General features: G+C 60.8%; 111 protein-coding genes and 1 pseudogene (1 of these 112 running past the window's edge). 50 read left to right on the top strand and 62 right to left on the bottom strand.

The window, feature by feature from the left end; all coding sequences use genetic code 11:
• Window positions 1–71 carry the start of a glycine--tRNA ligase subunit beta gene (glyS, locus tag CAF73_RS06030; RefSeq protein WP_085696617.1) on the bottom strand. It extends 1,984 nt beyond the left edge of the window, so 71 of the gene's 2,055 nt are visible here — the first part of the coding sequence; its start codon is at window positions 69–71; its stop codon lies off the left edge, out of view.
• A complete protein-coding gene (glyQ, locus tag CAF73_RS06025) occupies window positions 68–1,021 on the bottom strand; it encodes a glycine--tRNA ligase subunit alpha (RefSeq protein WP_085696941.1) in 954 nt (317 codons plus the stop codon). The genes glyS and glyQ overlap by 4 nt, the downstream gene beginning before the upstream one ends.
• An 81-nt stretch (window positions 1,022–1,102) precedes the next feature.
• Between glyQ and tag the strand changes: the two genes are divergently transcribed.
• Window positions 1,103–1,660: a DNA-3-methyladenine glycosylase I gene (gene tag / locus CAF73_RS06020; RefSeq protein WP_085696615.1), complete on the top strand. Its 558-nt coding sequence runs from the start codon at window positions 1,103–1,105 to the stop codon at window positions 1,658–1,660.
• Window positions 1,661–1,700: 40 nt separating this feature from the next.
• The gene (locus tag CAF73_RS06015) at window positions 1,701–2,588 is read left to right on the top strand and encodes a lysophospholipid acyltransferase (RefSeq protein ID WP_085702241.1); all 888 of its coding nucleotides are present in this window, start codon (window positions 1,701–1,703) and stop codon (window positions 2,586–2,588) included.
• Between the two features lie 51 nt (window positions 2,589–2,639).
• Here the strand turns inward: CAF73_RS06015 and CAF73_RS06010 are convergent, their stop codons facing one another.
• Genes CAF73_RS06010 through def form a run of 5 tightly spaced genes read right to left on the bottom strand, consistent with a single transcriptional unit; the run spans window position 2,640 to window position 7,201 of the window.
• Window positions 2,640–2,954 carry a tetratricopeptide repeat protein gene (locus CAF73_RS06010; protein ID WP_085696612.1) on the bottom strand — a complete coding sequence of 105 codons (315 nt, stop codon included), beginning with the start codon at window positions 2,952–2,954 and terminating at the stop codon, window positions 2,640–2,642.
• An 18-nt stretch (window positions 2,955–2,972) separates the two neighbouring features.
• Complete coding sequence (trkA, locus tag CAF73_RS06005; RefSeq protein WP_085696610.1) at window positions 2,973–4,349, bottom strand: Trk system potassium transporter TrkA; 1,377 nt, start codon at window positions 4,347–4,349, stop codon at window positions 2,973–2,975.
• Between the two features lie 22 nt (window positions 4,350–4,371).
• Window positions 4,372–5,682, bottom strand: coding sequence for a 16S rRNA (cytosine(967)-C(5))-methyltransferase RsmB (gene rsmB / locus CAF73_RS06000; RefSeq protein WP_085702240.1), 1,311 nt, complete (start codon window positions 5,680–5,682; stop codon window positions 4,372–4,374).
• Window positions 5,679–6,638 (bottom strand): methionyl-tRNA formyltransferase, encoded by a 960-nt coding sequence (gene fmt, locus CAF73_RS05995; RefSeq protein ID WP_085702239.1) that lies wholly within the window; start codon window positions 6,636–6,638, stop codon window positions 5,679–5,681. Before fmt ends, rsmB begins: the two co-directional genes overlap by 4 nt.
• Window positions 6,639–6,694: 56 nt before the next feature.
• On the bottom strand, window positions 6,695–7,201 hold the full coding sequence (gene def, locus CAF73_RS05990) for a peptide deformylase (protein ID WP_085696605.1): 507 nt from the start codon (window positions 7,199–7,201) through the stop codon (window positions 6,695–6,697).
• Between the two features lie 169 nt (window positions 7,202–7,370).
• Here def and CAF73_RS05985 point away from each other — a divergent pair, with 169 nt between their 5' ends.
• The 8 genes from CAF73_RS05985 to CAF73_RS05950 all read left to right on the top strand — a co-directional run bounded on the left by CAF73_RS05985 (window position 7,371) and on the right by CAF73_RS05950 (window position 15,524).
• Complete coding sequence (locus tag CAF73_RS05985; RefSeq protein WP_085696603.1) at window positions 7,371–8,396, top strand: LysM peptidoglycan-binding domain-containing protein; 1,026 nt, start codon at window positions 7,371–7,373, stop codon at window positions 8,394–8,396.
• 79 nt (window positions 8,397–8,475) lie between these two features.
• On the top strand, window positions 8,476–9,576 hold the full coding sequence (gene dprA / locus CAF73_RS05980; protein WP_085702238.1) for a DNA-processing protein DprA: 1,101 nt from the start codon (window positions 8,476–8,478) through the stop codon (window positions 9,574–9,576).
• A gap of 54 nt (window positions 9,577–9,630) precedes the next feature.
• Window positions 9,631–10,188, top strand: a complete 558-nt coding sequence (locus CAF73_RS05975) for an L-threonylcarbamoyladenylate synthase (protein ID WP_085696600.1) — start codon at window positions 9,631–9,633, stop codon at window positions 10,186–10,188.
• Between the two features lie 271 nt (window positions 10,189–10,459).
• On the top strand, window positions 10,460–11,131 hold the full coding sequence (locus tag CAF73_RS05970; protein WP_085696599.1) for a hypothetical protein: 672 nt from the start codon (window positions 10,460–10,462) through the stop codon (window positions 11,129–11,131).
• Complete coding sequence (locus CAF73_RS05965; protein ID WP_085696597.1) at window positions 11,109–11,843, top strand: iron-containing redox enzyme family protein; 735 nt, start codon at window positions 11,109–11,111, stop codon at window positions 11,841–11,843. The genes CAF73_RS05970 and CAF73_RS05965 overlap by 23 nt, the downstream gene beginning before the upstream one ends.
• Before the next feature lie 42 nt (window positions 11,844–11,885).
• Window positions 11,886–12,980 (top strand): DUF3419 family protein, encoded by a 1,095-nt coding sequence (locus CAF73_RS05960; protein WP_085702237.1) that lies wholly within the window; start codon window positions 11,886–11,888, stop codon window positions 12,978–12,980.
• A complete protein-coding gene (locus tag CAF73_RS05955) occupies window positions 12,977–14,245 on the top strand; it encodes an aminotransferase class I/II-fold pyridoxal phosphate-dependent enzyme (protein WP_085702236.1) in 1,269 nt (422 codons plus the stop codon). Before CAF73_RS05960 ends, CAF73_RS05955 begins: the two co-directional genes overlap by 4 nt.
• Window positions 14,235–15,524, top strand: a complete 1,290-nt coding sequence (locus CAF73_RS05950; RefSeq protein ID WP_085702235.1) for a phenylacetate--CoA ligase family protein — start codon at window positions 14,235–14,237, stop codon at window positions 15,522–15,524. The genes CAF73_RS05955 and CAF73_RS05950 overlap by 11 nt, the downstream gene beginning before the upstream one ends.
• A 23-nt stretch (window positions 15,525–15,547) precedes the next feature.
• Here the strand turns inward: CAF73_RS05950 and CAF73_RS05945 are convergent, their stop codons facing one another.
• Entirely contained in the window at window positions 15,548–16,525 is a 978-nt protein-coding gene (locus CAF73_RS05945; RefSeq protein ID WP_085702234.1) for an NADPH:quinone reductase, read from the bottom strand.
• A gap of 147 nt (window positions 16,526–16,672) precedes the next feature.
• Between CAF73_RS05945 and hemF the strand changes: the two genes are divergently transcribed.
• Together hemF and aroE are read left to right on the top strand one after the other, a co-directional pair.
• Window positions 16,673–17,587: an oxygen-dependent coproporphyrinogen oxidase gene (gene hemF / locus CAF73_RS05940; RefSeq protein ID WP_007954079.1), complete on the top strand. Its 915-nt coding sequence runs from the start codon at window positions 16,673–16,675 to the stop codon at window positions 17,585–17,587.
• Window positions 17,588–17,596: 9 nt separating this feature from the next.
• Window positions 17,597–18,418 carry a shikimate dehydrogenase gene (gene aroE / locus CAF73_RS05935; RefSeq protein WP_085696589.1) on the top strand — a complete coding sequence of 274 codons (822 nt, stop codon included), beginning with the start codon at window positions 17,597–17,599 and terminating at the stop codon, window positions 18,416–18,418.
• A 7-nt stretch (window positions 18,419–18,425) separates the two neighbouring features.
• Here aroE and CAF73_RS05930 read toward each other — a convergent pair whose 3' ends face one another.
• The 3 genes from CAF73_RS05930 to betC form a co-directional block, all read right to left on the bottom strand.
• Window positions 18,426–19,994: a SulP family inorganic anion transporter gene (locus CAF73_RS05930; protein WP_085702233.1), complete on the bottom strand. Its 1,569-nt coding sequence runs from the start codon at window positions 19,992–19,994 to the stop codon at window positions 18,426–18,428.
• 101 nt (window positions 19,995–20,095) lie between these two features.
• Window positions 20,096–21,013 (bottom strand): choline ABC transporter substrate-binding protein, encoded by a 918-nt coding sequence (choX, locus tag CAF73_RS05925; protein ID WP_085702232.1) that lies wholly within the window; start codon window positions 21,011–21,013, stop codon window positions 20,096–20,098.
• 16 nt (window positions 21,014–21,029) lie between these two features.
• The gene (betC, locus tag CAF73_RS05920) at window positions 21,030–22,544 is read right to left on the bottom strand and encodes a choline-sulfatase (RefSeq protein WP_085702231.1); all 1,515 of its coding nucleotides are present in this window, start codon (window positions 22,542–22,544) and stop codon (window positions 21,030–21,032) included.
• A gap of 114 nt (window positions 22,545–22,658) precedes the next feature.
• Between betC and CAF73_RS05915 the strand changes: the two genes are divergently transcribed.
• Window positions 22,659–23,609, top strand: coding sequence for a LysR family transcriptional regulator (locus CAF73_RS05915; protein WP_085702230.1), 951 nt, complete (start codon window positions 22,659–22,661; stop codon window positions 23,607–23,609).
• 4 nt (window positions 23,610–23,613) lie between these two features.
• On the opposite strand, the gene CAF73_RS05910 is transcribed toward CAF73_RS05915, so the two are convergent.
• A complete protein-coding gene (locus CAF73_RS05910) occupies window positions 23,614–24,273 on the bottom strand; it encodes an NAD(P)-dependent oxidoreductase (RefSeq protein WP_085702229.1) in 660 nt (219 codons plus the stop codon).
• 84 nt (window positions 24,274–24,357) lie between these two features.
• On the opposite strand from CAF73_RS05910, the gene CAF73_RS05905 reads away from it, so the two are divergent.
• Window positions 24,358–24,684, top strand: a complete 327-nt coding sequence (locus CAF73_RS05905; protein ID WP_085696579.1) for a DOPA 4,5-dioxygenase family protein — start codon at window positions 24,358–24,360, stop codon at window positions 24,682–24,684.
• 12 nt (window positions 24,685–24,696) lie between these two features.
• Here CAF73_RS05905 and CAF73_RS05900 read toward each other — a convergent pair.
• A pseudogene (locus CAF73_RS05900) lies at window positions 24,697–24,798 on the bottom strand (GFA family protein); the annotation flags it as partial.
• Between the two features lie 324 nt (window positions 24,799–25,122).
• Between CAF73_RS05900 and CAF73_RS05895 the strand changes: the two are divergent.
• The 9 genes from CAF73_RS05895 to CAF73_RS05855 all read left to right on the top strand — a co-directional run bounded on the left by CAF73_RS05895 (window position 25,123) and on the right by CAF73_RS05855 (window position 35,374).
• On the top strand, window positions 25,123–26,430 hold the full coding sequence (locus tag CAF73_RS05895) for a CitMHS family transporter (protein WP_007954069.1): 1,308 nt from the start codon (window positions 25,123–25,125) through the stop codon (window positions 26,428–26,430).
• A 71-nt stretch (window positions 26,431–26,501) separates the two neighbouring features.
• Window positions 26,502–27,269 carry a TerC family protein gene (locus tag CAF73_RS05890; protein WP_085696577.1) on the top strand — a complete coding sequence of 256 codons (768 nt, stop codon included), beginning with the start codon at window positions 26,502–26,504 and terminating at the stop codon, window positions 27,267–27,269.
• A 214-nt stretch (window positions 27,270–27,483) separates the two neighbouring features.
• Entirely contained in the window at window positions 27,484–29,142 is a 1,659-nt protein-coding gene (locus CAF73_RS05885; RefSeq protein ID WP_085696576.1) for a Na/Pi cotransporter family protein, read from the top strand.
• Window positions 29,143–29,311: 169 nt separating this feature from the next.
• Window positions 29,312–30,703, top strand: coding sequence for a pitrilysin family protein (locus tag CAF73_RS05880; protein ID WP_085696574.1), 1,392 nt, complete (start codon window positions 29,312–29,314; stop codon window positions 30,701–30,703).
• A gap of 75 nt (window positions 30,704–30,778) precedes the next feature.
• Window positions 30,779–31,807 (top strand): DUF5924 family protein, encoded by a 1,029-nt coding sequence (locus tag CAF73_RS05875; RefSeq protein ID WP_085696573.1) that lies wholly within the window; start codon window positions 30,779–30,781, stop codon window positions 31,805–31,807.
• Window positions 31,808–31,862: 55 nt separating this feature from the next.
• Window positions 31,863–33,011: an ABC transporter permease gene (locus tag CAF73_RS05870; protein ID WP_085696571.1), complete on the top strand. Its 1,149-nt coding sequence runs from the start codon at window positions 31,863–31,865 to the stop codon at window positions 33,009–33,011.
• Entirely contained in the window at window positions 33,008–33,811 is an 804-nt protein-coding gene (locus CAF73_RS05865; protein WP_085696569.1) for an ABC transporter ATP-binding protein, read from the top strand. The genes CAF73_RS05870 and CAF73_RS05865 overlap by 4 nt, the downstream gene beginning before the upstream one ends.
• 1 nt (window position 33,812) lies before the next feature.
• Window positions 33,813–34,751, top strand: a complete 939-nt coding sequence (locus CAF73_RS05860; RefSeq protein ID WP_085696568.1) for an MlaD family protein — start codon at window positions 33,813–33,815, stop codon at window positions 34,749–34,751.
• Complete coding sequence (locus CAF73_RS05855; protein ID WP_085702228.1) at window positions 34,748–35,374, top strand: ABC-type transport auxiliary lipoprotein family protein; 627 nt, start codon at window positions 34,748–34,750, stop codon at window positions 35,372–35,374. The genes CAF73_RS05860 and CAF73_RS05855 overlap by 4 nt, the downstream gene beginning before the upstream one ends.
• A gap of 23 nt (window positions 35,375–35,397) precedes the next feature.
• On the opposite strand, the gene CAF73_RS05850 is transcribed toward CAF73_RS05855, so the two are convergent.
• The 5 genes from CAF73_RS05850 to CAF73_RS05825 all read right to left on the bottom strand — a co-directional run bounded on the left by CAF73_RS05850 (window position 35,398) and on the right by CAF73_RS05825 (window position 39,740).
• A complete protein-coding gene (locus CAF73_RS05850; protein ID WP_085696566.1) occupies window positions 35,398–36,627 on the bottom strand; it encodes a nucleoside recognition domain-containing protein in 1,230 nt (409 codons plus the stop codon).
• Between the two features lie 101 nt (window positions 36,628–36,728).
• Window positions 36,729–38,060 (bottom strand): glutamate/aspartate:proton symporter GltP, encoded by a 1,332-nt coding sequence (gene gltP, locus CAF73_RS05845; RefSeq protein ID WP_085612511.1) that lies wholly within the window; start codon window positions 38,058–38,060, stop codon window positions 36,729–36,731.
• A gap of 696 nt (window positions 38,061–38,756) precedes the next feature.
• A complete protein-coding gene (locus CAF73_RS05835; protein WP_085696565.1) occupies window positions 38,757–39,221 on the bottom strand; it encodes an inhibitor of vertebrate lysozyme family protein in 465 nt (154 codons plus the stop codon).
• 2 nt (window positions 39,222–39,223) lie between these two features.
• The gene (locus CAF73_RS05830; protein ID WP_003177151.1) at window positions 39,224–39,388 is read right to left on the bottom strand and encodes a DUF1328 domain-containing protein; all 165 of its coding nucleotides are present in this window, start codon (window positions 39,386–39,388) and stop codon (window positions 39,224–39,226) included.
• Between the two features lie 67 nt (window positions 39,389–39,455).
• A complete protein-coding gene (locus CAF73_RS05825) occupies window positions 39,456–39,740 on the bottom strand; it encodes a hypothetical protein (RefSeq protein ID WP_085696564.1) in 285 nt (94 codons plus the stop codon).
• A gap of 427 nt (window positions 39,741–40,167) precedes the next feature.
• Here CAF73_RS05825 and algB point away from each other — a divergent pair, with 427 nt between their 5' ends.
• Together algB and CAF73_RS05815 are read left to right on the top strand one after the other, a co-directional pair.
• Window positions 40,168–41,514, top strand: coding sequence for a sigma-54-dependent response regulator transcription factor AlgB (algB, locus tag CAF73_RS05820; RefSeq protein ID WP_025112294.1), 1,347 nt, complete (start codon window positions 40,168–40,170; stop codon window positions 41,512–41,514).
• Window positions 41,515–41,524: 10 nt separating this feature from the next.
• Window positions 41,525–43,315 carry a KinB sensor domain-containing domain gene (locus tag CAF73_RS05815; RefSeq protein ID WP_085702227.1) on the top strand — a complete coding sequence of 597 codons (1,791 nt, stop codon included), beginning with the start codon at window positions 41,525–41,527 and terminating at the stop codon, window positions 43,313–43,315.
• On the opposite strand, the gene CAF73_RS05810 is transcribed toward CAF73_RS05815, so the two are convergent.
• The 7 genes from CAF73_RS05810 to CAF73_RS05780 form a co-directional block, all read right to left on the bottom strand.
• Window positions 43,312–44,925, bottom strand: a complete 1,614-nt coding sequence (locus CAF73_RS05810) for an EAL domain-containing protein (RefSeq protein WP_170929692.1) — start codon at window positions 44,923–44,925, stop codon at window positions 43,312–43,314. The two genes, CAF73_RS05815 and CAF73_RS05810, sit on opposite strands and share 4 nt — an antisense overlap.
• A gap of 75 nt (window positions 44,926–45,000) precedes the next feature.
• Window positions 45,001–45,780, bottom strand: a complete 780-nt coding sequence (locus CAF73_RS05805) for an N-acetylmuramoyl-L-alanine amidase (RefSeq protein ID WP_085702226.1) — start codon at window positions 45,778–45,780, stop codon at window positions 45,001–45,003.
• Window positions 45,781–45,881: 101 nt separating this feature from the next.
• Window positions 45,882–47,987, bottom strand: coding sequence for a GGDEF domain-containing protein (locus CAF73_RS05800; RefSeq protein WP_085702225.1), 2,106 nt, complete (start codon window positions 47,985–47,987; stop codon window positions 45,882–45,884).
• A complete protein-coding gene (locus tag CAF73_RS05795; RefSeq protein ID WP_085696559.1) occupies window positions 47,984–48,862 on the bottom strand; it encodes an endonuclease/exonuclease/phosphatase family protein in 879 nt (292 codons plus the stop codon). The genes CAF73_RS05800 and CAF73_RS05795 overlap by 4 nt, the downstream gene beginning before the upstream one ends.
• A gap of 14 nt (window positions 48,863–48,876) precedes the next feature.
• Window positions 48,877–49,518 (bottom strand): thiol:disulfide interchange protein DsbA/DsbL, encoded by a 642-nt coding sequence (locus tag CAF73_RS05790; RefSeq protein WP_085696558.1) that lies wholly within the window; start codon window positions 49,516–49,518, stop codon window positions 48,877–48,879.
• 200 nt (window positions 49,519–49,718) lie between these two features.
• On the bottom strand, window positions 49,719–50,330 hold the full coding sequence (locus CAF73_RS05785; protein WP_039764863.1) for a cytochrome c: 612 nt from the start codon (window positions 50,328–50,330) through the stop codon (window positions 49,719–49,721).
• Between the two features lie 32 nt (window positions 50,331–50,362).
• Window positions 50,363–50,668: a cytochrome c5 family protein gene (locus tag CAF73_RS05780; protein WP_085696557.1), complete on the bottom strand. Its 306-nt coding sequence runs from the start codon at window positions 50,666–50,668 to the stop codon at window positions 50,363–50,365.
• A gap of 191 nt (window positions 50,669–50,859) precedes the next feature.
• On the opposite strand from CAF73_RS05780, the gene yihA reads away from it, so the two are divergent.
• Entirely contained in the window at window positions 50,860–51,510 is a 651-nt protein-coding gene (gene yihA / locus CAF73_RS05775; protein ID WP_085696556.1) for a ribosome biogenesis GTP-binding protein YihA/YsxC, read from the top strand.
• Between the two features lie 331 nt (window positions 51,511–51,841).
• Here the strand turns inward: yihA and polA are convergent, their stop codons facing one another.
• A complete protein-coding gene (gene polA, locus CAF73_RS05770) occupies window positions 51,842–54,649 on the bottom strand; it encodes a DNA polymerase I (RefSeq protein ID WP_085702224.1) in 2,808 nt (935 codons plus the stop codon).
• 74 nt (window positions 54,650–54,723) lie between these two features.
• On the opposite strand from polA, the gene CAF73_RS05765 reads away from it, so the two are divergent.
• Window positions 54,724–55,020 (top strand): DUF2782 domain-containing protein, encoded by a 297-nt coding sequence (locus CAF73_RS05765; protein WP_085696553.1) that lies wholly within the window; start codon window positions 54,724–54,726, stop codon window positions 55,018–55,020.
• A gap of 61 nt (window positions 55,021–55,081) precedes the next feature.
• A complete protein-coding gene (locus CAF73_RS05760; protein ID WP_085696551.1) occupies window positions 55,082–56,035 on the top strand; it encodes a homoserine kinase in 954 nt (317 codons plus the stop codon).
• A gap of 41 nt (window positions 56,036–56,076) precedes the next feature.
• Here CAF73_RS05760 and CAF73_RS05755 read toward each other — a convergent pair whose 3' ends face one another.
• On the bottom strand, window positions 56,077–56,997 hold the full coding sequence (locus CAF73_RS05755) for a zinc ABC transporter substrate-binding protein (protein WP_085696550.1): 921 nt from the start codon (window positions 56,995–56,997) through the stop codon (window positions 56,077–56,079).
• A 66-nt stretch (window positions 56,998–57,063) separates the two neighbouring features.
• On the opposite strand from CAF73_RS05755, the gene zur reads away from it, so the two are divergent.
• The 4 genes from zur to CAF73_RS05735 are packed head-to-tail and all read left to right on the top strand — an operon-like array spanning window position 57,064 to window position 59,863.
• On the top strand, window positions 57,064–57,546 hold the full coding sequence (gene zur / locus CAF73_RS05750; protein WP_085696548.1) for a zinc uptake transcriptional repressor Zur: 483 nt from the start codon (window positions 57,064–57,066) through the stop codon (window positions 57,544–57,546).
• A complete protein-coding gene (znuC, locus tag CAF73_RS05745) occupies window positions 57,546–58,331 on the top strand; it encodes a zinc ABC transporter ATP-binding protein ZnuC (protein ID WP_085690422.1) in 786 nt (261 codons plus the stop codon). Before zur ends, znuC begins: the two co-directional genes overlap by 1 nt.
• Window positions 58,324–59,112, top strand: a complete 789-nt coding sequence (gene znuB / locus CAF73_RS05740) for a zinc ABC transporter permease subunit ZnuB (RefSeq protein WP_085647186.1) — start codon at window positions 58,324–58,326, stop codon at window positions 59,110–59,112. Before znuC ends, znuB begins: the two co-directional genes overlap by 8 nt.
• Window positions 59,113–59,149: 37 nt before the next feature.
• Entirely contained in the window at window positions 59,150–59,863 is a 714-nt protein-coding gene (locus CAF73_RS05735) for a PA5502 family lipoprotein (RefSeq protein ID WP_085702223.1), read from the top strand.
• 120 nt (window positions 59,864–59,983) lie between these two features.
• Here the strand turns inward: CAF73_RS05735 and katE are convergent, their stop codons facing one another.
• Window positions 59,984–62,125 (bottom strand): catalase HPII, encoded by a 2,142-nt coding sequence (katE, locus tag CAF73_RS05730; protein ID WP_085702222.1) that lies wholly within the window; start codon window positions 62,123–62,125, stop codon window positions 59,984–59,986.
• Between the two features lie 259 nt (window positions 62,126–62,384).
• Here katE and CAF73_RS05725 point away from each other — a divergent pair, with 259 nt between their 5' ends.
• The 3 genes from CAF73_RS05725 to CAF73_RS05715 all read left to right on the top strand — a co-directional run bounded on the left by CAF73_RS05725 (window position 62,385) and on the right by CAF73_RS05715 (window position 64,914).
• On the top strand, window positions 62,385–63,392 hold the full coding sequence (locus CAF73_RS05725) for a methionine ABC transporter ATP-binding protein (RefSeq protein ID WP_085696542.1): 1,008 nt from the start codon (window positions 62,385–62,387) through the stop codon (window positions 63,390–63,392).
• Window positions 63,392–64,066, top strand: coding sequence for a methionine ABC transporter permease (locus tag CAF73_RS05720; protein ID WP_007953997.1), 675 nt, complete (start codon window positions 63,392–63,394; stop codon window positions 64,064–64,066). The genes CAF73_RS05725 and CAF73_RS05720 overlap by 1 nt, the downstream gene beginning before the upstream one ends.
• Before the next feature lie 74 nt (window positions 64,067–64,140).
• The gene (locus tag CAF73_RS05715) at window positions 64,141–64,914 is read left to right on the top strand and encodes a MetQ/NlpA family ABC transporter substrate-binding protein (protein WP_085702221.1); all 774 of its coding nucleotides are present in this window, start codon (window positions 64,141–64,143) and stop codon (window positions 64,912–64,914) included.
• Window positions 64,915–65,071: 157 nt separating this feature from the next.
• Here CAF73_RS05715 and CAF73_RS05710 read toward each other — a convergent pair whose 3' ends face one another.
• From CAF73_RS05710 to CAF73_RS05690, 5 genes are read right to left on the bottom strand one after another with little or no spacing between them, the layout of a single operon-like run.
• Window positions 65,072–65,707, bottom strand: coding sequence for an SCO family protein (locus CAF73_RS05710; protein ID WP_085696539.1), 636 nt, complete (start codon window positions 65,705–65,707; stop codon window positions 65,072–65,074).
• Window positions 65,704–66,603, bottom strand: coding sequence for a heme o synthase (gene cyoE, locus CAF73_RS05705; RefSeq protein WP_085696537.1), 900 nt, complete (start codon window positions 66,601–66,603; stop codon window positions 65,704–65,706). Before cyoE ends, CAF73_RS05710 begins: the two co-directional genes overlap by 4 nt.
• Window positions 66,591–67,670 (bottom strand): heme A synthase, encoded by a 1,080-nt coding sequence (locus CAF73_RS05700; protein ID WP_085696535.1) that lies wholly within the window; start codon window positions 67,668–67,670, stop codon window positions 66,591–66,593. The genes cyoE and CAF73_RS05700 overlap by 13 nt, the downstream gene beginning before the upstream one ends.
• Window positions 67,671–67,680: 10 nt before the next feature.
• Window positions 67,681–68,274, bottom strand: a complete 594-nt coding sequence (locus CAF73_RS05695; RefSeq protein WP_085696939.1) for a hypothetical protein — start codon at window positions 68,272–68,274, stop codon at window positions 67,681–67,683.
• A complete protein-coding gene (locus tag CAF73_RS05690) occupies window positions 68,240–68,980 on the bottom strand; it encodes an SURF1 family protein (RefSeq protein ID WP_085702220.1) in 741 nt (246 codons plus the stop codon). The genes CAF73_RS05695 and CAF73_RS05690 overlap by 35 nt, the downstream gene beginning before the upstream one ends.
• 72 nt (window positions 68,981–69,052) lie before the next feature.
• Here CAF73_RS05690 and CAF73_RS05685 point away from each other — a divergent pair, with 72 nt between their 5' ends.
• Window positions 69,053–69,256, top strand: a complete 204-nt coding sequence (locus CAF73_RS05685; RefSeq protein ID WP_064592503.1) for a twin transmembrane helix small protein — start codon at window positions 69,053–69,055, stop codon at window positions 69,254–69,256.
• 7 nt (window positions 69,257–69,263) lie between these two features.
• On the opposite strand, the gene CAF73_RS05680 is transcribed toward CAF73_RS05685, so the two are convergent.
• The 4 genes from CAF73_RS05680 to coxB form a co-directional block, all read right to left on the bottom strand.
• Window positions 69,264–70,151: a cytochrome c oxidase subunit 3 gene (locus CAF73_RS05680; RefSeq protein WP_085702219.1), complete on the bottom strand. Its 888-nt coding sequence runs from the start codon at window positions 70,149–70,151 to the stop codon at window positions 69,264–69,266.
• Between the two features lie 25 nt (window positions 70,152–70,176).
• Complete coding sequence (locus tag CAF73_RS05675; protein ID WP_085702218.1) at window positions 70,177–70,728, bottom strand: cytochrome c oxidase assembly protein; 552 nt, start codon at window positions 70,726–70,728, stop codon at window positions 70,177–70,179.
• A 129-nt stretch (window positions 70,729–70,857) separates the two neighbouring features.
• The gene (gene ctaD, locus CAF73_RS05670; protein ID WP_085696532.1) at window positions 70,858–72,450 is read right to left on the bottom strand and encodes a cytochrome c oxidase subunit I; all 1,593 of its coding nucleotides are present in this window, start codon (window positions 72,448–72,450) and stop codon (window positions 70,858–70,860) included.
• An 82-nt stretch (window positions 72,451–72,532) separates the two neighbouring features.
• A complete protein-coding gene (coxB, locus tag CAF73_RS05665) occupies window positions 72,533–73,660 on the bottom strand; it encodes a cytochrome c oxidase subunit II (RefSeq protein WP_085696530.1) in 1,128 nt (375 codons plus the stop codon).
• A gap of 369 nt (window positions 73,661–74,029) precedes the next feature.
• Between coxB and CAF73_RS05660 the strand changes: the two genes are divergently transcribed.
• Entirely contained in the window at window positions 74,030–74,662 is a 633-nt protein-coding gene (locus tag CAF73_RS05660; RefSeq protein ID WP_007953981.1) for a hypothetical protein, read from the top strand.
• 51 nt (window positions 74,663–74,713) lie between these two features.
• On the opposite strand, the gene CAF73_RS05655 is transcribed toward CAF73_RS05660, so the two are convergent.
• The 3 genes from CAF73_RS05655 to CAF73_RS05645 form a co-directional block, all read right to left on the bottom strand.
• Complete coding sequence (locus CAF73_RS05655; protein WP_085702217.1) at window positions 74,714–76,240, bottom strand: SulP family inorganic anion transporter; 1,527 nt, start codon at window positions 76,238–76,240, stop codon at window positions 74,714–74,716.
• A 90-nt stretch (window positions 76,241–76,330) separates the two neighbouring features.
• Window positions 76,331–77,062 (bottom strand): carbonic anhydrase, encoded by a 732-nt coding sequence (locus CAF73_RS05650; RefSeq protein WP_085696528.1) that lies wholly within the window; start codon window positions 77,060–77,062, stop codon window positions 76,331–76,333.
• Between the two features lie 239 nt (window positions 77,063–77,301).
• Window positions 77,302–78,360 carry a PA0069 family radical SAM protein gene (locus CAF73_RS05645; RefSeq protein WP_085702216.1) on the bottom strand — a complete coding sequence of 353 codons (1,059 nt, stop codon included), beginning with the start codon at window positions 78,358–78,360 and terminating at the stop codon, window positions 77,302–77,304.
• A gap of 234 nt (window positions 78,361–78,594) precedes the next feature.
• Here CAF73_RS05645 and CAF73_RS05640 point away from each other — a divergent pair, with 234 nt between their 5' ends.
• On the top strand, window positions 78,595–78,897 hold the full coding sequence (locus CAF73_RS05640; protein WP_085702215.1) for a hypothetical protein: 303 nt from the start codon (window positions 78,595–78,597) through the stop codon (window positions 78,895–78,897).
• Window positions 78,898–78,949: 52 nt separating this feature from the next.
• Here CAF73_RS05640 and CAF73_RS05635 read toward each other — a convergent pair whose 3' ends face one another.
• From CAF73_RS05635 to CAF73_RS05625, 3 genes are read right to left on the bottom strand one after another with little or no spacing between them, the layout of a single operon-like run.
• Window positions 78,950–80,251, bottom strand: coding sequence for a cytochrome c (locus CAF73_RS05635; RefSeq protein WP_085702214.1), 1,302 nt, complete (start codon window positions 80,249–80,251; stop codon window positions 78,950–78,952).
• 12 nt (window positions 80,252–80,263) lie between these two features.
• A complete protein-coding gene (locus CAF73_RS05630) occupies window positions 80,264–82,048 on the bottom strand; it encodes a GMC family oxidoreductase (protein ID WP_085696522.1) in 1,785 nt (594 codons plus the stop codon).
• 2 nt (window positions 82,049–82,050) lie between these two features.
• Entirely contained in the window at window positions 82,051–82,791 is a 741-nt protein-coding gene (locus CAF73_RS05625) for a gluconate 2-dehydrogenase subunit 3 family protein (protein WP_085702213.1), read from the bottom strand.
• 297 nt (window positions 82,792–83,088) lie between these two features.
• Between CAF73_RS05625 and CAF73_RS05620 the strand changes: the two genes are divergently transcribed.
• Entirely contained in the window at window positions 83,089–83,733 is a 645-nt protein-coding gene (locus CAF73_RS05620; RefSeq protein WP_085702212.1) for a dual specificity protein phosphatase family protein, read from the top strand.
• Here the strand turns inward: CAF73_RS05620 and CAF73_RS05615 are convergent.
• The 3 genes from CAF73_RS05615 to prlC form a co-directional block, all read right to left on the bottom strand.
• Window positions 83,720–85,762 (bottom strand): M3 family metallopeptidase, encoded by a 2,043-nt coding sequence (locus CAF73_RS05615; protein WP_085702211.1) that lies wholly within the window; start codon window positions 85,760–85,762, stop codon window positions 83,720–83,722. The genes CAF73_RS05620 and CAF73_RS05615 overlap by 14 nt on opposite strands.
• A 112-nt stretch (window positions 85,763–85,874) precedes the next feature.
• A complete protein-coding gene (locus CAF73_RS05610) occupies window positions 85,875–86,165 on the bottom strand; it encodes a YheV family putative zinc ribbon protein (protein WP_007953955.1) in 291 nt (96 codons plus the stop codon).
• Complete coding sequence (gene prlC, locus CAF73_RS05605; RefSeq protein ID WP_176247709.1) at window positions 86,162–88,240, bottom strand: oligopeptidase A; 2,079 nt, start codon at window positions 88,238–88,240, stop codon at window positions 86,162–86,164. Before prlC ends, CAF73_RS05610 begins: the two co-directional genes overlap by 4 nt.
• Window positions 88,241–88,302: 62 nt before the next feature.
• Between prlC and CAF73_RS05600 the strand changes: the two genes are divergently transcribed.
• Together CAF73_RS05600 and CAF73_RS05595 are read left to right on the top strand one after the other, a co-directional pair.
• Entirely contained in the window at window positions 88,303–88,848 is a 546-nt protein-coding gene (locus CAF73_RS05600) for a gamma carbonic anhydrase family protein (RefSeq protein WP_085696514.1), read from the top strand.
• A gap of 28 nt (window positions 88,849–88,876) precedes the next feature.
• Window positions 88,877–89,530 carry an HAD family hydrolase gene (locus CAF73_RS05595; protein ID WP_085696512.1) on the top strand — a complete coding sequence of 218 codons (654 nt, stop codon included), beginning with the start codon at window positions 88,877–88,879 and terminating at the stop codon, window positions 89,528–89,530.
• Window positions 89,531–89,642: 112 nt separating this feature from the next.
• Here CAF73_RS05595 and CAF73_RS05590 read toward each other — a convergent pair whose 3' ends face one another.
• Window positions 89,643–90,719, bottom strand: coding sequence for an aminopeptidase (locus tag CAF73_RS05590; protein ID WP_085702210.1), 1,077 nt, complete (start codon window positions 90,717–90,719; stop codon window positions 89,643–89,645).
• A gap of 57 nt (window positions 90,720–90,776) precedes the next feature.
• On the opposite strand from CAF73_RS05590, the gene CAF73_RS05585 reads away from it, so the two are divergent.
• Both CAF73_RS05585 and CAF73_RS05580 read left to right on the top strand, forming a co-directional pair.
• Window positions 90,777–91,199 (top strand): hypothetical protein, encoded by a 423-nt coding sequence (locus tag CAF73_RS05585; RefSeq protein ID WP_085696508.1) that lies wholly within the window; start codon window positions 90,777–90,779, stop codon window positions 91,197–91,199.
• Between the two features lie 40 nt (window positions 91,200–91,239).
• On the top strand, window positions 91,240–91,659 hold the full coding sequence (locus CAF73_RS05580; RefSeq protein ID WP_085696503.1) for a hypothetical protein: 420 nt from the start codon (window positions 91,240–91,242) through the stop codon (window positions 91,657–91,659).
• A 6-nt stretch (window positions 91,660–91,665) separates the two neighbouring features.
• Here CAF73_RS05580 and CAF73_RS05575 read toward each other — a convergent pair whose 3' ends face one another.
• Both CAF73_RS05575 and CAF73_RS05570 read right to left on the bottom strand, forming a co-directional pair.
• Entirely contained in the window at window positions 91,666–91,905 is a 240-nt protein-coding gene (locus CAF73_RS05575) for a DUF1161 domain-containing protein (protein ID WP_085696501.1), read from the bottom strand.
• Window positions 91,906–92,008: 103 nt separating this feature from the next.
• Window positions 92,009–92,440, bottom strand: a complete 432-nt coding sequence (locus CAF73_RS05570; protein ID WP_085690445.1) for an OsmC family protein — start codon at window positions 92,438–92,440, stop codon at window positions 92,009–92,011.
• Between the two features lie 243 nt (window positions 92,441–92,683).
• Here CAF73_RS05570 and CAF73_RS05565 point away from each other — a divergent pair, with 243 nt between their 5' ends.
• Window positions 92,684–93,685: an LLM class flavin-dependent oxidoreductase gene (locus CAF73_RS05565; RefSeq protein WP_065260633.1), complete on the top strand. Its 1,002-nt coding sequence runs from the start codon at window positions 92,684–92,686 to the stop codon at window positions 93,683–93,685.
• Window positions 93,686–93,748: 63 nt separating this feature from the next.
• Here the strand turns inward: CAF73_RS05565 and CAF73_RS05560 are convergent, their stop codons facing one another.
• The gene (locus CAF73_RS05560) at window positions 93,749–93,973 is read right to left on the bottom strand and encodes a DUF1161 domain-containing protein (protein ID WP_085702209.1); all 225 of its coding nucleotides are present in this window, start codon (window positions 93,971–93,973) and stop codon (window positions 93,749–93,751) included.
• Window positions 93,974–94,101: 128 nt separating this feature from the next.
• Window positions 94,102–94,317 carry a dodecin gene (locus CAF73_RS05555; protein ID WP_007953919.1) on the bottom strand — a complete coding sequence of 72 codons (216 nt, stop codon included), beginning with the start codon at window positions 94,315–94,317 and terminating at the stop codon, window positions 94,102–94,104.
• 156 nt (window positions 94,318–94,473) lie between these two features.
• Here CAF73_RS05555 and CAF73_RS05550 point away from each other — a divergent pair, with 156 nt between their 5' ends.
• The gene (locus tag CAF73_RS05550) at window positions 94,474–94,800 is read left to right on the top strand and encodes a YqjD family protein (protein WP_007953918.1); all 327 of its coding nucleotides are present in this window, start codon (window positions 94,474–94,476) and stop codon (window positions 94,798–94,800) included.
• On the opposite strand, the gene CAF73_RS05545 is transcribed toward CAF73_RS05550, so the two are convergent.
• Window positions 94,773–95,690 (bottom strand): LysR family transcriptional regulator, encoded by a 918-nt coding sequence (locus CAF73_RS05545; RefSeq protein WP_085702208.1) that lies wholly within the window; start codon window positions 95,688–95,690, stop codon window positions 94,773–94,775. The genes CAF73_RS05550 and CAF73_RS05545 overlap by 28 nt on opposite strands.
• Window positions 95,691–95,802: 112 nt before the next feature.
• Here CAF73_RS05545 and trpB point away from each other — a divergent pair, with 112 nt between their 5' ends.
• The 3 genes from trpB (at window position 95,803) to CAF73_RS05530 (ending at window position 98,413) form a co-directional block, all read left to right on the top strand.
• Complete coding sequence (gene trpB / locus CAF73_RS05540; protein WP_085696495.1) at window positions 95,803–97,035, top strand: tryptophan synthase subunit beta; 1,233 nt, start codon at window positions 95,803–95,805, stop codon at window positions 97,033–97,035.
• On the top strand, window positions 97,035–97,847 hold the full coding sequence (trpA, locus tag CAF73_RS05535; protein WP_085702207.1) for a tryptophan synthase subunit alpha: 813 nt from the start codon (window positions 97,035–97,037) through the stop codon (window positions 97,845–97,847). The genes trpB and trpA overlap by 1 nt, the downstream gene beginning before the upstream one ends.
• A 122-nt stretch (window positions 97,848–97,969) precedes the next feature.
• Window positions 97,970–98,413, top strand: a complete 444-nt coding sequence (locus CAF73_RS05530) for an anti-virulence regulator CigR family protein (RefSeq protein ID WP_085702206.1) — start codon at window positions 97,970–97,972, stop codon at window positions 98,411–98,413.
• A 68-nt stretch (window positions 98,414–98,481) separates the two neighbouring features.
• On the opposite strand, the gene CAF73_RS05525 is transcribed toward CAF73_RS05530, so the two are convergent.
• From CAF73_RS05525 to CAF73_RS05480, 10 genes are all read right to left on the bottom strand, one after another.
• Window positions 98,482–100,443: a DUF4105 domain-containing protein gene (locus CAF73_RS05525; RefSeq protein WP_085702205.1), complete on the bottom strand. Its 1,962-nt coding sequence runs from the start codon at window positions 100,441–100,443 to the stop codon at window positions 98,482–98,484.
• On the bottom strand, window positions 100,440–100,760 hold the full coding sequence (locus CAF73_RS05520; RefSeq protein WP_085696491.1) for a DUF2388 domain-containing protein: 321 nt from the start codon (window positions 100,758–100,760) through the stop codon (window positions 100,440–100,442). The genes CAF73_RS05525 and CAF73_RS05520 overlap by 4 nt, the downstream gene beginning before the upstream one ends.
• Window positions 100,761–100,787: 27 nt before the next feature.
• Complete coding sequence (locus CAF73_RS05515) at window positions 100,788–101,096, bottom strand: DUF2388 domain-containing protein (protein ID WP_085702204.1); 309 nt, start codon at window positions 101,094–101,096, stop codon at window positions 100,788–100,790.
• Window positions 101,097–101,203: 107 nt separating this feature from the next.
• On the bottom strand, window positions 101,204–101,521 hold the full coding sequence (locus CAF73_RS05510; RefSeq protein ID WP_064592550.1) for a DUF2388 domain-containing protein: 318 nt from the start codon (window positions 101,519–101,521) through the stop codon (window positions 101,204–101,206).
• A 332-nt stretch (window positions 101,522–101,853) separates the two neighbouring features.
• Window positions 101,854–102,069 (bottom strand): DUF1127 domain-containing protein, encoded by a 216-nt coding sequence (locus tag CAF73_RS05505; RefSeq protein ID WP_011331828.1) that lies wholly within the window; start codon window positions 102,067–102,069, stop codon window positions 101,854–101,856.
• Window positions 102,070–102,390: 321 nt separating this feature from the next.
• Window positions 102,391–103,884 carry an acetyl-CoA hydrolase/transferase family protein gene (locus CAF73_RS05500; RefSeq protein WP_085696485.1) on the bottom strand — a complete coding sequence of 498 codons (1,494 nt, stop codon included), beginning with the start codon at window positions 103,882–103,884 and terminating at the stop codon, window positions 102,391–102,393.
• Between the two features lie 214 nt (window positions 103,885–104,098).
• Window positions 104,099–105,547 carry an NAD(P)(+) transhydrogenase (Re/Si-specific) subunit beta gene (locus CAF73_RS05495; protein WP_085696483.1) on the bottom strand — a complete coding sequence of 483 codons (1,449 nt, stop codon included), beginning with the start codon at window positions 105,545–105,547 and terminating at the stop codon, window positions 104,099–104,101.
• Complete coding sequence (locus tag CAF73_RS05490; protein WP_003220416.1) at window positions 105,547–105,867, bottom strand: NAD(P) transhydrogenase subunit alpha; 321 nt, start codon at window positions 105,865–105,867, stop codon at window positions 105,547–105,549. Before CAF73_RS05490 ends, CAF73_RS05495 begins: the two co-directional genes overlap by 1 nt.
• 15 nt (window positions 105,868–105,882) lie before the next feature.
• On the bottom strand, window positions 105,883–107,004 hold the full coding sequence (locus tag CAF73_RS05485) for a Re/Si-specific NAD(P)(+) transhydrogenase subunit alpha (protein ID WP_085702203.1): 1,122 nt from the start codon (window positions 107,002–107,004) through the stop codon (window positions 105,883–105,885).
• Between the two features lie 434 nt (window positions 107,005–107,438).
• Window positions 107,439–108,338, bottom strand: a complete 900-nt coding sequence (locus tag CAF73_RS05480) for a LysR family transcriptional regulator (RefSeq protein WP_085702202.1) — start codon at window positions 108,336–108,338, stop codon at window positions 107,439–107,441.
• Window positions 108,339–108,496: 158 nt separating this feature from the next.
• Between CAF73_RS05480 and CAF73_RS05475 the strand changes: the two genes are divergently transcribed.
• Both CAF73_RS05475 and CAF73_RS05470 read left to right on the top strand, forming a co-directional pair.
• Window positions 108,497–109,678 (top strand): acyl-CoA dehydrogenase, encoded by a 1,182-nt coding sequence (locus tag CAF73_RS05475; RefSeq protein ID WP_085702201.1) that lies wholly within the window; start codon window positions 108,497–108,499, stop codon window positions 109,676–109,678.
• 13 nt (window positions 109,679–109,691) lie between these two features.
• A complete protein-coding gene (locus CAF73_RS05470) occupies window positions 109,692–110,912 on the top strand; it encodes a CaiB/BaiF CoA-transferase family protein (protein ID WP_085702200.1) in 1,221 nt (406 codons plus the stop codon).
• Window positions 110,913–111,305 lie beyond the last annotated feature (393 nt).

The raw sequence follows: 111,305 nt of genomic DNA, 5'->3' as shown, positions 1-111,305 counted from the left end.
GCCAGGGTGTTCAGGGCTTTGGGTGGCAGTTCTTCGGTGCCCAGTTCAACCAGAAAATCTTGAGCACTCATTGTGCAGCCTCCAGCTTGGCCAGTACTTCGTCACGCAGGTCCGGGGTTGCCATCGGGAAGCCCAGCTTGGCGCGGGCCAGCAGGTAGGCTTGGGCGACGGAACGCGCCAGGGTGCGCACGCGCAGAATGTATTGCTGACGCGCAGTCACCGAGATCGCCCGGCGCGCATCCAGCAGGTTGAAGGTGTGCGAGGCCTTCAGGACCATTTCATAGCTCGGCAACGGCAGCGGCTGGTCGAGTTCGATCAGGCGCTTGGCTTCGCTTTCGTAGAAATCGAACAGTTCGAACAGCTTGTCGACGTTGGCGTGTTCGAAGTTGTAGGTGGACTGCTCCACTTCGTTCTGGTGGAACACGTCGCCGTAGGTCACTCTGCCGAACGGACCGTCAGCCCAGACCAGGTCGTAGACCGAATCCACGCCCTGCAGGTACATGGCCAGACGCTCCAGACCATAGGTGATCTCGCCGGTCACCGGGTAGCACTCGATGCCGCCTGCCTGCTGGAAGTAAGTGAACTGGGTCACTTCCATGCCATTGAGCCAGACTTCCCAGCCCAGACCCCAGGCGCCGAGGGTCGGCGATTCCCAGTTGTCTTCGACGAAGCGGATGTCGTGGACCAGCGGGTCCAGGCCGACATGCTTGAGGGAGCCCAGGTACAGCTCCTGGAAGTTGTCCGGGTTCGGCTTCAGGACTACCTGGAACTGGTAGTAGTGCTGCAGACGGTTCGGGTTTTCGCCGTAACGGCCGTCAGTCGGACGGCGGCTTGGCTGCACGTAGGCGGCGTTCCAGGTTTCCGGGCCGATGGCACGCAGGAATGTCGCGGTGTGGAAAGTGCCGGCGCCTACTTCCATATCGTAGGGCTGAAGTACCACACAACCTTGCTCGGCCCAGTATTGCTGGAGCGCGAGGATCAAGTCTTGGAAGGTACGCACGGCTGGCGTAGGCTGGCTCACGAAATTCACCTGTTTCTTGGGCTGCGATTTAAAGAGCGGGAGTATACCCGATTCAGTCGCACCTCCACCCCCTGGAGCCTTATGCCACGCTGCTTTTGGTGCAACGAAGATCCGCTGTACATGGCTTACCACGATCAGGAGTGGGGTACGCCGCTACGCGATGCGCAGGGTTTGTTCGAGTTGCTTTTGCTCGAAGGGTTCCAGGCCGGGCTTTCGTGGATCACCGTGCTGCGCAAGCGCGAGCGATATCGCGAGGTGTTGTACGGCTTCGACGTACAACGCGTGGCGCAGATGAGCGATGCGGAAATCGACGATTTGATGCTCGATCCGGGGATCATCCGCAACCGTCTCAAGCTCAATGCCGCCCGGCGCAATGCCCAGGCGTGGTTGGAGCTGGAAGACCCGGTGGCGTTCCTCTGGTCGTTTGTGGATAACCGCCCGATCATCAATCATTTCAAGGATCGCAGTGAAGTCCCGGCCATTACCCCGCAAGCCGTGGCCATGAGCAAGGGCCTGAAAAAGGCCGGTTTCACCTTCGTCGGTCCGACCATCTGCTACGCGCTGATGCAGGCCTCGGGCATGGTCATGGATCACACGCAGGACTGCGACCGCTACGCGCAGCTCGTCAACGGCGGTTAGAATGGCCGCCTCGCGCACAGCACAAGATCAGGAGTGACCTGTGGAAAAGTTTAAAGGCGCCATGCTGGTTGGCGCTCTGCGGCTGTTTGCCCTGCTGCCGTGGCGGGCCGTGCAGGCCGTGGGTTCGGCGATCGGCTGGATCATGTGGAAAACCCCCAACCGCTCCCGGGACGTGGTGCGGATCAACCTGGCCAAATGTTTTCCACAGATGGATCCGGCCGAACGTGAGCGTCTGGTCGGCCAGACCCTGAAAGACATCGGCAAGTCCCTGACCGAAAGCGCCTGCGCCTGGATCTGGCCGGCCCAGCGCTCCATCGACCTGGTGCGCGAAGTCGAAGGCCTCGACATCCTCAAGGATGCGCTGGCGTCGGGCAAAGGCGTGGTCGGCATTACCAGCCACCTGGGCAACTGGGAAGTGCTCAACCACTTCTATTGCAGCCAGTGCAAACCGATCATTTTCTACCGTCCGCCGAAGCTCAAGGCTGTGGATGAATTGCTGCGCAAACAGCGCGTGCAACTGGGCAACAAGGTCGCCGCGTCGACCAAGGAAGGCATCCTCAGCGTCATCAAGGAAGTGCGCAAGGGCGGTCAGGTGGGGATTCCTGCGGACCCGGAGCCGGCCGAATCCGCCGGGATCTTCGTGCCGTTCTTCGCTACCCAGGCCCTGACCAGCAAGTTCGTGCCGAACATGCTTGCCGGTGGCAAGGCTGTCGGGGTGTTCCTGCATGCCCTGCGTCTGCCGGACGGTTCTGGCTACAAGGTGATCCTCGAAGCCGCGCCGCAAGCCATGTACAGCACCGACACCGAAACGTCCTGCGCGGCGATGAGCAAGGTGGTCGAGCGTTATGTGGCGGCTTATCCGAGCCAGTACATGTGGAGCATGAAACGCTTCAAGAAGCGTCCGCCGGGCGAGGCGCGCTGGTACTGATCGGCGATGGGAGATTGTGGATAACCTGACCAGGCGGGTTATCCACAGCTGTCACGGCTTCTGCCGTTCGAGCTTCTTCAGGAACACCGTCATTTCTTTCTCGGCCTGCTTGTCGCCATGGGCCCGGGCCGCCTCCAGCCCTTGTTCCCATGCCTGCCGCGCTGCCGCGTGATCACCTTGCGCCAGCTGCGCCTTGCCCAACAGTTTCCAGGCCGCCGAGTATTTCGGATCGAAGCCGACGCAACGCTGCAAATGTTCGGCAGCCTTCGCGTTCTCCCCCAGATCCAGATAACCCTTGCCCAGGCCGAAGCGCAGCAGCGAGTTATCCACACCCTTGGCGAGCATTTTCTCCAGCGATTCAATCATCGGTTCGGCTCCTGGTGGTCAGAAGAAACTCAGGCCCACGTGGAACAGTTTCTCCACATCGCGAATATGTTTTTTATCCACAAGGAACAGAATCACATGGTCACCGGCGGCGATGACCGTATCGCCGTGGGCGATGATCACTTCCTCATCACGGATGATCGCGCCGATAGTCGTGCCCGGAGGCAGTGCGATGTTTTCGATCGCCTTGCCGATGACCTTGCTCGACTTCGAATCGCCATGGGCTACCGCTTCAATGGCCTCTGCCGCGCCCCGGCGCAACGAGTGCACGCTGACGATATCGCCGCGCCGCACGTGGGCCAGCAAGGTGCCGATGGTCGCCAGTTGCGGGCTGATGGCGATGTCGATGTCACCGCCCTGGATCAGGTCGACGTAGGCCGGGTTGTTGATGATCGTCATCACCTTCTTCGCGCCCAGACGTTTGGCCAGCAGCGACGACATGATGTTGGCTTCGTCATCGTTGGTCAGCGCGAGGAAGATGTCCGCGTCGGCGATGTTCTCTTCCAGCAGCAGGTCGCGATCCGACGCGCTGCCCTGCAGTACCACGGTGCTGTCGAGGGTGTCGGAGAGGTAGCGGCAGCGCGCCGGGTTCATCTCGATGATCTTCACCTGATAGCGACTTTCGATGGCCTCGGCCAGCCGCTCGCCGATCTGCCCGCCGCCGGCAATCACGATGCGTTTGTAGCTTTCGTCTAGGCGGCGCATTTCGCTCATCACCGCGCGAATGTTCGCACGGGCAGCGATGAAGAAGACTTCGTCGTCCGCCTCGATCACCGTATCGCCCTGGGGAAGAATCGGTCGGTCACGACGGAAAATCGCGGCCACTCGGGTTTCCACATTCGGCATGTGCTCGCGCAACTGGCGCAGTTGCTGACCCACCAGCGGCCCGCCGTAGTAGGCGCGCACCGCCACCAGTTGCGCCTGGCCTTCGGCGAAATCGATCACCTGCAAGGCGCCGGGGTGCTGGATCAACCGCTTGATGTAGTTGGTGACCACTTGCTCGGGACTGATCAGCACGTCGACCGGAATCGCCTCGTTCTGGAACAGTTGCTCCTCGCGGGTCAGGTACGACGCTTCGCGCACCCGGGCAATCTTGGTCGGTGTATGGAACAGGGTGTGGGCAACCTGGCACGCGACCATGTTGGTTTCGTCGCTGTTGGTCACCGCCACCAGCATGTCGGCGTCGTCGGCACCGGCCTGACGCAACACGGTCGGCAGCGAGCCACGGCCCTGCACGGTACGGATGTCGAGTCGATCGCCAAGATCGCGCAGACGGTCGCCGTCTGTGTCGACCACCGTGATGTCGTTGGCCTCGCTGGCCAGATGTTCAGCCAGCGAACCGCCGACCTGTCCCGCACCGAGGATGATGATTTTCATCCAGTCACTCCATTGAATCCGTTTAGCCGCGCGCGGCAGCGATCTTGATCAGCTTGGCGTAGTAGAACCCGTCATGCCCGCCCTGCTGGGCCAGCAATTGGCGACCATGGGGCTGCTTGATCCCGGCGGCGGTGGCCAGATCCAGCTCCCGTGCGCCCGGCGTACGCTCAAGGAAAGCGCCGATCACCTCGGTGTTCTCGGTCGGCAAGGTCGAGCAGGTGGCGTAGAGCAGGATGCCGCCCACATCGAGGGTTTTCCACATCGCGTCGAGCAACTCGCCTTGCAGTTGTGCGAGGGCGGCGATGTCGTCGGCCTGACGGGTCAACTTGATGTCCGGATGGCGGCGGATCACGCCGGTGGCCGAGCACGGCGCGTCGAGCAGGATGCGCTGGAACGGTTTCCCGTCCCACCACGCTGCCGTGTCGCGACCGTCGGCGGCGATCAGTTCGGCGTTCAGACCGAGGCGCTCGAGGTTTTCCTTCACTCGCACCAGCCGTTTGGCTTCCAGGTCCACTGCCACCACGCCGGTCAGTGCCGGTTCGGCTTCGAGGATGTGGCACGTCTTGCCGCCCGGCGCGCAGCAGGCGTCCAGTACTCGCTGGCCTGGCGCGAGGTCGAGCAGATCGGCAGCCAGTTGCGCGGCTTCGTCCTGCACGCTGATCCAGCCTTCGGCGAAGCCCGGCAGGCTGCGTACATCAGCGGCGGCGTCGAGAACGATGCCGTCGCGGCTGAAGGTGCACGGCTGCGCGGCGATACCTGCTTCAGTCAGCAATCCGAGGTACGTGTCACGGCTGTGATGACGGCGGTTGACCCGCAGGATCATCGGCGGATGCGCGTTGTTCGCCTCGCAAATGGCTTCCCATTGTTCAGGCCAGAAGGCCTTGAGGGATTTTTGCAGCCAGCGCGGATGGGCGGTGCGAACCACCGGATCGCGTTCCAGTTCGGCGAAGATCGCCTCATGTTCGCGCTGGGCATTGCGCAGCACGGCGTTGAGCAGACCTTTGGCCCACGGCTTTTTCAGCTTGTCGGCGCAACCGACGGTTTCGCCGATGGCGGCGTGCGGCGGGACGCGGGTGTAAAGCAGTTGATAGAGACCGACCAGCAGCAGCGCCTCGACATCGGCGTCCGCAGTCTTGAACGGTTTCTGCAGCAGTTTTTCCGCCAGCGCCGACAAACGTGGCTGCCAGCGGGCGGTGCCGAACGCCAGGTCCTGGGTGAAACCGCGATCGCGATCTTCGACCTTGTCCAGCTGCGTCGGCAGAGAACTGTTGAGCGAAGCCTTGCCGCTCAGGACGGCGGCGAGTGCCTTGGCGGCGGCCAGACGCGGGTTCATGGCGCGTCCACCGTTGCGCCCAGCACGGTGCCGGTGGCGAATTTCTCACGACGGCTGTTGAACAGATCGCTGAAGTTCAGCGCCTTGCCGCCGGGCAATTGCAGGCGGGTCAGGCACAGTGCCTGTTCGCCACAGGCGACGAGCAGACCGTCCTTGCTGGCGCCGAGGATGGTGCCCGGTGCGCCTTTGCCTTCGGCCAGTGTCGCCGCCAGCACTTTAAGTGCTTCGCCGTTGAGCGTGCTGTGGGTGATCGGCCATGGATTGAAGGCGCGGACCAGACGTTCCAGCTCGACGGCCGGACGGCTCCAGTCGATGCGCGCTTCGTCCTTGTTCAGTTTGTGCGCGTAGGTGGCGAGGTCGTCGTTCTGCACTTCGCCTTCCAGGGTGCCAGCGGCCAGACCGGCAATCGCCTGCACCACGGCGGGCGGGCCCATTTCGGCGAGGCGATCGTGGAGGCTGCCGCCAGTGTCTTCGGCGCTGATCGGGGTGACGACCTTGAGCAGCATCGGACCGGTATCGAGGCCGGCTTCCATGCGCATCACGGTCACGCCGCTTTCAGCGTCGCCTGCTTCGACGGCACGCTGGATCGGCGCCGCACCGCGCCAGCGCGGCAGCAGCGAGGCGTGACTGTTGATGCAACCCAGACGCGGAATATCCAGCACCGCTTGCGGCAGGATCAGGCCGTAGGCGACCACCACCATCAAATCCGGTTTCAGCGCCGCGAGCTCGGCCTGAGCGTCGGCGTTGCGCAGGGTCGGCGGCTGCAACACCTGGATATTGTTTTCCAGGGCGAGCTGTTTGACCGGGCTCGGCATCAGTTTTTGCCCACGACCGGCCGGGCGATCCGGTTGGGTGTAGACCGCAACGATCTCGTAAGGGCTGTCCAGCAGGGCCTTGAGGTGTTCGGCGGCGAATTCCGGGGTGCCGGCAAAAACGATGCGCAGTGGCTCAGTCATGGGGGAGTCTCATAAAAAGAAAAAGGCTTGCCGCAGCAAGCCTTTGGAGAGGGGCATCAAGCGTTCTGGCGGTGCTGCTTTTCCAGTTTCTTCTTGATCCGGTCGCGTTTGAGCGTGGACAGGTAATCGACGAACAACTTGCCGTTGAGGTGGTCGCATTCGTGCTGGATGCACACCGCGAGCAGACCTTCGGCGATCAGTTCGTAAGGCTTGCCGTCACGGTCCAGAGCCTTGATCCTGACCTTCTGCGGGCGGTCGACGTTTTCGTAGAAACCCGGCACCGAGAGGCAGCCTTCCTGGTATTGCTCCATTTCGTCGGTCAGCGATTCGAACTCGGGGTTGATGAACACCCGGGGTTCGGTGCGGTCTTCGGAGAGGTCCATCACGACGATACGTTTGTGCACGTTGACCTGGGTCGCGGCAAGGCCGATGCCCGGCGCTTCATACATTGTTTCAAACATGTCATCGACCAGCTGACGCACTTCGTCGTCCACTACAGCCACAGGTTTGGCGATAGTGCGCAGACGCGGGTCCGGAAATTCGAGGATGTTCAAAATGGCCATAAGCTTGATTGCTGCACGTGTGAGGTAAAGTCGGGCGATGGCCTGGCGGGTCCGAAGATGCAGGCTACCGTTGTGAAACGTAGCTCCTTGCTTTTCAGCATAGAGCAGGGAGCGAGCCACGGGGGCTCTGGCGTTTCACGCGAACGCACATAATAAAGGGATTCACCGCATGAGGAAATCACTACTCGCCCTGCTGTTTCTGGCCTCGGCCGGCGCCGCGCACGGGCAAGTGCAACTCAAGGAAGGTTTTCCACAGCAATACACGGTGGTTTCGGGGGATACGCTCTGGGACATCTCCGGTAAATATTTGCGCGAACCCTGGCAGTGGCCGCAACTGTGGCAGGCCAATCCGCAGATCGAAAACCCCAATCTGATCTATCCCGGCGACACGCTGACGCTCAGCTACGTCAACGGCCAGCCGCGTCTGACCGTCAATCGCGGCGAGTCGCGCGGCACCATCAAGTTGTCGCCGCGCATCCGCACCAGTCCGGTCGCAGAGGCGATTCCGAGCATTCCGCTCAAATCGATCAACAGCTTTCTGCTGAGCAACCGCATCGTCGACAAGGTCGAGGACTTCGACAAGGCGCCGTACATCGTCGCCGGCGATGCCGAACGGGTGCTCAGCGGCACTGGCGACCGGATCTTCGCCCGTGGCCATTTCGACCCGAGCCAGTCGGTCTACGGCATCTTCCGCCAGGGCAAGGTCTATACCGATCCGCAGAGCAAGGAGTTTCTGGGGATCAACGCCGACGACATCGGCGGCGGTGAAATCGTTGCCACCGAAGGCGATGTCGCCACCCTCGCTCTGCAACGCACGACCCAGGAAGTACGCCTCGGCGACCGTTTGTTCAGCGGCGAAGAGCGTTCGATCAACTCGACCTTCATGCCCAGCGCGCCCGCCGCCGACATCAACGGCCTGATCATCGATGTGCCGCGCGGCGTCACGCAGATCGGCGCGATGGACGTGGTGACCCTGAACAAAGGCAAACGCGACGGCCTGGCGGAGGGCAACGTCCTGGTGGTGATGAAAACCGGGGAAACCGTACGTGACCGCATCACCGGCCAGCCGCTGAAAATCCCCGATGAACGCGCCGGATTGCTGATGGTGTTCCGCACCTACGACAAACTCAGTTACGGCCTCGTGCTGAACGCATCGCGCTCGCTGGCGGTGCTGGACAAGGTGCGAAATCCTTAGCTGGCTTCACAAGTTACCAACAGAGTTATCCACAGCTTGTTCCGAAAGGTTCGGGCCTTATAACGATCAAGGATGATCCATGATGATGCCTGACTCGTCGCCGGTTTCCCCGGCGGAACTGGAAGCGCGCCTGCGCCTGCACCGCTTGCCGGAAATCGGTCCCAAGCGTTTTACCAAATTGCTCGAAGCTTTCGGCTCGGCCTCGAAGGCGATCAGTGCGCCCGCCAGCGCCTGGCGCTCGTTGGGTTTGCCGATGGCTTGCGCCGAGGCCCGACGCTGCCCTGACGTTCGCGACGGTGCCAGTCATGCATTGCGCTGGCTAGAGCGTCCGGATCAACATTTGCTGATGTGGGATCACCCGGATTACCCAGCCTTGCTGGCGCAGATTCCCGACCCGCCACCCTTGCTGTTCGTCGCTGGCGACCCCCGGATTCTGGAAAAACCGCAACTGGCGATGGTCGGCAGTCGCCGCGCTTCCCGTCCGGGCATGGACACTGCCGCTGCATTTTCCCGCAGCCTGGCCGGCGCCGGTTTTGTCATCACCAGTGGCTTGGCGCTGGGCATTGATGCGGCCGCGCATCAAGCCGCCGTCGACGTCGGCGGGCAAACGGTCGGTGTGCTCGGTACGGGTCTGGAAAACTTTTATCCACAGCGCAACCGTCGGTTGGCGGACGCGATGATTGCATCCGGCAGTGCAGTGCTTTCGGAATTTCCTCTGGACGTCGGGCCAACGCCGGGCAACTTCCCCAGACGCAACCGGATCATCAGCGGTTTGTCCCTCGGCGTGCTGGTGGTCGAGGCCAGTGTCGCCAGCGGCTCTTTAATCACCGCGCGGCTGGCCGCGGAACAGGGGCGCGAGGTGTACGCCATTCCGGGTTCGATCCACCATCCCGGCGCCCGGGGCTGTCATCAACTGATCCGTGACGGGGCGGTGCTGGTGGAAACCATCGAGCACATTCTCGAAGCCTTGCGCGGCTGGCAACATCTGCCGGTATCCACCGCCGCAGCGAATCCGCAGAACCCGTTGCTGCGTCTGTTGCACGCCGCGCCGCACACCAGCGAGGGCCTGGCTGACAGCATTGGCTGGGCGCTTCCGAAAGTGCTGGCGGCGCTGACCGAACTGGAGATGGATGGTAGCGCCGTGTGCGAAAACGGCCGCTGGTTTGCGCGCATAAGCTAGGTTTTACATTGAAGATCGGTAAACTGCGCGAAACCTGTTTGCGGAGAGTTTTTCATGGTCAACAGTTGGCGGGTGCAACAAGCCGCACGAGAGATTCGCGCCGGGGCGGTGATTGCCTATCCAACCGAAGCCGTCTGGGGGCTGGGGTGCGATCCTTGGAATGAAGAAGCGGTGGATCGTCTGTTGGCGATCAAGAACCGTTCGGTGGACAAGGGCTTGATCCTGGTCGCCGACAACATTCGTCAGTTCGATTTTCTGTTCGAGGATTTCCCCCAGGACTGGATCGATCGCATGGCCAGCACCTGGCCGGGCCCGAACACCTGGCTGGTGCCGCACCAGAACCTGCTGCCGGAATGGGTGACCGGAGTGCATGACACCGTGGCATTGCGAGTCAGCGATCATCCGCAGGTGCGGGATCTGTGCTCGCTGGTGGGGCCGTTGATTTCGACGTCGGCGAATCCGCAGGGGCGGCCGGCAGCGAAAAGTCGCTTGCGGGTCGAGCAGTATTTCCGTGGTCAGGTCGATCTGGTGCTCGGCGGAGCGCTGGGCGGTCGCAAGAACCCGAGCCTGATTCGGGATCTGGCCACTGGCAATATCGTGCGCCCGGGCTGATATCACCCCTGATTAATTTCGTGAGTACTCCTCGGCTTTCATGGCGAGGGGTACTACGCTTGCCCGCGATTTTTCCCTCATGTAGCTGTAGTTATAGTCCGGTTTTTTGTTCGATTTTTTCCCTTCTACGTCAGATGAATCCGTAAGTATTCAATTGTTGTAATTTTTCCGACGTTATTCTCAGAAGCCACACAGTGGCGATTTTTCTAAAACCATTCATTATTTCAATGCGCTCAGAAAACTTCGAAAAGTTAACGGCTGCGGAGAAGAAATGGATATCAGGGATTCGCAATTAACGGATTATTTTCAGGAGATTCAGACGACCTTTAAAAGGCGTCATGAAAATTATCGCATCGTTATTCTTGAAGCAGGATCGGATACACGAGAGTTTGAACGGTTTGTTTCCCGTCATTTCAGGTTGCGATTGCAACACTACATGCTGACACCCAAAGCCAGATTACTTGAAACACGTCTGGCGATTATCTCGCGCAGTACCCACTTTTTGTTGTATCAGCACGACAGGCCCACGGCGGTATTGCGCGTGACCCCCGGGCCGTTCGAATGGGCTTCACTGACGCAGCAGCAACTATCCCCTGCCACGACGCTGTCGCGCCATGTCGAGTTCAGCCGCTTGATCAGCCACTCGCAAACGCAGTTCCCCGTGTCGATCAACGGCCTGCTGGCGGCTGCCACGGAATGGGCGATCAAGCGGGGTTATGAAGGGGTCACCGCGCTCTGCCGATCACCGCAACGGCGATTGTTCCAGCGTTTCGGCCTGACGCCCATTACCACCGACGCCCTGCGCATCGAACAGCGCCAGCGCGGCGATTACTGGCTGCTCTCGGCTCAATGGCCGCAAATCCTCACAGCACTTCAACAGTCTGCCCACCTGCTCGCCAACCCATTGGAGAACCCGGTTGATGAACTCGCCTCTCAGTTTTGAACAACAATTAAGCCTGCTCGATGAGCGAATCGAAAAGACATGGGCCGATATTCTGGAAAGTTCGCGACTGATAAAAGCCATACGTGAAGGCAGTGTTTCAAAAGCCTTGTACGCGATCTACATGATCCAGACTTTTCACTACACGGCACACAATGCACGAAATCAGGGATTGGTCGGAGTCCGACATGCGGATAATCCGGTGTATGCCAAGTTTTGCTTTGAACATGCGGCACAAGAAGTCGGCCATGAAAAAATGGCGCTGCATGATGTCATGAGTCTTGGTTTGAAGAATGAGGTGTTCGATATTCCGCCTGCACTTCCAGCTACGGATGTATTGATCGCCTACTTATACTGGATTTCCTTTACCGGTAATCCGCTACAACGGCTTGGTTATAGTTATTGGGCAGAGAACGCTTACCAGTTCATTACTCCGTTGATTAACAGCCTGAGTGAAGTTTTGGAACTGAAGCCCGCTCAGCTGACGTTCTTCATTGCGCATTCCGACATTGATGTCGAGCACTTCAATGAAATCAAACTCATGCTGCAACGCACCTGCAAGCGACAGGAAGACTGGGATGCGATCAGCACTGTCATGGAAACCAGCCTGCGTCTGACCGGCAACATGCTCGAGGCGGTTTATGAGCAGTTCGAGGCCTGGCAAAACGGGCTGGCGCCTCGCTATGACTTTCTTCACGCCGTGGACAACCAATGAAGTCTGGCCGCCCTTGTTCCAATCAGACGGCTGGAGGCAGACATGGCTGATTATTTCGACCGGCTCAACTACACGCTGGGGGATGAAGACACTGCACTCGAGTACGCGATCCTGCCCAGACATGCCGGGCACGTGCTGGGTATTGCCGGATGCGGCGGCCGGATGTTGCCGTTGCTGGCCGCCGCTCCGTCACGCATGACCTGTACCGATATCAGTGCGCCGCAACTGGCGTTCAGCCGGTTGCGTTTTGCCCTGCTGGAACAGACCGATCACGAGTCGTTCATGGCGTTCATGGGCTATCGAATGGAAAGCCTGAGGTCGCAACGCCAATCCATTTTCCAGCAACTGGTTTTACCGCCGGCGGATCGTCGCTGGTTGTTCGCGCTGTTCCAGTCCCGGCACTGGGAAGCGCCGATTTACATGGGTGCATTCGAGCAAACCTTGAAGCGGTTGGCGAGGATCACCGGACTGTTTACCGGCAAGGCTGGCCGAGGCATTTTTCATTCAAGCCGGCTTGACGAACAGACGGAATATTACCGAAACCGCTTTCCACTCAAGCGCTGGAAAGCCGTGGTCGCTTTGCTGGGGAACGCAGCAGTGCTCAATTCGCTGCTGTACAAGGGCGCGTTTCCACCCAACAACCTGGGGATCAGTTCCCGCGCGGCGTATCTGGAAATTTTTCATACGTTGTTCACCACTCAGGTGATCCGCGAGAGCTTTTTCCTGCAAATGCTGTTTTTCGGTGAGCTGCGTTATCCACAAGGCTTTCCGCTGGAGTGCGATCCGGCAATTTTCCAGCGGGCCCGCGAGGGACTTCAGCAGTGCGAGTTACGCGTGGTGCAGGCCGACATCCTCGACTGTGCCGCCGGGGAAACAGCCATCGATTTCGTATCGCTGTCGGACGTGCCTTCCTTCATGTCCGCAGCGGCCGGCAAGAACGTTTTACAGCGCCTGGCACCGTCCCTGTCGGAAAACGCACAGGTGGTCATGCGGGGGCATTTGCATGTGGTGCGACCCGATTGCGCAGGTTTCTGCGATATCACCCAGCAGTACCAGGCAGACATTGCGCGAGAAAAAACCCAGCTCTGGCGAGTCCAGGTCTATCGCCGTACTCCCTCTTTGCAGGTATCCCGATGAACACTTTTCAACCGACCGTCAATTGGGTCAAAAACCGTGTCCGGCAAGCGCGTGACGATCAGCAGCAATTGTTCGATGCCGGACTCAATGGTCTGAAATTGGCCAAACGTGAAGGCAAAGAGATCGAACTCGAGAGTGGCGAACGGCTGACCGAGTTTCTTTCCTGCTCTTATCTGGGACTGGAGTGTGACCCTCGCTTGATTCAAGGAGCGGTGAGCGCCTCGGAGTCCTTCGGCGTGCAGTTCGCCGCCGCACGAACCCGAGCGCTGTTGCCGCCCATGCGTGAACTGGATGAACTGCTGAACCGGATATTTCAGGGACATACAGTCACCTTCAACTCGGTGGGCAGTGCGCATCTTGGCTGTTTGCCGCTGCTCGGCTCCGGCGAGATGCCCTCGTATCCCATGCGTCGAGGCCCTTGCTGGATTGTTGACCGTGCCGCTCACGCTTCGATGCAAGTGCTGCAAGGCATTCTCTGGCAGTTCGGGCCGATCCAGCGCCGTGACTGCAGCGATATAGAACAGGTGGAGGAAGCGTGTTCAACGGCCGTCGCAGCGGGTAATACGCCCATCATTCTGACGGACAGCATCGGCTCGATGCGCGGTGTATACCCGGTCAGTCGCCTGCTGCAACTGGCGGAGCGTTTCGACGGTTATCTCTATGCGGATGACGCCCACGGTACCTCGATCCATGGTTTCGCCGGAGGTGGTTACGCGCTGGATGCGGCGGGTGACCGATATCGTGGCCGGTTGATACTCCTGTCATCGCTGTCCAAGGCGTTCGGTGCAACCGGCGGGGCAATCACTGTGCGCACCGAAGCCGATGCCGAAATAATTCGGCGCCATGCGTCGACCTATACGTTTGGCGGGCCACTGTCTGTTGGCGGAGTAGGCGCGGCAATTGCCTCGGGGAAAATTCATTTGTCGCCGGAGTTGGGGCAATTGCAGGTGGCGCTGTGGAAAAATATCGCCACGATCGACCGTTTGCTGGGGCCAGTGCTGGGTAATCATCACGTCGCGTCCCCCATTCGATTCGTCCGCGTCGGGGCCGAGAGAGATGCGATCAGCCTGGCGCAGCATTTGCGTCGGCAGGGCATGGCGGTCACTACCGCGCTGTTTCCGGTGGTGGCGAAGGGCGAGGCAATTTTGCGTCTGGCCATCAGCGCGAGCCACAGTCAGCGCCAGCTGGAATGTCTGGCGAACGCCGTCCGTAGCGGATTCGATGAGCTGGGTATTCGTCAGGGAAGGCGCGGCAATGAGCAATGAATCGATAACGGATATATCGGCCGAGGCCTTCGCTCGCAAATTGGCTCACGCGCGTTCGCTGCCTTGGTTCCTTGCGTTGTATCCGCGAATCCTGGAAGTGCAGGGATTGGCCGATCAGCATCGGTTGCCGGTTCTGGCGGTGGAAGACGAGTTCGGCGGGGCCCTGTTTTCCGCGCTCGGTGATGCTTCTCATCGAGCACCGGGCGGTGGACTGACCCTGACCTCGGGAGGCAGTACCGGCAGTCGCAAACAGATCACCCATTCCTGGGCGTTCAACGCTGCAATCGTGCACTTGGGGGCACGGATGTTCGGTGCGATGGACGAACGCCCTGAGGTGGTCATCAATTGCCTGACTGCCGGGGAAATGCAGGGAGCGTTCCAATACGCGTCAGCCATCGTCCAGCACATTGGCGCACGCTTGTTGCCTGCCGGTTCACAAATGGGCGTGGAACGCATCGCCGAGCTGATTGAGGCACACAAGGCCGATGCGTTGATATGCACTCCCTCCTTCGCCGCCGCGTTGTTCAATCATGACGCAGCCCGGTTGGGCACCCTGAAGTGGCTTTATTACATCGGAGAACCCTGCAGTAAAACGCTGCGCGACCAGTTGGCCCGGGACTGGCCGATGCTCAATATTCGCTCGTTGGGCTACAGCTCGACGGAGACCGGCCCCATCGGTTTTCAGTGTGCCCATCTGGAGCATGGCTTTTATCATCTGCATGCCGACGCCATGCTGCTCGAAGTGGTTGATCCTCTGACCCTGAACGCTATGGCTGAAGAGCAAACCGGTGAGTTTCTGCTGACGCCACTGCTGTCCGATCACGTGCCGCTGTTGCGCTACCGGATCGGGGATCGTGGGCGAATCCTGCGCACAGGGACGACGTGTGCCTGTGGCAGCTCCCTGCCGGTGCTGGCGCTGGAGGGGCGGGTCGAGACTTCGATCAAACTGGGTGGCGCGCTCGTCACTCAGTCACAGGTATTGCACGTACTCCGGCAACTTTTACCGCAGTTGCAGGCCACCGATGTCCAAGTACAGATTGAACGACAGCCCGAGGGCGCACGCATGCGTCTGGTCCTCGCTGAGGACACACTGACAGCCGACACCCGAAGCGTCATTGAAGGTGCGTTGCAGATCGAAGGGCAGGCCAGCGGATTGCTCAGGCTGCCCGGGGTGTTGGGGCTGGAGGTGAAGCGTCTTGCCCGTCAGGAATTCGAAACCACCCTGGCTGGCAAGACGCCGTTTTTTATGACGCTGGAACAGACCCCGGCACTGTCATGACGATATGCAGAGGCCATCGGCGGTCAGGGCAGCAGGACAGTGGAGCCCGTGGTGCGCCGCGCGGACAGCTCGGTTTGCGCTTTCGCCGCGTCAGCCAGCGGATAACGCTGGCTGATATCCACTTTCAGCTTGCCGCTGGCGATCATCCCGAACAGCTCGTCGGCCATGCGCTGCAGGTTCTCGGCGTTGTTGGCGTAGGTCGCGAGGGTCGGCCGGGTGACGTACAACGAGCCTTTCGCCGCCAGAATCCCCAGATTCACGCCGTCCACCGCGCCCGACGCATTGCCGAAGCTCACCAACAGGCCACGGGGCGCCACGCTGTCCAGCGAGGCCAGCCAGGTGTCCTTGCCGACGCCGTCGTAGACGACCGGGACTTTTTTCCCGTCGGTCAATTCCAGCACCCGTTGGGCAACGTTTTCGTGGCTGTAGTCGATGGTTTCCCAGGCGCCATGGGCCTTGGCCAGATCGGCTTTGGCTTGCGAGCTGACGGTGCCGATCAGCTTCACGCCCAGGGCCTTGGCCCATTGGCAGGCGAGCAAGCCGACGCCGCCGGCCGCTGCGTGGAACAAAATGGTTTCGCCACCCTTGAGTTCATAGGTCTGGCGCAGCAGGTATTGCACGGTCAGGCCCTTGAGCATCACGCCAGCGGCGGTTTCGAAGCTGATGGCGTCCGGCAGGTGCACCAGATTCGCTTCCGGCAGGACGTGGACATCGCTGTACGCGCCCAGCGGGCCGCTGCCATAAGCCACACGATCACCGACCTTGAACCGGGTGACCTCGCTGCCCACCGCCTCGACGATGCCGGCGCCTTCCGCACCTACGCCCGACGGCAAGGCCGGTGGCGTGTACAGACCGCTGCGGTAGTAGGTGTCGATGAAGTTCAGGCCGACGGCCTTGTTGCTCACGCGAACCTGCTGCGGACCGGGTTCGGCGGGTTGATAGTCAACGTACTCGAGCACTTCGGGGCCGCCGTGGGCGCGGAACTGGATTCGCTTGGCCATCTGCCTACTCCTTGGGTGATTCGGGAAGGCCCCTATCGAACGCTCATGCTTGATCTTCGTCAACTGCGGCGTGCCGGTTTGCGATGGTATGCTACGCGCCCATTTGCGCGGGGGGCCGCGCAGTTCCGCCCGATCCAAGGTGAAGCCATGACGACCCGCACCGACGCCGTAAAGGCCTATCTGCTCGACCTGCAAGACCGCATCTGCGCCGCGCTGGAAACTGAAGACGGCGGCACGCGCTTCGTCGAAGACGCCTGGACCCGTCCGGCCGGCGGTGGCGGTCGAACCCGAGTGATCGAGAACGGTACGGTGATCGAAAAGGGCGGCGTCAACTTTTCCCACGTATTCGGCAGTGGCCTGCCACCGTCTGCCAGCGCCCATCGTCCGGAACTGGCCGGGCGTGGTTTTGAAGCCCTCGGCGTGTCGCTGGTGATCCACCCGCACAACCCGCATGTGCCGACGTCCCACGCCAACGTGCGCTTTTTCATCGCCGAGAAGGAAGGTGAAGAACCGGTCTGGTGGTTCGGCGGTGGCTTCGACCTGACCCCTTACTACGGCAACGAAGAAGACTGCATTCACTGGCACCGCGTCGCCGAACAGGCCTGCGCGCCGTTCGGTCCGGACGTCTACCCGCGCTACAAGGCCTGGTGCGACACCTATTTCCACATCAAGCATCGCCACGAGCCGCGTGGCATCGGCGGCCTGTTCTTCGACGACCTGAACGAGTGGGACTTCGACACCAGTTTCGCCTTCATGCGCGCCATCGGCGATGCGTACATCGACGCTTACCTGCCGATCGTGCAGCGCCGCAAGAACGACGCCTTCACCGCCAAGCAGCGCGAGTTCCAGGAATTCCGTCGCGGCCGCTACGTCGAGTTCAACCTGGTTTACGACCGTGGCACCCTGTTCGGCCTGCAATCGGGCGGGCGCACCGAATCGATCCTGATGTCGCTGCCGCCGCAAGTGCGCTGGGCCTACGACTGGAAAGCCGAGCCGGGCAGCGAAGAAGCGCGCCTGACCGAGTACTTCCTGCAAGACCGCGACTGGCTGGCTCAGGCCTGAGGACTTCTGATGGATCGTTATGTCGTTTTCGGTAACCCGATCGGCCACAGCAAGTCGCCGATGATTCACAAACTGTTCGCCGAACAGACCGGGCAGAGCCTCGACTACAGCACGCTGCTGGCGCCGCTCGACGATTTTTCCGGCTGCGCCACGGCGTTTTTCCAGGAAGGTCGCGGCGCCAACGTGACCGTGCCGTTCAAGGAAGATGCCTATCGCCTGGCCAACAGCCTGACCGCCCGCGCCGAACGCGCGGGTGCGGTGAACACTTTGAGCAAACTGGCCGATGGCAGCCTGCTCGGCGATAACACCGACGGCGCCGGGCTGGTGCGGGATTTGACGGTCAACGCCGGGTTCAGCCTTACCGGCAAACGCATTCTGCTGCTCGGCGCCGGTGGCGCGGTGCGCGGTGCGCTGGAGCCGTTGCTGGCAGAAAAACCGGCCTCGGTGATCATCGCCAACCGCACAGTGGACAAGGCCGAGCTGCTGGCTGAACTGTTTTGTGATCTGGGGCCGGTGTCGGCCAGTGGTTACGACTGGTTGCGTGAACCAGTGGACGTGATCATCAACGCCACCTCCGCCAGCCTCACCGGCGATGTGCCGCCAATTGCCCCAAGCCTGATCGAACCCGGCAAAACGCTGTGCTACGACATGATGTACGGCAAGGAACCGACCGCGTTCTGCCGTTGGGCCAGCGAGCATGGCGCGGGCGTGGTGATGGACGGGTTGGGCATGCTGGCCGAACAGGCTGCCGAAGCCTTTTTCCTGTGGCGTGGCGTGCGTCCCGACACGGCGCCGGTTCTGGCGCAATTGCGTCGGCAGTTGGCGCTGTAAGGCGCCCTCAGTCCTCGAAGCGGATCGGGCACTTCTCCGGCCCTTCGAGCTTGCGTAATTCCTCCACCACCTGGGGGCGCGCCTGACGCAAGGTCAGGCTGCGATCCTGGCGCAGCAGGCGCCGGGCTTCCTGATGGAGCATTTCCACGCCTGAATAGTCGATGAAGTTGATCTGCTGCGCCTCGATCACCACCCGTGCGCCGTGCATTCGTTGCAAGCGCACTTGCAGGTAGTGGCTGGCGCCGAAAAAGATCGAACCGCCGACCCGCAGCACATCGTCTTCGCCATCGCGCCAATGCTGCACCCGGGGTTGTGAGGTGCGCTTGAGGTAGAAAAACAGCGAGGCCAGCACACCGGCATAGATCGCCGTCTGCAGTTCCAGCAGCAACGTGGCGATGCAGGTCAGGCTCATCACCACGAACTCGGCTCGACTGACCCGCAACAACGCACGAATGCCACGATGATCCACCAGTCCCCAGGCGATCAGCAGAATGCTGCCGGCCATGGCCGGGATCGGAATGTGCGCGATCAGCCCGGCACCGAAAATCGCGAACAACGCCACCCACAACGCCGAAAACACTCCGGCCAATGGCGAACAGGCCCCGGCCTCATAGCTCAGCCCGGAACGGGTGAACGAGCCGGCGGACAACGAGCCGGAAAAAAACGCACCGATAATGTTCGAAAGGCCCTGCGCGCGGACTTCCTGATTGGCATCGAGCAACTGTTGCGAGCGCGCGGATATCGAACGGGCAATCGACAGGCTGGTGACCAGCCCGAGCATGCCCACCGCCACGGCACTGGGCAGCAGGCGCAGGATCAGATCCATATCCAGCGGCAATCCACTGAACGGCGGCAGGCGCCCGGCAAACGCGCTGACCAATTGAACATGGCCGAACATCGCCGGCCACAGCCACACCACCAGACTGCCGAGCACCAGGGTCATCAACAACGTCGGCCAGCGCGGTAGCCATTGTTTGAGCAACGCACCGACCACCACCGTGGCGACACCGAGGAGCAGCGACGGTTTATCCACAGCCCCCAGATGGCGCAGCAGATCCATCAGGCTGTCCAGCGCCGTGGCCCTGGCCGGCAGATCCAGCCCCAGCAGGTTCGGCAATTGACCGATGGCAATCACCACCGCCGCGCCGAGGGTGAAACCCAGCACCACAGAGTGCGAGACGAAATTCACCAGCGCACCGAAGCGCAACAGGCCGAGCAGCCACTGGAAAATCCCGGCAAGGAAAGTCAGCAGCAGGATCAGGGTGATGTAGTCCTGTGACGCGGGCACGGCCAGTGGGCTGACGCTGGCAAACAGCACAATCGAAATGGCTGCCGTCGGCCCGCAGATCAGGTGCCATGACGAGCCCCACAGACAAGCGATCAATACCGGAACGATGGCGGCGTAGAGCCCGTATTCCGGTGGGAGACCGGCGATCAGGGCGTAGGCAATCGACTGGGGCAGCGCGAGAATCGCTCCGGAGAGGCCGACGACCAGGTCCCGCCCGACGCTGGCGCGGGTCTGTCGGGGCAGCCAGGTCAGGAAGGGGAAAAGTGAGCGACGGCTGGGGAGGGCCATGGATCCTCTCGGGTGAAATTTTGCGCATTGTACGCAGCCCGGGACGCCGAGCGTCCATTGCGGCGTTCCCACGCAGAGCGTGGGAACGATCGGCCGCGCAGTTACAGTTTGGCTTTTACGACCGGCAACGCATCTTTGCCGTCCACGGTTTTCACACCATCAAGCCACTTATCCAACACCCCCGGATTTGCCTTGATCCAGGCCTTCGCCGCATCGGCATTGCTGACCTTCTTGTTCACCACTTCAGCCATGATGCTGTTCTCCATCTCCTGAGTGAACGAAAGATTGGTCAGCAATTTACCCACATTCGGGCACGCCTCGGCGTAGCCCTTGCGGGTCAGGGTGTAGACGCTCCCCGTGTCGCCGAAGTATTTCTCGCCGCCCTTGAGGTAATGCATTTTCAGCTGCACGTTCATCGGATGCGGGGTCCAGCCCAGGAAGGTGACGAATTTCTGTTTCTTCACCGCCCGCGAGACTTCGGCCAGCATCGCCTGTTCGCTGGACTCGATCAGCTTCCACTGACCCATGTCGAAGTCGTTCTTCTTGATGATCTCTTGCAGCGAGATGTTCGCCGGCGCGCCGGAGCCGATGCCGTAGATCTTGCGCTCGAACTTGTCGGCGAATTTGTTCAGGTCGGCAAAGTTATGCACACCCGCATCCCACACATAATCCGGCACGGCCAGGGTGAATTCGGTGCCGTCGAGGTTCTTCGCCAGTTGCGTGACGTCGCCGGTGGCGACGAACTTGTCGTAGAAACCCTGCTGCGCCGGCATCCAGTTGCCGAGGAACACGTCGACCTGACCGTCCTTCAACCCACCGAAGGTGATCGGCACCGCGAGGGTGTCGACCTTGGCCTTGTAGCCCATGCCATCCAGCAGAAACCCGGTGATGGCGTTGGTCGCAGCGATGTCGCTCCAGCCGGGATCGGCCATTTTCACCGTGTCGCAGCTCTCGGCGAACGCGGATGCGCTGCCCAGTGCCAGCAGACTGACCGTCACGACTGTGGATAACTTGACCATGGACTTCCCCTTAACGTTATTGGTTTTGGCAGGGTTGTGGATAACGGGCCTTGCGCTCCAGGTCATCGAGGTCGATGTGGTTGCGCATGTACTGTTGACTGGCGTCCACCAGCGGCTGGTGATCCCAGCTCTTCAGCTTGCCGATCGTCAGTGCCTCGGCAACGAAACGCCGACGCCGCTGGCTTGCAAGAACATCGCGGTGGATCGCCGGGATGTCCCACTTGGCCCGCGCTTCGGCAAGAAAATCGTCGAACAGCTGGCGATGTTGCGGTGATTGGCTGAGTTCTTCCTGTTCGCGTGGATCGTTATCCACATCGAAGAGTAGGCAAGGGTCGGTTTCGCTGTAGATAAATTTGAAGGCGCCACGACGAATCATCATCAGTGGACTGACGGTACCCTCGGCCATGTATTCGCCAAACACTTCGTCGTGACCGCCCTGCCCTTGCAGGTGCGGCACCAGCGAACGGCCGTCCAGCGGCAGGTTCGGTTCCAGGCTGCCGCCCGCCAGTTCTACGAAGGTCGGCAGCAGATCGGCGGTGGACACAGCGGCGCTGACACGGCCGGATTTGAACTGTCCGGGTGCACTGATCAACAGGGGCACGCGCGCGGCCATTTCGAACCAGTGCATTTTGTACCAGAGGCCTTTCTCTCCCAGCATGTCGCCGTGGTCACCGGAGAACACGATGACGGTGTCGTCCATCAGCCCACAATCTTCAAGGGTTTGCAGGAGTTTGCCGACGTTGGCGTCGATATAGCTGCAAGCACCGAAGTATGCACGGCGTGCGTCGCGGATTTTATCCACAGGCAGCGGCTTGTCCCACAGGTCGTAGACTTTGAGCAGGCGCTGGGAGTGCGGATCAAGAGAATGCTGATCCGGCGTCGTCGGAAGCGGGATATCCGCATCGTCGTACAAATCCCAGAACGCCTTGGGAATCGTGTACGGGTCGTGGGGGTGAGTCATCGACACGGTCAGGCAGAACGGCTGGTCGCCGTCCTCGCGGATGTGATCGAACAGGTATTGCTGCGCCTTGAACACCACCTCTTCGTCGAAGTCGAGCTGATTGGTGCGCACGCACGGCCCGGCCTGCAGCACCGACGACATGTTGTGATACCAGCTCGGCCGTACGTCGGGCTCGTCCCAGTTCACCGCCCAGCCGTAGTCGGCGGGGTAGATATCGCTGGTCAGGCGCTCTTCGTAACCGTGCAGTTGATCGGGGCCGCAGAAGTGCATCTTGCCCGACAGCGCGGTGCGGTAACCGAGGCGGCGCAGGTAATGGGCGTACGTGGGGATGTCGGCGGGGAAATCGGCGGCATTGTCGTAGGCGCCGATCTTGCTCGGCAACTGGCCACTGACCAGGGTGAAACGCGACGGCGCGCACAGCGGGCTGTTGCAATACGCGGCATCGAACACCACGCCTTGTTCGGCGAGGCGGCTGAGATTCGGCAGTTTGATGGGCGACTGGCCGTAGAACGGCAACATTGGCGCGGCCATTTGATCGGCCATGATGAAAAGAATGTTCTTGCGCTTCATGTGATTGCGGCATTCCATAGTGAATATTTATGCGACATTGCTGCGATTGAGCATGGATTCCACGCAATATCCGGTAAAGCCCGCGCCGGACAATGACTAGGATAAGCACAGCTTATGTATGAAGCCCTCGGTGATTTGTCGCTGGATCTGCTGCGCGCCTTCGAGGTGGCGGCCCGTCATCGCAGTTTTACCGCTGCGGCGGTGGAACTCGGGACCACCCAACCGGCTATCAGTCAGCAAATCAAACACCTGGAGGAACAGCTTGGAACGCGGCTGTTCGATCGCATCTACCGAGGCATCGAACTGACCGAGGTCGGCTCGATCCTGTTCGAGCAGGTTACCCTCGGTTTGCAGAATATCGACGCAGGATTGAGTGCAATCAGCACACAGCAGCAACATGAAGTGCTGCAGGTCGCCACCGATTTCGCCTTCGCCGCGTATTGGCTGATGCCACGTCTGCACCGTTTCCATGAGGCTTATCCACAGGTCGACGTGAGCCTGGTTACCAGCGAGCGCAATCACAATATGCTGCGCCCGGATATCGACGTTGCCGTGCTGTTCGGCGACGGTCGCTTCAAGCAGGGCGAAAGTCACTGGCTGTTCAGCGAAGAAGTGTTTCCCGTGTGCAGCCCGCAGTTGCTCAGGGATCGCGCCCTGCCCTTGCCGGCCCAAGCATTGATGGAGTTTCCGCTGCTGCACCTGCGTGGAGAAAACAGCAGCAACTGGTTCAACTGGAGTGGCCTGTTCCGCGCGCTGAACATCATTACACCGCCGGCCCCGGGCCAGCTGCGCTTCGACAATTACACCTTGCTGATCCAAGCGGCGATTGGCGGTCAGGGCGTGGCGATCGGCTGGCGGCACCTTGTGGATAACTTATTAACCCAAGGGCTGTTGTGCCGGCCGATCGCCGAGACCACTCTGTCGCGCCTCGGTTATTACGTGGTGTTGCCGCAGCGCAAACGCCGGGGAGCATTGATCCAGACGTTCGTGGATTGGCTGATGGCCGAACAGGCCAGCAGCGCCGAGTCCCTGGCTGGACTGCCGTTGCCCTCGATTGCTGTGTAACGGATCAGGAAGCCGCAACAAAATCCACGTGCTGACGCAGATGCAGATTCAACCGCAGCTCATCGGAAATCCCCACCGCCACCCGGTTCAGGCGCTCCAGCGGCTCGGCGAGACCCGGTTCAAGCGCGCGGCCGACCTGACTGAAATGCTCGATTGTCAGCCCGGCCACACTGCGCGGTGCATTGACCAGCGTCCAGTGCAGCGGGCTGCTTTGCAGGGCTTCGCGTATTTCCTTGGCGGCGTGGCGTTGCAACGGCTCGGCGTTTTCCGGATCGTCCAGTGCTTCGAATTCGCCAATTACAAACAGCCGCGAGACGTTCGCCGCCTGCAACCCGTCGATCAACGCATCCACCGCCAGGACCTGTTCCACCGGCCCCAGCACTATGGATTTCTCGACATGATCGCTGCTCAACGGTAGGCCCGGTGCATTGAGCAGGCAGATCACCACCGAGCTGCCGGCCACGCTCTGATGGACCCGTTCGGCGTCCAGCAGGTCGCCGCTTTTGGTGCGCAGCCCCGGCCGTGGCGCGAGCGCCGTCAGATCGTCGAGGATCGCGATGACTTCGTGCTGGCGGCGCAGCAGTTCAGCCATCAACGCGCTGCCCAGGCTACTCATGGCACCATAGAGCACCACTTTTACCACCGGGGTTTCGGCATTTTTCATGGCTGAGATCCCTTTTGTTTTCCCTTGTATGGCGTGTGACATACGGCCAACGCCAAGGGTTCGAATCGATACAGAGGGTTTGCGATGCAGACGATCAAGGGTTATCACGCCCACGTTTATTACGACGCCAGCACGATCGAACAGGCGCGAGCGCTGTGTGAGCAGGCGGCAACGCTGTTTCCATTGAAGATGGGCCGCGTGCATGAACGTCCGGTCGGCCCGCACCCGGACTGGAGCTGCCAGCTGGCCTTCGGCCCGGAGTTGATCGGCGATGTGCTGCCGTGGCTGGCGCTCAATCGCAAGGGGTTGGTGGTGTTCCTGCACCCGGACACCGGCGATGACTTGCTCGATCACACCGAACACGCGATCTGGATGGGCGCAATGCGGCCGCTGGACCTGTCTGTTTTTTGATCAGATGGTTTCTTTACTGATCGAACAATGACAGTCGGCGATGTCGTGAAACGCTCCGCTGAACTGATAGCGGATATGTCCGCAATGGCAGGCACCGCTGTGTAATTCAGTCATCGACCTGCCCTCCGCTTCCCGTGTTCATTGACTCCAGTCGCATCCGACGGCCGGTTGGTCGTTCGCATCGAAGCTTTCAGCTGCGAAAGCTGGCTGAAAGGTTGCCCCATTAGGATCGCCGCCACTACCGGCAACAGACCGGTTGGCCAATGCGTGTGATTGCTCGCACGACAGGCCCAATTAACAACAACAATGGTGATTCTGATGTCCTCTGCAACCCGCCTCCTCGCTGCAACTCCGCCCGTACGTCTCGTGCTTCCCGTTCTGCGCTGATCCCGCCCGATCCGCTCACTTACCTAGCCGCGCTACGCCTGGAGTATTCCCATGCTGACTTTCCTTGGCTTCGCCATGGTCATCACGTTCATGTTCCTGATCATGACCAAGCGCCTGTCTGCGCTGATCGCTCTGATCATCATCCCGATCCTGTTCGCCTTGTTCGGTGGTTTCGCCCCGAAGATCGGCCCGATGATGCTCGAAGGTATTACCAAGCTTGCGCCGACCGGCGTGATGCTGATGTTCGCGATTCTGTATTTCGCCCTGATGATCGACTCCGGCCTGTTCGACCCGGCCGTGCGCAAGATCCTCAAACTGGTCAAGGGCGACCCGCTGAAAGTTTCGGTCGGCACCGCCGTACTGGCGCTCGTCGTTTCCCTCGATGGTGACGGCGCGACCACTTACATGATCTGCGTGGCCGCCATGCTGCCGCTGTACAGCCGCATCGGCATGAGCCCGCGGATCATGGCCGGCCTGATCATCCTCGCCGGCGGCGTGATGAACATGACGCCATGGGGTGGCCCGACCGCCCGTGCCGCGAGTGCGCTGCATGTGGACCCGTCGGACATTTTCGTGCCGATGATCCCGGCGATGGCTGCCGGTGTGGTGGCGATCCTGATCATTGCCTACTTCTATGGCAAACGTGAGCGTGCGCGTCTGGGTGAGCTGCACCTGATCGGCGACGAAATCGATCACAGCGAAATCAGCGTCTCGCAATTCCCGGATGCCCGCCGTCCGAAACTGATCTGGTTCAACGGTCTGCTGACCCTGGCCCTGATGTGCACCCTGATCGCCGGCCTGCTGCCGCTGCCGGTGCTGTTCATGGTGGCGTTCAGTATTGCCATGATCGTCAACTACCCTTGCCTGCAAATGCAGAAAGATCGCGTCGCGGCCCACGCCGGCAGCGTGCTGTCGGTGGTCAGTCTGATCTTCGCGGCGGGCATTTTCACCGGTATCCTGTCGGGCACCGGCATGGTCGACGCGATGTCGAAAAGCCTGCTGGCGGTGATCCCTGATTTCCTCGGCCCGTACCTGGCGGTGATCACGGCGCTGGTGAGCATGCCGTTCACGTTCTTCATGTCGAACGACGCGTTCTACTACGGTGTGCTGCCGGTGCTGTCGGAAGCGGCCAGCCATTACGGCATCACCGCAGTGGAAATGGCCCGTGCCTCGATCGTCGGTCAACCGGTTCACCTGCTGAGCCCACTGGTGCCGTCAACGTACCTGCTGGTCGCACTGGCGGGCATCGAGTTCGGCGATCACCAGCGTTTCACCCTGAAGTGGGCAGTGCTGGTCTGCCTGTGCATACTGGTCGCCGCCTTGCTGTTGGGGACTTTCCCGCTGTTCAGCACGTTGTAACGGCACCAAACTCACCAAGACGCCAGCTGATTGCTGGCGTCCTGGTTTAACACTCGCTCAAAGGAATACACATGGAATGGCTGACCAACCCTGAGATCTGGGTTGCCTTCTTCACCCTGACCGCCCTGGAGATCGTCCTGGGCATCGATAACATCATCATGATTTCGATCCTGGTCAGCCGCATGCCCAAACACATGCAGCAGCGCACCCGGATCTTCGGTCTTGGCCTGGCCATGATCACGCGGATCCTGCTGCTGCTGTCGATCACCTGGGTCATGCGCCTCACCGCCGACCTGTTCGAAGTGTTCGGCCAGGGCATTTCCGGTCGCGACCTGATCCTGTTCTTCGGTGGCCTGTTCCTGCTGTGGAAAAGCTCCCAGGAGATGTACCACGCGCTGGAAGGTGAAGACGAAGCCGGCGACGAGCCTTCGGGCAAGGGCGGCAACTTCCTCTACACCATCATCCAGATCGCGATCATCGACATCGTGTTTTCGCTGGACTCGGTCATCACGGCGGTTGGCATGGTGTCTCATGTGCCGGTGATGGTTGCGGCGATTATCGTTGCGGTACTGGTGATGATGGCGGCCTCGGGCAAGATCAGCGAATTCATCGACAAGCACCCGTCGCTGAAAATGCTCGCGCTGTCGTTCCTGCTGGTGGTCGGCACCGTGCTGATCGCCGAGTCGTTCGACGTGCACGTACCGAAAGGCTACGTCTACTTCGCCATGGCGTTCTCGCTGGCGGTCGAAGCGATCAACATCAAGATGCGTACCGCGATTGCCCGCAAGAAGAAACAGCAGGATCCGGTGAAACTGCGCAAGGATATTCCGGGTCAGTAACCCGAACATTGCACGAAAGATCAAAGGGCCTTCGGGCCCTTTTTTCATGGCCGCGTGAATCTGTTTTCATGACACTTTTGTTTCAATCCCCGCTTTAGCTGTGCAATGCTGGCGCCCAGACCGTTAGCCAACTACAGCTTAAGTATCAGAACGTAGAAATTGCGCGGTACCGTCAACTTGCCCCTCTGGGGCGCTGCTATTACGGGGGGTCTGCATGCTCACCCTGCTCAATCTGCTCTCTGCCGTGGCCCTGTTGATCTGGGGCACGCACATCGTTCGAACCGGCATCCTGCGGGTGTACGGCACCAATCTGCGCCACGTGATCGGCCAGAACATGTCCAGGCGCTGGCTGGCCTTTGTCGCCGGCATCGTCGTCACCGCGATGGTGCAGAGCAGTAACGCCACCGCCATGCTCGTGACGTCTTTCGTCGGTCAGGGCCTGATGGCGTTGACCCCGGCCCTGGCGACCATGCTGGGTGCCGACGTCGGTACGGCGCTGATGGCGCGGGTGCTGACGTTCGATCTGTCGTGGCTGTCGCCACTGCTGATTTTCCTCGGGGTGATTTTCTTTCTGTCGCGCAAACAGACGCGGCTCGGGCAGATGGGCCGCGTGGCCATCGGGTTGGGGCTGATCATTCTGGCGCTGCAATTGATCGTCGAGGCCGCCGCGCCGATCACCCATGCCCAAGGGGTGAAGGTGATTTTCGCCTCGCTGACCGGCGATATCCTGCTCGACGCCCTGGTCGGCGCGCTGTTCGCGATGATTTCCTACTCAAGCCTCGCCGCCGTGCTGCTGACCGCCACGCTCGCCGGCGCTGCGGTGATCAGTCTGCCGGTGGCGATCGGTCTGGTGATCGGCGCCAACATCGGCAGCGGCGTGCTGGCGTTCATGAGCACCAGCATGCAGAACGCCGCCGGCCGGCAAGTGGCGCTGGGCAGTCTGCTGTACAAACTGATCGGGTTGCTGTTGATCATTCCGGTACTCGACCCACTGGTGCACTGGATCGACAGCCTGGATTTCAGCCCGCAGGAAATGGTCATCGGCTTCCATCTGCTCTACAACACCGCGCGCTGCCTGATCCTGCTGCCGAGCGTCGGGCCGATGGCGCGGCTGTGCGCCTGGCTGCTCCCGGAGCGCCCGGAGGTCAACGGTACCGCCAAGCCGCGTCATCTGGATGCGACGGCATTGGTCACGCCGAGCCTGGCGCTGGCCAACGCTGCCCGGGAAACCCTGCGCATTGGCGACCTGATCGACAACATGCTCGACGCGACCCTCGACGTGTTGCGCGGCAAGCAGACCGCCGTCACCCAGGAAATGCGCAAGCTGACCGATGACGTCGAAGCGCTGTACAGCGCGATCAAGCTGTATCTGGCGCAGATGCCCCGTGAAGATCTCGGCGAACAGGACAGTCGGCGCTGGGCGGAGATCATTGAGCTTGCGATCAACCTCAAACTCGCCAGCGACCTGATTGAACGCATGCTGCGCAAAGTGCAGCAGCAGAAGACTTCGCAACGCCGGTCGTTTTCCGAGGACGGGCTGGAAGAACTGGCCGGTCTGCAGCAGCAATTGATCGCCAATCTGCGGCTGGGATTGTCCGTGTTCCTCAGCGGCGACAAGGAAAGCGCCCGTCAGTTGCTGCGCGAGAAACGTCGTTTTCGCGCACAGGAACGGCGTCTGGCCCACGCCCATGTCAGCCGGTTGCAACGTAAGGTCGTGCAGAGTATCGAGACCAGTTCGTTGCACCTGGAGTTGATTGCCGACATGAAACGCCTGAACTCGCTGTTCTGCAGCAGTGCCTACGTGGTGCTGGAAACTTCCGATACCGGCGCGTTGGCGGCGGACGATATGGCAGACATCACGCATTCGCCTTGAACGTCTGGGGTTGTGGTCAGTCAGTAACTCAGAGTTCAGTCTCCAGGGCGCCTTCGCGAGCAAGCTCGCTCCCACAAAGGAATGCATTTCAAATGTGGGAGCGAACTTGCTCGCGAAAGCGATCTGACTGACGACACGGATCTCCAATTCAGCCGTATGGAAGCTCGTTATGCGTTGCCTGTTGTTCGCCTGTCTGTTGCTCGGTTCCCTGCCCGCCTTCGCCCTGGATCGTTTTCAGGTCGAAGGCTATGCGTTGCCCAATGGTTTGCAGTTGCTGCTCAAGCCTGGCACCGAGCGTGGGCACGTGGCGATCCGCCTGGTGATCGGTGTCGGGCTCGACGACTTCGATTGCAATGAAAAGGAGCTGCCGCACCTGCTCGAACACTTGCTGTTCAGCGGCATCGACGCCACCGGCGAAGGTGGCCTCGAAGAGCGCATGCAGGCCCTCGGCGGTGACTGGAACGCCTTCACCAGCAACGCCGACACCACCTTCGTCATCGAAGCCCCGGCGAAAAACCAGCGCAAGGTCCTCGATCTGCTGCTGGACCTGCTGACCCAGACCCGCTTCGACGACAACGCGATCAACGCCGCCAAACGGGTGGTCGAGCGCGAGGACGGCGGTCATTACACCCGGCTGCAACGCTTTCTCGATCGGCAGGATCTGGGCCACACCGCCAGCAATCAACTGGCGGTCGAACTGGGCCTCAAATGCCCGCAGCGGGCCGAGGTCGATGGCCTGACCCGCGAACAACTGGAGAAAGTACGCAAGGCCTGGTACGCGCCGAACAACATGACCCTGATCGTCGTCGGTGACCTCGACAAACTGCTGCCAGCCTATCTGGAACGGGCGTGGGGCGCGCTCGAAGCGGTCGAACCGAGCGAACACCGTCCGTTGCCGGACATCCGCGCCAGTGCCGCTCACGAACGCACGATCACGCGCGGCTTCATCGGCAACAGCGCCAAGCTGCACTGGCTGGTGCCGGAGCCGGTGCTGGACGATCAGTACGACGAAACCTTCGATCTGCTCAAGGAATACCTGGAGTGGGCGCTGTACCGCCAATTGCGCCTGAACCACGGTTTGTCCTACGGGCCGTGGGCCGAGCGCGAAGTGTTTGGCGGTGTCGGCTTCATGAGCCTGAACGCCGATCTGGATCGCGCTGACATTGCCGAAGCCGAACAAGTGCTGGAAGACCTCAAGGCCGACCTGCTGAAAAACGGCCTCGATGCCGACACCTTCAATCGCTTGAAACAAGCCGCCATCGCCCATCAGGCCTGGGCCGTGCAAGGCACCAGCGCCTTGGCCGACTATTACTGGAGCGCCCTGGGCGACTACGAGGATGGTCGCTTCGCCGATCCTGCGCGGGAGCTGCAAGGTGTGACGCTGGAGGCGGCGAACAAGGCCATGCGCGAGTTGCTGCTGCAACCGGGTTATCTGCGCATCGAGAAACCGCTGCTCAGCGACGATCAGGTGTTGTGGCTGCTGGCGGGCGGATTGGGCGTGCTGGTGCTGATTCTGCTCGGCTGGCGCCTGCATCGGCGCAAGTCCGTGCATCCGGATTGACCGGCAGCCTCGCCACGCGGCCCGGCGGGCGCTACTCTGTCGAGGTTTTTTCCTATCCAGTCGTGAACCGCCCACATGTCTAAATTGACCCTCCTGATCCAGCGCATTCTCGAACTGATGAAGCGCTACCCCGGGGTTATTGCGCTCGGCGGATTCATCTCCGGGGTCGGCAGTTTCATTCTGGTCGACCGGCAACAGGGGCTGGCGAGCTGGATCACCACGATCATGCTGCTGAGCTGGATCTGGCTGATGCTGGAAAACAGCCTGACCCAGCTGTTCACGCGGATCTTCAAACGGGAAATCCCCCAGCCGCTGCTGCGTTACGCGACGCAGATGATCCACCAGGAAAGCCTGTTTTTCGTCCTGCCGTTCTTCTTCATCACCACCACCTGGAACAGCGGCCAGCTGTTTTTCACCGGGCTGCTGTGCATCGCGGCGCTGATTTCGATCATCGACCCGCTCTACTACAAGTGGCTGGCGCCAAGGCGCTGGGCGTTTCTCGCGCTGCACACCCTGACCCTTTTCGCCGCCCTGCTCACGGCGCTGCCGGTGATCATGCACCTGACTACCTCGCAGAGTTTCAAATGGGCGCTGGGGATTGCGGTGGTGCTGTCGTTCCCGAGCCTGGCGTCGATCTTCCCGATCCGCACTGTGCGCAATGCGCTGGCGATCCTCAGCATCACCATCGGGATCGGCGGTGTGGGCTGGGTCCTGCGTTCGTGGGTGCCACCGGCAACGCTGTGGATGACTGACGTGGCGATCAGCACTCAGGTGCAGGACCGGGTTCCGGGCGACAGCCTCAAGGAAGTCAGCGCCGAGCAGATCCGTGGCGGCGGGCTATATGCCTACACCGCAATCAACGCGCCGCGCGGGCTCGATGAGCGGATTTATCACGTGTGGCAGTTCAACGGTAAAGAGGTCGACCGCATCGCCCTCGATATCCACGGCGGGCGCAAGGAAGGCTATCGGGCCTGGACCCACAAACAGAATTTCCCCGGCAACCCGGCGGGCAAATGGCAGGTGCGGGTGTTGACCGAAGACGGTCAGGTGATCGGCGTGCTGCGCTTCGAGGTCAAGGACAGCACACCGACCAAAGAAAAGTAACCGGGTTCGTGCTATTACGTATGCCAGCGTATTCAGCCGAACAAGCCCGGAGCTTATGACCAGCAGCCCAATGACCGGCAGTGCCCGCCTGGACACCTCGATCACCCCTGCCCGCCTGCGGGTTACCGGGGACTGGACGCTTGCCCATTACGCCGACCTCAAGCAACTGAGCGAAACGCTCCACGGCCAGTACGACGCCAACACGCCCATCGATCTCAACGGTCTCGGCGCCCTCGACACCGCCGGCGCGTCGCTGCTGGTGGAACTGCTCGGCTCGGAGCGGCTGGGCAAGTCCGCCGAACACCCCGATTGCACGCTTTCCAGCGCCGACCGCGCCTTGCTGCAAACCGTGTATCGCTCGCTGACCGACTTCTGCGTGCCGATCAAGGAACCGGAAATCAGCGTCAGCGTGCAATTGCTGACGCGCATCGGCCGGGCTGTCGACGCGGTCTGGCAAGACACGCTGCAACTGCTCGGCTTCGTCGGCCTGATCCTCGAAACCATCGCTCGCAGTCTGTTCCGGCCCAGGCGCTGGCGGATTACGCCGATGATCGCCCATATCGAACAGACCGGCCTCGACGCCGCGCCCATCGTCGCGTTGCTGACCTTTCTGGTGGGCGCCGTGGTGGCGTTTCTCGGGGCGACGGTGCTGGCCAGTTTCGGTGCCAGCGTGTTCACCGTGGATCTGGTGGGTTTTGCATTCCTGCGGGAATTCGGCGTGTTGCTCACGGCGATCCTGATGGCCGGCCGTACCGCCAGTGCCTTTACCGCGCAGATCGGCTCGATGAAGGCCAACGAAGAAATCGACGCGATCCGCACACTCGGCCTCGACCCCATGGAATTGCTGGTGGTGCCGCGGGTGCTGGCGCTGCTGGTGGCGCTGCCGATGCTGACCTTTCTGGCGATGATCTGCGGGATCGTCGGCGGCGCGGTGGTCTGCGCGGTGTCGCTGGATATTTCGCCGGCGATGTTCCTGTCGCTGCTGCAAAGCGACATAGGGATTCAACATTTCCTGGTGGGCCTGGTCAAAGCCCCGATCTTTGCCTTCCTGATTGCCGCCATCGGTTGTCTGGAGGGCTTCAAGGTCAGCGGTAGCGCCGAATCGGTCGGCGCCCACACCACTTCGAGCGTGGTGCAATCGATTTTCGTGGTGATCGTGCTCGACGCGGTCGCCGCGCTGTTTTTCATGGAGATGGGCTGGTGAGTCGTCTACCCCGCGCGCCCTCCGAGGCGGTGATCGAAGTCCGTGGCCTGTGCAATCGCTTCGGCCGCCAGAGCGTGCACGAGAACCTCGACCTCGACTTATACAAGGGCGAGATCCTGGCCGTGGTCGGCGGCTCCGGCAGCGGTAAATCGGTGCTGCTGCGCAGCATCGTCGGCTTGCGCCAACCGAGCGAGGGCGTGGTCAAGGTGTTCGGTCAGAACCTGCCGAGCCTGGCGGAGCATGAGCGTTCGTTGATTGAACGGCGTTTCGGTGTGCTGTTCCAGAAAGGCGCGCTGTTCTCATCGTTGACGGTGACCGAGAACGTCGCCCTGCCGCTTATTGAACACGCCGGTCTGAGCCGCGATGACGCCGAGCATCTGGCGGCGGTGAAGCTGGCGCTGGCCGGGCTGCCGCTGTCGGCGGCGGACAAATACCCCGCCTCGCTGTCCGGCGGCATGATCAAGCGTGCGGCACTGGCCCGGGCGCTGGCGCTGGACCCGGACATCCTGTTTCTCGACGAACCCACCGCCGGCCTCGATCCGATTGGCGCGGCGCAGTTCGACCAATTGATCCTGACCCTGCGCGACGCGCTCGGCCTGAGCGTGTTTCTGGTGACCCACGACCTCGACACGCTCTACACCATCACCGACCGCGTCGCGGTACTCGCGCAGAAGAAGGTGCTGGTGGCCGGTCCCATCGATGTGGTCTCGGAAACCGACGACGCGTGGATTCACGAATACTTCCACGGCCCTCGCGGCCGCTCGGCGCTGGACGCCGCCAAACAGCTCAACGAGGTCTGACATGGAAACCCGAGCCCATCATGTGTTGATCGGCCTGTTCACGGTGATTGTGGTGGCGGGCGCCCTGCTCTTCGGTCTGTGGCTGGCCAAGTCCAGCGTCGACACCGAGTTCAAGGATTACGAAATCGTCTTCAACGAAGCGGTCAGCGGCCTGTCCCGGGGCAGTCCGGTGCAGTACAGCGGAATCAAGGTCGGCGACGTGGTCAGCCTGCGCCTCGACCCGAAGGACCCGCGCCGGGTGCTGGCACGGATTCGTCTGGCGGGTGACACGCCGGTCAAGGAAGACACCCAGGCCAAACTGGCCCTGGCCGGGATCACCGGCACCTCGATCATCCAGCTCAGCGGAGGCACGCCAGAGAGCCCGAAACTCAAGGGCCACGACGGCAACCTGCCGACCATCGTCGCATCGCCCTCGCCCATTTCGCGGCTGCTCAATGACAGCAATGACCTGATGAGCGGGGTCAGCACGCTGCTGAGCAACGCCAATCAGATGTTCTCCGCCGACAACATCGAGCGCGTGAGCAAAACCCTCGAGCATCTGGAGCAGACCACCGGCTCGATCAACGATCAGCGTGGCGACCTGCGTCAGGCCATGCAGCAACTGGCGACGGTCGGCAAACAGGCCGGCAACATGCTCGAACAGACGTCTGCGCTGATGCGTAACGCCAACGGTTTGCTCAACGATCAGGGCAAGCAGGCCTTGGGCAGCGCCGAGCAGGCGATGAAGTCCCTGGAGCAAAGCAGCGCCACCATCAACGGCCTGCTCAGCAAGAACCAGAATTCCCTCGACAGCGGCATGCAGGGCCTTAACGGTCTGGCCCCGGCGATCCGCGAACTGCGTGAAACCCTGAACTCGCTGCGCGCCATTTCCCAACGCCTGGAGGCCAACCCCAGCGGTTACCTGCTGGGCAGTGACAAGAACAAGGAGTTCACGCCATGAAGCTGACTCGCCTCGCCCTCCTCGCCGGCTTCACGCTGATCAGTGCGTGCTCGATCCTGCCCAAGTCCGAACCGCTGGACGTCTACCGTTTGCCAGCCGCACAGGCGCCCGCCTCGGCCGGTTCGGCGGCGGCTCGGCACTGGTCGCTGCGTCTGAACAAACTGCAGGCCAGCGAAGCGCTGAATCGGCCGAGCATCGCGGTGATTCCCCAAGGGGATGTGATCAGCAGCTACAAGGCCTCGCGCTGGAGCGATCCGGCGCCGGTGCTGGTGCGTAATCGGTTGCTTGATGGCTTTGCGCGTGATGGCCGGGTGACGTTGCTCAGTACCGATGACAGCAATTTTGCTGCGGACCTGGAGCTGGGCGGCAGCCTGCAAGCGTTTCAGACCGAGTACCAGGGCAATCAGGCCAGCGTCGTGGTGCGGGTCGATGCGTTGCTGGTGCGCGGTTATGACCAGAAGATTCTCGCCAGCCAGCGCTTTGAAGAGCGTCAGCCGTTGAGTGATGTGCAGGTGCCGGCGGTGGTGGCCGGGTTTGGACAGGCCAGTGATCGCCTCACCGCGAAAGTTGTGGCATGGACCGTTCAGCAAGGCCAGCAGTTTGCGCAACAACCCAGACCTTGAGGCTCCATATTCGAGATTTGTGTTTAACCGAAGAACCAGTAGCAGACGCCGATAGCGCCGAGCACGCCCGCCAGCTCGGCCAGCAGCGCGCATCCCACGGCATGTCGCGCCCGCTGGATGCCCACCGCGCCGAAGTACACCGCCAGCACGTAGAACGTGGTCTCGGTGCTGCCCTGGATTGTCGCCGCCACCAGCGCCGGGAAACTGTCCACGCCCGAGGTCTTCATGGTTTCGATCAGCATCGCCCGGGCGGCGCTGCCGGAGAACGGTTTGACCATGGCGGTCGGCAGCGCATCGACGAAACGCGTGTCCCACCCTGCCCACTCCACCAGATGGCGAATGCCGTCGAGACCGAAATCCAGCGCACCTGAGGCACGCAATACGCCGATCGCGCACAGCATCGCCACCAGATACGGCAGCAGGCTCTTGGCAACGTCGAAACCTTCCTTCGCCCCTTCGACAAAGGCCTCGTAGACCTTCACCTTGCGCAATGCGCCGATCACCAGGAACAGCATGATCAGGCCGAACAGCGTCAGGTTGCCGAGAATCGATGACAGCCCCGCCAGCGCGGTGGCCGACATCGTCGCGAGCAGCGCCATGAAGCCGCCGAGAATCAGCGCACCGGGAATCAGGTAAGCCAGCACCACCGGGTCCCACACACGCAGGCGCTGCATGAACGCCACTGACAGGAAGCCGACAATGGTCGAGCAACTGGTGGCCAGCAGGATCGGCAGGAACACCAGCGTCGGGTCCGGCGCGCCTTGCTGGGCGCGGTACATGAAAATCGTCACCGGCAGCAGGGTCAGGGACGAGGCGTTGAGCACCAGGAACAGGATCTGCGCGTTGCTGGCGATGGTCGAGCTGGGGTTGAGCTCCTGCAGCGCCTTCATGGCCTTGAGGCCGATCGGCGTGGCGGCGTTGTCCAGGCCAAGGCCGTTGGCGGCGAAGTTCAGGGTGATCAGGCCCAGCGCCGGGTGACCTGCCGGCACCTCCGGCATCAGCCGCAGGAACAGTGGCCCGAGCACCTTGGCCAGCCATTCGACGATGCCGGCCTTCTCGGCGATGCGCAGAAAACCCAGCCACAGGGTCAGCGTGCCGAACAGCAGCACCATGACTTCGACCGACAGCTTGGCCATGGCAAAAATGCTTTCCACCATCGCCGCGAAGATTCCGGCGTTACCGCCGATCAGCCATTGTCCCAGTGCCGAAACGGCTGCCACGATGAAGAAGCCAAGCCACAGGCCATTAAGCATCAGTCAAATCCCCCGGAAGATGCGGCGAATGATAGCGGGGTCGCCAGAAACGACAAACCCCGGATTTCTCCGGGGTTTGTCGGGGTGCCTTGCGGCGGGGATCAGTTTTTCGAAACGTCACCGGCCGGCAGTTTTTCTTTGCTGCGCCAGTGCGGCAGCGAGTTCCAGTAGCGCTGGCCCTTGGCGTCGTCGTACATGCCTTCCCAACGGGCGATAACCAGTACGGCGAGGGCGTTGCCGATGACGTTCAGGGCGGTACGCGCCATGTCCATAACACGGTCGACACCGGCGATGAAAGCCAGGCCTTCCAGCGGAATGCCGACGCTGCCCAGGGTGGCCAGCAGCACCACGAAGGACACGCCCGGTACACCGGCGATGCCTTTGGAGGTGACCATCAGGGTCAGGACCAGCAGCAGTTGCTGGCTGATCGACAGGTCGATGCCGTACAGCTGGGCAATGAAGATCGCCGCGATGGACTGGTACAGGGTCGAACCGTCGAGGTTGAACGAGTAGCCGGTCGGTACCACGAAGCTGCAGATGGCTTTCGGTGCGCCGTAGGCTTCCATCTTCTCGATCACGCGTGGCAGCACGGTTTCCGAGGAGGCGGTGGAGTAAGCCAGCACCAGTTCATCCTTGAAGATGCGCATCAGCTTGATCACCGAGAAACCGAACATCTTGGCGATCAGGCCCAGAACCACGAAGGCGAAGAAGGCGATGGCGACGTAAACCAGGATCACCAGTTTGGCCAGCGGCAGCAGCGAGGCGAAACCGAAGTTGGCCACGGTCACCGCGATCAGGGCGAACACACCGATTGGCGCGTAATTCATGATCATGTGGGTGACTTTGAACATGCTTTCCGAGACGCCCTGGAACATCTTCACCAGCGGCTCGCGCAGGTCCGACTGCAGGCTCGACAGACCGAGGCCGAACAGTACGGAGAAGAAGATGATCGGCAGCATCTCGCCGCGGGCCATGGCCGCGAAGATGTTCGACGGGATCAGGTTGAGGATGGTCTCGATGAACGCGTGTTCATGCTGCACTTCGGCGGCGGTCGCCTGGTACTTGGAGATGTCCACGGTGCCCAGGGTGCTCATGTCGATGCCTGCACCCGGATGGAACAGGTTGGCCAGCAGCAGGCCGACGACGATGGCGATGGTGGTGACGATTTCGAAGTAGATGATGGTCTTCAGGCCGATGCGCCCGAGCTTCTTGGCGTCGCCCACGCCGGCGATGCCGACGATCAGGGAAGAGATGACGATCGGGATCACGATCATCTTGATCAGACGGATAAAGATATCGCCTGCCGGTTGCAGGACGTTGCTGATCCACCAGGCCTTCTCGGCACTGAAATGGTTGAGCAACGCACCGATTGCAATCCCCAATACCAGACCGATGAGGATCTGCCAGGCGAGGCTAAGCTTTGCCTTCTTCATTATCTTTACCCTTACTTGCGTTTGACTCAGGCACATGCAGGAACTGGAACGCTCATCAGCGGAAAAGTCTGTGCATCTGCCTCCGTATAAGGTGCCCCGAAGCGCGTGTTTACGGCTCTCCGGCAGGCGAAAAAAGGCGCAACTATTCCGATGCAAGGTTGCGCCGTCTAATGCCGTAAACGCCTACCCTATGCCGAATCGGCATGAGCTTTTTCAAATGAAACTGGCGTCCCAACCGGTTCGAATACGACATTTCGGCAGGCATAAGTGCCGTGAACCGGCCATTACAGCGTAGGTTGGTTGTTTTTTGAACGAGTGATTTCGACAAAAAATTCAGGAAAAAGCCTACGTTCGGACTCTAAATGTCCGACTTACTTGATCGACTCTTTCTCGATATACGGTCGCAACGAAACACCGCGAAATGCTTTCGCATGCAGTGTGGGCGATAAAAAGACGAGCAGAACGCTCTGGATCAACGTTTTGTCACGTTGCAAGCCCAGCGCAAGTCCGTCGAACCGCTCCGGTTGGCGGACTTGCGTCGCAGCTTTTACCCTGACCCGGCCCTCATCGCAGGCACTCCCTGTACCCGTAGGTCACTCCGACCCTGCAACAGTCAGAACGTCCCGGCCCCCTGGTCATGCACCGGCCTTCCTCGGGCGGGTGCAATAGAGGACAGCCTCTCGGCTGCCCTCATGTTCAATACCAGTTCGGATCTTTCTTCAGTGTTTCCATCAACAGATCCTGCATGCCCTGGTCGGGCTTGCCGAGGAAGCGGTAGGTGGCATGTCGCGTTGGCGACTTGTCGGCCGGCAATCCTTCGGGCACATCGACCAGCATGGCGTAGGCGTCTTTCTTGTCGAAGCTGAAGGCAACGATCAGGCGGTGGTTGAGGCATTTGTCCTGCGATTCGCAGAGCGGCCCCACCAGATATTGATCGCCATCTTCGGTGACGGCATTCATCTGTTGGTCCGGCGCGCCGGACAGGTTCATCACCCATTCCGGCAGGCGTTCTTCCTTCTTCACCACGCCTTCCCAGGTTTCCCTGTATTGCGGGTCGGAACTCAACAGCTCGTTGACCCGCGTCTGGCCGTCATTGGCCGCCATCGCCATGGCACTACCGCCCAGGAGCAGGGCGGCTGCCAGCGTCTTTAAACCCTTCATGTTCAGCCTCGACCGCGACGGCCAAAGAAGAAAGAAGCGATGAACATCACCAGGAAAACGACAAATAGAATCTTGGCGATACCCGTGGCGGTGCCCGCGATACCACCGAAGCCCAGTACTGCAGCGATGATGGCAATGATCAGGAAAGTGATTGCCCAGCTCAACATGGTGATTCTCCTTGCTTCTATTTAAGGGTGTTGCCGGTCTTGGCGCGGGGGCGCCCAGATTCGTTGATTAGAAAACCCAGCGTTCTTCACGGGGCATGTCGCCCAGCGGCTGTGGTTGGTCGACGTCCATCATGCGCATTGCGCCGTTGTCTGCCTGGCTGCTGCTGACGGCGCTGAAGTGGGTCTGTGTCGCGTGTTGCATGTAAATCAGGGGCTCAGGATGCTGACTCTGCTCCCAGCGCAGGTATTGCTGGCAAGCGATCAGCGTAATCAGGAGCGCAAGTGCGCCAAACAAGGCCTGCTGCAAGTGCAGTGGCGAAATACGCATTTGGGCGGCACGTGGGCGAGTCATCCTGGGTTCCTCACTCTTGTTCGGTTGGGGCAGTGCATTTCTGCCCGGGCTGAGAGAGGTATTGCAGCCTGCATGCCAGCTTTTTTGTTTTAAAAAAATCAATAAAATCAGTTGGTTACAGATGTAGTGAAAATTCCTGACGACGCATCCTGCACGATGACCCCCGCAGGCTCGTGCGTAATGCACGATTATTTCGTAGGAAAAATCATTCTTTTTGAATTGAGTGCAGGGTGCAGATGTCAGAAAAGTAGGCAGGAAACCGACTTGAAACGGTGCGATGTTTAAAAAATCAACAAAATCAGAGGATTAGCCGTTATGGCAGGAGAGAGCTACCCTGCAATGGCTGGAATCGATCAGAATCAACCATGCAACTTGCCCGATTTTTCCGGGACTAACCCAAGACATTTACTTATGGAGCGTAGGAAAAATGGAATCAGCCACTGAGCACCAAGGCCGCATTCTGCTGGTGGACGATGAATCCGCCATCCTGCGAACCTTCCGTTATTGCCTCGAAGACGAAGGTTATACAGTCGCCACCGCCAACAGCGCGGCCCAGGCTGACGCGCTGTTGCAACGTCAGGTGTTCGATCTTTGCTTCCTTGATTTGCGCCTTGGCGAAGACAACGGTTTAGATGTGCTGGCGCAAATGCGCATCCAGGCGCCGTGGATGCGGGTAGTGATCGTCACCGCCCATTCGGCCGTCGACACTGCGGTGGATGCGATCCAGGCTGGCGCCGCCGATTATCTGGTCAAGCCGTGCAGTCCGGATCAACTGCGCCTGGCGACTGCCAAGCAGCTTGAGGTACGTCAGCTTTCGGCGCGTCTGGAAGCCCTGGAAGGCGAGATCCGCAAACCCAAGGACGGTCTCGATTCCCACAGTCCGGCGATGAAAGTCGTACTCGAAACGGCGCGGCAAGTGGCGAGCACTGACGCCAACATCCTGATTCTCGGCGAGTCCGGCACCGGTAAAGGTGAATTGGCCCGAGCCATTCACGGCTGGAGCAAGCGCGAGAAGAAATCCTGCGTCACCATCAACTGCCCGTCGCTGACCGCCGAACTGATGGAAAGCGAGCTGTTCGGTCACAGTCGCGGCGCGTTTACCGGGGCCAGTGAAAGTACCTTGGGACGGGTCAATCAGGCTGATGGCGGCACGCTGTTTCTCGACGAGATCGGCGATTTTCCGTTGACGTTGCAACCCAAGTTGCTGCGTTTCATTCAGGACAAGGAATACGAGCGGGTGGGGGATCCGGTCACCCGCCGGGCCGATGTGCGCATCCTCGCCGCCACCAACCTCAATCTCGAAGACATGGTGCGCGACGGCCGTTTCCGTGAAGACCTGCTCTATCGCCTGAACGTCATTACCCTGCATTTGCCGCCGTTGCGCGAACGCGCCGAAGACATCCTGACCTTGGCCGACCGGTTCCTTGCACGCTTTGTGAAGGAATATGCGCGTCCTGCGCGGGGCTTCAGTGACGAGGCCCGCGAAGCGCTGCTCGGCTACCGCTGGCCGGGCAACATTCGCGAGCTGCGTAACGTGGTCGAGCGAGCGAGCATCATCTGCCCGCAGGAGCGCGTGGAAATCAGCCACCTCGGCATGGCCGAACAACCGGCGAACAACGCGCCACGGGTTGGCGCCGCGTTGAGCCTCGATGAGTTGGAGAAAGCCCACATCGGCGCGGTATTGGCGACTGCCGGGACCCTCGATCAGGCCGCCAAGACCTTGGGGATTGACGCTTCGACACTGTATCGCAAGCGCAAGCAGTACAACCTGTGAGCATCCGCCGATGAAACTGGCGATGAAGTTGCGGACCCGCTTGTTCCTGAGCATATCCGCACTGATCACCGTGGCCTTGCTCGGGCTGTTGCTCGGGCTGGTCAGCGTGATGCAGATGGCCGGGACCCAGGAGGCGTTGATCCGCAACAACTTCGTCACCCTCGATCTCGGACTCAAACTGCGCCAGACCCTCGGCGATCAGCTGATCATGATGCTTGCCGAGAAGCCCGACCCCGTGGCGTTCGAGGCGTCCAAACGGCGTTATTTCGAATTGCTCGACGAGGGCATCGCCCAGGAACAGAAAGACGACGACCGTCCATACGGTTTCAGCCAGGCAAAAGCCGATTACCTGAACTTCCTCCAGGCGTTCGACATTTCACGCGACCCGGCAGCTGCCCTGAGTGGCGGTGGCGATTTGCGTGAGCGCTTCAATACGCTACGTAACGGATTGATCACCGAGCACAAACACGCACTGGACAACATCAATTCGGTCCAGCACGCCGCCCGCGACCGCGCGTTGCTGATTTCCGGCCTGCTTGGGCTGGTTGGGCTGGCAGTGCTGATCATCGGCTTCATCACCGCCCAAGGCATTGCCCGGCGTTTTGGTGCGCCAATCGAGGCGCTGGCCAAAGCGGCGGACAATATCGGCCAAGGCAATTTCGAAGTGATGCTGCCGGTATCTTCGGCGATGGAGATCAACCTGTTGACCCGCCGCTTCGGGCTGATGGCCGAAGCTTTGCGCGAACACCAGGCGACCAATGTCGACGAATTGCTTGCCGGCCAGCAGCGACTGCAGGCGGTACTCGACAGCATCGATGACGGCTTGCTGATGATCGATCGTCAGGGACGTCTGGAACACTTGAACCCTGTGGCCCAGCGACAACTGGGCTGGGACAGCGACCGTTTCGGCGAGGGCCTGGGTACGGCGCTTCAGCGTCCGGAACTGGATGCACAACTGCAACTGGTGTTGCGCGGTGGCACGCTGGAGCGAGCGCCGGATGATTTGAGCATCGAAGTCGATGGCGAATCGCGTCTGCTGACCTACAGTCTTACGCCGGTCAGCCATACCCAGGGGCACATCCTCGGCGCCGTGATGGTGTTGCATGACGTCACCGAGCAGCGCGCCTTCGAGCGGGTGCGCAGCGAGTTCGTGCTGCGTGCGTCCCACGAATTGCGCACACCGGTCACGGGCATGCACATGGCGTTCGGCCTGTTCCGCGAGCGGGCGAAGTTTCCACCGGAGTCTCGCGAGTCCGACCTGCTCGACACGGTCAACGAAGAAATGCAGCGCCTGATGCAGTTGATCAACGATCTGCTGAATTTCTCGCGGTATCAGAGTGGGTTGCAGAAGCTCACGCTGGCGCCGTGTTCCATCGAAGACTTGCTGGAACAGGCGCGTTTGCGTTTCGCCGATCCAGCGGCCGAGAAGGGCGTTGCCCTGCAGGTCGAAGCGCAAGGTCCGCTGCCACGCCTGCAGGCGGATCAGGCGCAGCTCGATCGAGTCCTCGACAACCTGATCGACAACGCGTTGCGCCACACCGCGCGTGACGGGCTGATCCGCTTGCAGGCCCGGCGCCATGGCGAGCGGGTAATCATCAGCGTCGAAGACAACGGCGAAGGGATTGCTTACGGTCAGCAAGGGCGGATTTTCGAACCCTTCGTCCAGGTCGGCAGGAAGAAGGGCGGTGCCGGGCTGGGACTGGCGCTGTGCAAGGAAATCGTCCAGCTGCACGGTGGACGGATGGGCGTTTACTCGCGGCCGGGGCAGGGCACGCAGTTCTACATGGCGCTGGCCGTCTAGGCTTCGTCGTCGAGTCGGCGTCCGGCGAGTCGTCGGCCACGGGTGATCAATTCGATGAACTGCACCGCGCTCAAGGCGTGGGCGAACAGCCAGCCCTGGCCGAATTTCACCCCTTCGCTGCTCAGCAGCTCGGCCTGGGATTCATATTCGATGCCTTCGGCGATCACCTTAAGATCCAGTGCCTGGGCCATGTGGATAATGTGCGGCGCAACACCACTGCTGGCAGCATCATGCCCGAGGGCGTCGATGAACGCCTTGTCGATCTTCAGGCAGTCCACGGGCAAGGTTTGCAGATAGGCGAGGCTGCAATAGCCGGTGCCGAAATCGTCGATCAGCACCTGATGGCCGACATCACGCAGCGCTTGCAGGTTTTCCCTGGCCACCACCACATCGATCAGACCGCGTTCGGTCACCTCGAACGCAATCTGCCGCGCCGCGACCCGGTGCAGGGTCAGCAGCCGCGCCATGACCTGGCCGATGCGCGGCACCATCACGTCGCAGGCGGCCAGGTTCACCGAGATATACAGCTGCGGGTTGGCCCGCAGCAACTGGCCCAACTGTTCGAGCAAGCGCTGCAGGACGAAGTCGGTCATCTGGCGAATCTGCCCGGTGTTTTCGGCCATCGGGATGAACAGGTCGGGACTGGTCAGCGTGCCGTCCGGTCGGCGCCAGCGCAGCAGCGCTTCGGCGCCGACGCAGTTGCGGCTGTCGAGATCGAAAATCGGCTGATAAAGCACCTGCAATTCACCCCGACGAATCGCGCCGTGCAACTCGGCGTCCAGCGACTGGCGCTGGCGTACGATCCAGAACACCAGAACGCCCACCACCGCACCGAGCACCAGACAGAAGGGCACCATCCACCACCAGAGCTGCGGAATGTGCATGCCCGTGCGTGGGCTGATCAACACCAGTTGATATTCCGGGTTGTCGGTGGGCATGCGGTAGATCAGGCGCGACTGGGTGACTTGCAGCGCATCCCGGGTTTTCGGCGGCCAGGGTTGCGCGGGTGGCCAGGTCTGTGGAACGCCGAGTACCGGAATCGCCCGGGTCCCGTGATCCAGCACCACCAACAGGCTGCTGCCGGGCGACAGGTCGACCATGTCGGTCAGGTGCCCGCGTGAGGTAGCCACGCGAAAATTGCCGCGCCCGAGCATCAGCGCCGCGCGGTTTTCATCGGGTTCGGTGGTGGTGTTCAGCCAGTAACTGTAGGTCGGACCTTTGATGTCCGGAGGACGGATCACCGACAGGCCATCCTGGCGCGGACGGTTGGAACAGATCCGCGTGGCGTCCATGTAGGCGGCTTCGTAGACGAAGCGATAGTTGAACGTCACTTGCTGCAACGTGGCGATCATCTCGTCGTCGCAGCTGCGCAAGGGTTGGGCTTCGAGGTCGTCGAGGCTTTCGCGCAACTGGCCGAACAGTTGCTCCAGACGCGCCAGGAAGCGCTCGCCCTGGGCATTCATTTCCTGGCTTTCGCTTTGCTCGACCTGGCGCACGGCCACGAACAGCCCGCCGGTGATCAGCAGGCTCGCACTGAGGACAGCCGCGATCATCGCCAGAAACCAGGGGCGATAAAACCAGCTACGCAGCGTCTCTCGGGTAGCAACCATCATGGATATCCGAAGAATTACCAATGAGTTATAGCTGCTGATTGCGTTTTCGCCCTGACCGTCGGGCGGGCGTCATTATTTTGTCTGATTCAACACCAGCAGCAACGCTGCCGTTTGTGCATCCGGCGTGCCGTCAAAGCGCGTCGGGCGGTAGTGCATCTGGAAGGCCGCGAGCACATGACGGGTCGCTACATCAAGCTCGCCGGTCTGCGGCGTCGAGTAGCCCAGGCGCGCCAGTTGGCTCTGGAACCAGGTGATGCTCGGCAGTTCGGCATCGAACTGCGCCTGTTGGCGTGCCACCGCTTGTTCATTGGGCCAGAGCCCCAGCCCTTCGGCGGCCAGGCGCTTCCATGGGAACAGTGGCCCCGGGTCGAGCTTGCGCAGCGGGGCGATGTCGCTGTGGCCGATGATGTGGCGCGGGCTGATGCCCTGGCGTTTGCTGATGTCCTTGAGCAGAACGATCAGCGATTGCACCTGGGCTTCGCTGTAGGGATACCAGAGGCGACCGGTCGGTGTGTCCTTGAAGCCCGGATTGACGATTTCGATGCCGATCGAGCTGGAGTTGAGCCAGGTGCGGCCTTGCCATTCGCTTTCGCCGGCATGCCAGGCACGCAGGTTCTCGTCCATCAGCTTGTAGATGGTGGCGTTCTTGTCGTCGCCGATCAGGTAATGGCTGCTGACTTCGCCGTGGGTCAGCAATTGCAGTGAGCGTTCGAGCGAGGCGGACGTGTAGTGCACGATCACAAACTGCACGCGACTGTCGTGATTGAGCGAAGGATGGCTGGTGTCAAAACGCGGGCCGCTGGCACAACCGGCCAGGAGGATCAGCGACACGAGGAGGGTAAAAAATTTCATGGCAGAGGGCAGTACACGCAAGACGATAATGCAACAGTGTAACGTATCGCCTCGCGCTTCGACGCTTGAAGGGGTGATTTAAACAATATGGAACAATTGCCTCAGCCCAGCTCCACCCGGTTACGTCCTGCGTTTTTTGCCCGGTAAAGCGCCTGATCGGCTCTTTTGAGCACCAGATCGCTGTGTTCTCCTGGCCGGAACGACGCCAGTCCCATGGAAACCGTGATCGTGACGCGCTCACCCTTGAAGTGAAACGGGCAGGCTTCGATGGCCGCTCGCAGGGTTTCCAGGAATTTGGCGCCGACGGCTGGCGTAGTGGCTGGCAGCAGCAGGACGAACTCTTCGCCGCCGAAACGAGCGATGAAGTCGCTGCCACGCAGGCGCTTGCGCAGCACCGTCGCGATGATCTTCAACACCTTGTCGCCGGCCAGATGGCCATAGTTATCGTTGATCCGTTTGAAATGATCGAGGTCGAGCATGGCCAGGCTCAGGGTGTTGCCGTGTTGCCGCCATTGAGCGATTTCATGTTCGAGCCGTTCGGTCCAGGCGGCGCGGTTGGGCAAGCCGGTGAGTGGATCGATCAGGGCTTTCTGGCGCTGCTCTTCAAGGTGTTCGCGATAGCCCAGCGCTTCCTGCTCCATGTGCGCCACGCGCTCGGCCAGGCTTTTCAGGCGTCCGGCGACTTCCTGTTCCCGGGCGTCTCGCTGCTTCTGGTGCTGATCCATGGTGCCGAGCAGGCCTTCGAGGTGGTTTTCCAGTACGTGCTTCAGATCATCCAGATCAGCCGCTTCCTGCACGCTGTTCTGCAAGCCGTCGACCTGTTCGCGGATCTGCGTGTCCATCGCCCGCGACGCGGAGCTGTTGTCGGCGTGGCCTTCGCTGGCGGCCTGCAAGTTGCTCTGAAATGCTTCGAGGCGTTCATTGAGTTGCTGCAGGTAGGCTTCGAATTCGTGCTGGCCGCTGTCGGTAATGGCCAGCATCAAGGTCGCCAGATCGTCGAGGATCGGCAGCAGTTCGTACCAGTTCAGACCGTTTTTCAGGCGGTCGCGCATGGCTTCGGCTTGCGGGCGGTGGCGCTCCGGCAGGGTCAGGTCATCCAGCAATCCGATCAGCGTGTCTTCGATATGTTTGGCGACCGAGCTGTAGGACGGTTCCGGCGAGTCGGGCAGGGCATAGAGAATGTCGTGCTCGGATTGCTCCGGATCGATGGCGGCCAGTGCCTGAGCGATGGGTTCGGGCAGGGGTAGGCTGTCGAGGATCACGGGTGGCGGGGTATCGCCGGGGTGGATCAGTTCGTCCGGATTGATGGCTTTCGGCACTGCGGGCGCGAAAACCGGAGGAGGCGTGAAGGCCTGCGGCTCCGGCTCAGGCTTAGTGGGTTCTGGTTCGGTGGGTTCTGGTTCGCCGGGGGCCGTGGGGGCTTCGGTGAGGATTCTGGAAGGCTCAAAGGCAACCACCTCCGGCTCAGAATGGTACTCAGGCAGCGGCGCGGGAGTTTTCGCTGGTTCTGCCACGGTTTCGGCGACCGGTGCTTGGCTGGCTGGCGCAGAGGCGATCGGTTCGCTGGTCGTGACAGGTGCTTCCTGCAAGGGCGCAATTTCATGCGTGACGGGCGTTTGGTCTGGCTGTGCTGGAGGCGCGACCACGCCAGGCTGAGTCACTGCGGCATGCGTTTCCTCGCTGTCGCGGCTGCCGAACAGGCGCTGCAACAGCCCCGGGCGCCCGGGTTCCGCTGGCGTCTCCAGCCGGCTCAAGGCCTTGCCCTGCAAGCCGCTGAGCTCGCTGAGCAACAGCGGCATTTCCCTTGCCTGACTGACCCGGCCGTCCAGTTGCTTGGCGAATTTCTTCAGCGGCTGGGCCACATCGCGGGGCAGCGGGAGGGATTGCAGCTGAGTGACCAGCGCAGTCAGTGCGGTGCTGACCTGTTCGATCCGGGTTTCCCGGCGCTGCTCGGAATCGAGCACGGCTTTTTCCAGGCGTGGCAACAGGGCGGCGAGGCCGGCGTCCATGTCATCGGTGCGCACCACGTCGCGCATTTCTTTCATGCACTGATCGACTACGCGGTCGGTGCCTTCCGCCGCCAGGGTGCTGCGCACCAGACCACGGCGCAGCAAGTCGAGCCGGGCGTCCCATCGACGTTCGAGCTTTTCCTGTTGTTCGATGCTTTTGAGGTATTTCTCTTTCCAGCGCTGGGCTTCGTCGCTCATTCAGGGGTTCCGCGAAGGGCAGTGCTCAACGCGGGCAATGCATCGGCCGTGAGCGAACCCGGCAGACGAATCTCTACCGCGACCGGCAGGTGATCGGAAATCGGTTGTGCCAGCACTTCGACCTTTTCCAGGGCCAGGGTCGGGCTGAGCAGAATATGGTCCAGGCAACGCTGTGGGCGCCAGCTGGGGAATGTCGCTTCGAGTTGCGGGGCCAACAGGCCGAGGTCGCGCAACGGCGAGTGTTGCAGCAGATCGCTGGCGTGGGTATTCATGTCGCCCATCAGCACCTGATGCTTGTAGCCGCCGATCAGCTCGCGGATGTAGGCCAGTTGCATGCTGCGCACGCGCGCGCCCAGTGCCAGATGCATCATCACCACTACCAGCGCTTCCGGGCCCTCGCCAAAACGCACCAGAATTGCACCGCGCCCTTTCGGACCCGGCAGCGGGTGGTCCTCGATTGCCCACGGTCGCAGGCGACTGAGCACGCCATTGCTGTGCTGGGCCAGTCGGCCAAGGTTGCGATTGAGTTGTTGATACCAGTAAGGGAAGGCGCCCAGTTGGGCCAGGTGTTCGACCTGATTGACGTAGCCTGAACGAAGGCTGCCGCCATCGGCTTCCTGCAGGGCGACGAGATCGAAGTCGCCGAGCAGATTGCCGATCTTTTGCAGATTGCTGGAGCGCCCGGGGTGCGGCAGCAGATGCTGCCAGCTGCGGGTCAGGTAGTGCCGATAGCGCTCGGTGCTGATGCCGACCTGAATATTGAAGCTGAGCAAGCGCAGACGGCTGTCTGCGGGCAGGCCCGTCGATTCCAGGTGATGCTCGTTGACCTGCGGATCATGCAGGCCAACGACGCGTCCGGTTCCCCAGCGGCGCATGGCGATTGCCGCGCTTAGTTGGCGGCTGCCTTGCTGGCCGCTCGCTCTTTGGCCACCAGTTGGTCAGCCAGTTTCAGCGCTTGTTCGGCGCCGCCGGCAGAGCCGATGTCGAAGCGGTATTTACCGTTGACGATCATGGTTGGAACGCCGGAGATTTCATACTTCTTGGCCAGCTCGCGGGCTTTTACGATCTGCCCTTTGATGGCGAACGAATCGAAGGTCGCCAGGAACTTGTCCTTGTCCACGCCTTGAGTGGCGAGGAAGTCGGCCATGTCGTTCTTGTCGGTCAGTTTCTTGTGTTCTTTCTGGATCGCGTTGAATACGGCAGCGTGCACGTTGTGCTCGACGCCCATGGCTTCCAGGGTCAGGAACATTTGACCGTGAGCGTCCCAAGGACCGCCGAACATCGCAGGAATGCGCACGAAGTTGACGTCGGACGGCAGTTTCTCAACCCATGGGTTGATCACCGGCTCGAACGCGTAGCAGTGCGGGCAGCCATACCAGAACAGCTCGACCACTTCGATCTTGCCAGGCACGGCGACCGGCACCGGGTTGCTCAGCTCGACGTAAGGGGCAGCAGGGGCTTCGGCGGCCTGGGCGGTCACGCCGAACAGGCTGGCAGCGACGAGGGCGGCGCTGATGATCAGGTTACGCATGCTTTACTCCTGGACAATTTTGGTCGCCTCGCGCGACCTGTTTTCAGACAGGTCCTGGCGGGCATGAGTTCTGTAGTGTAACGGCAGCGGCCACAAAAAAGGGCGGCCAAAGCCACCCTTTTTATACTTGCTGCGACGGATTAATCGAGCGTTAACGTGACAGGCGTTGGCCATTGCACGCAACGCTCGAATCGCGCGTGTTAATGCAGGCCCTGAATGTAGCTGGAGACTGCCGCGATGTCTTCATCGCTCAGCTTGCGGGCGATGGTGCGCATGGTCATCGCGTCGCCGTCGTTGTTGCGGCCGGCTTCTTCTTTGCGGAAATCGGTCAGCTGCTTGGCGATGTACTGAGCGTGTTGGCCACCCAGGTGCGGGAAGCCGGCGGCTGCGTTGCCGGCGCCGTTCGGCGAGTGGCAACCGGTGCAGGCTGGCAGGCCTTTCTCGAGGTTGCCGCCACGGAACAGGGCTTCGCCGCGAGCGACGATCTTCGGATCGGCGGCACCGACGCTGCCTTTCTGGCTGGCGAAGTAGGCAGCGATATCGGCCAGGTCCTGATCGCTCAGGTTGGTCAGCAGGCCGGTCATTTCCAGAACGGTGCGCTTGCCCGACTTGATGTCGTGCAATTGCTTGGTCAGGTAACGTTCACCCTGTCCGGCCAGCTTTGGAAAGTTTGGCGCCATGCTGTTGCCATCCGGGCCATGGCAGGCCCCGCAAACGGCAGCCTTCGCCTGGCCTGCGGCGGCATCGCCTGCAGCATGGGCGAAACCTGAGATTCCCACGGTCAACAGCAGACTCACGATCAGTTTGTTCATCAGCTAATCCAACTACGGCTAAGGGTTAAGAGTTATGGACCGGGCTTACTCTCGCTCATCCATAGGATGATGGCCTGGTAATCCTCGGCACTGCAGTCCATGCACAAACCACGCGGCGGCATCGCCTTGAAACCCTGGGTCACGTGTTGCACCAGCGTCTCCATACCTTTCGCCAACCTCGGCGTCCAAGCTTCCTGATCGCCTCTTTTGGGCGCCATGGGTAGTTGGCCGGAATGACAGGCTCCACATACACGGTTGTACACGGCTTCCGGATCCTGTGTAGCCTGTGCGCTGTACAGCGGCATCAAGACTCCGGCAGCCAGCAGCCATTTCGTCATAAAACGACCTTTTCAGGGTTGAGAGCGTTCTGCGTTCTAATGCGCAATCAAAGTCTGTCGCTCTCGTGAACTTCATCCTTCGCTGGGACAAAGCACACACAAAATCTGCGGCATTATATACTGGCGCCACTGAAACGGAAGCGACACCGCGTTCCGCGCCTAATCCCGGCGCCGCCCACATCGGAAATCCCATGCAACTCAAGAATCCCATCCTCGGCCTGTGCCAACAGTCCACGTTCATGCTCAGTGCCGCCAAAGTCGATCAGTGCCCCGACGACGAAGGCTTTGAAGTGGCGTTCGCCGGTCGCTCCAACGCCGGTAAATCCAGCGCGCTGAACACTCTGACTCACGCCAGCCTGGCGCGCACCTCGAAAACCCCGGGTCGCACACAGCTGTTGAACTTCTTCAAGCTAGACGATGAACGGCGTCTGGTCGACCTCCCGGGCTACGGTTATGCAAAAGTACCGATCCCGCTCAAGCAACACTGGCAGCGTCACCTGGAGGCTTATCTCGGTGGCCGCGAGAGTTTGAAGGGTTTGATTCTGATGATGGACATCCGTCATCCAATGACCGATTTCGACCTGCTGATGCTCGACTGGGCCGTTGCCGCCGGCATGCCGATGCACATCCTGCTGACCAAGGCCGACAAGCTGACCTACGGCGCAGCCAAGAACACCCTGCTCAAGGTGCAGTCGGAAATCCGCAAGGGTTGGGGCGATCAAGTGACGATCCAGCTTTTCTCGGCCCCGAAACGCATGGGCCTGGAAGAGGCCTACACTGTGTTGGCAGGCTGGATGGAGCTGGCGGATAAAGGTGCCGAAGCGGCGACCGAGGCAGAATAAGGGGATTTCAAAACTGTCTGTGGTGCCGCCAGGCAAGGCACAGGCAGTTTTTAGGCAAAAAAAGCCCCGGACTTCATATGGGGAGGGAGAAGTTCCGGGGTTTAAGCTCCGAACCGCTAGGGCGGGGTTCAGATATCTGCCAACACTTAACACAACATAGGAGCATCGAAGGGCTTCACCAGCCATTCAGTATCTCTGAGTGCCTTGTCGCAAGATTAGTTCAGAATTTTTTCAAAGAACTTTGGAATAAGCTCAAGAACGATCAGGCCTAAGCGGTTTTCGATGCCTTTGCCGCGACGCTCTGTCGCGGCAAAACCCCGTCTCAGAAACCTCAGTGCGCCTCGTCCCAGTTGTTGCCAACCCCGACTTCCACCAGTAACGGCACGTCCAGTTTTGCCGCTTCGCTCATGTGCACGCGTATTTCTTCGCGAACCTGATCGACCAGATCCTCGCGTACCTCCAGCACCAGTTCATCGTGCACCTGCAGGATGACTTTGGCGTCCAGCCCGGAAGCGCTCAGCCAGTTATCCACCGCCACCATGGCTTTCTTGATGATGTCCGCTGCGGTGCCCTGCATCGGCGCGTTGATAGCGGTGCGCTCGGCGGCGGCACGTTCCTGCGGCTTGTTGGAGTTGATGTCCGGCAGATACAGACGACGACCGAAAATCGTTTCCACGAAACCCTGATCTGCTGCCTGCGCGCGGGTGCGGTCCATGTACTCGCGAACGCCCGGGTAGCGCGCGAAATAGGTGTCGATGTAGGCCTTGGCGGTCTTGGTGTCGACGCCGATGTCCTTGCCCAGCTTCTGCGCGCCCATGCCGTAAATCAGGCCGAAGTTGATCGCCTTGGCGCCACGGCGCTGGTCGGAGGTCACTTCGTTCAGCTCGACCTTGAATACTTCCGCTGCCGTTGCTGTGTGCACGTCCAGATTGTTGCGGAAGGCGTTCATCAATCCCTCGTCGCGGGACAGGTGCGCCATGATCCGCAGTTCAATCTGCGAGTAGTCCGCCGCCAGCAGTTTGTAGCCTTTCGGCGCGACGAACGCCTGGCGGATGCGCCGGCCTTCGGCGGTGCGCACCGGGATGTTCTGCAGGTTCGGATCGCTCGACGACAGGCGACCGGTCGACGCAACGGCCTGATGATATGAGGTGTGGATACGTCCGGTGCGCGGGTTGATCTGCTCCGGCAGGCGATCGGTGTAGGTACTCTTCAACTTGCTCATGGAACGGTGTTCCATCAGCACTTTCGGCAAGCGGTGATCGTCTTCGGCCAGCTTCGCCAGCACTTCTTCGGCGGTGGATGGCTGGCCCTTGGCGGTCTTCTTCAGCACCGGCAGGCCGAGTTTTTCGTAGAGGATCACGCCCAGTTGCTTCGGCGAGCCGAGGTTGAATTCTTCACCGGCGATTTCGAAGGCTTCACGCTCCAGCGCGACCATCTTGTTGCCCAGCTCGATGCTCTGGATGCCGAGCAGTTCAGCGTCGACGAACGCGCCCTGGCGTTCGATGCGAGCGAGCACCGGCACCAGCGGGATCTCGATATCCGTCAGTACGCTGGCCAGGCTCGGGATGGCACTCAGCTTCTCGAACAGCGTCTGGTGCAGGCGCAGGGTCACGTCGGCATCTTCGGCGGCATACGGCCCGGCCTGTTCCAGGGCGATCTGGTCGAAGGTCAGCTGCTTGGCGCCTTTGCCGGCGATGTCCTGGAAGCTCACGGTGGTGTGATCGAGGTACTTCTGCGCCAGGCTGTCCATGTCGTGACGAGTGGCGGTGGAGTTGAGCACGTAGGACTCAAGCATCGTGTCGAAGGCAACCCCGCGTACGGTGATGCCTTCGTTCTGGTCGCCACCGATGGCGCAGTTGGCCAGGATGTTCATGTCGAACTTGGCGTGCTGGCCGACCTTGAGCTTGTTCGGGTCTTCCAGGATCGGCTTGAGCGCGCGCAGCACGGTGTCGCGATCCAGTTGCTCCGGTACGCCGATGTAGGAGTGGGTCAGCGGGATGTAGGCTGCTTCGTTGGCCTGCACCGCGAAGGACAGACCGACCAGTTGTGCCTGTTGGGCGTCGATCCCGGTGGTTTCGGTGTCGAAGGCGAACAGCTTGGCGTTCTTCAGCTTTTCCAGCCAGACGTCGAAGCGCGCCTGATCGAGGATCGTTTCATACGCGGCTTCAGTCGGAGCGGCGGGCGCTTCTTCTACGACAGGCGCGCTGAACAGATCGCCGGCCGGCGCAGGCTCGGTGGCAACGCTCAGTTCCAGACGCTTGGCGTCCCGCTGCAGATCGTTGATCCAGCTCTTGAACTCCAGCAGGGTGTAAAGCTCAAGCAGTTTGGCCGGATCTTCCGGGCCCATTTGCAGGTCGTCGAGGCCGATATCCAGCGGCACGTCAACCTTGATGGTCGCCAGTTGATAGGAGAGGAACGCCATCTCCTTGTGCTCTTCGAGCTTGGCCGGCAGGGTCTTGGCGCCGCGAATCGGCAGGGTCGGCACGATGTCGAGCTGCGCATACAGCTCGGTCAGGCCACCGTTGACGCCCACCAGCAGGCCGGAAGCAGTCTTCGGACCGATACCCGGAACGCCGGGGATATTGTCGGAAGAGTCGCCCATCAGGGCCAGATAATCGATGATCTGCTCGGGAGCGACGCCGAATTTCTCCTTCACGCCCTCCACGTCCATCGAACTACCGGACATGGTGTTGACCAAGGTAATGTGGCCGTCGACCAGTTGCGCCATGTCCTTGTCGCCGGTGGAGATGATCACCGGACGATCGGCAGCCGCGCTGCTGCGAGCCAGGGTGCCGATCACGTCATCGGCCTCGACGCCTTCGACGCACAGCAGCGGGAAACCGAGGGCGATCACGCTCTGGTGCAGCGGCTCGATCTGCACGCGCATGTCGTCCGGCATGCTTGGGCGGTTGGCCTTGTATTCGGCGTACATCTCATCGCGAAATGTCCCACCCTTGGCGTCGAACACCACGGCGAACGGGCTGTCCGGATACTGCTTGCGCAGGCTCTTGAGCATGTTCAACACGCCTTTGACCGCACCGGTCGGCATGCCTTTGGAGGTGGTCAGCGGTGGCAGCGCGTGAAAGGCGCGGTACAGGTAAGACGAACCGTCCACCAGGACGAGGGGGGCTTGGCTCATGAGCAGAATCAACCTTTTCGGCGGGCCCGGCGCTAGAATAGCGGGACCATTGACGACAAAGGGACAAGGTTATCATGCGTACGTTAAATCGCTTGCTGCTGGTCAGTCTGATTGCTGTCTCACCGCTGGCCGCGATGGCGGCGGATGATGCGCCATCCTCGGAGCCGGAAGTTACCATTAGCACGCACACGGAAGGCGATAAGGTCATTCAGGAATACAGCCGGAGTGGATTCGTGTATGCGATCAAGGTCACACCGAAGGGCGGCAAACCCTATTTCCTGGTGCGCGCCGATGGTACGGACGCGAACTACATCCGGTCCGACCAGCCGGATATGCTGATTCCGTCGTGGGAAATCTTTACCTGGAAGTAAGTTTCCTGACTTTTAATCGGCGCCGTCTGATAGCGGCGCCAGAACTGAGCAGTTTTTAACCATGTCTGTGTTCACCCCCCTGGCTCGGCCCGAGCTGGAAACCTTTCTCGCCCCTTACGGGCTCGGCCGTCTGCTCGATTTCCAGGGGATCGCCGCCGGCAGCGAAAACACCAACTTCTTCATCAGCATGGAAAAGGGCGAGTTCGTCCTGACCCTGGTCGAGCGCGGGCCGGTGCAGGAAATGCCGTTCTTCATCGACCTGCTCGACGTGTTGCACGAAGCCGATCTGCCGGTGCCTTACGCACTGCGCACCACTGACGGCGTGGCCTTGCGCGAGCTGAAAGGCAAACCGGCACTGCTGCAGCCGCGTCTGGCGGGCAAGCACATCAAGCAGGCCAACGCCCAGCATTGCGCGCAGGTCGGTGACCTACAGGCGCATCTGCACCTGGCGACCCAGGGCGACAACATGATCAAGCGCAAGACCGATCGTGGCCTGGACTGGATGCTGGAGGAGGGTACTCAGTTCCTTTCGCACCTGAGCGATGAACCGCGCGCACTGCTGCAAACCGCGCTCGATGAAATCACTCAACAGAAAGAGAAAATTCTCGCGCTGCCACGGGCGAACATCCACGCCGATCTGTTCCGCGACAACGCGATGTTCGAAGGCACTCACCTGACCGGGCTGATCGACTTCTACAATGCCTGCTCCGGGCCGATGCTCTATGACGTGGCGATTGCTCTGAACGACTGGTGCTCTGACGATGACGGTCTGATCGACGGCCCGCGTGCGCGTGCGTTCCTGGGTGCCTACGCGGCACTGCGACCGTTCACGGCTGCCGAAGCCGAGCTGTGGCCGACCATGTTGCGAGTGGCGTGCGTGCGGTTCTGGCTTTCGCGGTTGATCGCGGCGGAATCGTTCGCCGGGCAGGACGTGCTGATCCATGATCCGAAAGAGTTCGAGCAGCGGCTGGCGCAGCGTCAGGCGGTCAATACGCCGCTACCTTTCGCCCTGTAAAAGAAAAACCGCAGCCTGTTTGCAGGCTGCGGTTTTTTGTATCAGAGCGATTCGAGACAGCCCGCCAGGTCATTCCCCAGCTTCTCCAGCACTTGCTCGTAACCCTGAGCCGTCGCTGGCGTGTACCCGCCCAACGCATCCAGCTCCGCCAGCTTCACCGGCAGGCCCGCCACCAGCGTTTCGGCCAGGCGTGGACGCAGCGGCGGCTCACTGAACACGCAGGTCTTGCCGACCTCCTGCAATCGCGCGCGCATCGCCGCCACATGCTGGGCGCCCGGCTGCACTTCCGCCGCGACGCTGAATACGCCGGTGTGTTTCAGGCCGTAGGCGTCTTCGAAGTAGTCGAAGGCTTCGTGGAAGACGAAGTAGGGTTTGCCTTCAATACCGGCCAGGCGTTTCTTCAAGCGCTGGTCGAGTGCATCCAGACGCTCATCGAACGCCTTGGCGTTGCTCTGGTAGCGCTCGGCATTGGCCGGGTCTGCGGCGCTCAGGTCAGCAGCCATTTTGTCGGCAATAACCCGCGCGTTCACCGGCGATAGCCACAAATGCGCATCGAGGCTGCCCGGGCGATGATCGTGATCGTGTTCGTCGGCTTCTTCAGCGTGGGAGTGGCTGTCCGCAGCGAAACGACGCAGCTTCATGCCTGAAAGATCCTGTACTGCGACGCTCGGCAGCGTACGACCGTTCAGCACGCGAGGCAGGAAACCTTCCATGTCCGGGCCGATCCAGTACAGCAGGTCCACCGATTGCACTTTGCGCACATCGGACGGACGCAATGCGTAGTTGTGCGGCGAAGCCCCCGGCGGTAGCAGCACTTCCGGAATCGATACACCGTCCTGCACTGCAGCGGCGATCAATTGCAGGGGCTTGATGCTGGTGAGGACTCTGACCTCGGCCTGAGCCGGACCGATCAGCAGAAAACCGGTGATGAATACGACAAAAACAGAAAAAAGTCGGGACACGATGACCACTCAATGAGGCGAGAACGGGTAACATAATAACGTCTCTAACCAAACTCGTCGCCGCTCATGCCTATTACCCCGATTGCCAGCCGTCCCCACGACCACTCGCACTGCGTTCACAGCGCGCTGTCCGAGGCCGATGCCCTGTGTGCACAGAAAGGCTTGCGCCTGACCGCGCTGCGCCGGCGAGTGCTGGAACTGGTCTGGCAGAGCCACAAGCCGCTGGGTGCCTACGACATTCTGGCGGTGCTCAGCGAGCAGGATGGCCGCCGCGCTGCTCCGCCAACCGTGTATCGGGCGCTGGACTTCCTGCTGGAAAACGGCCTGGTGCACCGCATTTCCTCGCTCAACGCCTTCGTCGGTTGCGTTCACCCGGAGCATTCGCACCAGGGCCAGTTCCTGATCTGCCGCGAATGCCACGCCGCCATCGAACTTGAACAAAAAAGCATCAGCGACGCCATCGTTCACAGTGCCAAGGACGTCGGCTTCATCGTCGAAGCCCAGACCGTCGAAGTGGTCGGCCTCTGCTCCGGTTGTCGGGGGGCTTGATGAGCGATGCGCTGATCCGTCTGGAGCAGGTGGCGGTCCGGTTTGCCGGGCAGAACGTGCTGGACAACATTCACCTGAGCGTCGAGCCGGGACAGATCGTCACCCTGATCGGCCCCAACGGCGCCGGCAAGACCACCCTGGTGCGTGCCGTGCTCGGGCTGCTGAAACCCGACAGCGGCAGCGTCTGGCGCAAACCGAAACTGCGCGTCGGTTACATGCCGCAGAAACTTCACGTCGATCCGACCTTGCCGCTGTCGGTGCTGCGCTTCCTGCGGCTGGTGCCGGGGGTCGATCGCCCGCGTGCGCTGGCGGCACTCAAGGAAGTCGGCGCCGAGCACGTCATCGACAGCCCGGTGCAAAGCGTTTCCGGCGGTGAAATGCAGCGGGTATTGCTGGCCCGTGCCTTGTTGCGCGAGCCGGAGCTGCTGGTGCTCGACGAGCCGGTTCAGGGCGTCGATGTCGCCGGACAAGCCGAGCTGTACAGCCTGATCACCCGACTGCGTGACCGTCACGGCTGCGGCGTATTGATGGTTTCTCACGATCTGCATCTGGTGATGAGCACCACCGATCAGGTGGTGTGTCTCAACCGTCACGTCTGCTGCTCCGGGCATCCCGAGCAGGTCAGCGGCGATCCGGCCTTCGTCGAGCTGTTTGGCAACAATGCGCCGAGCCTGGCGATCTATCACCACCATCATGATCACGCCCACGACCTGCACGGGTCGGTGGTCAAAGGGCCCCTGTCGGCTCAACCTCACGTTCACGGAGATAGCTGCAAGCATGGCTGATTTTCTGTTCTACGCCCTGCTTGCAGGTCTGGCGCTGGCGGTGGTCGCGGGGCCGCTGGGCTCGTTCGTGGTCTGGCGGCGCATGGCCTATTTTGGTGACACCCTGTCCCACGCCGCACTGCTCGGCGTGGCGCTGGGCTTTCTGCTGGATGTCAGCCCGACTGTCGCGGTGACCGTGGGCTGCCTGCTGCTGGCGGTGCTGCTGGTGACCTTGCAGCAGCGCCAGCCACTGGCGTCCGACACGCTGTTGGGCATTCTTGCGCCGAGCACGCTCTCTCTCGGGCTGGTCGTACTAAGCTTCATGCATGAAGTGCGGATCGACCTGATGGCCTATCTGTTCGGCGACCTGCTGGCGATCAGCCCGACCGATCTGGCGTGGATCCTCGGCGGCAGCGCGGCGGTGCTGGTGTTGCTGGTGACCTTGTGGCGCCCGCTGCTGGCGATCACCGTGCACGAAGAACTGGCGCGGGTCGAAGGCCTGCCGGTGGCCGGATTGCGCATGGCGCTGATGTTGTTGATTGCGGTGGTGATCGCGGTGGCGATGAAAATCGTCGGTGTGTTGCTCATTACATCGCTGTTGATCATCCCGGCGGCTGCGGCACAACGTCACGCCCGTTCGCCGGAGCAGATGGCACTGGGCGCGAGCGTGCTGGGCATGCTCGCCGTGTGTGGCGGGCTGGCGCTGTCCTGGTTCAAGGACACCCCGGCCGGCCCGTCCATCGTTGTGACGGCGGCCGCACTGTTTCTGCTGAGTTTTGTTCTGCCCCGTCGAGGGGTGTAGACTTGCTCGTTTTTTGCGCAAATAGAGAGTCGCAGGAATGAAGCCGTTCGCCTCCCGTTATCTGCTCCTTGTGGCCTTTTCAGTGCTGCTGGGCGCCTGCCAAAGCACGCCGCCGGTGGCCGAAGTCCCCGATGCGCGGGCCACGGCCATCGCACAGCTGGAGCAAAGTCTGGCCAGCAGCGAACTGGCCACTGCCGAAGACCAATTGGCAGCCTTGCAGGCCGAAACACCCAACGATCAATCCCTTGAGCAATACCAGCGCCAGTTGGCCGAGGCCTATCTGCGTCGCAGCCAGATCGTCCTGCAAAAGGGCGATGTGAATGCGGCGGCGACTGCGCTGGCCCGTGCCCGCGTGCTGATGCCCAAGGCCCCGGCGCTGACGGGTGGCGTCAACGGCGCGATCACTGAAGCGCGCAAGGCTGAACTGGAGAAAGCCGAAGCGGCGCTGCAAGCCGCTGAAGCCAAGCCGAAAGCCAAGGTGATCGATCCGACTGCGCAAAGCACTACGATCGCGCTGAATATCACCGACAGCCGCAAACTTCGTCGCCAACTGGATGCGATCGCCGCCGATGTGGTGAATTACGACTGTGCGGTAAGCATTCAGGCCCCGCGCACCAATGATTACCCGTGGCTGGCGACGTTGATCACCAAGCGCGTGAAGAAGCTAGATCCGGATTTCGATCTGAAAATCGAGAAACAGATTCTGCGCAGCGTGCCGGCACAGATGGTTCTGAGCCCGCGCAAACCCTGAAAAGTTTCGTCGGAACGCCGCCCGGAGCAAGCCCGCTCCCGCATTGAGTTCGTGTGCGACACAGAACCAATGTGGTAGCGGGCTTGCTCGCGAAGGCGTCCTTTCTGTCAACCAACAGCCTTAAGCAGGAATGGCCTTGGCCTTGGGCTCCCGGTCCCAAACCCGATGCTGCCCGATCGCCGCAAAGAATGGCTTGGTCAGCGCGCCAACATCCTTGCCCTCCAGCAATCCGGCATCCGCCTCCAGCTTCAGCACGTCCAGCAACTGTTTGGCCTCGCTATGCAGCGCGATTGCCTTCAAGTGTTTGTACGCCTCCAGCAGGTAGTGCAACGCCACGCCGTCACCGCTCAACGCCTTGACCGACGCCGCGCCACCCGGCACGAATACCGCGTCGAACGCAATTGATGGCATGCCTTCCACCGATGCATCCACCGCCAGGGTTTTGCCATCAGCGGTCTTCACTGGCGCCGAAGTCGGGCCAAGCAGTTTGGCGTGCGCACCCTCTGCCGCCAGCGCTTTCTTCATCGCATCAATCGCCGCACCATCGACACCGTTGGCCGCAAGGATCGCGACTTTCCGTGTCTTGATGTTTTCCGGCAACAGGTTGGCCTGACTCAACGCTGGCGAGCGATCCAGTGAAGTTTTCGGCACGTCCACGGTACCTTTGCCTGGCGCCGGCAGACCCAGGTTGGCCGCCACGCGTTTGGCCAGTTCCAGGTCGATGTTGGCGAGAATCTCGTTCACTTCCCGCGCCCGGATGAATTCACGCTCAACCTTGCCCAGTTCGAAACTGTAGGCAGCGATGATGTGCTCTTTCTCGTGCGGGCTCATGCTGTTGAAGAACAGCCGAGCCTGGGAGAAGTGATCGCTGAACGACTCGCTGCGCTGACGGATCTTGTGCGCGTCGATCCGCTCCGGATAGCTTTCGAACCCGCCGTCCTGCGCCGCCGGTGGCGTTTCTTTCGGCCAGCCACCATCGATGGAGTTCGGTTCGTAAGAGGCGCGGCCCTTGTCGATCACCGTACGGTGCTGGGCATCGCGTTGGCCGTTGTGGAATGGCGCGACCGGGCGATTGATCGGCAGCTCATGAAAGTTCGGCCCGCCAAGTCGGCTGATTTGCGTATCGGTGTAGGAAAACAGCCGACCTTGCAGCAGCGGGTCATTGGAGAAGTCGATCCCCGGCACGATATGGCCGGGGCAGAACGCGACCTGTTCAGTCTCGGCGAAGAAGTTGTCCGGGTTGCGATTGAGGGTCATCTTGCCCAGCGGCGTGATCGGGACGATTTCCTCGGGGATCAGTTTGGTCGGATCGAGGATGTCGAAATCGAAGTCGTGTTCGTTTTCCTCCTCGATGATCTGTACGCCAAGTTCCCATTCCGGGTAATCACCCATCTCGATGGCTTCCCAGAGATCGCGCCGGTGGTAGTCGGTGTCTTTACCCGCAAGCTTTTGCGCCTCGTCCCACACCAGCGAACAGGTACCGGCGGTAGGGCGCCAGTGGAATTTGACGAAGCGCGATTTGCCCTCGGCGTTGATCAGGCGGAAGGTGTGCACACCGAAACCCTGCATGCTGCGCAGGCTTTTCGGGATGGCCCGGTCGGACATGGCCCAGATGACCATGTGCGCCGATTCCGGCACCAGCGACACGAAATCCCAGAAGGTGTCGTGCGCGGAGCCGCCGGTGGGTATTTCGTTGTGCGGTTCGGGTTTTACCGCGTGGACGAAGTCGGGAAACTTGATCGCGTCCTGAATGAAAAATACCGGCATGTTGTTGCCGACCAGATCGAAGTTGCCTTCGTCGGTGAAGAACTTCACGGCAAAACCACGCACGTCACGCACGGTGTCGCCGGAACCGCGTGGCCCCTGCACCGTGGAAAAACGCACGAACACCGGGGTTTTCTTTCCCGGATCCTGCAGGAAACCGGCCTTGGTCAGCGCCGAATGGTTCTCGTAGCTCTGAAAGAAACCATGGGCGCCGGTGCCGCGGGCGTGGACGATGCGCTCGGGAATCCGCTCATGGTCAAAGTGCGTGATCTTTTCACGCATGATGAAGTCTTCCAGCAGCGACGGCCCGCGAGCGCCGGCCTTCAGCGTGTTCTGGTTGTCTGCGACCTTTACGCCCTGATTGGTGCGCAGAGCCTGGCCGGTGGCGTCGGAGCGAAATTTTTCAAGACTGTCGAGTTTGGCGTTGGTGTTGGCGCGATCCAGAGTATCGGTTCCGGCCAGCTCACTTTTGGAAGGGACAGGTTTTTTGCTGCTCATCAGACGTAAACTCCTCGTTTGACCCCGGTGCTGCCGAGGCTCTTGAGTGGTTTCCGGACACGGCGCCCGGAGTTTCAAGTCGCTTAACTAGTGACTGATGAGGATTTTGGGCGTTCCTTTTTTATGACCTTTGATCGCGTTATTGCCAAATGACAGGTTGAATGCGGAATAAATGCTAATAACCTCTATACGGACAGGCTAAAATGCGCGCCCGGCTAACCGCTGATCCTTTTCCAACGCGCCCCACAAGGTTCGCTACGTGATCGAGTTTCAAAACGTCCATAAGACTTACCGCGTCGCCGGTAAGGACATCACCGCGCTGCACCCGACCAGCTTCTCCATCGAGAACGGTCAGGTGTTCGGCCTGATTGGCCATTCCGGTGCGGGAAAAAGTACCCTGCTGCGTCTGATCAATCGCCTGGAGCAATCCAGTGGCGGCAAGATCATCGTCGACGGCGAAGAAGTCACCGCGCTGGACGCCAAAGGCCTGCGCCGTTTCCGTCAGCAGGTCGGGATGATCTTCCAGCACTTCAACCTGCTGGCGTCCAAGACCGTGGCCGACAACGTCGCGCTGCCGCTGACCCTGGCCGGTGAACTGTCCCGTGCCGAGATCGATCAGCGTGTGGCCGAGTTGCTGGCGCGGGTCGGTCTGTCCGATCACGCCAAAAAATACCCGGCGCAGCTTTCCGGTGGCCAGAAGCAGCGCGTCGGCATCGCACGCGCGCTCGCGACCAAACCGAAGATCCTGCTGTGCGACGAAGCCACCAGCGCTCTTGACCCGCAGACCACGGCGTCGGTCCTGCAACTGCTGGCCGAGATCAACCGCGAGCTGAAGCTGACCATCGTCCTGATCACCCACGAGATGGATGTGATCCGCCGCGTGTGCGATCAGGTCGGCGTGATGGATGCCGGTGTGATTGTCGAGCAAGGTTCGGTGGCCGATGTGTTCCTGCATCCGAAGCACCCGACCACCAAGCGTTTCGTGCAGGAAGACGAACAGATCGACGAAAGCGAGCAACGCGATGACTTCGCTCATGTGCCGGGCCGCATCGTGCGTCTGACCTTCCAGGGCGAAGCGACCTACGCGCCGTTGCTCGGTACCGTCGCCCGGGAAACCGGTGTGGACTACAGCATCCTGGCCGGTCGCATCGACCGCATCAAAGACATTCCCTACGGGCAATTGACCCTCGCCGTCACCGGTGGCGACATGGAAGCGGCGTTCGCCCGCTTCACCGCCGCTGACGTTCACATGGAGGTGTTGCGCTAATGGAAGACCTGATGAGTTTCTTCACCAATATCGACTGGTACGAAATCTGGCTCGCCACCGGCGACACCATGATGATGCTCGGCGGTTCGCTGCTGTTCACCGTGCTGCTCGGCTTGCCGCTGGGCGTGTTGCTGTTTCTGTGCAGCCCACGTCAGTTGCTCGAAGCCAAAGGCGTGTACGCCTTGCTGTCGCTGGTGGTGAACATCCTGCGTTCGCTGCCGTTCATTATTCTGCTGATCGTGATGATCCCGTTCACCGTGCTGATCACCGGCACCTCGCTGGGCGTGGCCGGTGCGATTCCGCCGCTGGTGGTGGGTGCGACGCCGTTCTTCGCGCGGCTGGTGGAAACCGCGTTGCGTGAAGTCGATCGCGGCATCATCGAAGCGACCCAGTCGATGGGCGCGACCACTCGCCAGATCATCATGAACGCCTTGCTGCCGGAGGCCCGTCCGGGCATCTTCGCAGCGATTACGGTGACGGCGATTACACTGGTTTCCTACACGGCGATGGCCGGTGTGGTCGGTGCCGGTGGCCTGGGTGACCTGGCGATCCGTTTCGGCTACCAGCGGTTCCAGACCGACGTGATGATTGTCACCGTGGTATTGCTGCTGATTCTGGTGCAAGTGCTGCAAATGGTAGGCGACCGACTGGTCGTGCACTTCTCGCGCAAATAACCGGTTTTGTAATGACATGAGCCGGCCATTCGCTGGCAGGCGCCAGACGGGCGCCGTAAAAAGGAGTTAGCTGAATGAAAAAACTGATCGTTGCCCTGGCTGCCGTCGCAGCGTTCTCGGCCCATGCCGAGGAAACCTTGACCGTTGCCGCCACCCCGGTGCCGCACGCGGAAATCCTCGAATTCGTGAAGCCGGTACTGGCCAAAGAAGGCGTGGATCTGAAGGTCAAGGTCTTCACCGACTACGTTCAGCCGAACGTCCAGGTGGCCGAAAAGCGTCTGGACGCCAACTTCTTCCAGCACCAGCCGTACCTCGATGAGTTCAACAAGGCCAAGGGCACCAGCCTGGTGTCCGTGACCGGCGTGCACCTGGAACCACTGGGCGCCTACTCCAGCAAGATCAAGAAAATCGAAGAGCTGCCAAGCGGCGCCAACGTGGTCATCCCGAACGACGCCACCAACGGCGGCCGTGCGCTGTTGCTGCTGGCCAAGGCCGGTGTGATCACCCTGAAGGATCCGACCAACATCCTGTCGACCGTCAAGGACATCGCCCAGAACCCGAAAGACCTGAAGATCCGTGAACTGGAAGCCGCGACCATCCCGCGCGTGCTGACCCAGGTCGACCTGGCGCTGATCAACACCAACTATGCGCTGGAAGCCAAGCTTGATCCGTCCAAGGATGCGCTGGTCATCGAAGGCAGCGACTCGCCTTACGTGAACATCCTGGTGTCCCGTGCGGACAACAAGGACAGCGACGCCATGAAGAAACTGGCCGCTGCGCTGCACAGCCCGGAAGTGAAGAAATTCATTACCGAGAAGTACAAAGGCGCGGTGCTGCCGGCCTTCTGATCTGATCGTGCCCATGCTTTGCGTGGGCATGCATCCCGGGCGCTTCGCGTCCGCTGGGACGCAGAGCGTCCCTTGCTGCATTCCCACGCAGAGCGTGGGAACGATCAAAAACGAAAAAGGGGACGCCAGTGGCGTCCCCTTTTCTGTGCGTTCATTTTTACTTGCGGTTGAGCATCACCGGCAACTGCGCCACCAGCTTGGCATTGTTCAACGGCGCACGAATGAACCCGCGCTGCGTACCGTCCGGCCCGATCACCGCCAGATTCCCGCTGTGATCCACCGTGTAATTCGGTTTGCTGGTATCGGCCGGAATGAATGGAATGCTCACCGCATTCGCCACCTTCTGCAGCTCGTCGATCGACTTCGGCGTCAGGCCGACGAACTGGGGATCGAAGTAGCCCAGGTATTGCTTCAACTGTGCAGGGTTGTCGCGGTTCGGGTCGACGCTGACCAGCACGATCTGCAATTTATCCACCGCATCCTTCGGCAGTTCGCTCTTGATCTGGCGCAGTTGGGCGAGGGTGGTCGGGCAGATGTCCGGGCAGAAGGTGTAGCCGAAGAACAACAGGCTCCACTTGCCTTTGAGCTCGTTGACCGTGACCGGTTGGCCGTCCTGATTGGTCATCGTCACGTCCGGCAGGTTGCGGCTCTGCGGCAGCAGGATGATGCCGGCGTCGATCAGTGCGGTCGGGTCGCCCTGGCCCTTGCCGCTCAGCACTTTGTTGACGGTCAGGCCGAGGATCAGCGCGATCACGGCGACGAGGATGAAGACGGTTTTCTGGGTTCGAGTCATAGGTTCAACAGTAGGTAGTGGTCTACGAGCAGGGCGATGAACAGCAGAAACAGGTACCAGATAGAGTACTTGAAGGTGTTGATCGCCGCGTGCGGCCGAGTGCCACGGTACAGCACCACGGCCCATTGCAGAAACCTCGCGCCCAGACCGAGCGCACAGATCAGGTACAGCAGGCCGCTCATGTGGATCACATATGGCAGCAGGCTCACCGCCAGCAGGGCGAAGGTGTACAGCAGAATGTGCACCTTGGTGTAGTGCTCGCCGTGGGTGACCGGCAACATTGGAATGTCGGCCTTGGCGTATTCCTCCTTGCGGTGGATGGCCAGCGCCCAGAAGTGCGGCGGGGTCCAGGCGAAGATGATCAGCACCAGCAGCAACGGTTCGGCACCGATGTGGCCGGTGGCAGCGGTCCAGCCGAGCAGCGGCGGGGCGGCACCGGCGAGGCCGCCGATGACGATGTTCTGCGGCGTCGCGCGTTTGAGGAAACCGGTGTAGATCACCGCGTAGCCGAGCAGCGAGGCCAGGGTCAGCCAGGCGGTCAAAGGATTGGTGAAGGTCAGTAGCAAGGCCTGACCGAGCAACGCCAGCACCAGCGCAAAGGTCAGTGCCGCGGTGGGCGAAACCCTGCCTTCTGCCAACGGGCGTTTATGGGTGCGCGCCATGACGGCATCGATGCGCCGATCCACCACATGATTGACCGCCGCCGCGCCCCCGGCACACAACGCGATCCCCAGGTTGCCGAACACCAGCACCGTCCACGGCACCCCGGCGCGGGTCGCGAGGAACATGCCCACCAGTGAGGTGATCAGCATCAGCACCACGACTTTCGGTTTGGTCAGCTCCAGGTAATCGCGCCACAGCGCCTGCGCCGGACGTTCGCCGATCAGAATCGCCATGGCGTCTCTCCTTTAATAGTGATGGGCGCCGCCGAGTGTTTGCGCGGGCTCAGGCGCCAGCGCGCGATCATCGGCTGCTTGACCCGAACCAGGCTGGTCCGCGCGTGATAGTTGACCAGCACCATCGTCAGCAGCAACGCTGCACCGCCGGCGTTATGCGCCACGGCCACCGGCAGCGGCAGATGGAACAGCACGTTGCTGATGCCGAGGGTGATCTGCGCGGCGAGGGCGATCAGCACCAGCCCGGCCAGTCGCGTCATGCCGACTACTTTCAGCTGCCAGGCCAGACCGAGCAGCACGACTGTCACCAGCAACGCGCCGATGCGGTGGGTCAGGTGAATCGCCGTGCGTGCATCGCTGTCGAGTTGCCCGCCGAGGTAATTGGGGCCGATGTGTTGGGTCAGGTGAAAGCCGTTGGCGAAATCCGCCGGCGGCAGCCATTGGCCGTGACAGGTCGGGAAGTCGATGCAGGCCACTGCCGCGTAGTTGGAACTGACCCAGCCACCGAGGGCGATCTGGCCGATCACCAATAACAGTCCGGCGGTAGCCCAGTATTGCAAACGCTTGGGCACGGTCAGCGCCGGCAGCACACCGGACAGTCGCAAGGTCAGCAGAAACAGCAGGCTCAAGGTCGCGAACCCGCCCAGCAAATGCCCGGTCACCACTTGCGGCCAGAGCTTGAGCGTCACCGTCCACATGCCGAACGCCGCCTGGGCGAACACCACCGCCAGCAGAAACAGCGGCAGTTTCAGCGGTTGTCCCGGATGACGACGATTGACCCACGCCCGCCCGGCCAGAATCGAGATCAACATGCCGAGGGTGCCGGCGAAGTAGCGGTGGATCATCTCGTTCCAGCCCTTGTGCGCCTCCACCGGTGAGTCGGGGTAGTGCAGTTCGGCATGGGCCAGTTGGGCTTCGCTCTTCGGCACGCTGATGAAGCCGTAGCAGCCCGGCCAGTCAGGGCAGCCGAGGCCGGCATGAGTCAGGCGGGTGTAGGCGCCGAGCAGCACCACGATCAGTGCCAGCAGCGTGGCAAACAGCGCGAGGCGAAATCCAGGTTTGGCCATGACGATGCCCTTATCCGATGTTCGACAGTTTCAGCAGGTGGCGCAGGTCGTTGAGCAGATCCTTGCCTTTGACGCTCGGGTCATAGCGCAGCACGAGGTTGCCGTGGGGATCGATGATCCACAGTTGCGGCGTGGCCTTGTCGCCCGTGGCCTTGCTGAAAGTCGCTGCGTCCAGCGGGTAACGTTGCAGCTGCGGGTATTCGCGGGTCAGCTTGGCTTCATAGTCGGCGCCCAGCGGTTGCGCAGCAGCGAGTGCATGGCTGGCGCGCCCGGCTTCGCGGCCCAGGCCGATCTGGATCTGGCGCGCCAGGTACACCAGTTGCTGACAGTCCACCGCGCAATCCTTCGGCGCGGTGACCAGCATCTGCCAGCGCGTTTCGTCGGACTGGATGCCGAGGTCGGCGCGGGTCTGGCCGTTGCCGATCAGTTCGCCGTGATAGCTGCGACCTTCCGGCACCCAGAACTGCAGCTTGTACATGCCGGTGGCGAGGATCATCGGACCGACCACACCGAGCACGATCAGCAGCAGCTGGATGCGTCCGCGACGGCGACTGGCCGGGGCTTTCGTTTCAGACATGCTGGGTGGATTCATGGCCGCTCCCATGGTGTTTCTCCTTTGCGTTGTGCCAGCCGAGATAGAGGTAGAGACCGAGCAGGGCGGTGGCCATGGCGAACCACTGCACGGCGTAACCAAGGTGTTTTTCCGGGCCCATTGCGACCACCGGCCAGTCAGCCTGATAGCTGGCCGGGCCGGGTTCGGCACGTAATTCGTAGGCGAAGCCGTCGCGTTCGAGGGTTTTCCACAGCTTGGCGGGCTCGATGGCGGTGACGGTTTGCGGCCAGGTGCTGCTGACCGGATCGGCATGCAGCTGGAAGGTGGCGCCGGGGGCGACGTACACCCAGGCATCGACATTCACGGCGTCAGCCGGCGTGTTGAATTGCGGGGCCGTGCGCCGGTCCGGCCACGGCAGCCAGCCGCGATTGACCAGCAGCCACTGGCCGCTGCGTTGATCCTGGAACGGTTGCAGCAGTTCGACGCCGACCTTGCCGTTGCGCTGACGGTTATCCAGCAACAGGCTGTGGGCGGCATCGAACTGGCCGTGCAGATGCACCCGGCGAAAGGCCGGATCGGCGCTGTGCAGCAACTCGGTGCTGGCCATCGGTTCGGCGGCGCGGCGTTCGGCGTAGCTGGCGAGCAGGGCGGTTTTTTCCGCGCCCCGGCCCAGTTGCCAGAAGCCCAGCGAAACCAGCAACGGCAGCAGCAGGCCGACCACCAGTGTCGGCACCACGCCCGGCCGGAAGCGCTTCATGGTTGCGCCGGAAAATCAGTGAGTGCGATCGCTATACTCAAGTGCATCGCTTGTTCCCCCGGAGTTCTTCCCATGCTCAAAGCAGCCATCGTCCTGATGCTGATTGCCACGGTGGTCAGCCTGTTCAGCGGCCTGTTTTTCCTGGTCAAGGACGACAGCAGCTCGAATCGCCTGGTGATCGCCTTGAGTGTTCGGGTGACGTTGGCCGCCGTCACCGTCGGCTTGATTGCCTGGGGTTTCTACAGCGGCCAACTGGTGTCGCACGCGCCTTGGTAAGTGATCCTCAGAGCACGTAAACGAAGATGAACAAGCCGATCCACACCACATCGACGAAGTGCCAATACCAGCTCGCTGCTTCAAAGCCGAACTGATGTTCGTTGTCGAAGTGGCCCTTCATGATGCGCATCAGCATCACGAACAGAATGATCGTGCCGATGGTCACGTGGGCGCCGTGGAAACCGGTGAGCATGAAGAACGTCGCGCCGTAGATGCCCGAGCCGAGCGTCAGCCCCAGTTCGTGGTAGGCGTGGATATATTCCTCGGCCTGGAAGCCAAGGAACGCGCAACCCAGCAGCACGGTGATCGCCAGCCACAGTTTCAGCGCGCCGCGATGACCTTTCTTCAGCGCGTGGTGGGCGATGGTGATGGTCACGCTGGAGCTCACCAGCAGAATGGTGTTGATCAGCGGCAGGCCCCAGGGGCTGATGACTTCCTTGGGCGGCGGGAACAGTTTCGGATCCGGCGTGTGCAGCAGCGGCCAGGTGAACTGGAAGTTCGGCCAGAGCATGTGGGCGATGCCTTTGGTGCCTTCGCCGCCCAGTGCCGGGCCGGAGACGTGCCGCACATAGAACAGCGCGCCGAAGAAGGCGATGAAGAACATCACCTCGGAGAAGATGAACCAGCTCATGCCCCAGCGGAACGAGCGGTCCAGCTGCCGGCTGTACAACCCCGCTCGGCTTTCCTTGATCACCGCGCCGAACCAGCCGAACAGCATGTACGCCAGCAATAGCCCACCGACGAAAAAGATCAGCGGGCCGTGGGATTCAGGACGCGCCGCCTTCAGATCGTTGAACCAGGTCGCCAGACCGTACACGGTGACGAACATCCCCACCGTGGCCACGATCGGCCACTTGCTCTGGGCCGGGACGTAATAGTGCTCATGAGTTGCCATTTATTGTTCTCCTTATCGGGCACGCTTAACCGCCAGTGTTTGCAGCCACCGGAGGATGTCGGGCGGTGATATCGAACAGCGTGTAGGACAGCGTCAGGTGCTTCACGTCCTTGGGCATGTCGCGGTCAACGATGAAACGCACCGGCATCTCGATCTGCTGACCGGGCTGCAGCACCTGCTGGGTAAAGCAAAAGCATTCGGTCTTGTGGAAATACGCCGCCGCATTGCTCGGCGCGATGCTCGGCACCGCTTGCGCGCTCATCGGTTTGTCGGTCGGGTTGCGGGCGATGAAGATCATCTCGTTCACCGCACCGGGGTTGGCTGTGAGTTCGTCATGCTTGGGATAAAACTCCCATGGCATGTCGATATTGTTGGTCGACAAAAACTGCACCCGCACCTGCCGTGACTTATCCACAACCTGTTCGCCTTCGTACTGCCCGGCGGTCTTGCCGTTGATGCCGAAGGCCTTGCACATCACGTCGTAGATCGGCACCAGGGCAAAACCGAAGACGAACATCGCCACCACCACGCCGAGCAGTCGGGTGACCAGCTTTTTCATCGAGATCGAGTCAGCCATGATCCTTGCCCTCGGCCGAGAACCCTGTGGGAGCCGGCTTGCCAGCGATGCAGCCGACGCGGTGTTTCAGGCAGGCCGTCATCGCGGGCAAGCCCGCTCCCACAGGAGTTTCCACAAGGCAGAAAGTATTCATTTCACTTCCGGCGGCGTGGTGAAGGTGTGATACGGCGCCGGTGACGGCACGCTCCATTCCAGACCTTCGGCGCCATCCCACGGTTTGGCCGGAGCCGGTTCGCCGCCACGGATGGTCTTGATCACGATGAACAGGAAGAAGATCTGCGTGGCGCCGAACATGAACGCGCCGATCGACGACACCATGTTGAAGTCGGCGAACTGCAGGTTGTAGTCCGGAATCCGCCGGGGCATGCCCGCCAGGCCCACGAAGTGCATCGGGAAGAACGTCAGGTTCATGCCGACGAAGGACAGCCAGAAATGCAGCTTGCCCAGGGTTTCGTCGTACATGTGGCCGGTCCATTTCGGCAGCCAGTAATAGGCCGACGCGAAGATCCCGAAGATCGCCCCCGGCACCAGCACGTAGTGGAAGTGCGCGACCACGAAGTAGGTGTCCTGGTACTGGAAGTCGGCCGGGGCGATGGCCAGCATCAGCCCGGAGAAGCCGCCGATGGAGAACAGGATCACGAACGCCACGGCGAACAGCATCGGTGTCTCGAAGGTCATCGAACCCTGCCACATGGTGCTGGCCCAGTTGAACACCTTCACCCCGGTCGGCACCGCGATCAGCATCGTCGCGTACATGAAGAACAACTCGCCCACCAGCGGAATGCCCACCACGAACATGTGGTGCGCCCAGACGATGAACGACAGAAACGCGATGCTCGCCGTGGCGTAGACCATCGAGGTGTAGCCGAACAGCGGCTTGCGCGAGAAAGTCGGGATGATCTGGCTGACGGCGCCGAAGGCCGGCAGGATCATGATGTACACCTCGGGGTGGCCAAAGAACCAGAACACATGCTGGAACAGCACCGGATCACCGCCACCGGCGGCACTGAAGAAGCTGGTGCCGAAGTGGATGTCCATCAGCATCATCGTCACGCACCCGGCCAGCACCGGCATCACCGCGATCAGCAGGAACGCGGTGATCAGCCAGGTCCAGACGAACAGCGGCATTTTCATCAGGGTCATGCCGGGGGCGCGCAGGTTGAGGATGGTGGCGATCACGTTGATCGCGCCCATGATCGAACTGATCCCCATCAGGTGGATGGCGAAGATGAAGAACGTCACGCTTTCCGGCGCGTAGGTGGTGGAAAGGGGGGCATAGAACGTCCAGCCGAAGTTCGGCCCGCCACCGGGGGTGAACAGGGTCGAGACCAGCAGCAGGAACGCCGCCGGCAGCAGCCAGAAGCTGAAGTTGTTCATCCGCGGCAGGGCCATGTCCGGCGCGCCGATCATCAATGGGATCATCCAGTTGGCGAGACCGACGAACGCCGGCATCACCGCACCGAACACCATGACCAGGCCATGCATGGTGGTCATCTGGTTGAAGAACGCCGGCTCGACGATCTGCAGGCCGGGTTGGAACAGCTCGGCGCGGATCACCATGGCGAACGAGCCGCCGAGCAGGAACATGCAGAACGCAAACCACAGGTACAGCGTGCCGATGTCCTTGTGGTTGGTGGTCAGCACCCAGCGCATCAGGCCTTTGGCGGGGCCGTGTGCGTGGTCGTGGTCGGCATGACCGTGGTCATCGATGACAGCGCTCATGGCCGGTCTCCTTCATGTGAGTGGACTGGGCAGGCCGGGGCGCAGGGCTCCGACCGGTTCACGAAGTTCGCAATAGACCGGCTCATTTGCTTTCCGCCTGTTTCAGCTCCAGCACTTCTTTTGGCGTGACCATGTCGCCCTTGTTGTTGCCCCAGGCGTTACGTTCGTAGGTCACGACCGCTGCGATATCGACTTCCGAGAGTTGCTTGCCGAACGCCGCCATGGCGGTGCCGGGCTTGCCGTGGAAGACAATGCTCAGGTGCGCCTCTTTCGGACCGGTGGCGATTTTCGAGCCCTTGAGCGCAGGGAACATCGGCGGCAGGCCCTGGCCCTCAGCCTGGTGACAGGCGACGCAGGTGGTGTGGTAGATCTTGTCGCCACGTTCCTTGAGCTCGTCGAGGGTCCATTCCTTGCTGGTCAGCTCCTTGAGCTGCATCGCTTCGGCCTTGCGTTCGGCGAGCCATTTGTCGTAATCGGCCTTGTCTTTGACGTCGACCACGATCGGCATGAAGCCGTGATCCTTGCCGCACAGCTCGGCACACTGGCCTCGGTAAATGCCGGGCTTGTCGATGCGGGTCCAGGCTTCGTTGACGAATCCGGGAATCGCATCGCGCTTGACCGCGAAGGCCGGCACCCACCAGGAGTGGATCACGTCAGCGGAGGTCACGAGGAAGCGCACCTTGGCGCCAGTCGGCAGCACCAGCGGCTTGTCGACCTCGAGCAGGTAATGCTCGCCCTTGGCTTCCTTGTTGTGGATCTGTTCGGCGGGCGTGGCCAGGTTGCTGAAGAACTCGACGTCCTGGCCCAGGTATTTGTAGTGCCACTTCCACTGATAGCCGGTGATCTGGATATCGATATCCGGCTCACTGGTGTCGTACATCTTGATCAGGGTCGCGGTCGCCGGAACGGCCATCGCCACCAGGATCAGCAGCGGGACGACGGTCCAGAGAATTTCGACGGTGGTGCTTTCGTGGAATTTTGCGGCGACCTGCCCGGTAGAACGGCGGTGCACCATCATCGACCAGAACATGGCGCCGAAGACGATGATCCCGATTACCACACAGATCCAGAAAATGGTCATGTGCAGGTCGAATACTGCGTGACTGATTTCAGTCGCTCCAGGCGCCATATTCACAGTCCAGGCAGCTTGCGCCGGGCTGAAAATCGACCACAACAGGAGGCCCATCCAGACGTGTGGATGTCGCATCATTGCGGGTTCCCCTTATCGTTCTTGTTATCCCGCCGGCTTTCACCAGAGGCAAGGGAGCGGCTGCATCAGACTACGAACTTGAATCGCCGGGCCTTGCTGCGTGGGCAGTCGGGCGTCATCAGCTAACTCCATTCATTGGCGAGTATAGACAGCCGCTGAAAAATGCAATGTGCGGACGTAAATCGAATGAAACAGCTGGCACTTGCGTTCAAGGGCACGGATGGAGAAGGATGCAGACGAGTGGTGGCAAACCGATATAACGCCGGTGCATCAAGGATGAAATAATTATGACAAATGCGTCTTAGCATTTTTCGTAAGCCAGCTAAGTTATGTCTTCCCTATTTCATTGCCTTGTTTCCTGGAGTTTTCATGAACACCGCCGCATTGCGCGAGCAAATACATATAGCCCGACAACACGAGATTGAAACCGGAAAGCTGACCCGTCAGCTGGAAGCCCAACTGCAACACCTGCACCCGGCCATCCAGTTGCCGGAAACCGACGCCAACGGCGTGCTGACGCGTTTTGTCGCCGCCTACATCGACGAAGTGCCAGACCTGCTGGATGCAGCCAATGAAGTCGCCAGGGAAGCGGGAATCGAGTCGCAGATCAAACCGGTGCTGAAAATCGCCGAACAGTACTTCATCCAGCCGCCCGTGGGCCTGGACAGTCTGCTGGACGAGGCCTATCTGGCACACCGTTTTGTCGAAGAGGTCAACGACCTGTACATCAAGCATTTCGGCCAGCCACTGATCCCATTGGACATGACGGTCGCCAATCTGATTGCTCACCAGTTGATCGGTGAGGAGTTTGCCAACCAACTCGACGAAGTGGTGCATCACGCAGTGGACAGCATGCTCGACGACGACAGCTTTGCGCTGGAGTCGGTGGAAGCCTACCGCGAGAAACTCAGCAGCCCGGACACCGGCGCGGCGTGGAAACGCTGGCCGTGCATGAGCCGCCGTCTGGGCGTGGGCCTGGAGCTGGATCAGCCTGCGGCTTGATCTCTGCGCAAACGATTGGGGGAACAGATTGCTCTGTTCCCCCGAATGTTTTCAGCCCGCCGCACCGATCCCGGTGGTGGTGCGGATCCGTCCCTCAAGCCTGCGTTTCAACCCGCGCGACTCGATCAACAGTTTCGCCCCCTTGGCCGCATTCGCCCGGCCCCACTCTTCGAGCAGTTCCAGACACGAATGGTCGATGTAGCTCAGATTGTTGAGCGGCACATGCACCGTCGTGCCCGGCGGAATGCTGCCCAGCACCTGAGTCAGTGCCGGCACTTTGAGGAACGTTGCCGCGCCCACCAGACGCAACTCCATTTCCCCTTCCTGCGGCAGATCGATCAGGCTGATTTTCAGGCGCGAGGCCTTGAACGCCAGTTTCACCAGGGTCAGGCCGAAACCGATCAGCACGCCGGTCAACAGGTCAGTGAAGATGATCGCCAGCGCCGTGGCGGCGTAGGTAAACATCGGCATCCGGCCATAGCGGCCCAGACCACGGAACGCCTTGAGATCCACCAGTTTGAAGCCGGTGTAGACCAGGACGCCCGCCAGACTCGCCACCGGAATGCTCTGCAACAGGCTCGACAGCAATAGCACAAAGGCCAGCAGCCACAGGCCATGAAAAATCGTCGAGTAACGCGTGGTGGCACCGGCCTGGACGTTGGCCGAACTGCGTACGATCACCCCGGTCATCGGCAGTGCGCCGACCAGACCACAGAGCATATTGCCGACGCCTTGTGCCGACAGTTCACGGTCGAAATCCGAACGCGGGCCGCTGTGCATGCGATCCACTGCGGCGGCGGACAGCAGGGTTTCGGCGCTGGCAATGAAGGCCACGGCGAACGCGGCGATCAGCAGCGTCGGGTCAGCCAGGCTGAGCAGATCCGCCGGTTTCAGCCAGTCGATGGCTTCGGCCAGATTCGCCGGCACTTCAACACGTTTGACCTGCAACGCCAGCAGCAGACTGGCACCTGTCGCCAGGCCGACACCAAGCAACGCCCCTGGAATGAAGCGCAGCGAATGCGGGCGGAATTTCTCCCACAGCCACATCACGGCGATGGTCGACAGCCCGAGCAACCCGGCCTGCCAGCCAACGGACGGCAAGGCCTGCGCCACCGCGCCGGGGAAAGCCGTGAGGTTGTCGAGGCCGGAGGGTTTGGGCGAAGCGTCGAGCATCACATGCACCTGCGAGAGCACGATCAGCACGCCAATCCCGGCAAGCATGCCGTATACCACCGCTGGCGCCGTGACCCGGAACCAGCAACCGAGTTTCAGGCGTCCCGCTACCAGTTGCAGGAAACCGGCGAGCAGCAGGATTGGCCCGAGCATTTCGATGCCGTGCTGGCGCACCAGCTCGAACACCAGCACCGCCAGACCCGCCGCCGGCCCGCTGACCTGCAACGGCGAACCCGCCAGCCAGCCCACCACCAGACCGCCGATGATCCCGGTGATCAGGCCTTTGGCCGGCGGCAGCCCTGACGCAATGGCAATGCCCATGCACAGTGGCAGGGCGACCAGAAACACAACCACTGAAGCGAGCAGCTCCCGTGGCAACACAGCTTTCAATTGAGCCGCACGCATGGCGATACTCCCGAAGTTTTCTTCAGGCGTGGCGATGCCGGGCCGCTGAAACAGCGGCCGGCGTCAAACCACACAGATTTTTAGGAGGATTCAGAAGCGCGCTTTGGGCGTCGCCACCGGGATCGGATGGCTGCCGTCGAGCGGCAGGAAGCAACCCTGATCCGCGTCGTAAGCCTTGATTTCGCTGGTTTCGATGTTGTAGACCCAGCCATGGATGAACAGATGACCGTTCGCCATTCGCGAGGCTACCGAAGGATGGGTACGCAAGTGCTGCAGTTGGGCGATGACGTTCTCCTCGGTGAGGATCGGCATGCTTTCTTTTTCGTCGGTGCAGTTGCAGTTGTCATGCACCATGGTTTTCGCCACTTCGGCGTGGCGCAGCCAGGCTTTGACCGTCGGCATTTTTTCCAGGCTGCCCGGATTGAGCACTGCGCGCATGGCGCCGCAATCGGAGTGGCCGCAAATGATGATGTGCTGCACGCCAAGGGCCAGTACCGCGTATTCGATGGCGGTGGAAACGCCGCCGTTCATCTGGCCGTAGGGTGGCACGACGTTGCCGACGTTACGGGTCACGAACAGATCGCCGGGCGAACTCTGGGTGATCAGTTCGGGCACGATGCGCGAGTCCGCGCAGGTGATGAACATCGCCCTTGGCGACTGGGCCGTGGCGAGTTTCTTGAAGAGTTCTTCCTGCTGCGGGAAGACCTCATGATGAAAATGCAAAAAACCGTCAACGATATGCTTCAACGCTGCATCGGCGGATTCCGCCACGGAGGCGGCTGGCGCCGACGCAGCCAACGGCTGATTATCCTTGTCACTCATGATTCATCCTCATTGGCGGATTCGGGGAGTCGTTCCCGTGTATTCCGGTGTGAAGCCAGTGGCTGTTCAGAACATCCGGGCCATCCCGACCCATCAGTCACTCGATGAACAAGGTAACCGCCGAAACTTAACTCAAACTGAATGAAGCGCTCTAGAACGTGTGTTCCAGGTCACAAAAAACGTGACTGACGTAAACCGGGCCTGGCATTCCTTCCTCTCAATCAGAGGGCCAATAATTTCTAAATCAGCGCCATCTGGCGCCCCGGCGGACAGAAGGCCGTGCAATCGAGGTTGAAGCCTTCGCGATGATTGAGCCCAAGGCGTTTCAATGCTTTGGCGAAACGCTGGGCGAGCAGGTCGGCAAACGGCCCTTCACCGCGCATCCTGGCGCCGAAACGGCTGTCGTACAGCTCGCCGCCACGGCTCTGGCGAATCAGGCTCAGTACATGGGCCGCGCGCTGCGGGTAGTGAGCCTCAAGCCACTCCTCGAACAGCGGCGCCACTTCCAGCGGCAGCCGCAGCATCATGTAGGCTGCGCTTTGGGCGCCGGCGGCATGGGCTTCGGTCAGCAGGCTTTCGATTTCGCTGTCGTTGATCATCGGAATCATCGGTGAACACAGCACACCCACCGCAATCCCTGCCTCGCGCATGACCCGGATCGCCCGCAGCCGGGCCTTGGGCGCGGCGGCGCGGGGTTCGAGGATGCGTTTGAGTTCATCGTCCAGGGTCGTGAGGCTGATCATCACTGCCACCAACCGCTGTTGCGCCAGTTCGGTGAGCAGGTCGAGATCGCGCAGGATCAGCGAACCCTTGGTGACGATGGTCACCGGATGCCGGTAGCGCAGCAGTACTTCGAGGGTCTGGCGGGTGATCCGGTGTTCACGTTCGATCGGCTGATAGGGATCGGTGTTGGAACCAAGGTTGATCGGCGCACATTGGTAGCCTTTTTTCCCCAGCTGTTCTTCCAGCACCTGGGCGGCGTTGGTCTTGGCGATCAGCTTCGTTTCGAAATCCAGCCCCGGCGACATGTCCCAATAGGCGTGGCTGGGCCGTGCGTAGCAATAAATGCAGCCATGCTCGCAACCGCGATAGGGATTGATCGAACGGTCGAAGGGCAGGTCCGGCGAGGTGTTGCGGGTGATGATGGTCTTCGCGGTTTCAAAACTGACTTCGGTGCCCTGGGTCACGGGTACTTCCTGATACCAGCCGTCATCCTCGGCCACCGAACGACTCGGCGCAAAGCGGTTGTGCGGGTTGGTGGCGGTGCCGCGACCGCGCGGGGGCAAGGGGGTGGTCATGACGGGTTTCCTTGATCTGTATATGCATACAGTATCCGTCGAAGGCCGGATGATCCACTACCGTTCGGCGTCGATTGATAATTGACAGGGTTAGTTACTTACCTATTTAAATAACGAACTTTATTCGAGTGCAAATTAAAGAAACACAAGTTGGCTGGTGGTTTGTTGTTGATATCCCTAGCATCCACTTCGCTTTACAACACTTGATCAAATGAAAGACAAAGGGATTTGATAATGTCGTTTTTTAATTCTCGTGGAATTTTTCTGCAAATGATGCAACCCGGTCCTTCGGAGCCCAATACACTGGTTTCCATGCAACTGGCGCGCAAGGAACTGGGCTGGGATGCCGAGGCTCGCCAGCAGACTGAAATGCTGGTGGACCCGATTTTTGTTACCGCTACGTCCAGCGACGGCGGGCGTACCTTCAGTCTTGACCGTTTGAATCACGATGTGGATCGGGATGGAGAAGTGGGTGAGCAGGATCGAGCCAAACTGATTGCCCTGGCTAAAGCCTACGTCAGCATTACCAATCCGTAACAGCGGTTGAATATATAACCCCTGCATGTTTATTCATGCAGGGGTTGTTTTTTTAGTTATGACTGGTGACTTGTCCAAGATCGCCGGTTGATGTGGTGGTCATGTCGTCCGTGCGTAACTTTGCAACATCTTTGGCTGTAATGGCCGATGCCTTGTTACCCCAACTTCCACGAATAAAGCTCACCACATCCGCCACTTCCTGATCCGACAGGCGCCAGGCGAAGCCAGGCATGGTGAAGGTGGACGGCGCCGTGTGCGTTGCCGGCAGGGTACCGCCCTTGAGCACGATGTGGATCAGCGACGTCGGGTCATCCGATTGCAGCACCGGGTTGCCCGCCAGCGCCGGGAACACCCGGGTGTAGCCGTGGCCGTCAGTACGGTGGCATGCCGCGCAGTTATCGATGTACACCGACGCGCCACGTTGGCTGTCATCCCCGTTCCACAAGGCCTTGGCAGCTTTCTCGTCGTACTGGTGCGGCTGGTCGGCAGGGTCATTGGCCGGCAGCGATTTCAGGTAACGGGCAATCGCGGTCAGGTCGGCGTCGCTCATGTACTGCATGCTGTGGGTGACCACGTCGCTCATGCCGCCGAACACCGCGCTGCGGTCGCTGCGACCGGTCTTGAGGAACTGCACCAGTTGCTCTTCGCTCCAGCTGCCGAGACCGTCCTTGTGGTCGCCGCGCAGGCTCTTGGCGATCCAGCCTTCCAGCGGCGCACTGCCTGACAGAAAACTGTTGCCTTCGGCCGCGCTCAGGGATTTTTCCTGCATGGTCAGGGCTCGTGGCGTATGGCAGGCGCCGCAATGTCCGAGGCCTTCCACCAGATACGCCCCACGGCTGACCACGGCATCGTCGGACGCGGCTTTGTAATCCTCGACTTTCGGCGCGAACAGCCAGCGCCAGCCCGTCAGCGGCCAGCGCATGCTCAGTGGCCACGGAATATCGCTGGCTTTGTTTTCCTGTGCCACTGGGGCAACGCCGTGCATGAAGTAGGCGTAGAGCGCCTGCATATCGGTTTCGCTGACGCGGGCGTAGGACGGGTACGGCATCGCCGGGTACAAGGTACTGCCGTTTTTGGCCACGCCATGCCGCACGGCCTGGTCGAAGTCCTCGAAGCTGTAGTCACCGACGCCGGTTTTGTCCGGGGTGATGTTGGTCGAGTAGATTGTGCCGATCGGGGTTTCCATCGGCAGGCCACCGGCGAACGGCTTGCCGTCCTTGGCCGTGTGGCAGGCCACACAGTCGCCGGCGCGGGCGAGGTATTCGCCTTGTTTGATCAGGGATTGATCAACTTCTGCGCCATGAACGGCCGTGCTGCCGAGCAGGGCCAGGGTCGCGATAACGAGAGTTTTCATGGTCATCGCTCCTTAAGCCTGAACCAGCGGGCCGGGGTTTTTCAGGTATTGCTCGCGAATCGCTTTCGCCGACCAGTAGGTCAGCGCGGCGACCAGGCCGGTCGGGTTGTAACCCAGGCCTTGCGGGAACGCCGAGGCGCCCGGAACGAACACGTTGTGCACGTCCCAGCTTTGCAGATAGCGATTGAGCGCGCTGGTCTTCGGATCGGTGCCCATGATCGCGCCACCGTTGAGGTGGGTGGTCTGGTACGACGCAGTGTTGAAGTGGTCGCCGACCTTCTTGCCGATCACGGCGATGGCCTTCGGGCCCATGGCCTCGGCGATCTTGCCCATTTTCTCGACCATGAAGCGGTTCATCTTGATGTCGTTTTCCTGCCAGTCGAACGTCATCCGCAGCAGCGGCATGCCGTAGGCATCGCGGTACACCGGATCCAGATCGAGGTAGTTGCCACGGTAGGATTGATGCGCACCGTGGGCGTCCATCGACACCTGGTGGGTGTAGTAATCGGCGGTCGCGCGTTTCCACGCGCTGCCCCAGGCCGGCGTGCCCGGCGGGTTGGAGGTGCCGGCGATCGGTCGGCTGCCGGCCTGGTTGACCCACATCGGCGAGCCACCGACGAAACCATGTGGTCCGTGATCGAAGTTGTCGGCGTTGAAGTCATCCACCGCCACACCGTTGCCGCCGGCACCGATGAAGTTGTTGGTGTGGGTGTCCTTGTCGAAGAACGCCTTGATGGTGGCCATGTTCTGGTAAGCGAAGTTGCGCCCGACTACGCCTTCACCGCTGACCGGGTCGTACGGTTTGCCGATGCCGGAGAGCAGCATCAGGCGCACGTTGTGCAACTGGAACGCGCCGAGGATTACCAGATCGGCCGGTTGCTCGATCTCGCGGCCCTGGCCGTCGATGTAGGTGACGCCGGTGGCTTTGGTTTTCGTGCTGTCGAGGTTGACCCGCAGAACGTGGGCATTGGGCCGCAGTTCGAAGTTCGGCAGCGGCTTCAGCGCCGGCAGAATATTCACGTTCGGCGACGCTTTGGAGTACATGTAGCAGACGTAACCGCTGCAGAAACCGCAGAAGTTACACGGACCCATTTGTGCGCCGTAAGGATTGGTGTACGGACCCGACGTATTGGCGGAAGGCAGGTTGTAGGGTTTGTAACCCACCTCCGTAGCCGCTTTGCCGAACAGCTGTGCGGAAACCGTGTTCTTCTGCGCTTCCAGCGGAAACGGGTTCGAACGATCCGGGGCGTACGGGTTGCCGCCCTTGCCTTGACCGACCAACTGGCCTTTGACGGTCCAGGCCTGGCCGGAGGTGCCGAAGACTTTTTCGGCGAAGTCGAAGAACGGCTCCAGCTCTTCATAGCTGACACCGAAGTCCTGGATGGTCATGTCCTTGGGGATGAAGCTTTTGCCGTAGCGCTCTTCGTAGTGGCTGCGCATGCGCAGCTCGATCGGGTCGACGCGAAAGTGCACGCCCGACCAGTGCAGCCCGGCGCCGCCCACGCCATTGCCCGGCAGGAACGCGCCCAACTGGCGGTTCGGCAGGGCGATGTCGTTGACGCTGTGGCGGATGGTGACGGTTTCCTTGGAGATGTCCTGAAAGAGTTTTTTGCGCACGCTGTAGGTGAGTTCGTCGATCACCTGGGGATAGTTGCCGTCCGGGTAGGTGTCCTGCATCGGCCCGCGTTCCAGCGCCAGCACGTTGAGGCCTGCCTCGGTCAGCTCCTTGGCCATGATCGCGCCTGTCCAGCCGAAACCGACGATCACTGCGTCGACCTTCTTCATTACCGTTGCCATGCTCACGCCCTCTCGCCGCGAATCGAAACTGCCGGGAAGGGGTACTGCTCGTTGCGTTCCACCCAATCCATGAAATCGGCGCGGGCGCCGGGGAAGCCGATCATGGTCCAGCCGACCATGCCTTTATTGCCGCCGTGGATCGGGTCGCAGAAGAACCCTTCCTTGGTGTTTTGCAGCAAAAGGCTGAAGAAAATCTTCGCCGGAACAGCGTCGAATTGCGGTTTTCCAGCTTCAAGCTGCTTGAGCATATCGTCTCGGGTAGCGCTGTCTTGCTCGGCAAATGTTTTACCGTTGATGGATTTTGCCCACTGATCCGTGGCGGCGATGCCAAGGCGATAGATCTCTTTCGGCACCAGTTTGCTCTGCCAGCCCATCTCCGGCGCAGCGTCGGCATTGAACGGGCCCTGCATGTACCAAAGGGCACCGGCGGCGTACGGCGTGTTCATCTGACGGTCGATGTATTCCGGCACGCCGGCTTCGAGTGCACCCGGACCCTGCGCATCGTTGGGGATCAATTGCGCGACAGCGGCATTGATGAACGCCCACTCTTCGGCAGTGAAGTAGCTCGGCTGATAAGGGCTGGCTTCAACGGCGGCCGCTTTTGCCGGGGCAGGCGCGCTTTCAGGCGCGGCTTGCAGCACCGTGCTGCCCAGACCGCTGCCGGCGAGGGTGACGACCGGAATCAGGGTCAGGGATTTGCGCAAAAAGTCACGCCGCGGGTTGTCTCGATCTTCATCAGACATGGGGGATGCACCTCATCAGGCATTGATGGTTGTCAGCCGTTTCTGCGAACGACTCAAGAATTTTCTGGCTGCGACGTGGCCGGAATGACAGGGAAAGAGGGGACGCGTCTGCAACATCATGTGACAAATGGTAGCAGGCTAAGCAACGAGATGAACCGATCAAGCCAAAAAAGAGCGCATTTCGACCAGGGAACCCGGTGTCTTCACGATTCTTTTACAAGCGCCTCACAGGGATTTGACTGCGTGGCTCGCAAGCTGAGGCCCTCTCTGACGAAACCCACACGGTCGCCGCAAAGCATGTTCCTGACGCGTTATTCCTCCGCATTTTGTTTGTCGCTCCTTGCGCTGTTCAGCTGGATTCCTGCTCAGGCTGCGCAAACCCCGGCTTCTCGTCCCGTCGAATGGGCGCAGCCGGTAGAAGTGCAATACAACCTGTTCCAGATGTCGCCCACGCTGTACCGCAGTGCGCTTCCCGACGACGGCGCGGTACCGTTGCTGAACAAGCTGAAGGTGGCCACGGTCATCAACTTCCTGCCGGAAGCGGATTCCAACTGGCTCAAGGCTCCCGGTATCCATCAGGTGCAATTGCCCTATCGCACCAATCACGTGGACGACAGTGATGTGCTCAAGACTCTGCGTGCAATCCAGTCCGCCGAAGCCGACGGCCCGGTGTTGATGCACTGCAAGCACGGCTCCGATCGCACCGGCCTGATGGCGGCGATGTACCGGATCGTCGTGCAGGGCTGGAGCAAGGAAGACGCCCTGAACGAAATGACCCAGGGCGGTTTCGGCGAAAGCGGCCATTTCAAGGACGGCGTGCGCTACGTGATGCAGGCCGATGTCGACAAATTGCGCACTGCGCTGGCCAATGGTGATTGCAGCACCAGCGCGTTTGCCACGTGCTCGATGAAGAGCTGGTTTCAGACGGTCAATCTGAAGTAACTCGCCCGGCTTCTCCGTCAACGAGGCCGGTAACTTGCCGGCCGATGAACGTTTCCACCGCGTCCAGTAACGGGCGCCCCGCACCCGGCGAAAAGAACATTGCACGAAACTCTCGACCGGTTTGCGCGTTGAACACCCAGTCGCGGCTGAAGCGCTTGAACGCTTCCTTGGCCAGTACGTCCGACCAGATGTAGGCGTAAACCGAAGCGTCGTACTGGGTCACCATGTAATCGAATCCATTGGCGAACCGGTGATCGTCCGGCAGTCGCAGATGGCCGAGGCGGCGTTGCGCTTCAGTGCACACCTCCTCGGTCGAGCGGCCGTCGCCGTGGGTCAGGTGCAGCTCGAAATCGATCATCGCCCCCATCAGCAATAAGGCCCGTTGCCGGCTGGAATGGGCCTGACTGGCTGACAGTGCCGCGTCGACCCGCGCGGCGCTCAAGCGCTCGCCGGTCTGAAAGTGCGCGCCGAGCCACAGCACAAACTCTCGCGATAGACACCATTGCTCGAACAGTTTCCCGGAAAACTCCGCCGCTTCATGGCCCAGTTGCAGGATGCCGGACAGGCTGTGATGGGGCGAGCGCGTCAGCACGTGCTGGAGGCAGTGGCCAAACTCATGAAACAGCACCTGCAGATCGTCGATTTCGAGCCGGCATGGATGGGAGGCGGTGGCCGGTGTGAAATTGCTGTAGAGCAGGGCAATCGGTAGCGCCGGACGGCCTTCGGCGTTGATCCGACGATTGCGCAATGTGGAGGTGCCGGGGAAGTCCACCGCGTTTTCGCGATGAAACGGATCGAGGTAGATGTAGCCGACCACTTGCTCATGCTCGCTGACTTCCAGCAGACGGACATTGGCATGCCAGCGCCCGCCGCCGGACTGTTCGACGATGCGGATCCCGAACATCCGCTCGCAGAACAGAAAAAGCCTGCGCAGGGTGCCCTCGAGCGGAAAGTAATCACGCAGGTTTTCCAGTGCGCCGGGAAACTGCTGCTGGCGCCATTGTTCGGCGAGGAAATCTTCATCCCACGGCTGGACCCGGTCGATCCCGCGTTGCTGCGCAAAGGCTGCCAGTTGTTCTGCATCCTGCGCGAGAGTCGGTACCAGATGCATCGCCTGACGCTGGAGAAAATCACTGACCCACGCCGTGGTCCCGGCGCTGTTATTTGCCAGGCTCAATTGCGCGGCGTTTTCATGGCCGAGCAAACGGGCTTTCTGCTGGCGCAAGGCGAGCAGCCCCGCGAGCACCGGGCCGTTATCGAAGCGTCCGGCCAGCGGGCCCCGATCAGAGGCACGGGTCATGTAGGCAACGTAGCATTCCTGTCGCAACGCGCGGTTCTCGGCGTACTTGAGGATGTGCTGGCAGGTGTTCTGGTCCAGTCGGATCAGCCAGCCGTCATGGCCGGCCTGGCGTGCGGTGAGAGCCAGACGATCCTTCATCGCCTGCGACAGGCCCGCGAGCAGCGCAATATCGTCGATACGTTTGCTCCACGCCTCGGCCCAGCATTCGAGGTTTTCCAGAAACGCGAACTCCAACCCGCCGATCTCGAGGTTCAACCGCGCCAGTTCCTGTTGCTGTTGAGTCGCAAGCTCAATGCCCGACTGCTTGAATCGGCGCACAATCCCCGCCAGAACGATAGTGCGCGATTCATCGAAACTCCCGGCGATCGAACTTTGCGCCAGACGCTGATAGGTCTCGTACAACGGGCGATTGAGGGCATTTTCAGCATGGTACTGATTGATCGCCAGATATGCCTTGGCGCTTTCTACAAGCCAGACTGCATCGTCGGACCTGGCTATCGACAACGTTTCGAGAATCGAGCGGACTTCATCGAGGCGGGCATCGGCCTCATCGATACTCACTACCAGATCGTCCCAGCCGGGGTGTTCGGCCTGGCTGGCGATAACCTGGGCGATGATTTGTCGATTGTCGGCAATGATGCGGTTGACGGCCGGCAGCAGGTGCTCGGCGCGAATCGCTGGCCAGGGTGGCAGGATCCAGTGTTGCAGGAGGGGATTGGTATCGGGCATGGCAGCTTCCTTCGAGGCGTGGCGCAAAAGGCCAGCCTACGAAGCAAGTGCGGGGGACAGGTGTTAAGCCAATACCACCTTCCACCGGTATTCGGCAGAAGGTGGTTCTGGATCAGTGTTGCTCGTCGGGCTTTTTCTTCAGTTTCGGGTTCGGGAAGAACTGCACCGCCTGAACCGTCTTGTCCGGGGCAGGCTTGAGCGCGCTGGTGTTGACCCGCGTACCCAGTTCCTTCGGAACCGACAACCCTTGGGCATTGAGCGTATCGCTGTAGCCGCACGCCACGCATTCGCGGTGCGGGACATCGTCCTCGCTCCACATCATCAGTTTGTCCGGCTCGCTGCACGCCGGGCAGACCGCCCCGGCGATAAAGCGTTTTTTGGTCTTCACGGGCGCCTCACTCATGCTGCCGCGTCCTCACTCAGGCCGCTGTGGCGCAAGAGTGCGTCAATCGACGGCTCACGGCCACGGAAGTCGACGAACAGCACCATCGGCTCCTGCGAACCACCGCGGGCCAGAATCGCTTCGCGGAAGGCGCGACCGGTGTCGGCGTTGAGCACGCCGTCCTCTTCGAACCTGGAGAAGGCATCCGCCGACAGCACTTCCGCCCATTTGTAGCTGTAGTAACCCGCCGCATAACCGCCGGCGAAGATGTGCGCGAAGCTGTTCGGGAAGCGGTTATAGGCCGGAGGGCGCATCACCGAGACTTCGTTGCGCACGCTTTCCAGAACCTGCGCAACGCTGCGACCGTCACCGTGGGTGGCGTGCAGTTCGAAGTCGAACAGCGAGAACTCCAGCTGACGCACCATCATCAGGCCGGACTGGAAGTTCTTGGCCGCGAGCATTTTTTCCAGCAGATCCTGTGGCAGCGGCTCGCCGGTTTCGTAGTGGCCGGAAATCAGCGCCAGACCTTCCGGCTCCCAGCACCAGTTTTCCATGAACTGGCTCGGCAGCTCGACCGCGTCCCACGCCACACCGTTGATGCCGGATACACCGGCATGTTCGACGCGGGTCAGCAGGTGATGCAGGCCATGGCCGAATTCGTGGAACAGGGTGGTGACTTCATCGTGGGTCAGCAGCGCAGGTTTGCCGCTGTCGGCCGGGGTGAAGTTGCACACCAGGTTGGCCACCGGGCTTTGCAGCACGCCGTCAATGGTGCGGCGACGGTCGCGGGCGCCGTCCATCCAGGCACCGCCGCGCTTGTTGGCGCGGGCGTAGAGGTCGAAGAAGAAGCGGCCGACGTGCTGGCCGTTTTCCTTGATTTCGAACAGGCGCACGTCCGGATGCCAGGTGTCGAAGCCTTTCAGTTCGGCGATTTCGATGCCGTACAGACGCTGGACGATGGCGAACAGTCCGCCCAATACCCTGTCGATCGGGAAGTAGGCGCGCAAGGTTTCCTGGGCGACGCTGTAGCGTTGTTCACGGAGTTTTTCGCCATAGAAACCGCTGTCCCAGCTTTGCAGATCGGCACAGCCCTGCTCGGCGGCGTAAGCCTTGAGCTGTTGCAGATCCTGGGCGGCAAACGGTTTGCTGCGCTTGGCCAGGTCGCGCAGGAAGCTCAGCACCTGATCGCTGGATTCGGCCATTTTGGTGGCCAGGCTCAGCTCGGAGAAACTGGAGAAACCGAGCAGTTTGGCCAGCTCCTGACGCAGGTCGAGGATTTCGTCCATCACCGGGCCGTTGTCGTTCTGGCCGGCATTCGGACCTTGATCCGACGCACGGGTGCAGTAGGCGGCGTAGACTTCTTCACGCAGCGCGCGGTCCTGGGCGTAGGTCATCACCGCGTAGTAGCTCGGGAATTCCAGGGTGATCAGCCAGCCATCGAGACCTTTGGCCTGTGCGGCGGCAGCCATTTGCGCCTTGGCCGAGTCGGTCAGGCCGGCGAGGGCGGCTTCGTCGGTCAGGTGCTTGGTCCAGGCCTGAGTGGCGTCGAGCAACTGGTTGGAAAAGCGGCTGCCCAGCTCGGACAGCTTGCTCTGCACTTCGGCGTAACGCTTCTGTTCGGCTTCCGGCAGATCGATACCCGACAGGCGGAAATCGCGCAGGGCGTGTTCCAGGATAGTTTTCTGCGCCACGTCAAAACCGGCGGCTTCCGGACTGTTGGCCAGGGCTTCATAGGCCTGGAACAGCTCGCGGTTCTGGCCCATCTCGGTGGAATAGGCGCTCAATGCCGGCAGGCAAGCCTCGTAGGCTTCACGCAGTTCGGCGCTGTTGCACACGGCATTGAGGTGGCTGACCGGGCTCCAGGCAGCGCCCAGGCGATCATTGAGCTCGTCCATCGCCAGCACCAGCCCGGCCCAGGTCGGGTTCCGGCCCTGGGTCTTGAGGATTTCGGCGATGGCGGCGCGGTTGTCGGCCAGGATGGTTTCGATGGCCGGCTGCACGTGTTCGGCACGGATCGCGGAGAACGGCGGCAGGTCGTAGGACTGCAGAAGAGGGTTGTTCACGCTCACGGTTGGCACCTTGGCTGGAAGAAACATGCGCCCATCTTAATTACAATCGACACCCACCGCAGCTATCGGCGACAGAGAGAGAACCAATCGTGTCCCTTCGCAAGTACCAGAATCACACCCCACGCTTGAGCACAGGCGCTTTTGTCGACGGCTCGGCGGTGGTGATCGGCGACGTCGAAATCGGCGAAGACAGCTCCGTTTGGCCGCTGACCGTGATCCGCGGCGACATGCACCGCATCCGCATCGGCGCACGCACCAGCGTGCAGGATGGCTGCGTGTTGCACATCACCCACGCCGGCCCGTTCAACCCGGATGGCTTCCCGCTGCTGATCGGCGATGACGTGACCATCGCCCACAAGGTCATGCTCCACGGTTGCACCGTCGGCAGCCGCGTGTTGATCGGCATGGGCAGCATTGTCATGGACGGCGCGGTGGTCGAGGACGACGTGATCATCGGCGCCGGCAGCCTGGTGCCACCTGGCAAGCGTCTGGAAAGCGGTTTTCTGTACGTGGGCAGCCCGGTGAAACAGGTTCGCCCGCTGACCGACAAGGAAAACGCCTTTTTTACCTACAGCGCGGCGAACTACGTGAAGCTCAAGGATCTGCATCTGGCCGAAGGCTACGACCAGCTCTGACTTTTCTCTCTATTGCCCGGGATTTTTCATGCATTACCAGACCGTACTGTTCGACCTCGATGGCACTCTCACCGACCCGCGTGAAGGCATCACCCGCTCCATCCAGTTCGCCTTGAGCAACCTCGGCATCGATGAGCCGGACCTGAGCAAACTGGAACACTTCATCGGCCCGCCGCTGTTGCAGGCGTTCATGCAGTTTTATGGTTTCGACGAAGCCAAGGCGTGGGAGGCGGTGAATTTCTATCGCGAGCGCTTCAAGGTCACCGGCCTGTACGAGAACCGGGTGTTCGAAGGCGTCACGCCGTTGCTGGAAACCCTGAGCGGCCAGGGCCGGCAGCTGTATATCGCGACGTCGAAGCCGTGGGTGTTCGCCCGGGAAATCGCCCGGCACTTCGATTTCGCCAAACACTTCAAAGTGATCTACGGCAGCGAACTCGACGGCACCCGCACCAACAAGGTCGAGTTGATTGCCCACCTGATCGCCGAGGAAGGGCTGGATCCGGCCAATACATTGATGATCGGTGACCGCAAGCACGACCTGATCGGTGCTCGCAGTAACGGGTTGGATGCGGCGGCCGTGGGTTACGGTTTTGGCAGCCATGAGGAGCTGAGTGCCGAAGCGCCGGCTTATCACTTCGAGACGCTGGCGGAGCTGCATCAGGCGTTTTTGCAGCGCCAGTGATATCGCCTTCGCGGGCAAGCCCGCTCCCACAGGAAACCGAGTACCACTGCTGAAACACTGTCCTTGTGGGAGCGAGCTTGCTCGCGATGGAGCCAAAAATGCCGCTGTAGATTTATGAGTCTGCCAGCACTTTCAAAGCCGACTTACGCTCAACGACTGGCAAGCCACCCAACTTCTCGACCTCTGCGTAAAACCTGACCCAATTCCCTTCGACCTGCCTGAACAACGCCGCAAACGCCGGCACCCACTGGTCATACAGCCCGAACGGCAACAGCCGTGCGTTGTTCAATGGCGCATTGACCCAGGCGTCATAGCGTTTGTCTCCAGCCCACTGGCCATCGCGCATCGCTCGGTAGTCGTGTCGAAACCGTTCGAACTCCGCCGCCTTGCGCTCGCGCATCTGCGTCGTCGCCAGCGGTTGTGCATAGAGCTGTTCAAGTCGTGAGCGGGTATCGAGGATCAACTGAATGAACTGATCCCGTTGTTTCAGCTTCGAGTCGTTTTCCGGGGGCAAGCCCCGAAACGCTCGCCACTGCCGCGTACCTTCCTGCTCGACGAAGGTCGCGAAGGACTCGTTGAACTCAGTGTCGTCCTTCACATAGAAACGCTGGTGGGCCAGTTCGTGGAAGATCAGCGTCGCCAGACGCTCGTCGCCCCAGCCCATCATCGAATTGAGGATCGGGTCGTTGAACCAGCCCAAAGTCGAGTAGGCCTCGACGCCGCCGATCGACACATCCATGCCTTGCAGGCGCTGAATCGCGGCTTCGCCCCGCGCTGTGCTCTGGCTGTAATAGCCGCGATAGGCCACGCAGCCGGCAATCGGGAAGCAATGGTTCTGCGGGCTCAGGGAAAATTCCGGGGTGGCGAACACATTCCACACGACAAACGGCCGACCGATGTCGGCGTAGAGGCGATAGCTTTGGTTGTCCGGCAGGTGCAGGTGTTCGCTGGCGAAGGCCCGGGCTTTTTGTGACTGGGCCAGGTGAGTGCGCAGTCTGGCGTCGCGAGCCGGGTCGGCGATCACCTTGGCCACCGGCTCCCGCGCCCGCAAAAGCTGCAACTGACCGCTGGCCAGCTGGCTGTAATAGCTCAGGCTTGAGCAACCGTTGAGCAACAAAATCATCACACCCGGAAACAAAATCCGCAAAACGCGATCAAGTAACCCATGGCTTGGAAGCGGCCTGATCAAAATAAAAAATCCCCCGGAAAGTCTTCCCAAGACTATCCCGCCCATTGGAGCTTCGCTATGCGCATGTTGATACTGACAGGAAGCGTGCTGACGCTTGCCGGTTGTGCCGGATTCGGAATGCCGACCCCTGACCCCTCGCAAGCCTGGATCGATCTGGATGCCCGGCAACAGGACACGGCGCTGCAGGCGCTGGAAGTCGACAACAAGGCGGCCGTCGATCACCGTTACTTCGAAGTGCTGCCCGGCAGCCATGAGTTGAGGGTGCGTTATCAATTCCCGGTCGAAGCGACCAACATCGGCCCGGATGCCGAGCCGCTGTGGCGCGATTGTCAGTTGAACGTGAAATTCAAGGATTTCAATGCCGGCCAGCGTTATCAGTTGCAGGCGGGAAGCATCGGTTTCCGTCCATGGGCCAAGCTCTACGATCAACAACGCAACGTGGTGGGACAGGGCACGCCGGCGGGCTGCCAGCGAACCTGATCGGCGTTATGCTGGATGTCCGAACTCACGGACATCCATCATGCGCACGTTGATGCTGTTGCTGGCCGCAGGCTTGCTCACTGGTTGCCAGACACCGTTGCCCCCCGTCGATCCCAATATGGCCTGGGTCGAATTCTCGACGCCGTCCCCCGGCGGGAAACTGCTGATGGCCGAGCGCCTCGACAACCAGCGGCTGACTGACGGGCGTTTTTTCCAGGTCACCCCCGGCAGCCACGAGTTACGGGTGCGCTTCGACTTTGAAGTGTTCGGCGGAGGCGGCAGCCTGATGACCGGCCCCGTTGAGCGGCTGTGCTATCTGACCATCCGCTACGATCATTTCGAGGCGGGACAGCGTTACAGGCTGGAAGGCCGTTCGTTGGCGTTTACCCCGAGTGCCCGCCTGTACAACGACAAGCGGGAAATCGTCGCCGAGGACCGTGAGGTCAACTGCATCATCTGAGGCGCATCAGCGGTCATTCTTCTGATAGATGATGGCTTTGGTGCCGTTGTCGCAGGTGCCGACGATCATGGCGACGTCGTGTTTTTCAGCCTCCTCCCTGGAGACAATCTCCAGGGTGTAGGAGGGCACGGCATTCGCCTGAATCTTGATTTCGATCTCTTGCTTGAGTTCTTCGCAGTCTTTGGGCGCTGCGAAGGCCGAGGTTGCCAACACGCCACAGATAACCGCCAAGGCAAAACGTTTCATGGTTGAAGCTCCATCGAAGCAGCGCGCACGAAGATGCGCGAAAGCTGCTGTCATTTATACGACCACATTTTTGCCTGGCGGGTTCTGATCCGGCTCAATCCCGTCAGCCAACCAGCGACGCGTCGAGAGTGATCTTCGCATTCAGCACCTTGGACACCGGGCAACCTTCCTTGGCCTTGTTGCTCAATTCTTCGAACTGCGCCTGGGTTGCTCCCGGGATTTTTGCCTTGAGGATCAGTTTCACTGCGGTGATCGCAAAGCCGCCATCCACCTGATCCAGTGTGACCTCCGCCTGGGTGTCGATGCTGTCGGCCTTGAGCCCGGCGTCACCGAGAATCATCGAGAACGCCATGGAGAAACAACCTGCATGAGCGGCGCCGATCAGTTCTTCCGGATTGGTGCCCTTGCCGCCCTCGAAGCGCGCCTTGAAGCCGTAGGGCGCTTCCCGCAGGACGCCGGTTTCGGTGGAAATCGAGCCGATGCCGGTTTTCAGGTCACCTTCCCAATGTGCGGATGCCTTCTTCACGATAGCCATGTGTGCCTCCTTCAAATCGGGCGCGAAATGCCGCGCCGTCGTGGTTTTTGCCTGCAAGGCTTCTGAGGATAGACGCCGGAACAAAGTTCAGCCCAACTGAATCGTTGACTTTTTTAGTAGGAAATTTCTGATCGGCTATTGAAACTCGGGTATATGCCCTCATTGCACAGAACACGCTTATGAATTGGGCAGGTTTGCGTTCGCCAAGAACAAACCTGCACCCTCAATCGGAGATGCAGGTTTATGAAGCAACTGTCCGACGTAAAGTTTTCCACCCTCGATCTGGTGCCGGTGCGCGAGAACGGCAGCCCGGCCCAGTCGCTGCGCAACTCGCTGGATCTGGCGCAGCATGTCGAAAAATTTGGCTACACGCGGTTCTGGGTCGCCGAGCACCACAACATGGATGGCATCGCCAGTTCTGCCACCTCGGTGTTGCTGGGGTATCTGGCCGGTGGCACGTCGACCATCCGTGTCGGCTCCGGTGGTGTGATGCTGCCCAACCACGCGCCGCTGGTGATCGCCGAGCAGTTCGGCACCCTTGAAAGCCTGTATCCGGGGCGGATCGACCTCGGCCTGGGCCGTGCGCCGGGTTCCGATCAGATGACCGCCCGCGCCCTGCGCCGTGAGCGCTCCGGCAGTGCCGATGATTTCCCGGAAGACGTGGCTGAGCTGGTGCGCTTCCTCGGCCCGCGCACTCCGGATCAGCGCGTGATCGCGATGCCAGGCACCGGCACCAATGTGCCGATCTGGCTGCTCGGTTCCAGCCTGTTCAGTGCGCAGCTGGCCGGTGAGCGCGGTTTGCCCTACGCCTTCGCCTCGCATTTCGCACCGCGCTTCATGCACGAGGCGATCCGCGTCTACCGCAATCACTTCAAGCCGTCAGCGGTGCTCGATAAACCGTACGTGATGCTCGGCGTGCCGCTGGTGGCGGCCGACACTGATGAACAGGCCGATTACCTGGCAACGTCGGTGTACCAGCGAATCCTCGCGCTGATGCGTGGGCAAAGTCTGGTGCAACGTCCGCCGGTGAAAACCATGGACGGACTGTGGTTGCCTCATGAGCGTGAGGCGGTGGGTGATTTCCTCGGTCTGGCGATGGTCGGCAGTCCGCAGAAAATCCGCGCGAAACTCGAAGTGCTGATCGAACAGACTCAGGCTGATGAACTGATCTTCACCTGCGACCTGTACGAACACGCCGATCGCCTGCATTCCTACGAGTTGCTGGCGCAGGTGATGAAGGGCTGAAATCCTGCATCCGTGCACAAAAAAAGCCGACGCATTGCGTCGGCTTTTGTTTTTCCGGGGTGATCAGCCGCGGGTGTAAACGATCTCTTTGGTGCCGCCTTCGCAGGTGCCGACGACTTTGCCGTCACTGGCCGCACCCTTGTCGACAACCTCCAGCGAATACCCGGAAACGCCCTTGGCATCCAGCTTGGCCGCGATTTCAGCCTTCAGTTCTTCACAGGGCTTGCCGGCAGCAAACGCACCACCCGCAAGGCTCAACAAACCTACTGCCAATATCAACTTCTTCATCGGTCGCACTCCCTGGTCGGATTAATTAAGGCGGGCATCGAGCCGTTCGCTCGATGCACTCACCTCGTAGCGCATTGCCATTCCTATGGCACTCGGCCAGCGCGCAAGTTCAGAAGCGTAGACCAAACTCAGCTGCTGGCAATCCGGAACCCGACTTTCAGGGTCACTTGAAAGTGGGCAGCCTTGCCGTCCTTGATGTGGCCGCGGGTTTCGGTCACTTCGAACCATTCCAGATGCTTGATGCTCTTGTTGGCCTCGGCCAACGCATTGTTGATGGCGTCTTCGATGCTGCTGGTGGACGAGCCGACCAGCTCGACTTTCTTGTAGGTGTGATGGTCACTCATGGTGTTCTCCTTGAAGTGTGCAATTGAGCCTAGCAGCGATTTGCCGTGTTGATTTCGGCGTCTTGGGCGAAGGGAAGTTCAGATTTTCTGCACTTTCCGAAAGCCGTGAAGTCCCAAACAACACACGCCACTCATCACCAATGCAGGAGAGCCACCATGGCCAACACCTCGTTACGCAAAGCCTCGTTGCAAAGCATGGAAGCGGAGATCGAGAGTCTGCTCAAGTCGTTGGAAAGCCTGAAGGACGACGCTTCGGACGAGTCGCGCAAGACCCTCAAGGCGCTCAAGGGCAACGCCGAAAGCGCGTTGAAACACTCGCGCAGCCTGCTCAGCGATGCCTACGAAGAAGTCAAAGTCAAAACCCGCGAGACCGGGATCGCCACCCGCGATTACGCGCAGGAACATCCGTGGACGACTGCCGGTGTGGCGGTCGGTGCGCTGGGTCTGCTGGCCGCTTACTTGCTGTTCAAGCGCGGCGAGTGATCCGCCTGGCGCAGCTCGTTCCTGAGCCACTGCGCCAATTGCCGGGCGCGCCCGTCTGCGGCGCGCTTGGGTAGCCACAACGCCAGTTGCGCCGGGGTTTCAATGAAACCCCACGGCGCGACCAGGCGACCGGCCTTCAAGTCTTCGGTCACCAACGGTTCCGGCGCAATCGCCACGCCCAACCCGGCGACGGCCGCTTCCAGCAAGTAATACAAATGCTCGAAACCTTGCCCCAGCTTCAACGCCTTGGCGTCGAGGCCGCTTTGCTGAGCCCAGCTCGGCCAGGCTTGCGGGCGTGAAGTCGTGTGCAGCACGGGTTCGTCGAGCAGGGCAATGGGCGGTGCCGATTGCAGGCGCGGGTAGCCGCTGAACAGCGGGCTCATGACCGGGCCGATGCGCTCGCTCGCCAGCTCGTACACCTGCATGTCCGCCGGCCATGGCGGTTCGGCGAACAGCAGCAATGCATCCAGCCCCGGGCGTCGTGGATCGAGATCGCCTTCTCCGGCCGACAGGTGCAGACGCAAATCCGGCAGATCGGCATTCAAGCGTCCCAGTCGCGGAATGAACCAGCGCGCCAGCAGACTCCCGGAGCAACCGAGCACGAACGGCGCATCGGCGGTGCTTTGGGTCAGTTCCGCGCAAACGCTGCGCAAGCGGTCGAACGCCTCGCCGCTGGCATCGCGCAGTCGGATGCCGGAATCTGTGAGTTTCAGGCCACGACCGTCCTTGACGAAAAGACTGACGCCGAGATGCTCCTCCAGCACCTTGAGCTGGCGGCTGACCGCACCGTGGGTCACATGCAGCTGTTCCGCAGCCTGGCTGACGCTGTTCAGACGGGCGGTGGCTTCGAAGGCACGCAAGGCGTTAAGCGGGGGAAGGTCATGGCTCATGATATCTGTGAGTTTTCCTGACAGGTTGTGGCGATCTTATCGGTTTTCAGCCTGGAAGGTCAGGGGTAGAGTGAACGCCATTGTCTTCTCGTGAAATCCGCTGGAGCGAACCATGACCCAGACTTCGAACACCTCCGATCTGCGTAACGGCCCTGACGCCAACGGCCTGTTTGGCTCGTTCGGCGGCCGTTACGTTGCCGAAACCCTGATGCCGTTGATCCTCGACCTGGCTCGCGAATACGAAGCGGCCAAGGACGATCCGGCGTTCAAAGAAGAATTGGCCTACTTCCAGCGCGACTATGTCGGACGTCCGAGCCCGCTGTACTTCGCCGAGCGCCTGACCGAATTCTGCGGCGGCGCCAAGATCTACCTCAAGCGCGAAGAGCTGAACCACACCGGCGCGCACAAGATCAACAACTGCATCGGCCAGATCCTGCTGGCGCGGCGCATGGGCAAGAAACGCATCATCGCCGAGACCGGCGCCGGCATGCACGGCGTGGCAACCGCCACCGTGGCTGCGCGTTTCGGTCTGGACTGCGTGATCTACATGGGCACCACCGACATCGAGCGTCAGCAGGCCAACGTGTTCCGCATGAAGCTGCTGGGCGCCGAGGTGATCCCGGTGGTCGCCGGCACCGGTACGCTGAAAGACGCAATGAACGAAGCGCTGCGTGACTGGGTGACCAACGTCGACAGCACCTTCTATCTGATCGGCACCGTGGCCGGTCCGCATCCTTATCCAGCCATGGTCCGCGACTTCCAGGCCGTGATCGGCAAGGAAACCCGCGACCAGCTGCAAGCCCAGGAAGGTCGTCTGCCGGACAGCCTGGTGGCGTGCATCGGCGGCGGTTCCAATGCCATGGGCCTGTTCCACCCGTTCCTCGATGACAAGAGTGTGGAAATTATCGGCGTCGAAGCCGCCGGTTACGGCATCGAAACCGGTAAGCACGCGGCCAGTCTCAACGGCGGTGTACCGGGCGTGTTGCACGGCAACCGTACTTTCCTGCTGCAGGACGACGATGGTCAGATCATCGACGCACACTCGATTTCCGCCGGCCTCGACTATCCGGGCATCGGCCCTGAACACGCGTGGTTGCATGACATCGGTCGCGTCCAGTACACCTCGGTGACCGACGACGAAGCCCTCGCCGCATTCCACCAGTGCTGCCGTCTGGAAGGGATCATTCCGGCACTGGAAAGCGCTCACGCCCTGGCCGAAGTATTCAAACGCGCACCGAAACTGCCGAAGGATCACCTGATGGTGGTCAACCTGTCCGGCCGTGGCGACAAAGACATGCAGACCGTCATGCACCACATGGAAACTTCCAAGCAGGAGAAACACTGATGAGCCGCCTGCAAACCCGTTTTGCCGAACTCAAGCAACAGAACCGCGCCGCGCTGGTGACCTTCGTCACTGCTGGCGACCCGGACTACGACACTTCGCTGGCCATCCTCAAAGGCTTGCCGAAAGCCGGTGCCGACGTGATCGAACTGGGCATGCCCTTCACCGACCCGATGGCCGATGGTCCGGCGATTCAGCTGGCGAACATCCGGGCCTTGGGCGCCAAGCAGAACCTGATCAAAACCCTGCAAATGGTCCGCGAATTCCGCAAGGACAACAGCGACACGCCGCTGGTGCTGATGGGGTACTTCAACCCGATCCACAAGTTCGGCGTCGAGCGCTTCATCGCCGAAGCCAAAGAGGCCGGCGTTGATGGCTTGATCGTGGTCGACATGCCGCCGGAGCACAACTCTGAGCTGTGCGATCCGGCCCAGGCTGCGGGCATCGACTTCATCCGCCTGACCACCCCGACCACCGATGATGCGCGTCTGCCGAAAGTGTTGAACGGCAGCTCCGGCTTCGTTTACTACGTGTCGGTCGCCGGTGTGACCGGTGCCGGCGCGGCGACGCTGGAACACGTCGAGGAAGCGGTGGCGCGTCTGCGTCGTCATACCGATCTGCCGATCAGCATCGGTTTTGGTATTCGCACGCCGGAGCAGGCCGCGTCCATCGCGCGTCTGGCCGATGGTGTGGTGGTGGGCTCGGCGCTGATCGATCACATCGCCAACGCGACCACGCCGGACCAGGCCATCGACGGCGTGTTGAGCCTTTGCTCGGCGCTGTCCGAAGGCGTGCGTAAGGCTCGCGTCAGCTGAAGGTAAAGTTCCTGATACAGAGGAATTAGAGCCTCCACGCACAGACTAACCAAGCAAGACCGAGGGATTCAGAACCACGTTCTGAATCCCTTTTTGCTGTCAGTGCAGTGAGGAAAGACCCGATGAAAATGCCGAAACGTCTGATTGCCAGTCTGGGCGTGCTGATGATCAGCGCGACTCCGCTGTTGGCCAGCGCCGATCCGCGCGACGATCACGACCACGGCGGCCCGCAACAGGGCCACTACGACAATCGCGGTGGCGATCATCATGATTGGCAAAGCAACCATCGCGGTGGCCCGCCGCCTCGGGATTTCGGCCCGGTGCGTCAGGTGATCCGCGACAATCATGGCTACTTCGTTCGCGGTGCGCCGCCACCTCCAGGCATCCATCTGGTACGTGGCCGGCCGCTGCCCCATGGCTATTACGGCGAACGGCTGGATAACCGGGCGTTGAGTCGTCTGCCGTATTACCCGGGTTATGAATGGCGTCGTGCCGGCGGTGACATCGTGCTGATCGCGGTGGGCACCGGGGTCGTTTACGAAGTGTTGGATGGCGTTCTGTACTGATCGTCAGGCAATAAAAAAGACCGCAGCCTTTATTGGCTGCGGTCTTTTGTTTTCAGGGCCGGTGTTTTTCAGGGTAATTCCAGTCCGCCGGACGCTTTGTGCAGTTTGCGCAGATGCTCGCCGATCTGCTTCACATTCGCCTCGTTGGCCGCGATCTCGGCCGCTCGTTTTGGCTCAAGAAGCGCGCGCACTTCCTTGTCGAGATCGCCGGTCAGAGCCAGCAACTGTTTCTGGCGCTGGCTGCTTTCCGCTTCAAGCCGGCTGAATTCGCTCGGTTGCGGCAGGCCATAACCCCGGGAATCGAGCAGTTCTGCCGGTCGACTGAGGAAGCCGCTGTTGGCGAGGATCTGCTGCAACGTCGCATTGGCCTTGTCCATACCGCCGTTCTCCAGCTCCCGGGCGCCGAGGTAGCGTTGCTTGACTTCATCCTGAGCCAGCAACAATTGGCGGCGGAAACTGGCTTGCTCCAGCAATAGCAGTGCGGCGCTGGTGCGCAAGTCGGCCCGTTCGAACCAGGGGCGGCGCTCTTCGGCAGACAGCGAAAGCCATTCCTCGACGGTTGTCTGCTTGATCGGCAATTGCTTCTTCAAGACATCGAACATCGCCTGATAACGGTCACGGAACGAGTCGAAACGATAACCCAGGCGTAACGCCTCTTTCGGATCATCGAGCACGCTGGTGTCGGCCAGGCCACGCCCCTTCAATACTTCCAGCAAGCCGTTGGGCATGATGCTGTCGAGGCCGGTGAGCCGGGCGTTGTTGCTGCCGCTGCGCAGCAGTTTCAGGCCTTCGACGGCGCAGTTGTTGGAAAGGAAGAAGTAATTGCCGTCGTAGCTCCAGTGCATTTCGGCAGCGTGTTCGACAACGCCCTCGATTTCACTGCGCGAGAGGTTCAGTGGCACAGATGCCAGACTGCGCAGTTCGGTTTTGGTGTATTCGTCGATCACCTGCGCCAGCGGCAGCACGAACAGTCGTGACGGGTACTTGCCGACCAGACCGTCCCAGCTCGACAGCTGCACGTCACCGACAAAGGCGCGGTATGACAGCACCAGATGCTGATCCAGATCCAGTCGGCAGTCCGGCCCGCGCGGCCGGCCCGGTGCGCAGATCACCAGACGCAGCATGCTGTGGCCCCAACGGCTGACCCAGTTCTGGTTGGCTTCGGCCAACAGGTAATCCACCGCGTACACGCGCTCCGGATCGACCTGGCCCAGGGGCTGTTTGGCAAAGTCGTTGCCGGCATTGAGGAAGGCGAAGGTTTTGGCGCACGCATCCTTGGCCGGCGGTGCCCAGCCGAAGTGTTGCTGGTAATAGCGATACAGCGCCGGGCGTCGGCAGGCGTAACTCGGGTCGAGGAGGAAATACTCCATGTTGACCGCGACAAACTCCTTCGGGCTGGAGATTTCGTAGAGATCGGGGCTGCGGGCGATCTGCCGGTTGTGCTGTTCCCGCTCACCCCGGCGCCCGACGTATTGCTGCCAGCCGGCAAGATCGAGCAGGCGTGGATCATCGCTGAGGGTGAAGCGCCGACCGTTCTGGCCGCGGCATTCATCGGGAATGCCGATCAGCCCGGCGCTGTTGTTGCGCCGGGTGCAGCGCTGGATCAGCGTGCGTTCGGCCGCCGGCCACAAGCGCGCGCGATCGTAAATATGGGTGATTTCGTGCAGCACTGTGGCCAGCAGTTCGCGGCGAACCGTGCCGTGGGGGCGATTGGTTTTTTCTTGCGCCGCACTGCCGTCGGTAAGGCTGGCGAGCAGTTTGCGGTTCAGGTCCAGCTCGGAGACGAGCGTCGCCTGGCCGTAGGCGTTACCGGGCATGTCGTCGGTCCAGCCGACATCGATGCGCCGGTCCAGGCGTTCGATGAAACTTGGCGGCAAGGCCTGCATGGCTTCATCGAGCAGCGCCTGGCTGGCTTGTTGTTGGGCGGGGCTCAGGCCATCGGTCTTGAGCTGCAATTGCAGGCCGGCGTGGGCGTTGTTGCCAAGCAGCAACAACGCCCCGGCCAGCAGCCAGGCGCCGAATGACTTCACAGTGCGAGGATGGCTTCGGCGAGTACCTGATCACTGGCGTCGCGAGCTTCCGGCACGCGGGTGCGCAAGGTATTGAAGGCGGCTTCCAGGTTTGCACCACGGATATCACCGTCGGTGGCCACGAAACTGGCGGCGTCGTCGTGGGCTTCGCGGATGATTTTCGAATCGCGAATCGACGTGGTGGTGTCGGAGGTGAAATCAATGGTGCGCTGGGAGGCGCGGACGATGATGTTACTGGTGGCTACCAGGGTGTGCGCCTGGGCCATATCGGCTAACAACAGCATGCCAAGGGCGGCAGCAATCAGCGGGCTACGCATGGAACGACTCCGAAAAGACAGGGATGACTATTGGACGAGAATTGCCTGTGCCAGTTCAAGGTCGCTGACATGAAGTTTTGGCCGGCTTTTGCGCAGGTAATGCAGGGCGGATTCCAGCTGTGCGCCGCGCATCTGGCCGTCACTGGCAACGAACGCTGCAGCATCGTCCTGCGCGGCGATGATCAGTTTACGGTCGAACGGCGCGGAAGACACCATGCCGGTGGCCCAGACGCTGACCACGGTGTTTTGTGTGGACACATCGAAGGCGTCTGCCAGAGGAGTCCAGCAGGCGGCGATCAGTACGGAGGGGATGAGCAGATTTGAAAGAAAACGCATGGGACTCGGCAACTGTTGGCGAGTCCCAAGGCTAGCGCAATGCCCGGACTGGAGCCAGCGCCGAAACATCGGGACATGACCGGCGTGTCCCGGAATGTTCCTGTCGCTTAGATCGTCAGAATGGCCTGGGCCAGCTGTGCGTCGGTCGCGTTCAGTTGCGGAGCCTGATGACGGATGTGATCCAGTGCGCTCTCCAGTTTCACGCCACGGATTTCGCCTTCGCTGGCCACGAAGCTGGCAGCGTCGTCACGGGCGGCGAGCACGATCTTGTCGTCACGGAAGGACGAAGTGACGTCGGACGTGGCATCGGAGGAGGACTTGAGCGCGCCAACCACGGCGTCGGTAGTAACGATGAAGCTGCTGGCACTGGCGTTGGCAGCTACGGCCAGCAGGGCGGCGGCGCTGAGCAGACGAAGGCGGGACATGGGAGAACTCCTGTGGGTAAACCGTATTGAGAGGTGGCTCGGTGTCTGAGGGTCAGACGCCATTCGCACAGCATTCGCCACGTTCTGCATGGATCTTAGGCTCACCTTGCGGATTCGCACAGTGGTCAGGGTGCTGGCCTGAACACATTTTTCGCAACTGTACTTATCGTTTGTTTGGTTTTTAAAACTGTACCTATCTGATGTTTCAGGCTTGGGTATCAGGTTTTTCAGGCCTGAAACGACAAGACCCGTCGCGGTTTCCCGCGACGGGTCTTGTGTATTCAATTCGGGTTGCTGGCGGTGGGTCTAGCGACCAGAGCCAGCGACGCTACTTAGCGCCAGAACGGCTTGCTCAGCTCTTCGTAGCGTTGTGCTTCGCTAATCCCGGCGTCAGCCAGCAGACGCGAATCCAGACGAGCCAGTTGGTGGCGGCTGGAGATGCGGCGCTGCCACAGCATCAGGTTGGCGATAACGCGCAGAGGCAGGGAAGCCTGGGTTTTTACAGCTTTGTCTTCGAAGAACAGTTCGGAACTGAGTGTACGTTCCATGATTGACATCCTTCCGCTTGTGGCGGGATTAGGTAGTGGTTTAACTGGTGCCCATGATCCTCTCGTTTGGCCAGACTCTCTAGATACAGTTCACCTGTATTGTGAGTGACCAGTTAACTGTTTATAGGGGGTGTACGGGTCAAAATTGCGCAAACTGTACCTGTCTGCGCCTATTTGGTGCATTTTTGCCCAGTTCGGTGGTTTAAGTAGGGAAAGACTGTAGGAAATGACCGGTACAGCAGTACAGTTTTTGTAGGGATTGGGGATTTTGAGAATCCCGCTGACGAAACTGTGTTTGCGCCAGCGGGAAATCTGTGCGGATTACACGGCCAGCATGCGTCCGGTTTCTTCCAGATTGATATGCCAGCTCAGGGCATCACGCAGGATGTGCGGCGTGTGGCCGCCAATGGCGCAGGCTTTTTCGAAGTAGTCGTTCAGCGCCTGGCGGAAATCCGGGTGTACACAGTTATCGATGATCACCCGGGCGCGTTCCCGGGGCGCCAGGCCTCGCAGGTCGGCCAGGCCAACCTCGGTCACCAGAATGTCGACGTCATGTTCGGTATGGTCGACGTGGCTGACCATCGGCACCACGCTGGAAATCGCGCCGCCCTTGGCGATCGACTTGGTCACGAAAACCGCCAGATGCGCGTTGCGTGCGAAGTCGCCCGAACCGCCGATGCCGTTCATCATCCGCGTGCCGCAGACGTGGGTGGAGTTGACGTTGCCATAGATGTCGAACTCAAGGGCCGTATTGATGCCGATGATGCCGAGGCGCCGTACCACTTCCGGGTGGTTGGAGATTTCCTGCGGGCGCAGCACCAGCTTGTCCTTGTACTTCTCCAGGTTGCCGAACACGTCGCTGTTGCGCCGCTCCGACAGGGTGATCGAGCTGCCCGAGGCGAAGCTCAGCTTACCGGCGTCGATCAGGTCGAAGGTCGAGTCCTGCAGCACTTCGGAGTACATGGTCAGGTCTTCGAACGGCGAATCGATCAGCCCGCACATCACTGCGTTGGCAATGTTGCCGATCCCGGCCTGCAGCGGTCCGAGCTTGTTGGTCATGCGCCCGGCATCGACTTCCTGCTTGAGGAAGGCGATCAGATGATCGGCGATGGCCTTGGTGTCGACATCCGGCGACGACACAGTGGATGGCGAGTCCGACTGTTGAGTGATGACGATGGCGACAATCTTCTCCGGCGGGATCGGGATCGCAGTGCTGCCGATGCGGTCGTCGACCTTTACCAGCGGAATTGGCGTACGGGTCGGGCGATAGGTCGGGATATAGATGTCATGCAGACCTTCGAGGTTGGCGTTGTGTGCCAGGTTGATCTCGACGATCACATGTTTGGCGAAAATCGCGAAGCTCGCCGAGTTGCCCACCGAGGTGGTCGGCACGATGTGGCCCTGTTCGGTGATGGCCACGGCTTCGATCACGGCGATGTCCGGCAGCTTCAGTTGCTGATTGCGCAGTTGTTCGACGGTTTCCGACAGGTGCTGGTCGATGAACATCACTTCGCCGGCGTTGATCGCCTTGCGCAAGGTGCTGTCGACCTGGAACGGCATACGCCGCGACAGCACGCCGGCTTCGGTCAGTTGCTTGTCGAGATCGTTGCCCAGGCTGGCGCCGGTCATCAGGCTGATCTTCAGCGGCGTGACCTTGGCTCGCTCGGCCAGCGCATGGGGCACGGCCTTGGCTTCGCCGGCGCGGGTAAAGCCGCTCATGCCGACGGTCATGCCGTCCTCAATCAGCGCAGCGGCGTCGGCGGCGCTCATCACTTTATCCAACAACGAAGGCAGGCGAATACGGTCACGGTACATGGATTATTTTCTCGGGCAGCGAGTAGCAGGATGCGCAGTCTAGTGAATTTCGCGAGCGCCTGTCCCGCTACCAAGGTCGCAAACGAGGCGTCTATTTAGCGGGTTTCAAGTAAAACACCGTTACTGGATCTGCAACAACGCGGCAAATTGTCCGACGGTTTGCGCTAACAAAAACGCCCCGACAAGTCGGGGCGTTCTGTATTGCCGGCGAGGGTTACTCGACTGCTTTGACCATGTCTTCGATGACTTTCTTCGCGTCGCCGAACACCATCATGGTCTTGTCCAGGTAGAACAGTTCGTTGTCCAGACCGGCATAGCCGCTGGCCATCGAGCGCTTGTTGACGATGATGGTCTTGGCCTTGAACGCTTCGAGGATCGGCATGCCGGCAATCGGCGATTTCGGATCGTTCTTGGCGGCCGGGTTGACCACGTCGTTGGCGCCGAGCACCAGCACCACGTCGGCCTGGCCGAACTCGGAGTTGATGTCTTCCATCTCGAACACCTGGTCGTACGGCACTTCGGCTTCGGCCAGCAGTACGTTCATGTGTCCGGGCATCCGACCGGCCACCGGGTGGATCGCATACTTCACGGTCACGCCATGATGGGTCAGTTTCTCGGTCAGCTCTTTCAGCGCATGTTGCGCACGGGCCACCGCCAGACCGTAGCCAGGCACGATGATCACGGTGTCGGCGTTGGTCAGCAGGAAGGTTGCGTCGTCAGCCGAACCGGATTTCACCGGACGGGCTTCCTTCTCACCGGCAGGACCGGCGTCCGCGGTGTTGCCGAAACCGCCGAGCAGTACGTTAAAGAAGGAACGGTTCATCGCCTTGCACATGATGTACGAGAGGATCGCACCGCTCGAACCCACCAGCGAGCCGGCAATGATCAGCATCGAGTTGTTCAGCGAGAAGCCGATACCCGCCGCCGCCCAGCCGGAATAGCTGTTGAGCATCGACACCACCACCGGCATGTCGGCGCCGCCGATCGGGATGATGATCAGCACGCCCATGACGAACGCCAGGGCCAGCATCAGGGCGAACGCGGCGAGGTTGCCGGTCAGCATGAAGGTGACGCCGAGGATCAGCGTCGCCAGGCCCAATACTGCGTTCAGCTTGTGCTGACCGCTGAACTGTACCGGTGCGCCCTGGAACAGACGGAACTTGTACTTGCCGGAGAGCTTGCCGAACGCAATCACCGAACCGGAGAAGGTGATTGCACCGATGGCTGCGCCGAGAAACAGCTCCAGACGGTTACCCGCCGGGATCGAGTCGCCCAGTTGCTTGACGATGCCCAGCGACTGCGGCTCAACCACAGCGGCGATAGCGATGAACACCGCTGCCAGGCCGATCATGCTGTGCATGAACGCAACCAGTTCCGGCATCTTGGTCATTTCAACGCGCTTGGCCATGATCGAACCGGCGGTGCCGCCGATCAGCAGACCGACGATCACATAGCCAATGCCGGCGGTGGCCCCGCCTTGTTCTAAAGAGAGCGCGCCGAGCTTATAGATGAGGCCGACAGTGGTCAGGATTGCCAGCGCCATGCCGAGCATGCCGAACAGGTTGCCGCGGCGCGACGTGGTCGGGTGCGACAGGCCTTTGAGGGCCTGGATGAAGCAGATCGACGCGATCAGATAGAGCGTCGTGACGAGGTTCATGCTCATTACTTAGGCGCCTCTTCTTTTGCTTTCGGGGCTTTCTTCTTGAACATCTCAAGCATGCGGCGGGTGACCAGGAAGCCACCGAACACGTTGACCGCGGCCAGTGCCACGGCGAGGGTGCCCATGGTCTTGCCCAGCGGGGTGACGGTCAGTGCGGCGGCAAGCATGGCGCCGACGATCACGATCGCCGAAATGGCGTTGGTCACCGCCATCAGCGGCGTGTGCAATGCGGGTGTAACGTTCCAGACCACGTGGTAACCGACATAAATCGCCAGCACGAAGATGATCAGGTTGTAGATACCGGGGGAGATAAGCTCTTCCATCGTCTGAATCCCTGCTTAGGCGTTTTTGCGGATGACTTGGCCGTCGCGGCACATCAGGCACGCGGCGACGATGTCGTCTTCGAGGTTCACTTCGAACTGGCCTTCTTTGGTGAAGACCAGCTTCAGGAAGTCCAGCAGGTTGCGTGCGTACAGCGCCGAGGCATCTGCGGCGACTTCACCGGCGAGGTTGGTCGGACCGACGATGGTCACGCCGTTCTCGATCACGACCTGGTCGGCCACGGTCAGCGGGCAGTTGCCACCCTGGGCAGCAGCGAGGTCGATGACCACCGAGCCGGGTTTCATTTGCGCCACAGTGTCCGCGCTCAACAGCACCGGAGCCTTGCGGCCCGGGATCAGAGCGGTGGTGATGACGATGTCAGCCTGCTTGGCGCGCTCGTGCACGGCCTGGGCCTGACGCTGCATCCAGCTCGCCGGCATCGGGCGTGCGTAACCGCCGACGCCGACCGCGCATTCGCGTTCTTCATCGGTCTCGTAAGGCACGTCGACGAATTTGGCGCCGAGGGATTCGATCTGTTCCTTCACAGACGGACGTACGTCGGACGCTTCGATGACGGCACCCAGACGTTTCGCCGTGGCAATCGCCTGCAACCCGGCCACACCGGCACCCAGAATCAGCACTCGCGCCGCTTTCACGGTGCCCGCAGCGGTCATCAGCATCGGCATGAATCGCGGGTAGTAGTGAGCGGCCAGCAACACGGCCTTATAGCCGGCAATGTTCGCCTGGGACGACAGCACGTCGAGGCTCTGAGCCCGGGAGGTACGTGGCGCCGCTTCCAGGGCGAACGCGGTAATCCCGCACTCGGCCATCTTCGCGATGGTGTCGTTGTTGAACGGGTTGAGCATGCCCACCAGCACTGTGCCGCGCTTGATCAGCGTGAGCTCGGCATCGCTTGGCGCGACCACTTTGAGAATCAGCTCGGCGCCAAACGCGTCATTGGCACTGCCAATGGTTGCGCCTGCCGCTTCATAGGCACTGTCGACAACGCTGGCTTTAACGCCGGCGCCGGTTTGCACAGTGACCTTATGACCTTGGCTGATCAGCTTTTTAATGGTTTCCGGGGTTGCAGCAACCCGTGTTTCACCGGTCTGGGTTTCGAGAGGAACACCAATGTGCACGTCAAATCTCCTGCGTGATCTTATTGAGTAAACCCATGCACTACGGATGGTGCGACTGGGGCGGCCGATCAGCACGATCCCGCCAAATCAGGGCGGGGCGCGGCATTTTGCAGGCGAAGTTTATGCCCTTCAAGGGATTATGACGGGTGACGGAAAATTAACTACAAGTCATCCCGTGACCGAATGTCGCAGATGGCCAGTTGAATCCCTTGCAGGCCGTGCCTTTCAAGGAGTCTGGATGAATTTGAAGATTTTTCTCATCGGTGACGTGAATAGGCCGCAATGAGTCGCGAATGAGGGCGCAAAGCCACGTCGGCAGGCGCTTGTGGGACGTCTGTACGACTTTCGGATACAGTCTGTCTATTTGCGACAAATAGTTATATCTGTAGGGCTTTGATTTTCCTGACTACGGGGTTAGTAATCGCTGAAACCCTTTAGCCCTCTAGGTTGTAGCTGTGTGCCTGATTCACCAGCCAATCGCGAAAAGCCTTGAGGGAGGCCGATTCGACCTTTCGCTCCGGAATCATCAGGTAATACGCCTTGATGCTGGAGAGCGCGTTCGGGTTGGCAATCACCAGGCGTTTCTCGGCCAATTCGCGTTGAATCAGGAATGGCGGGATCAGCGCGATGCCCATGTCGTGCATGGCCGCCTGGGCCAGCATGGAGAATAGCTCGTAGCGCGGACCTGTCATGTCTCGGGGGATGTTCAGGTGCTGCGAGTTGAACCACTGTCGCCAGGCATAGGGGCGGGTGGTTTGCTGGAGGAGAGGGAGATCGGCGATTTCATCGGGTGTCAGGTGAGTTTTGTTGCCGAGCAGGGTGGGGCTGCACACCGGCATCGGACTCTCGCCCATCAGTCTGTGGGATTCGGTACCCGACCAATCGGCATCGCCGAAGTAGATGGCAGCATCGAACTCGGTGTCGGCAAACAGGAAAGGGCGGGTACGGTTGGTCAGGTTGACCGTTACTTCCGGATGCTTGATCTGGAAGTCCTTCAATCTTGGCAGCAGCCATTGCGTGCCGAAGGTGGGCACCACGGCGAGCTCGATCACGTTGGTGCCTTGCTGACCCATCACTGACAGCGTGTCGCGCTCGACGGCATCAAGCTGGGTCGCTACTCGACGGCTGTAGGAAAGCCCCGCTTCTGTCAGCTTTACTCCGCGACGGGAGCGTCGGAACAGTTCGACACTGAGGAAGTCCTCGAGACTGGCTATCTGTCGGCAAATGGCGCCCTGGGTGAGGGAAAGTTCTTCGGCGGCCTTGGTAAAGCTCTCGTGACGGGCGGCGGCTTCGAAGCTGATAAGGGCGGTGGTGCTGGGTATCTTGCGGCGCATGTACGTCAACCTCACTAATACATCGCTTAATCGGTATCTCGCGACGTTTCGGAGTGAGAAATTAGCACAACGGGATGCAAAATCCTCGTTTGCCGGGAGGGCGAAGCGGGCCTAGGATCAATGCCACGTTAATTCACCCGATTTGCGAGGACTCACTCATGGGCGGTAAAGCTAGCTTCAACTGGATCGATCCACTGCTACTGGATCAACAGCTGACTGAAGAAGAACGCATGATCCGCGACGCTGCCGAGCAATTCGCCCAGCAGAGCCTCGCGCCGCGCGTTCTGGAAGCCTTCCGACATGAGAAGACTGACCCGGCAATCTTTCGTGAAATGGGTGAAGTCGGGCTGTTGGGTGCGACCATTCCCGAGCAGTATGGTGGCAGCGGCCTCAACTATGTCAGTTACGGTCTGATTGCTCGTGAAGTCGAGCGTGTTGATTCCGGCTACCGTTCGATGATGAGCGTGCAGTCTTCGCTGGTGATGGTGCCGATCAACGAATTCGGTACCGAAGCACAGAAACAGAAGTATCTGCCGAAACTGGCTTCCGGTGAGTGGATCGGCTGCTTCGGTCTGACCGAGCCGAACCACGGTTCCGACCCGGGCGCGATGATTACGCGTGCACGCAAGGTCGAAGGCGGCTACAGCCTGACCGGCGCCAAGATGTGGATCACCAACAGCCCGATCGCCGACGTGTTCGTGGTCTGGGCCAAGGACGATGCGGGCGACATTCGTGGTTTCGTTCTGGAGAAGGGCTGGAAAGGTCTGAGCGCTCCGGCGATTCATGGCAAGGTCGGCCTGCGAGCTTCGATCACCGGCGAAATCGTCATGGATAACGTGTTTGTTCCCGAAGAGAACATTTTCCCGGACGTGCGCGGTTTGAAAGGTCCGTTCACCTGCCTCAACTCCGCACGGTATGGCATCTCCTGGGGCGCGCTGGGTGCGGCTGAATTCTGCTGGCACACCGCTCGCCAGTACACCCTGGATCGCCAACAGTTCGGTCGTCCATTGGCTGCTACTCAGTTGATCCAGAAGAAACTGGCGGACATGCAGACCGAGATCACTCTGGCGCTGCAAGGCTGCCTGCGTCTGGGCCGCATGAAGGACGAAGGTACTGCTGCGGTTGAAATCACTTCGATCATGAAGCGCAACTCTTGCGGCAAGTCTCTCGAAATCGCCCGCATGGCGCGTGACATGCTGGGTGGCAACGGGATCTCCGATGAATTCGGCGTGGCCCGTCACCTGGTTAACCTGGAAGTAGTGAATACCTATGAAGGTACTCACGACGTTCACGCGCTGATCCTCGGTCGTGCGCAGACCGGCCTGCAGGCGTTCTATTAACAGGAGAGCGACCATGGGCGCGCTGTCGCATCTGCGGGTATTGGATTTATCGCGAGTGCTGGCCGGCCCATGGGCTGGTCAGATTCTCGCCGATCTTGGGGCGGAAGTGATCAAGGTTGAGCGCCCGGGCAATGGTGACGATACCCGCGCCTGGGGTCCGCCCTTTCTGAAAGACGCTTATGGCGAGAACACCAGCGAGGCGGCGTATTACCTGTCGGCCAATCGCAACAAGCAATCGGTGACGATCGACTTCACGCGTCCCGAAGGTCAGAAGCTTGTGCGTGAGCTGGCTGCCAAGTCGGACATCCTGATCGAGAACTTCAAGGTTGGTGGTCTGGCGGTTTATGGCTTGGACTATGAGTCATTGAAGGCTGTCAATCCGGATCTGATTTATTGCTCGATCACTGGTTTCGGTCAGACCGGGCCGTATGCGAAGCGTGCGGGTTACGACTTCATGATCCAGGGACTTGGCGGGCTGATGAGCCTCACTGGACGTCCTGAAGGCGATGAAGGCGCCGGCCCGGTGAAGGTGGGTGTGGCGCTGACGGATATTCTGACCGGCCTGTATTCGACTGTGGCGATCCTGGCCGCGCTGGCTAACCGCGATCATGTTGGCGGTGGGCAACATATCGATATGGCGCTGCTGGATGTGCAGGTGGCGTGCCTGGCCAACCAGGCGATGAACTATCTGACGACCGGGACCGCGCCGAAACGGCTGGGGAATGCGCATCCGAATATCGTGCCGTATCAGGATTTTCCTACGGCAGACGGCGACTTCATTCTCACGGTAGGTAATGACGGACAGTTCCGAAAATTTGCCGAAGTGGCCGGGCAGCCGCAGTGGGCGGACGATCCGCGTTTCGCGACTAATAAGTTGCGGGTGGCGAACCGCGCTGTGCTGATTCCGTTGATCCGCCAGGCGACTGTCTTCAAGACGACTGCCGAGTGGGTGGCTCAGCTGGAGCAGGCAGGGGTGCCGTGTGGGCCGATCAATGATCTGTCGCAGGTGTTCGAGGATCCGCAGGTGAAGGCTCGCGGGTTGGCGATTGAGCTGCCTCATGCGCTGGCGGGGACGGTGCCGCAGGTGGCTAGCCCGATCCGGTTGTCGCGGACGCCTGTCGAGTATCGCCATGCGCCTCCTTTGCTGGGCGAGCATACATTCGACGTTTTGCAGCGGGTACTGGGTCTTGGGGCGGGAGCAGTCGCTGCGATGAAAGAGGATGGGGTGCTCTGATGGCTCTTTCTATATAGAAGGGGGGATGCTGAATCCTTCTTCTATATAGAGGGACTTGAAGAGGGACTTGAGTGTTTTTTGGCTTTTTCGCAAGTTATTGAAAGAAAAGCGAAATTAAGGGTTGACGGCAGATTCTGAGTCTCTATAATTCGCCCCACTTCCGGCGCAGTCGAAACGGAAAACTCCTTGAAATTCAATGGGTTAAGTAAGTTTCGACGGTGGCTCGCTTCAGTTCATCGAAGCCTGGAAGGCGTTGGAAATGCCGGTGTGCTGGGCGCTTTCAACGGTTCGATCTTCTCGGTCGAAAGCGAAGAAAAAGAGGTGTTGACAGCAGCGTGTAACGCTGTAGAATTCGCCTCCCGCTAACGAGAGATCGGAAGCGCAAGTGGTTGA

This window comes from Pseudomonas sp. B15(2017) (assembly GCF_002113215.1).
Lineage (GTDB): Bacteria > Pseudomonadota > Gammaproteobacteria > Pseudomonadales > Pseudomonadaceae > Aquipseudomonas.
The sequence above is the reverse complement of the archived record's forward strand: the minus strand, read 5'-3'. Positions and strand labels throughout refer to the sequence as shown.

What these genes read in the sequence shown, in the direction of transcription:
- tag (WP_085696615.1), top strand. Translation starts at nt 1,103, where the DNA reads ATGCCACGCTGCTTTTGGTGCAACGAAGATCCGCTGTACATGGCTTAC.
- CAF73_RS06010 (WP_085696612.1), bottom strand. Translation starts at nt 2,954, where the DNA reads ATGATTGAATCGCTGGAGAAAATGCTCGCCAAGGGTGTGGATAACTCG.
- trkA (WP_085696610.1), bottom strand. Translation starts at nt 4,349, where the DNA reads ATGAAAATCATCATCCTCGGTGCGGGACAGGTCGGCGGTTCGCTGGCT.
- rsmB (WP_085702240.1), bottom strand. Translation starts at nt 5,682, where the DNA reads ATGAACCCGCGTCTGGCCGCCGCCAAGGCACTCGCCGCCGTCCTGAGC.
- fmt (WP_085702239.1), bottom strand. Translation starts at nt 6,638, where the DNA reads ATGACTGAGCCACTGCGCATCGTTTTTGCCGGCACCCCGGAATTCGCC.
- def (WP_085696605.1), bottom strand. Translation starts at nt 7,201, where the DNA reads ATGGCCATTTTGAACATCCTCGAATTTCCGGACCCGCGTCTGCGCACT.
- CAF73_RS05985 (WP_085696603.1), top strand. Translation starts at nt 7,371, where the DNA reads ATGAGGAAATCACTACTCGCCCTGCTGTTTCTGGCCTCGGCCGGCGCC.
- dprA (WP_085702238.1), top strand. Translation starts at nt 8,476, where the DNA reads ATGATGATGCCTGACTCGTCGCCGGTTTCCCCGGCGGAACTGGAAGCG.
- CAF73_RS05975 (WP_085696600.1), top strand. Translation starts at nt 9,631, where the DNA reads ATGGTCAACAGTTGGCGGGTGCAACAAGCCGCACGAGAGATTCGCGCC.
- CAF73_RS05970 (WP_085696599.1), top strand. Translation starts at nt 10,460, where the DNA reads ATGGATATCAGGGATTCGCAATTAACGGATTATTTTCAGGAGATTCAG.
- CAF73_RS05965 (WP_085696597.1), top strand. Translation starts at nt 11,109, where the DNA reads ATGAACTCGCCTCTCAGTTTTGAACAACAATTAAGCCTGCTCGATGAG.
- CAF73_RS05960 (WP_085702237.1), top strand. Translation starts at nt 11,886, where the DNA reads ATGGCTGATTATTTCGACCGGCTCAACTACACGCTGGGGGATGAAGAC.
- CAF73_RS05955 (WP_085702236.1), top strand. Translation starts at nt 12,977, where the DNA reads ATGAACACTTTTCAACCGACCGTCAATTGGGTCAAAAACCGTGTCCGG.
- CAF73_RS05950 (WP_085702235.1), top strand. Translation starts at nt 14,235, where the DNA reads ATGAGCAATGAATCGATAACGGATATATCGGCCGAGGCCTTCGCTCGC.
- CAF73_RS05945 (WP_085702234.1), bottom strand. Translation starts at nt 16,525, where the DNA reads ATGGCCAAGCGAATCCAGTTCCGCGCCCACGGCGGCCCCGAAGTGCTC.
- hemF (WP_007954079.1), top strand. Translation starts at nt 16,673, where the DNA reads ATGACGACCCGCACCGACGCCGTAAAGGCCTATCTGCTCGACCTGCAA.
- aroE (WP_085696589.1), top strand. Translation starts at nt 17,597, where the DNA reads ATGGATCGTTATGTCGTTTTCGGTAACCCGATCGGCCACAGCAAGTCG.
- CAF73_RS05930 (WP_085702233.1), bottom strand. Translation starts at nt 19,994, where the DNA reads ATGGCCCTCCCCAGCCGTCGCTCACTTTTCCCCTTCCTGACCTGGCTG.
- choX (WP_085702232.1), bottom strand. Translation starts at nt 21,013, where the DNA reads ATGGTCAAGTTATCCACAGTCGTGACGGTCAGTCTGCTGGCACTGGGC.
- betC (WP_085702231.1), bottom strand. Translation starts at nt 22,544, where the DNA reads ATGAAGCGCAAGAACATTCTTTTCATCATGGCCGATCAAATGGCCGCG.
- CAF73_RS05915 (WP_085702230.1), top strand. Translation starts at nt 22,659, where the DNA reads ATGTATGAAGCCCTCGGTGATTTGTCGCTGGATCTGCTGCGCGCCTTC.
- CAF73_RS05910 (WP_085702229.1), bottom strand. Translation starts at nt 24,273, where the DNA reads ATGAAAAATGCCGAAACCCCGGTGGTAAAAGTGGTGCTCTATGGTGCC.
- CAF73_RS05905 (WP_085696579.1), top strand. Translation starts at nt 24,358, where the DNA reads ATGCAGACGATCAAGGGTTATCACGCCCACGTTTATTACGACGCCAGC.
- CAF73_RS05895 (WP_007954069.1), top strand. Translation starts at nt 25,123, where the DNA reads ATGCTGACTTTCCTTGGCTTCGCCATGGTCATCACGTTCATGTTCCTG.
- CAF73_RS05890 (WP_085696577.1), top strand. Translation starts at nt 26,502, where the DNA reads ATGGAATGGCTGACCAACCCTGAGATCTGGGTTGCCTTCTTCACCCTG.
- CAF73_RS05885 (WP_085696576.1), top strand. Translation starts at nt 27,484, where the DNA reads ATGCTCACCCTGCTCAATCTGCTCTCTGCCGTGGCCCTGTTGATCTGG.
- CAF73_RS05880 (WP_085696574.1), top strand. Translation starts at nt 29,312, where the DNA reads ATGCGTTGCCTGTTGTTCGCCTGTCTGTTGCTCGGTTCCCTGCCCGCC.
- CAF73_RS05875 (WP_085696573.1), top strand. Translation starts at nt 30,779, where the DNA reads ATGTCTAAATTGACCCTCCTGATCCAGCGCATTCTCGAACTGATGAAG.
- CAF73_RS05870 (WP_085696571.1), top strand. Translation starts at nt 31,863, where the DNA reads ATGACCAGCAGCCCAATGACCGGCAGTGCCCGCCTGGACACCTCGATC.
- CAF73_RS05860 (WP_085696568.1), top strand. Translation starts at nt 33,813, where the DNA reads ATGGAAACCCGAGCCCATCATGTGTTGATCGGCCTGTTCACGGTGATT.
- CAF73_RS05855 (WP_085702228.1), top strand. Translation starts at nt 34,748, where the DNA reads ATGAAGCTGACTCGCCTCGCCCTCCTCGCCGGCTTCACGCTGATCAGT.
- CAF73_RS05850 (WP_085696566.1), bottom strand. Translation starts at nt 36,627, where the DNA reads ATGCTTAATGGCCTGTGGCTTGGCTTCTTCATCGTGGCAGCCGTTTCG.
- gltP (WP_085612511.1), bottom strand. Translation starts at nt 38,060, where the DNA reads ATGAAGAAGGCAAAGCTTAGCCTCGCCTGGCAGATCCTCATCGGTCTG.
- CAF73_RS05835 (WP_085696565.1), bottom strand. Translation starts at nt 39,221, where the DNA reads ATGAAGGGTTTAAAGACGCTGGCAGCCGCCCTGCTCCTGGGCGGTAGT.
- CAF73_RS05830 (WP_003177151.1), bottom strand. Translation starts at nt 39,388, where the DNA reads ATGTTGAGCTGGGCAATCACTTTCCTGATCATTGCCATCATCGCTGCA.
- CAF73_RS05825 (WP_085696564.1), bottom strand. Translation starts at nt 39,740, where the DNA reads ATGACTCGCCCACGTGCCGCCCAAATGCGTATTTCGCCACTGCACTTG.
- algB (WP_025112294.1), top strand. Translation starts at nt 40,168, where the DNA reads ATGGAATCAGCCACTGAGCACCAAGGCCGCATTCTGCTGGTGGACGAT.
- CAF73_RS05815 (WP_085702227.1), top strand. Translation starts at nt 41,525, where the DNA reads ATGAAACTGGCGATGAAGTTGCGGACCCGCTTGTTCCTGAGCATATCC.
- CAF73_RS05810 (WP_170929692.1), bottom strand. Translation starts at nt 44,925, where the DNA reads ATGGTTGCTACCCGAGAGACGCTGCGTAGCTGGTTTTATCGCCCCTGG.
- CAF73_RS05805 (WP_085702226.1), bottom strand. Translation starts at nt 45,780, where the DNA reads ATGAAATTTTTTACCCTCCTCGTGTCGCTGATCCTCCTGGCCGGTTGT.
- CAF73_RS05800 (WP_085702225.1), bottom strand. Translation starts at nt 47,987, where the DNA reads ATGAGCGACGAAGCCCAGCGCTGGAAAGAGAAATACCTCAAAAGCATC.
- CAF73_RS05795 (WP_085696559.1), bottom strand. Translation starts at nt 48,862, where the DNA reads ATGCGCCGCTGGGGAACCGGACGCGTCGTTGGCCTGCATGATCCGCAG.
- CAF73_RS05790 (WP_085696558.1), bottom strand. Translation starts at nt 49,518, where the DNA reads ATGCGTAACCTGATCATCAGCGCCGCCCTCGTCGCTGCCAGCCTGTTC.
- CAF73_RS05785 (WP_039764863.1), bottom strand. Translation starts at nt 50,330, where the DNA reads ATGAACAAACTGATCGTGAGTCTGCTGTTGACCGTGGGAATCTCAGGT.
- CAF73_RS05780 (WP_085696557.1), bottom strand. Translation starts at nt 50,668, where the DNA reads ATGACGAAATGGCTGCTGGCTGCCGGAGTCTTGATGCCGCTGTACAGC.
- yihA (WP_085696556.1), top strand. Translation starts at nt 50,860, where the DNA reads ATGCAACTCAAGAATCCCATCCTCGGCCTGTGCCAACAGTCCACGTTC.
- polA (WP_085702224.1), bottom strand. Translation starts at nt 54,649, where the DNA reads ATGAGCCAAGCCCCCCTCGTCCTGGTGGACGGTTCGTCTTACCTGTAC.
- CAF73_RS05765 (WP_085696553.1), top strand. Translation starts at nt 54,724, where the DNA reads ATGCGTACGTTAAATCGCTTGCTGCTGGTCAGTCTGATTGCTGTCTCA.
- CAF73_RS05760 (WP_085696551.1), top strand. Translation starts at nt 55,082, where the DNA reads ATGTCTGTGTTCACCCCCCTGGCTCGGCCCGAGCTGGAAACCTTTCTC.
- zur (WP_085696548.1), top strand. Translation starts at nt 57,064, where the DNA reads ATGCCTATTACCCCGATTGCCAGCCGTCCCCACGACCACTCGCACTGC.
- znuC (WP_085690422.1), top strand. Translation starts at nt 57,546, where the DNA reads ATGAGCGATGCGCTGATCCGTCTGGAGCAGGTGGCGGTCCGGTTTGCC.
- znuB (WP_085647186.1), top strand. Translation starts at nt 58,324, where the DNA reads ATGGCTGATTTTCTGTTCTACGCCCTGCTTGCAGGTCTGGCGCTGGCG.
- CAF73_RS05735 (WP_085702223.1), top strand. Translation starts at nt 59,150, where the DNA reads ATGAAGCCGTTCGCCTCCCGTTATCTGCTCCTTGTGGCCTTTTCAGTG.
- katE (WP_085702222.1), bottom strand. Translation starts at nt 62,125, where the DNA reads ATGAGCAGCAAAAAACCTGTCCCTTCCAAAAGTGAGCTGGCCGGAACC.
- CAF73_RS05720 (WP_007953997.1), top strand. Translation starts at nt 63,392, where the DNA reads ATGGAAGACCTGATGAGTTTCTTCACCAATATCGACTGGTACGAAATC.
- CAF73_RS05715 (WP_085702221.1), top strand. Translation starts at nt 64,141, where the DNA reads ATGAAAAAACTGATCGTTGCCCTGGCTGCCGTCGCAGCGTTCTCGGCC.
- CAF73_RS05710 (WP_085696539.1), bottom strand. Translation starts at nt 65,707, where the DNA reads ATGACTCGAACCCAGAAAACCGTCTTCATCCTCGTCGCCGTGATCGCG.
- cyoE (WP_085696537.1), bottom strand. Translation starts at nt 66,603, where the DNA reads ATGGCGATTCTGATCGGCGAACGTCCGGCGCAGGCGCTGTGGCGCGAT.
- CAF73_RS05700 (WP_085696535.1), bottom strand. Translation starts at nt 67,670, where the DNA reads ATGGCCAAACCTGGATTTCGCCTCGCGCTGTTTGCCACGCTGCTGGCA.
- CAF73_RS05695 (WP_085696939.1), bottom strand. Translation starts at nt 68,274, where the DNA reads ATGGGAGCGGCCATGAATCCACCCAGCATGTCTGAAACGAAAGCCCCG.
- CAF73_RS05690 (WP_085702220.1), bottom strand. Translation starts at nt 68,980, where the DNA reads ATGAAGCGCTTCCGGCCGGGCGTGGTGCCGACACTGGTGGTCGGCCTG.
- CAF73_RS05685 (WP_064592503.1), top strand. Translation starts at nt 69,053, where the DNA reads ATGCTCAAAGCAGCCATCGTCCTGATGCTGATTGCCACGGTGGTCAGC.
- CAF73_RS05680 (WP_085702219.1), bottom strand. Translation starts at nt 70,151, where the DNA reads ATGGCAACTCATGAGCACTATTACGTCCCGGCCCAGAGCAAGTGGCCG.
- CAF73_RS05675 (WP_085702218.1), bottom strand. Translation starts at nt 70,728, where the DNA reads ATGGCTGACTCGATCTCGATGAAAAAGCTGGTCACCCGACTGCTCGGC.
- ctaD (WP_085696532.1), bottom strand. Translation starts at nt 72,450, where the DNA reads ATGAGCGCTGTCATCGATGACCACGGTCATGCCGACCACGACCACGCA.
- coxB (WP_085696530.1), bottom strand. Translation starts at nt 73,660, where the DNA reads ATGATGCGACATCCACACGTCTGGATGGGCCTCCTGTTGTGGTCGATT.
- CAF73_RS05660 (WP_007953981.1), top strand. Translation starts at nt 74,030, where the DNA reads ATGAACACCGCCGCATTGCGCGAGCAAATACATATAGCCCGACAACAC.
- CAF73_RS05655 (WP_085702217.1), bottom strand. Translation starts at nt 76,240, where the DNA reads ATGCGTGCGGCTCAATTGAAAGCTGTGTTGCCACGGGAGCTGCTCGCT.
- CAF73_RS05650 (WP_085696528.1), bottom strand. Translation starts at nt 77,062, where the DNA reads ATGAGTGACAAGGATAATCAGCCGTTGGCTGCGTCGGCGCCAGCCGCC.
- CAF73_RS05645 (WP_085702216.1), bottom strand. Translation starts at nt 78,360, where the DNA reads ATGACCACCCCCTTGCCCCCGCGCGGTCGCGGCACCGCCACCAACCCG.
- CAF73_RS05640 (WP_085702215.1), top strand. Translation starts at nt 78,595, where the DNA reads ATGTCGTTTTTTAATTCTCGTGGAATTTTTCTGCAAATGATGCAACCC.
- CAF73_RS05635 (WP_085702214.1), bottom strand. Translation starts at nt 80,251, where the DNA reads ATGAAAACTCTCGTTATCGCGACCCTGGCCCTGCTCGGCAGCACGGCC.
- CAF73_RS05630 (WP_085696522.1), bottom strand. Translation starts at nt 82,048, where the DNA reads ATGGCAACGGTAATGAAGAAGGTCGACGCAGTGATCGTCGGTTTCGGC.
- CAF73_RS05625 (WP_085702213.1), bottom strand. Translation starts at nt 82,791, where the DNA reads ATGTCTGATGAAGATCGAGACAACCCGCGGCGTGACTTTTTGCGCAAA.
- CAF73_RS05620 (WP_085702212.1), top strand. Translation starts at nt 83,089, where the DNA reads ATGTTCCTGACGCGTTATTCCTCCGCATTTTGTTTGTCGCTCCTTGCG.
- CAF73_RS05615 (WP_085702211.1), bottom strand. Translation starts at nt 85,762, where the DNA reads ATGCCCGATACCAATCCCCTCCTGCAACACTGGATCCTGCCACCCTGG.
- CAF73_RS05610 (WP_007953955.1), bottom strand. Translation starts at nt 86,165, where the DNA reads ATGAGTGAGGCGCCCGTGAAGACCAAAAAACGCTTTATCGCCGGGGCG.
- prlC (WP_176247709.1), bottom strand. Translation starts at nt 88,240, where the DNA reads ATGTTTCTTCCAGCCAAGGTGCCAACCGTGAGCGTGAACAACCCTCTT.
- CAF73_RS05595 (WP_085696512.1), top strand. Translation starts at nt 88,877, where the DNA reads ATGCATTACCAGACCGTACTGTTCGACCTCGATGGCACTCTCACCGAC.
- CAF73_RS05585 (WP_085696508.1), top strand. Translation starts at nt 90,777, where the DNA reads ATGCGCATGTTGATACTGACAGGAAGCGTGCTGACGCTTGCCGGTTGT.
- CAF73_RS05580 (WP_085696503.1), top strand. Translation starts at nt 91,240, where the DNA reads ATGCGCACGTTGATGCTGTTGCTGGCCGCAGGCTTGCTCACTGGTTGC.
- CAF73_RS05575 (WP_085696501.1), bottom strand. Translation starts at nt 91,905, where the DNA reads ATGAAACGTTTTGCCTTGGCGGTTATCTGTGGCGTGTTGGCAACCTCG.
- CAF73_RS05570 (WP_085690445.1), bottom strand. Translation starts at nt 92,440, where the DNA reads ATGGCTATCGTGAAGAAGGCATCCGCACATTGGGAAGGTGACCTGAAA.
- CAF73_RS05565 (WP_065260633.1), top strand. Translation starts at nt 92,684, where the DNA reads ATGAAGCAACTGTCCGACGTAAAGTTTTCCACCCTCGATCTGGTGCCG.
- CAF73_RS05560 (WP_085702209.1), bottom strand. Translation starts at nt 93,973, where the DNA reads ATGAAGAAGTTGATATTGGCAGTAGGTTTGTTGAGCCTTGCGGGTGGT.
- CAF73_RS05555 (WP_007953919.1), bottom strand. Translation starts at nt 94,317, where the DNA reads ATGAGTGACCATCACACCTACAAGAAAGTCGAGCTGGTCGGCTCGTCC.
- CAF73_RS05550 (WP_007953918.1), top strand. Translation starts at nt 94,474, where the DNA reads ATGGCCAACACCTCGTTACGCAAAGCCTCGTTGCAAAGCATGGAAGCG.
- CAF73_RS05545 (WP_085702208.1), bottom strand. Translation starts at nt 95,690, where the DNA reads ATGAGCCATGACCTTCCCCCGCTTAACGCCTTGCGTGCCTTCGAAGCC.
- trpB (WP_085696495.1), top strand. Translation starts at nt 95,803, where the DNA reads ATGACCCAGACTTCGAACACCTCCGATCTGCGTAACGGCCCTGACGCC.
- trpA (WP_085702207.1), top strand. Translation starts at nt 97,035, where the DNA reads ATGAGCCGCCTGCAAACCCGTTTTGCCGAACTCAAGCAACAGAACCGC.
- CAF73_RS05530 (WP_085702206.1), top strand. Translation starts at nt 97,970, where the DNA reads ATGAAAATGCCGAAACGTCTGATTGCCAGTCTGGGCGTGCTGATGATC.
- CAF73_RS05520 (WP_085696491.1), bottom strand. Translation starts at nt 100,760, where the DNA reads ATGCGTAGCCCGCTGATTGCTGCCGCCCTTGGCATGCTGTTGTTAGCC.
- CAF73_RS05515 (WP_085702204.1), bottom strand. Translation starts at nt 101,096, where the DNA reads ATGCGTTTTCTTTCAAATCTGCTCATCCCCTCCGTACTGATCGCCGCC.
- CAF73_RS05510 (WP_064592550.1), bottom strand. Translation starts at nt 101,521, where the DNA reads ATGTCCCGCCTTCGTCTGCTCAGCGCCGCCGCCCTGCTGGCCGTAGCT.
- CAF73_RS05505 (WP_011331828.1), bottom strand. Translation starts at nt 102,069, where the DNA reads ATGGAACGTACACTCAGTTCCGAACTGTTCTTCGAAGACAAAGCTGTA.
- CAF73_RS05500 (WP_085696485.1), bottom strand. Translation starts at nt 103,884, where the DNA reads ATGTACCGTGACCGTATTCGCCTGCCTTCGTTGTTGGATAAAGTGATG.
- CAF73_RS05495 (WP_085696483.1), bottom strand. Translation starts at nt 105,547, where the DNA reads ATGAGCATGAACCTCGTCACGACGCTCTATCTGATCGCGTCGATCTGC.
- CAF73_RS05490 (WP_003220416.1), bottom strand. Translation starts at nt 105,867, where the DNA reads ATGGAAGAGCTTATCTCCCCCGGTATCTACAACCTGATCATCTTCGTG.
- CAF73_RS05480 (WP_085702202.1), bottom strand. Translation starts at nt 108,338, where the DNA reads ATGCGCCGCAAGATACCCAGCACCACCGCCCTTATCAGCTTCGAAGCC.
- CAF73_RS05475 (WP_085702201.1), top strand. Translation starts at nt 108,497, where the DNA reads ATGGGCGGTAAAGCTAGCTTCAACTGGATCGATCCACTGCTACTGGAT.
- CAF73_RS05470 (WP_085702200.1), top strand. Translation starts at nt 109,692, where the DNA reads ATGGGCGCGCTGTCGCATCTGCGGGTATTGGATTTATCGCGAGTGCTG.